This window comes from Streptomyces violaceoruber, from assembly GCF_033406955.1.
GTDB lineage: Bacteria > Actinomycetota > Actinomycetes > Streptomycetales > Streptomycetaceae > Streptomyces > Streptomyces violaceoruber.
The window spans coordinates 2,116,697-2,232,039 of record NZ_CP137734.1 but is presented as its reverse complement, the minus strand read 5'-3'; the positions used below and the strand labels follow the sequence as shown (position 1 = coordinate 2,232,039).

95 protein-coding genes and 1 riboswitch (2 of these 96 running past the window's edge) are annotated in these 115,343 nt (G+C 72.5%); of the genes, 66 read left to right on the top strand and 29 right to left on the bottom strand.

Translation table 11 applies throughout. From position 1 onward, the window contains the following. Together R2E43_RS09620 and R2E43_RS09615 are read left to right on the top strand one after the other, a co-directional pair. Positions 1–607, top strand: the 3' portion of a protein-coding gene (locus tag R2E43_RS09620) for a GNAT family N-acetyltransferase (protein ID WP_136207308.1). The gene continues 89 nt to the left of window position 1, outside the view; only the last 607 of its 696 coding nucleotides appear in the window; its start codon lies off the left edge, out of view; its stop codon occupies positions 605–607. 353 nt (positions 608–960) lie between these two features. Beyond that, a complete protein-coding gene (locus R2E43_RS09615) occupies positions 961–2,955 on the top strand; it encodes an ATP-dependent DNA helicase (RefSeq protein ID WP_332056117.1) in 1,995 nt (664 codons plus the stop codon). An 88-nt stretch (positions 2,956–3,043) separates the two neighbouring features. On the opposite strand, the gene lexA is transcribed toward R2E43_RS09615, so the two are convergent. Continuing rightward, positions 3,044–3,823 carry a transcriptional repressor LexA gene (lexA, locus tag R2E43_RS09610; protein WP_003973219.1) on the bottom strand — a complete coding sequence of 260 codons (780 nt, stop codon included), beginning with the start codon at positions 3,821–3,823 and terminating at the stop codon, positions 3,044–3,046. Positions 3,824–4,405: 582 nt separating this feature from the next. On the opposite strand from lexA, the gene nrdR reads away from it, so the two are divergent. Continuing rightward, complete coding sequence (gene nrdR / locus R2E43_RS09605) at positions 4,406–4,954, top strand: transcriptional regulator NrdR (protein ID WP_003973218.1); 549 nt, start codon at positions 4,406–4,408, stop codon at positions 4,952–4,954. 168 nt (positions 4,955–5,122) lie between these two features. Further along, on the top strand, positions 5,123–8,020 hold the full coding sequence (locus R2E43_RS09600; RefSeq protein WP_332056116.1) for a vitamin B12-dependent ribonucleotide reductase: 2,898 nt from the start codon (positions 5,123–5,125) through the stop codon (positions 8,018–8,020). 78 nt (positions 8,021–8,098) lie between these two features. Here the strand turns inward: R2E43_RS09600 and R2E43_RS09595 are convergent, their stop codons facing one another. Continuing rightward, positions 8,099–8,632, bottom strand: coding sequence for a TerD family protein (locus tag R2E43_RS09595; protein WP_166680913.1), 534 nt, complete (start codon positions 8,630–8,632; stop codon positions 8,099–8,101). A gap of 160 nt (positions 8,633–8,792) precedes the next feature. On the opposite strand from R2E43_RS09595, the gene R2E43_RS09590 reads away from it, so the two are divergent. The 3 genes from R2E43_RS09590 (at position 8,793) to R2E43_RS09580 (ending at position 11,098) form a co-directional block, all read left to right on the top strand. After that, on the top strand, positions 8,793–9,407 hold the full coding sequence (locus tag R2E43_RS09590; RefSeq protein ID WP_003973215.1) for a YdbC family protein: 615 nt from the start codon (positions 8,793–8,795) through the stop codon (positions 9,405–9,407). Positions 9,408–9,520: 113 nt separating this feature from the next. Next, a complete protein-coding gene (locus tag R2E43_RS09585) occupies positions 9,521–10,180 on the top strand; it encodes a histidine phosphatase family protein (protein ID WP_003973214.1) in 660 nt (219 codons plus the stop codon). A gap of 12 nt (positions 10,181–10,192) precedes the next feature. After that, positions 10,193–11,098: an ADP-ribosylglycohydrolase family protein gene (locus R2E43_RS09580; protein ID WP_003973213.1), complete on the top strand. Its 906-nt coding sequence runs from the start codon at positions 10,193–10,195 to the stop codon at positions 11,096–11,098. 287 nt (positions 11,099–11,385) lie between these two features. Here R2E43_RS09580 and R2E43_RS09575 read toward each other — a convergent pair whose 3' ends face one another. Further along, positions 11,386–12,933, bottom strand: a complete 1,548-nt coding sequence (locus R2E43_RS09575; RefSeq protein ID WP_193485559.1) for an MFS transporter — start codon at positions 12,931–12,933, stop codon at positions 11,386–11,388. A gap of 187 nt (positions 12,934–13,120) precedes the next feature. On the opposite strand from R2E43_RS09575, the gene R2E43_RS09570 reads away from it, so the two are divergent. The 3 genes from R2E43_RS09570 (at position 13,121) to R2E43_RS09560 (ending at position 15,231) form a co-directional block, all read left to right on the top strand. Beyond that, positions 13,121–13,741, top strand: a complete 621-nt coding sequence (locus tag R2E43_RS09570) for a TetR/AcrR family transcriptional regulator (RefSeq protein ID WP_003973211.1) — start codon at positions 13,121–13,123, stop codon at positions 13,739–13,741. Positions 13,742–13,822: 81 nt separating this feature from the next. Continuing rightward, on the top strand, positions 13,823–14,524 hold the full coding sequence (locus R2E43_RS09565; protein WP_003973210.1) for a ribonuclease HII: 702 nt from the start codon (positions 13,823–13,825) through the stop codon (positions 14,522–14,524). Between the two features lie 68 nt (positions 14,525–14,592). Further along, a complete protein-coding gene (locus R2E43_RS09560) occupies positions 14,593–15,231 on the top strand; it encodes a hypothetical protein (protein WP_193485557.1) in 639 nt (212 codons plus the stop codon). Between the two features lie 279 nt (positions 15,232–15,510). Here the strand turns inward: R2E43_RS09560 and R2E43_RS09555 are convergent, their stop codons facing one another. After that, positions 15,511–16,125: a hypothetical protein gene (locus tag R2E43_RS09555; protein WP_003973208.1), complete on the bottom strand. Its 615-nt coding sequence runs from the start codon at positions 16,123–16,125 to the stop codon at positions 15,511–15,513. A 287-nt stretch (positions 16,126–16,412) separates the two neighbouring features. Here R2E43_RS09555 and R2E43_RS09550 point away from each other — a divergent pair, with 287 nt between their 5' ends. The 7 genes from R2E43_RS09550 to R2E43_RS09520 all read left to right on the top strand — a co-directional run bounded on the left by R2E43_RS09550 (position 16,413) and on the right by R2E43_RS09520 (position 27,427). Further along, positions 16,413–18,572 (top strand): RecQ family ATP-dependent DNA helicase, encoded by a 2,160-nt coding sequence (locus R2E43_RS09550; protein ID WP_003973207.1) that lies wholly within the window; start codon positions 16,413–16,415, stop codon positions 18,570–18,572. 165 nt (positions 18,573–18,737) lie between these two features. Further along, positions 18,738–20,333: a DUF4192 domain-containing protein gene (locus R2E43_RS09545; RefSeq protein ID WP_332056115.1), complete on the top strand. Its 1,596-nt coding sequence runs from the start codon at positions 18,738–18,740 to the stop codon at positions 20,331–20,333. A 131-nt stretch (positions 20,334–20,464) separates the two neighbouring features. Then, positions 20,465–21,223, top strand: a complete 759-nt coding sequence (locus tag R2E43_RS09540; protein WP_003973205.1) for an NUDIX hydrolase — start codon at positions 20,465–20,467, stop codon at positions 21,221–21,223. 55 nt (positions 21,224–21,278) lie between these two features. Continuing rightward, entirely contained in the window at positions 21,279–23,387 is a 2,109-nt protein-coding gene (locus tag R2E43_RS09535; RefSeq protein WP_332056114.1) for an ABC transporter ATP-binding protein, read from the top strand. A gap of 164 nt (positions 23,388–23,551) precedes the next feature. Then, positions 23,552–24,439: a sporulation transcriptional regulator WhiH gene (gene whiH / locus R2E43_RS09530; protein WP_003973203.1), complete on the top strand. Its 888-nt coding sequence runs from the start codon at positions 23,552–23,554 to the stop codon at positions 24,437–24,439. A gap of 428 nt (positions 24,440–24,867) precedes the next feature. After that, positions 24,868–26,403: an RNA polymerase sigma factor gene (locus R2E43_RS09525; protein ID WP_003973202.1), complete on the top strand. Its 1,536-nt coding sequence runs from the start codon at positions 24,868–24,870 to the stop codon at positions 26,401–26,403. Positions 26,404–26,569: 166 nt separating this feature from the next. After that, a complete protein-coding gene (locus tag R2E43_RS09520; protein ID WP_003973201.1) occupies positions 26,570–27,427 on the top strand; it encodes a S1 family peptidase in 858 nt (285 codons plus the stop codon). A gap of 111 nt (positions 27,428–27,538) precedes the next feature. On the opposite strand, the gene R2E43_RS09515 is transcribed toward R2E43_RS09520, so the two are convergent. Then, positions 27,539–27,769 (bottom strand): DUF7455 domain-containing protein, encoded by a 231-nt coding sequence (locus R2E43_RS09515; protein ID WP_003973200.1) that lies wholly within the window; start codon positions 27,767–27,769, stop codon positions 27,539–27,541. A gap of 440 nt (positions 27,770–28,209) precedes the next feature. Here R2E43_RS09515 and R2E43_RS09510 point away from each other — a divergent pair, with 440 nt between their 5' ends. The 6 genes from R2E43_RS09510 (at position 28,210) to R2E43_RS09485 (ending at position 35,144) form a co-directional block, all read left to right on the top strand. Further along, complete coding sequence (locus R2E43_RS09510; RefSeq protein WP_003973199.1) at positions 28,210–30,333, top strand: DNA gyrase/topoisomerase IV subunit B; 2,124 nt, start codon at positions 28,210–28,212, stop codon at positions 30,331–30,333. Between the two features lie 218 nt (positions 30,334–30,551). Further along, entirely contained in the window at positions 30,552–31,076 is a 525-nt protein-coding gene (locus tag R2E43_RS09505) for a DUF1453 domain-containing protein (RefSeq protein ID WP_332056113.1), read from the top strand. Beyond that, positions 31,073–32,227: a sensor histidine kinase gene (locus R2E43_RS09500; RefSeq protein WP_011030479.1), complete on the top strand. Its 1,155-nt coding sequence runs from the start codon at positions 31,073–31,075 to the stop codon at positions 32,225–32,227. Before R2E43_RS09505 ends, R2E43_RS09500 begins: the two co-directional genes overlap by 4 nt. Then, complete coding sequence (locus R2E43_RS09495; protein WP_003973196.1) at positions 32,224–32,907, top strand: response regulator; 684 nt, start codon at positions 32,224–32,226, stop codon at positions 32,905–32,907. Before R2E43_RS09500 ends, R2E43_RS09495 begins: the two co-directional genes overlap by 4 nt. A 69-nt stretch (positions 32,908–32,976) precedes the next feature. Further along, positions 32,977–33,555, top strand: a complete 579-nt coding sequence (locus R2E43_RS09490; protein WP_011030481.1) for a DUF485 domain-containing protein — start codon at positions 32,977–32,979, stop codon at positions 33,553–33,555. Further along, a complete protein-coding gene (locus R2E43_RS09485; protein WP_332056112.1) occupies positions 33,552–35,144 on the top strand; it encodes a solute symporter family protein in 1,593 nt (530 codons plus the stop codon). The genes R2E43_RS09490 and R2E43_RS09485 overlap by 4 nt, the downstream gene beginning before the upstream one ends. Before the next feature lie 36 nt (positions 35,145–35,180). Here the strand turns inward: R2E43_RS09485 and R2E43_RS09480 are convergent, their stop codons facing one another. The 4 genes from R2E43_RS09480 to R2E43_RS09465 form a co-directional block, all read right to left on the bottom strand. Beyond that, the gene (locus tag R2E43_RS09480; RefSeq protein ID WP_003973193.1) at positions 35,181–35,861 is read right to left on the bottom strand and encodes a response regulator; all 681 of its coding nucleotides are present in this window, start codon (positions 35,859–35,861) and stop codon (positions 35,181–35,183) included. Beyond that, a complete protein-coding gene (locus R2E43_RS09475) occupies positions 35,858–37,528 on the bottom strand; it encodes an ATP-binding protein (protein WP_191850856.1) in 1,671 nt (556 codons plus the stop codon). Before R2E43_RS09475 ends, R2E43_RS09480 begins: the two co-directional genes overlap by 4 nt. A gap of 85 nt (positions 37,529–37,613) precedes the next feature. After that, positions 37,614–38,558, bottom strand: coding sequence for a sucrase ferredoxin (locus R2E43_RS09470; protein WP_332056111.1), 945 nt, complete (start codon positions 38,556–38,558; stop codon positions 37,614–37,616). Positions 38,559–38,612: 54 nt separating this feature from the next. After that, entirely contained in the window at positions 38,613–39,878 is a 1,266-nt protein-coding gene (locus tag R2E43_RS09465) for a citrate synthase (RefSeq protein ID WP_003973190.1), read from the bottom strand. Between the two features lie 124 nt (positions 39,879–40,002). Here R2E43_RS09465 and R2E43_RS09460 point away from each other — a divergent pair, with 124 nt between their 5' ends. Then, positions 40,003–41,175 carry a citrate synthase/methylcitrate synthase gene (locus R2E43_RS09460; protein WP_003973189.1) on the top strand — a complete coding sequence of 391 codons (1,173 nt, stop codon included), beginning with the start codon at positions 40,003–40,005 and terminating at the stop codon, positions 41,173–41,175. Positions 41,176–41,315: 140 nt separating this feature from the next. Here R2E43_RS09460 and R2E43_RS09455 read toward each other — a convergent pair whose 3' ends face one another. Then, complete coding sequence (locus R2E43_RS09455; RefSeq protein ID WP_003973188.1) at positions 41,316–41,552, bottom strand: hypothetical protein; 237 nt, start codon at positions 41,550–41,552, stop codon at positions 41,316–41,318. 149 nt (positions 41,553–41,701) lie between these two features. Next, positions 41,702–42,253 (bottom strand): DUF6082 family protein, encoded by a 552-nt coding sequence (locus R2E43_RS09450; RefSeq protein WP_030865023.1) that lies wholly within the window; start codon positions 42,251–42,253, stop codon positions 41,702–41,704. A 286-nt stretch (positions 42,254–42,539) separates the two neighbouring features. Here R2E43_RS09450 and R2E43_RS09445 point away from each other — a divergent pair, with 286 nt between their 5' ends. Continuing rightward, positions 42,540–43,628: a CobW family GTP-binding protein gene (locus R2E43_RS09445; protein WP_136207298.1), complete on the top strand. Its 1,089-nt coding sequence runs from the start codon at positions 42,540–42,542 to the stop codon at positions 43,626–43,628. On the opposite strand, the gene R2E43_RS09440 is transcribed toward R2E43_RS09445, so the two are convergent. Continuing rightward, complete coding sequence (locus tag R2E43_RS09440) at positions 43,625–46,081, bottom strand: DNA gyrase/topoisomerase IV subunit A (protein ID WP_011030487.1); 2,457 nt, start codon at positions 46,079–46,081, stop codon at positions 43,625–43,627. The two genes, R2E43_RS09445 and R2E43_RS09440, sit on opposite strands and share 4 nt — an antisense overlap. A 335-nt stretch (positions 46,082–46,416) precedes the next feature. Between R2E43_RS09440 and R2E43_RS09435 the strand changes: the two genes are divergently transcribed. From R2E43_RS09435 to R2E43_RS09420, 4 genes are all read left to right on the top strand, one after another. After that, positions 46,417–47,769, top strand: coding sequence for a M16 family metallopeptidase (locus R2E43_RS09435; RefSeq protein WP_003973184.1), 1,353 nt, complete (start codon positions 46,417–46,419; stop codon positions 47,767–47,769). Further along, complete coding sequence (locus tag R2E43_RS09430; protein WP_030865015.1) at positions 47,766–49,154, top strand: M16 family metallopeptidase; 1,389 nt, start codon at positions 47,766–47,768, stop codon at positions 49,152–49,154. Before R2E43_RS09435 ends, R2E43_RS09430 begins: the two co-directional genes overlap by 4 nt. 191 nt (positions 49,155–49,345) lie before the next feature. Further along, positions 49,346–49,510, top strand: a riboswitch (cyclic di-AMP (ydaO/yuaA leader). A gap of 12 nt (positions 49,511–49,522) precedes the next feature. Beyond that, positions 49,523–50,287, top strand: coding sequence for a M23 family metallopeptidase (locus tag R2E43_RS09425; RefSeq protein WP_003973182.1), 765 nt, complete (start codon positions 49,523–49,525; stop codon positions 50,285–50,287). Between the two features lie 120 nt (positions 50,288–50,407). Then, positions 50,408–51,103 carry a GntR family transcriptional regulator gene (locus R2E43_RS09420; protein WP_011030490.1) on the top strand — a complete coding sequence of 232 codons (696 nt, stop codon included), beginning with the start codon at positions 50,408–50,410 and terminating at the stop codon, positions 51,101–51,103. A 148-nt stretch (positions 51,104–51,251) separates the two neighbouring features. Here the strand turns inward: R2E43_RS09420 and R2E43_RS09415 are convergent, their stop codons facing one another. Beyond that, complete coding sequence (locus R2E43_RS09415; protein WP_003973180.1) at positions 51,252–51,533, bottom strand: HPr family phosphocarrier protein; 282 nt, start codon at positions 51,531–51,533, stop codon at positions 51,252–51,254. Positions 51,534–51,736: 203 nt separating this feature from the next. Between R2E43_RS09415 and R2E43_RS09410 the strand changes: the two genes are divergently transcribed. From R2E43_RS09410 to R2E43_RS09395, 4 genes are all read left to right on the top strand, one after another. After that, positions 51,737–54,838: a bifunctional acetate--CoA ligase family protein/GNAT family N-acetyltransferase gene (locus R2E43_RS09410; protein ID WP_332056110.1), complete on the top strand. Its 3,102-nt coding sequence runs from the start codon at positions 51,737–51,739 to the stop codon at positions 54,836–54,838. A gap of 96 nt (positions 54,839–54,934) precedes the next feature. Continuing rightward, positions 54,935–55,531 carry a DUF5998 family protein gene (locus R2E43_RS09405; protein ID WP_003973177.1) on the top strand — a complete coding sequence of 199 codons (597 nt, stop codon included), beginning with the start codon at positions 54,935–54,937 and terminating at the stop codon, positions 55,529–55,531. Continuing rightward, positions 55,531–56,724: an alkaline phosphatase family protein gene (locus tag R2E43_RS09400; RefSeq protein WP_011030493.1), complete on the top strand. Its 1,194-nt coding sequence runs from the start codon at positions 55,531–55,533 to the stop codon at positions 56,722–56,724. Before R2E43_RS09405 ends, R2E43_RS09400 begins: the two co-directional genes overlap by 1 nt. Before the next feature lie 47 nt (positions 56,725–56,771). Then, entirely contained in the window at positions 56,772–57,422 is a 651-nt protein-coding gene (locus R2E43_RS09395) for a thymidine kinase (RefSeq protein ID WP_003973175.1), read from the top strand. Between the two features lie 29 nt (positions 57,423–57,451). On the opposite strand, the gene R2E43_RS09390 is transcribed toward R2E43_RS09395, so the two are convergent. Then, entirely contained in the window at positions 57,452–59,521 is a 2,070-nt protein-coding gene (locus R2E43_RS09390; protein ID WP_030865008.1) for a glycoside hydrolase family 36 protein, read from the bottom strand. 245 nt (positions 59,522–59,766) lie between these two features. On the opposite strand from R2E43_RS09390, the gene R2E43_RS09385 reads away from it, so the two are divergent. From R2E43_RS09385 to R2E43_RS09360, 6 genes are all read left to right on the top strand, one after another. Then, entirely contained in the window at positions 59,767–60,555 is a 789-nt protein-coding gene (locus R2E43_RS09385) for a GntR family transcriptional regulator (RefSeq protein WP_003973173.1), read from the top strand. 212 nt (positions 60,556–60,767) lie between these two features. Continuing rightward, positions 60,768–62,075: a D-tagatose-bisphosphate aldolase, class II, non-catalytic subunit gene (locus R2E43_RS09380; RefSeq protein ID WP_136207295.1), complete on the top strand. Its 1,308-nt coding sequence runs from the start codon at positions 60,768–60,770 to the stop codon at positions 62,073–62,075. Then, positions 62,072–63,229 carry an AgaS family sugar isomerase gene (locus R2E43_RS09375; protein ID WP_011030496.1) on the top strand — a complete coding sequence of 386 codons (1,158 nt, stop codon included), beginning with the start codon at positions 62,072–62,074 and terminating at the stop codon, positions 63,227–63,229. Before R2E43_RS09380 ends, R2E43_RS09375 begins: the two co-directional genes overlap by 4 nt. Before the next feature lie 49 nt (positions 63,230–63,278). Further along, positions 63,279–64,271, top strand: coding sequence for a BadF/BadG/BcrA/BcrD ATPase family protein (locus tag R2E43_RS09370; protein WP_193485530.1), 993 nt, complete (start codon positions 63,279–63,281; stop codon positions 64,269–64,271). After that, on the top strand, positions 64,268–65,206 hold the full coding sequence (locus tag R2E43_RS09365; protein ID WP_332056109.1) for a DMT family transporter: 939 nt from the start codon (positions 64,268–64,270) through the stop codon (positions 65,204–65,206). Before R2E43_RS09370 ends, R2E43_RS09365 begins: the two co-directional genes overlap by 4 nt. Positions 65,207–65,310: 104 nt before the next feature. Then, positions 65,311–66,159 carry a class II fructose-bisphosphate aldolase gene (locus tag R2E43_RS09360; RefSeq protein WP_003973168.1) on the top strand — a complete coding sequence of 283 codons (849 nt, stop codon included), beginning with the start codon at positions 65,311–65,313 and terminating at the stop codon, positions 66,157–66,159. A 54-nt stretch (positions 66,160–66,213) separates the two neighbouring features. Here R2E43_RS09360 and R2E43_RS09355 read toward each other — a convergent pair whose 3' ends face one another. Beyond that, positions 66,214–67,017 carry a VOC family protein gene (locus tag R2E43_RS09355; RefSeq protein WP_003973167.1) on the bottom strand — a complete coding sequence of 268 codons (804 nt, stop codon included), beginning with the start codon at positions 67,015–67,017 and terminating at the stop codon, positions 66,214–66,216. 235 nt (positions 67,018–67,252) lie between these two features. Between R2E43_RS09355 and R2E43_RS09350 the strand changes: the two genes are divergently transcribed. Further along, complete coding sequence (locus tag R2E43_RS09350; RefSeq protein WP_003973166.1) at positions 67,253–68,104, top strand: sulfurtransferase; 852 nt, start codon at positions 67,253–67,255, stop codon at positions 68,102–68,104. A 283-nt stretch (positions 68,105–68,387) separates the two neighbouring features. On the opposite strand, the gene sepH is transcribed toward R2E43_RS09350, so the two are convergent. Continuing rightward, positions 68,388–69,446, bottom strand: a complete 1,059-nt coding sequence (gene sepH, locus R2E43_RS09345; protein WP_003973165.1) for a septation protein SepH — start codon at positions 69,444–69,446, stop codon at positions 68,388–68,390. 472 nt (positions 69,447–69,918) lie between these two features. Between sepH and R2E43_RS09340 the strand changes: the two genes are divergently transcribed. Continuing rightward, the gene (locus R2E43_RS09340; RefSeq protein ID WP_332056108.1) at positions 69,919–70,803 is read left to right on the top strand and encodes an ICP22 family protein; all 885 of its coding nucleotides are present in this window, start codon (positions 69,919–69,921) and stop codon (positions 70,801–70,803) included. Here the strand turns inward: R2E43_RS09340 and R2E43_RS09335 are convergent. Together R2E43_RS09335 and R2E43_RS09330 are read right to left on the bottom strand one after the other, a co-directional pair. Further along, the gene (locus R2E43_RS09335; RefSeq protein ID WP_003973163.1) at positions 70,727–72,064 is read right to left on the bottom strand and encodes a D-arabinono-1,4-lactone oxidase; all 1,338 of its coding nucleotides are present in this window, start codon (positions 72,062–72,064) and stop codon (positions 70,727–70,729) included. The genes R2E43_RS09340 and R2E43_RS09335 overlap by 77 nt on opposite strands. Continuing rightward, on the bottom strand, positions 72,006–73,262 hold the full coding sequence (locus R2E43_RS09330) for an MFS transporter (RefSeq protein ID WP_003973162.1): 1,257 nt from the start codon (positions 73,260–73,262) through the stop codon (positions 72,006–72,008). The genes R2E43_RS09335 and R2E43_RS09330 overlap by 59 nt, the downstream gene beginning before the upstream one ends. A gap of 162 nt (positions 73,263–73,424) precedes the next feature. On the opposite strand from R2E43_RS09330, the gene R2E43_RS09325 reads away from it, so the two are divergent. Together R2E43_RS09325 and R2E43_RS09320 are read left to right on the top strand one after the other, a co-directional pair. Beyond that, the gene (locus tag R2E43_RS09325) at positions 73,425–74,552 is read left to right on the top strand and encodes a ferrochelatase (RefSeq protein ID WP_003973161.1); all 1,128 of its coding nucleotides are present in this window, start codon (positions 73,425–73,427) and stop codon (positions 74,550–74,552) included. 8 nt (positions 74,553–74,560) lie between these two features. Next, positions 74,561–75,379, top strand: a complete 819-nt coding sequence (locus tag R2E43_RS09320) for an inositol monophosphatase family protein (RefSeq protein WP_030864986.1) — start codon at positions 74,561–74,563, stop codon at positions 75,377–75,379. Positions 75,380–75,935: 556 nt separating this feature from the next. Here R2E43_RS09320 and R2E43_RS09315 read toward each other — a convergent pair. Further along, positions 75,936–76,109: a hypothetical protein gene (locus R2E43_RS09315; RefSeq protein ID WP_007387792.1), complete on the bottom strand. Its 174-nt coding sequence runs from the start codon at positions 76,107–76,109 to the stop codon at positions 75,936–75,938. A gap of 427 nt (positions 76,110–76,536) precedes the next feature. Here R2E43_RS09315 and R2E43_RS09310 point away from each other — a divergent pair, with 427 nt between their 5' ends. The 4 genes from R2E43_RS09310 (at position 76,537) to R2E43_RS09295 (ending at position 80,110) form a co-directional block, all read left to right on the top strand. Then, positions 76,537–77,190 (top strand): response regulator transcription factor, encoded by a 654-nt coding sequence (locus R2E43_RS09310; RefSeq protein ID WP_003993508.1) that lies wholly within the window; start codon positions 76,537–76,539, stop codon positions 77,188–77,190. Between the two features lie 6 nt (positions 77,191–77,196). Continuing rightward, positions 77,197–78,441 (top strand): sensor histidine kinase, encoded by a 1,245-nt coding sequence (locus tag R2E43_RS09305; protein ID WP_003973157.1) that lies wholly within the window; start codon positions 77,197–77,199, stop codon positions 78,439–78,441. 405 nt (positions 78,442–78,846) lie between these two features. Then, positions 78,847–79,143 (top strand): DUF4193 domain-containing protein, encoded by a 297-nt coding sequence (locus R2E43_RS09300; RefSeq protein ID WP_003993510.1) that lies wholly within the window; start codon positions 78,847–78,849, stop codon positions 79,141–79,143. Positions 79,144–79,156: 13 nt separating this feature from the next. Further along, positions 79,157–80,110, top strand: a complete 954-nt coding sequence (locus R2E43_RS09295; protein ID WP_332056107.1) for a hypothetical protein — start codon at positions 79,157–79,159, stop codon at positions 80,108–80,110. Positions 80,111–80,123: 13 nt separating this feature from the next. Here R2E43_RS09295 and R2E43_RS09290 read toward each other — a convergent pair whose 3' ends face one another. Further along, positions 80,124–80,588, bottom strand: coding sequence for a DUF3093 domain-containing protein (locus tag R2E43_RS09290; protein ID WP_003973155.1), 465 nt, complete (start codon positions 80,586–80,588; stop codon positions 80,124–80,126). A gap of 57 nt (positions 80,589–80,645) precedes the next feature. On the opposite strand from R2E43_RS09290, the gene R2E43_RS09285 reads away from it, so the two are divergent. From R2E43_RS09285 to R2E43_RS09250, 8 genes are all read left to right on the top strand, one after another. Next, on the top strand, positions 80,646–81,230 hold the full coding sequence (locus R2E43_RS09285) for a PaaI family thioesterase (protein WP_003973154.1): 585 nt from the start codon (positions 80,646–80,648) through the stop codon (positions 81,228–81,230). Further along, complete coding sequence (gene dut / locus R2E43_RS09280; protein WP_003973153.1) at positions 81,227–81,778, top strand: dUTP diphosphatase; 552 nt, start codon at positions 81,227–81,229, stop codon at positions 81,776–81,778. Before R2E43_RS09285 ends, dut begins: the two co-directional genes overlap by 4 nt. A gap of 1 nt (position 81,779) precedes the next feature. Beyond that, entirely contained in the window at positions 81,780–82,532 is a 753-nt protein-coding gene (locus R2E43_RS09275) for a DUF3710 domain-containing protein (RefSeq protein ID WP_003973152.1), read from the top strand. Positions 82,533–82,721: 189 nt separating this feature from the next. Then, complete coding sequence (locus R2E43_RS09270) at positions 82,722–83,414, top strand: ABC transporter ATP-binding protein (RefSeq protein WP_003973151.1); 693 nt, start codon at positions 82,722–82,724, stop codon at positions 83,412–83,414. Between the two features lie 133 nt (positions 83,415–83,547). Continuing rightward, positions 83,548–86,118, top strand: coding sequence for a sensor histidine kinase (locus R2E43_RS09265; RefSeq protein ID WP_003973150.1), 2,571 nt, complete (start codon positions 83,548–83,550; stop codon positions 86,116–86,118). After that, entirely contained in the window at positions 86,115–86,798 is a 684-nt protein-coding gene (locus R2E43_RS09260; RefSeq protein WP_003973149.1) for a response regulator, read from the top strand. Before R2E43_RS09265 ends, R2E43_RS09260 begins: the two co-directional genes overlap by 4 nt. 62 nt (positions 86,799–86,860) lie before the next feature. Then, positions 86,861–87,259, top strand: coding sequence for an OB-fold nucleic acid binding domain-containing protein (locus R2E43_RS09255; RefSeq protein ID WP_016327459.1), 399 nt, complete (start codon positions 86,861–86,863; stop codon positions 87,257–87,259). A gap of 3 nt (positions 87,260–87,262) precedes the next feature. Next, on the top strand, positions 87,263–88,081 hold the full coding sequence (locus tag R2E43_RS09250) for a DUF3159 domain-containing protein (RefSeq protein ID WP_332056106.1): 819 nt from the start codon (positions 87,263–87,265) through the stop codon (positions 88,079–88,081). 121 nt (positions 88,082–88,202) lie between these two features. On the opposite strand, the gene R2E43_RS09245 is transcribed toward R2E43_RS09250, so the two are convergent. Both R2E43_RS09245 and R2E43_RS09240 read right to left on the bottom strand, forming a co-directional pair. Continuing rightward, positions 88,203–88,883: a potassium channel family protein gene (locus R2E43_RS09245; RefSeq protein ID WP_003973146.1), complete on the bottom strand. Its 681-nt coding sequence runs from the start codon at positions 88,881–88,883 to the stop codon at positions 88,203–88,205. Continuing rightward, positions 88,883–89,554, bottom strand: coding sequence for a potassium channel family protein (locus tag R2E43_RS09240; RefSeq protein WP_003973145.1), 672 nt, complete (start codon positions 89,552–89,554; stop codon positions 88,883–88,885). Before R2E43_RS09240 ends, R2E43_RS09245 begins: the two co-directional genes overlap by 1 nt. 498 nt (positions 89,555–90,052) lie before the next feature. Here R2E43_RS09240 and R2E43_RS09235 point away from each other — a divergent pair, with 498 nt between their 5' ends. Genes R2E43_RS09235 through R2E43_RS09220 form a run of 4 tightly spaced genes read left to right on the top strand, consistent with a single transcriptional unit; the run spans position 90,053 to position 95,366 of the window. Beyond that, positions 90,053–90,874 carry an AfsR/SARP family transcriptional regulator gene (locus tag R2E43_RS09235; protein ID WP_234328624.1) on the top strand — a complete coding sequence of 274 codons (822 nt, stop codon included), beginning with the start codon at positions 90,053–90,055 and terminating at the stop codon, positions 90,872–90,874. A gap of 49 nt (positions 90,875–90,923) precedes the next feature. Next, positions 90,924–93,848, top strand: coding sequence for a beta-ketoacyl [acyl carrier protein] synthase domain-containing protein (locus tag R2E43_RS09230; protein WP_332056105.1), 2,925 nt, complete (start codon positions 90,924–90,926; stop codon positions 93,846–93,848). Continuing rightward, positions 93,845–95,020, top strand: a complete 1,176-nt coding sequence (redW, locus tag R2E43_RS09225) for an L-prolyl-[peptidyl-carrier protein] dehydrogenase (RefSeq protein ID WP_332056104.1) — start codon at positions 93,845–93,847, stop codon at positions 95,018–95,020. The genes R2E43_RS09230 and redW overlap by 4 nt, the downstream gene beginning before the upstream one ends. Before the next feature lie 25 nt (positions 95,021–95,045). Beyond that, on the top strand, positions 95,046–95,366 hold the full coding sequence (locus tag R2E43_RS09220) for a RedY protein (RefSeq protein WP_011030510.1): 321 nt from the start codon (positions 95,046–95,048) through the stop codon (positions 95,364–95,366). Positions 95,367–95,437: 71 nt separating this feature from the next. Here the strand turns inward: R2E43_RS09220 and R2E43_RS09215 are convergent, their stop codons facing one another. The 7 genes from R2E43_RS09215 to R2E43_RS09185 all read right to left on the bottom strand — a co-directional run bounded on the left by R2E43_RS09215 (position 95,438) and on the right by R2E43_RS09185 (position 101,450). Beyond that, a complete protein-coding gene (locus R2E43_RS09215; protein WP_003973140.1) occupies positions 95,438–96,091 on the bottom strand; it encodes a response regulator transcription factor in 654 nt (217 codons plus the stop codon). A gap of 263 nt (positions 96,092–96,354) precedes the next feature. Continuing rightward, on the bottom strand, positions 96,355–97,542 hold the full coding sequence (locus tag R2E43_RS09210) for a nitroreductase family protein (RefSeq protein ID WP_332056103.1): 1,188 nt from the start codon (positions 97,540–97,542) through the stop codon (positions 96,355–96,357). 112 nt (positions 97,543–97,654) lie between these two features. Next, on the bottom strand, positions 97,655–98,521 hold the full coding sequence (locus tag R2E43_RS09205; RefSeq protein WP_161270249.1) for a 4'-phosphopantetheinyl transferase family protein: 867 nt from the start codon (positions 98,519–98,521) through the stop codon (positions 97,655–97,657). After that, on the bottom strand, positions 98,508–99,398 hold the full coding sequence (locus R2E43_RS09200; protein WP_332056102.1) for a DUF6206 family protein: 891 nt from the start codon (positions 99,396–99,398) through the stop codon (positions 98,508–98,510). Before R2E43_RS09200 ends, R2E43_RS09205 begins: the two co-directional genes overlap by 14 nt. A 7-nt stretch (positions 99,399–99,405) precedes the next feature. Next, positions 99,406–99,846 carry a DUF6041 domain-containing protein gene (locus R2E43_RS09195; protein WP_003973136.1) on the bottom strand — a complete coding sequence of 147 codons (441 nt, stop codon included), beginning with the start codon at positions 99,844–99,846 and terminating at the stop codon, positions 99,406–99,408. Between the two features lie 138 nt (positions 99,847–99,984). Continuing rightward, complete coding sequence (locus R2E43_RS09190; protein WP_011030513.1) at positions 99,985–101,208, bottom strand: beta-ketoacyl-[acyl-carrier-protein] synthase family protein; 1,224 nt, start codon at positions 101,206–101,208, stop codon at positions 99,985–99,987. Then, positions 101,205–101,450, bottom strand: coding sequence for an acyl carrier protein (locus R2E43_RS09185; RefSeq protein WP_003973134.1), 246 nt, complete (start codon positions 101,448–101,450; stop codon positions 101,205–101,207). Before R2E43_RS09185 ends, R2E43_RS09190 begins: the two co-directional genes overlap by 4 nt. Before the next feature lie 368 nt (positions 101,451–101,818). Between R2E43_RS09185 and R2E43_RS09180 the strand changes: the two genes are divergently transcribed. The 7 genes from R2E43_RS09180 to R2E43_RS09150 all read left to right on the top strand — a co-directional run. Further along, positions 101,819–102,826, top strand: a complete 1,008-nt coding sequence (locus R2E43_RS09180) for a beta-ketoacyl-ACP synthase III (protein ID WP_030864959.1) — start codon at positions 101,819–101,821, stop codon at positions 102,824–102,826. 59 nt (positions 102,827–102,885) lie between these two features. Then, complete coding sequence (locus R2E43_RS09175; RefSeq protein ID WP_003973132.1) at positions 102,886–103,149, top strand: acyl carrier protein; 264 nt, start codon at positions 102,886–102,888, stop codon at positions 103,147–103,149. Further along, positions 103,146–105,068 carry an aminotransferase class I/II-fold pyridoxal phosphate-dependent enzyme gene (locus R2E43_RS09170; RefSeq protein ID WP_011030515.1) on the top strand — a complete coding sequence of 641 codons (1,923 nt, stop codon included), beginning with the start codon at positions 103,146–103,148 and terminating at the stop codon, positions 105,066–105,068. Before R2E43_RS09175 ends, R2E43_RS09170 begins: the two co-directional genes overlap by 4 nt. A gap of 113 nt (positions 105,069–105,181) precedes the next feature. Beyond that, positions 105,182–106,780, top strand: a complete 1,599-nt coding sequence (gene redM, locus R2E43_RS09165) for an L-proline--[L-prolyl-carrier protein] ligase RedM (RefSeq protein ID WP_011030516.1) — start codon at positions 105,182–105,184, stop codon at positions 106,778–106,780. Between the two features lie 27 nt (positions 106,781–106,807). Then, positions 106,808–113,674 (top strand): aminotransferase class I/II-fold pyridoxal phosphate-dependent enzyme, encoded by a 6,867-nt coding sequence (locus R2E43_RS09160; RefSeq protein WP_332056101.1) that lies wholly within the window; start codon positions 106,808–106,810, stop codon positions 113,672–113,674. Between the two features lie 3 nt (positions 113,675–113,677). Further along, positions 113,678–114,721 (top strand): NAD-dependent epimerase/dehydratase family protein, encoded by a 1,044-nt coding sequence (locus R2E43_RS09155; protein ID WP_003973127.1) that lies wholly within the window; start codon positions 113,678–113,680, stop codon positions 114,719–114,721. Then, positions 114,708–115,343 carry the 5' portion of a thioesterase II family protein gene (locus tag R2E43_RS09150; protein ID WP_003973126.1) on the top strand. Its footprint extends 207 nt past the window's final position, so the window shows 636 of its 843 coding nt (coding positions 1–636); it begins with the start codon at positions 114,708–114,710; its stop codon lies beyond the right edge, outside the window. Before R2E43_RS09155 ends, R2E43_RS09150 begins: the two co-directional genes overlap by 14 nt.

Here is a 115,343-nt window from a genome sequence, read left to right as displayed (position 1 = left end):
CGCCGCGGAAGCGGGGACGGCACGCGCGCGTGAGGACCTCCTCGACGGAATCGCCGACTGGGGGCCGAGCGACACCCCCGCCGGGGTCTTCCACCTGGTCCCCGCCGACCTCGAACGGGACGTGCCGCTCATCGCCCGCTGGATGAACGACCCCGCCGTCGCGGCGTACTGGGAGCTGACCGGCCCGCAGAGCGTGACCGCGGACCACCTACGGGCCCAGCTGGCCGGCGACGGGCGCAGCGTCCCGTGCGTCGGGACGCTGGACGGGGTGCCGATGAGCTACTGGGAGATCTACCGCGCCGATCTCGATCCGCTGGCCCGGTACTGCCCGGTCCGGCCCCACGACACCGGCGTTCACCTGCTGATCGGCGACGGCGCCCACCGCGGGCGGGGCCTCGGAACCGAGCTGATCAGGGCCGTCGTCGACCTCGTCCTCGCGGGGCGCCCCGCCTGCACGCGCGTGCTCGCCGAACCCGACGTCCGCAACAGGCAGTCCGTCGCGGCGTTCCTCGGCGCCGGGTTCCGGCCGGCGGGGGAGGTGGACCTGCCCACCAAGCGCGCCGTCCTCATGATCCGGGCACGTGAGGCGCGGGAACAGTCGCCGTGACGCGCGGAGCCCACCCGCCGCCCTCCGCCCGGCGCCGTGCCCTCTGCCGTCCGCCCGGCGCCGTGCCCTCTGCCGTCCGCCCGGCATCGTGCCGTCGGCCGTCCGCCCGGCGTACCGTCGTCCCGCCCACCGCCGCTCCTCGTCCCTGCCTCTGTCCATCCCTGCCTCTCTTCGCCCTCGCCTCTCCCCGTCTTCGCCGGTCGCCCGTCCCCGTGCCGTCGGCCGCCCGCCCCGTTTCGCCGGCCAGCCGCCCAGGAGCCACCCTTGCCCCGCCTGTCCCCCCGGTCACTCACGTCGCTCGCCCCCGCCTTGCGGACCCGTTTGTCAGTCCCGGGCCGTAGGGTGGTCGCGCTATGACGAAGCCCTCACTCCCCGAACTCCTGCACGCCGCCGTCACCGCCGTCGGCGGCACGGAGCGTCCCGGCCAGGTGGCCATGGCCGAAGCCGTCGAGGAAGCCATCGACGGCGGCTCCCATCTGCTCGTCCAGGCCGGCACCGGCACCGGTAAGTCGCTGGGGTACCTGGTGCCCGCGCTGGCGCACGGCGAGCGGGTGGTCGTGGCCACGGCGACCCTGGCCCTGCAGCGCCAGCTGGTCGAGCGGGACCTGCCCCGCACGGTCGACGCGCTCCACCCCCAGCTGCGCCGTCGCCCCGAGTTCGCGATGCTCAAGGGGCGGTCGAACTACCTGTGCCTGCACCGGCTGCACGAGGGCGTGCCGCAGGACGAGGAGGAGGGGCTCTTCGACCAGTTCGAGGCGGCCGCCCCCACCAGTAAACTGGGCCAGGACCTGCTGCGGATGCGCGACTGGGCGGACGAGACCGAGACCGGCGACCGCGACGACCTCACGCCGGGCGTCTCCGACCGCGCCTGGGCGCAGGTGTCGGTGTCCTCCCGGGAGTGCCTGGGCGCCTCGAAGTGCGCCTACGGCGCCGAGTGCTTCGCCGAGACGGCCCGTGAGCGGGCCAAGCTCTCCGAGGTCGTCGTCACCAACCACGCACTGCTCGCGATCGACGCCATTGAGGGTGCGCCCGTCCTCCCGCAGCACGAGGTGCTGATCGTCGACGAGGCGCACGAGCTGGTCTCCCGGGTCACCGGAGTCGCCACCGGCGAGCTGACCCCCGGCCAGGTCAACCGCGCGGTGCGCCGTGCCGCGAAGCTGGTGAACGAGAAGGCCGCCGACCAGCTCCAGACCGCCGCGGAGGGCTTCGAGCGGCTGATGGAGCTGGCGCTGCCGGGCCGCCTCGAGGAGGTCCCGGAGGACCTCGGCTACGCCCTGATGGCCCTGCGGGACGCCTGTCGCACGGTCATCTCGGCGATCGGGACCACCCGCGACAAGTCCGTGCAGGACGAGGACGCGGTCCGCAAGCAGGCGCTGGCCTCCGTGGAGTCCGTGCACGACGTCGCGGAGCGGATCACCAACGGCTCCGAGTGGGACGTCGTCTGGTACGAGCGCCACGATCGGTTCGGCGCCTCGCTGCGGGTCGCCCCGATGTCCGTCTCCGGACTGCTGCGGGAGAAGCTCTTCACCGACCGCTCGGTCGTCCTGACCTCCGCGACGCTGAAGCTGGGCGGCGACTTCAACGGCGTGGGGGCGTCCCTCGGCCTCGCCCCCGAGGGCACCGAGGGCGACGACGTGCCCCAGTGGAAGGGCGTCGACGTCGGCTCGCCCTTCGACTACCGCAAGCAGGGCATCCTCTACGTCGCCAAGCACCTGGCCCGCCCCGCCAGGGACGGCGACCGCGGCGACATGCTCGACGAGCTGACCGAGCTGATCCAGGCGGCGGGCGGCCGCACCCTGGGCCTGTTCTCCTCGATGCGCGCGGCCCAGCTGGCCGCCGAGGAGCTGCGCTCGCGAATCCCGGAGTACCCGATCCTCCTCCAGGGCGAGGAGACCCTCGGTGAGCTGATCAAGAACTTCGCGGCCGACCCCAGGACCTGCCTCTTCGGCACCCTGTCCCTGTGGCAGGGCGTCGACGTGCCTGGGCCCAGCTGCCAGCTGGTCGTCATGGACAAGATCCCGTTCCCGCGTCCCGACGACCCTCTGATGAGCGCCCGGCAGAAGGCGGTGGAGGAGGCAGGGGGCAACGGCTTCATGGCGGTCGCCGCCACCCACGCCGCGTTGCTCATGGCGCAGGGCGCGGGCAGGCTGGTCCGCGCGTCGGGTGACCGCGGGGTGGTCGCCGTACTCGACCAGCGGCTGGCGACGGCCCGGTACGGCAGCTATCTGAAGGCGTCGCTGCCCGACTTCTGGTTCACCACGGATCGCAACCAGGTCCGCAAGTCACTCGCCGCGATCGACGCGAAGGCGCGGCAGACCGAGGCCGCAGGGCAGCCGGAGAGCGGCTGACAGCGCTGGGCCCCGGAACCGGCGCAGAGGTCCCGGGGCCCGGTCTGGTCGGCGGGGCGCTGTCGCGCGTACCCGCCCGCCGTGGCGCTCAGACGCGACGCAGTACGGCCACCACCTTGCCGAGGATGGTCGCGTCGTCACCGGGAATCGGCTCGTACGCCGAGTTGTGCGGGAGGAGCCAGACGTGGCCGTCCTCGCGCTTGAAGCGCTTGACGGTGGCCTCGCCGTCGAGCATCGCGGCCACGATGTCGCCGTTCTCCGCGACCGGCTGGCGGCGGACCGTGACCCAGTCGCCGTCGCAGATCGCGGCCTCGATCATCGAGTCGCCGACGACCTTCAGGACGAACAGCTCGCCGTCGCCGACCAGCTGCCGGGGGAGCGGGAAGACGTCCTCGACGGACTCCTCGGCCAGGATCGGACCACCGGCGGCGATACGGCCGACCAGCGGGACGTACGAGGCGGCCGGCTTTCCGGCGGTGTCCGTGGGCTGCACCGAGGCGGCCTGGTCGGAACCGCGCACCTCGTAGGCGCGCGGGCGGTGCGGGTCCCGGCGCAGGAAGCCCTTGCGCTCCAGTGCCATCAGCTGGTGCGCCACGGACGAGGTGCTGGAGAGGCCGACGGCCTGGCCGATCTCCCGCATCGACGGCGGGTATCCGCGCCGCTGCACGGAGTCGCGGATGACCTCGATCACCCGGCGCTGGCGGTCGGTGAGCCCCGAGCTGTCCGCCCGGATGCCGGGAGGTCGTCCTGGCAGGGAGCGCTTGTGCCCCTCGGGATTCGCGGCGTCGCTCATCGCGTGCACCGGCTCAGGTCGGCCCTGGGGGCGTTCCTGGGCAGTGATGGTGGCACTGTCGGCGGTGGTGGTCACGTCGGCCCCTCTCGATGGTCTCCCTGCTGCACAACGGTAGTAGCTTTCGAAAGGTTGCGCCAAACACACGTTCGAGTGAAAAAACGCGAATCGCTCGCTCGTATTGCATGCCTGGGTGTATGGCTACCGTGGCGCCTGGCGGACAAAAGGGCTCATTGCTGTACTCTTCACCGCCGTGGTGACAACCTCCGGGATGTCGCCCCAGTCTGCCATCCGGCATTCCGTTCGACGGGGCGGGTCCCCATCCGTTGCGGTAGCCCCACGTCCCCTCCCCGCGGCGCCCACGGTATCTCCGCATGCCCCGGGCGACACGGCCCCGACACGGCCACGGCGCGCGCGGGTGACGGCTGGGCGCGAGTGGCGCGGCGGGGGCGGTCGCGCACGCACAGGCGCGACACGCGTGCAGGGTGTGTTTGTATGAGCCAATCCCCACATCTAGTGGTTGGATAGCGTGAGCAGCCCACAAGTTGTGGTCCCCCGGGTCTTCGAGCCCGCCGCGATCGCCTATGCTGGGGGCTGCTTCGAGAGGCCTGAAGGGTCCTTCGAGGCCGTTGAGTCTGCTGTGAGGAGGGTTCGGAGTCCATGCACTGCCCCTTCTGCAGGCACCCCGACAGCCGTGTCGTCGACAGCCGTACGACCGACGACGGCACGTCGATCCGCAGGCGCCGCCAGTGCCCTGACTGCTCCCGTCGGTTCACGACCGTGGAGACGTGCTCGCTCATGGTGGTGAAGCGGTCCGGGGTCACCGAACCGTTCAGCCGCACCAAGGTGATCAACGGTGTGCGCAAGGCCTGTCAGGGCCGGCCCGTCACCGAGGACGCGCTCGCCCAGCTCGGCCAGCGGGTCGAGGAGGCGGTGCGGGCCACCGGAAGCGCCGAGCTGACCACCCACGACGTGGGGCTGGCCATCCTCGGACCGTTGCAGGAGCTCGACCTCGTCGCCTATCTGCGATTCGCCTCCGTCTACCGGGCGTTCGACTCGCTCGAGGACTTCGAGGCCGCGATCGCGGAACTGAGGGAGACGACGGGGCACCCCGGCGAGGAAGACGACACCGGCGCGGGGAGCCAGGAGAACGACCGCGGGCCCACGGGGGCAGGACAGGTCCCCGAGCCCGCAGGCGCCGCCGACTGATCGGCGGGCCGGACCCGGACTTCGGCGCCCGGGCCCGGCCGGACGGCGGCGAGTGAACAAGACCTGTTGCGGGCGGAGCGAGCGATGCCCGCAACACCAGACAGAACACCGTGCCCACGGGAACAATCGGGGCACTTCAGGGCGTTTTCGCCCGTACAGGGAGGCGGCATGACAGAGACGGCGAGCGGTCCGGCACGGAGTTCCCGCGCCAAGGGCACCAAGGCGGGCAAGGGACTCCGCGTCGAGCGCGTCCACACCACTCCCGGCGTCCACCCCTACGACGAGGTGGCCTGGGAGCGTCGTGACGTCGTCATGACCAACTGGCGCGACGGCTCGGTCAACTTCGAGCAGCGTGGCGTCGAGTTCCCCGAGTTCTGGTCGGTGAACGCGGTCAACATCGTCACCAGCAAGTACTTCCGGGGCGCCGTGGGCACCCCGCAGCGCGAGGTGAGCCTGAAGCAGCTCATCGACCGGATCGTGAAGACGTACCGGAAGGCCGGCGAGGACAACAAGTACTTCGCCTCGCCCGCCGACGCCGAGATCTTCGAGCACGAGCTGGCCTACGCCCTCCTGCACCAGATCTTCAGCTTCAACAGCCCGGTGTGGTTCAACGTCGGCACGCCCCAGCCGCAGCAGGTCTCCGCCTGCTTCATCCTGTCCGTCGACGACTCCATGGAGTCGATCCTCGACTGGTACAAGGAAGAGGGCATGATCTTCAAGGGCGGCTCCGGCGCCGGCCTGAACCTCTCCCGGATCCGCTCCTCCAAGGAACTGCTGTCCTCCGGCGGCAACGCCTCGGGACCGGTCTCCTTCATGCGCGGCGCCGACGCCTCCGCCGGCACCATCAAGTCCGGCGGCGCCACCCGCCGCGCGGCCAAGATGGTCATCCTCGACGTCGACCACCCCGACATCGAGGACTTCATCCAGACCAAGGTCAAGGAAGAGGAGAAGATCCGCGCCCTGCGCGACGCGGGCTTCGACATGGACCTGGGCGGCGACGACATCACGTCCGTCCAGTACCAGAACGCCAACAACTCGGTCCGGGTGAACGACACGTTCATGAAGGCCGTGCAGGACGGCGGCAGGTTCGGCCTGACGTCCCGCATGACCGGCGAGGTCATCGAGGAGGTCGACGCCAAGGCGCTCTTCCGCAAGATGGCCGAGGCCGCGTGGGCGTGTGCCGACCCGGGCATCCAGTACGACGACACCATCAACGCCTGGCACACCTGCCCGGAGTCCGGCCGCATCAACGGCTCGAACCCGTGCAGCGAGTACATGCACCTGGACAACACGTCCTGCAACCTCGCCTCGCTGAACCTGATGAAGTTCCTGAAGGACGACGGCAAGGGCAACCAGTCCTTCGACGCCGAGCGCTTCTCGAAGGTCGTCGAGCTGGTCATCACCGCGATGGACATCTCCATCTGCTTCGCGGACTTCCCGACCCAGAAGATCGGCGAGAACACCCGCGCCTTCCGCCAGCTCGGCATCGGCTACGCCAACCTCGGCGCCCTGCTGATGGCGACCGGTCACGCCTACGACTCCGACGGCGGCCGCGCCCTGGCCGGCGCCATCACCTCCCTGATGACCGGCACGTCGTACCGGCGCTCCGCCGAGCTGGCCGCGATCGTCGGCCCGTACGACGGCTACGCCCGCAACGCGAAGCCGCACCTGCGGGTCATGAAGCAGCACTCCGACGAGAACGCCAAGGCCGTCCGCATGGACGACCTCGACACGCCGATCTGGGCCGCTGCCACCGAGGCCTGGCAGGACGTGCTGCGCCTCGGCGAGAAGAACGGCTTCCGCAACTCCCAGGCGTCCGTCATCGCCCCGACCGGCACCATCGGTCTCGCGATGTCCTGCGACACCACCGGCCTCGAGCCCGACCTCGCGCTGGTCAAGTTCAAGAAGCTGGTCGGCGGCGGCTCGATGCAGATCGTCAACGGCACCGTCCCGCAGGCCCTGCGCCGCCTGGGCTACCAGGAGGAGCAGATCGAGGCGATCGTCGCCCACATCGCCGAGAACGGCAACGTGATCGACGCCCCCGGTCTCAAGCCCGAGCACTACGAGGTGTTCGACTGCGCGATGGGCGAGCGCTCCATCTCCGCGATGGGCCACGTCCGCATGATGGCCGCCATCCAGCCGTGGATCTCCGGCGCCCTCTCCAAGACGGTCAACCTGCCGGAGTCGGCGACCGTCGAGGACGTCGAGGAGGTCTACTTCGAGGCCTGGAAGATGGGCGTCAAGGCGCTCGCCATCTACCGCGACAACTGCAAGGTCGGCCAGCCCCTCTCCGCCAAGACCAAGACGGTCAAGGACACGGAGAAGGCGGAGATCACCGAGAAGGCCGAGGCGGCCATCCGCGAGACGGTCGAGAAGGTCGTCGAGTACCGCCCGGTCCGCAAGCGCCTCCCGAAGGGACGTCCCGGCATCACCACGTCCTTCACCGTCGGCGGCGCCGAGGGCTACATGACCGCCAACTCCTACCCGGACGACGGTCTCGGCGAGGTCTTCCTGAAGATGTCCAAGCAGGGCTCGACCCTCGCGGGCATGATGGACGCCTTCTCCATCGCGGTCTCCGTCGGCCTCCAGTACGGCGTGCCGCTGGAGACGTACGTCTCGAAGTTCACCAACATGCGCTTCGAGCCGGCCGGCATGACGGACGACCCGGACGTGCGGATGGCGCAGTCGATCGTCGACTACATCTTCCGCCGCCTGGCGCTGGACTTCCTGCCGTTCGAGACGCGCTCCGCGCTCGGTATCCACTCCGCCGAGGAGCGCCAGCGCCACCTGGAGACCGGGTCGTACGAGCCGTCCGACGACGAGCTGGACGTCGAGGGCCTGGCCCAGTCGGCGCCCCGCGCCCAAGAGCTGGTGGCCGTAGCCACGCCGAAGGCCGAGGCCGCCAAGCCGGCTCCGCAGCAGGCGCACACCAGCGCCGAGCTGGTGGAGATGCAGCTGGGCATCCAGGCCGACGCCCCGCTCTGCTTCTCCTGCGGCACGAAGATGCAGCGCGCCGGCTCCTGCTACATCTGCGAGGGCTGCGGCTCGACCAGCGGTTGCAGCTGACGCGTAGTCGTTCCTAGCCGCCCATGAGTAAGGGGCGCCCGCCAATGGTGGGCGCCCCTTACTCATACACCGGCGACGTCAGGGCCGCCGTGCCGCGCCCATCGTCCGGGTGAACATCGCGGGATCGCCGTCGAAGCCGTGCACGCCGGCGCGGAACTCCCACGCCCCCGCCTCGTCCCGGACGAACTCCGCGACCGTCGCCGCGGTGGCGGCCGGAACGCCGGCGAAGTCGTCGGCGGCCAGGTCCGTGTAGCCCTCGCGGATGCGCAGGCCCGGGCTGACCACGTCGCGGAAGGTCCGCTCCTCGGTGTGCTGCTGGATGGCGACGCCCACCACCACGCGCGCGTACCGGGCGTCCAGCCGCTCCAGCTCCAGGGTCATGACCTCGTCGAAACCGAAGCCCTTGCCATCCCTGCTGTCCCGGTTGAGATAGATCGTGCCGTCGGGCGAGCGGCTGTCGAAGTGCACCACGTAGACCGGGGTCCCGTACGGGTCACCGGCCGGATAGGTCCCGGCGACGAGGTCCAGATCGGTGGGTGGCTCTCCGGCCGGACTCGGGTCCCACCGCAGCGCGACCTCGACCTTGCCCATGCCCTTGCTGAGGCCGTTCACAGACTTCCCCTTCCCAGGTGCCCCCGCCCCGCCCGGGCCACCTGAACTGCCGGGTGGTGGCGGCCGGTTGTCCATCCTGCCACGCACCGGGGCGGGGGTGCGGGCAAGCGGTCCCGCGGAGAGCGGCCGGCGCCGGGTTCCGTGGCCGTACGATGGCGCGGTGCTGGTCAAGTGGATTCGCTGCACCGTGGTGGACCGCCGCGGTTTCGAACGGGGGCAGCGGAAGTGGGCGGGGCTTCCGGGGGAGCCGGGTTTTCGGGGACAGGGGGGTGGCTGGAGCCGGGGGCGGCCGGACGTGGCGCACGTCTTCGCCTTCTGGGAGAGCCGTGCCTTCTACGACTCCTTCATGGCCCGCTCCCACGACAGGCTGGCCTCGGCCCAGGCGGGCACGTTCAAGGACGCCCAGGTCAGGCTCTTCGACTACCGCTTCGACGTGAAGACCGGGTTCGAGCCGCGCTTCACCGACGCCGACCTGCTGCGGGTGGCGCTGTGCCGGGTCCACGAGGAGCGGTCGGAGCACTACGTCCTCATGCAGGAGAAGGTCTGGAACCCGGCGATGGCCGGCTCGCCCGGCATGATCCGCGGCCTGTTCGGCGAGGCCCCGGGGAACGGGTACAACGAGTACCTCGTGCTGTCCATGTGGCTGTCGGCCGCCGAACACGGGAAGTACCGCACCGAGCGGGTGGAGCGGCTCGCCCTGCGCGCCCAGACAGAGGCCGACATCGCGGCGCTCACGGGCGACATCGTGCAACTGGAACCCTCCTGGACCGTTTGAACGTTTGAGATCCGGACCCGCATACCTCTCCCAGGTGTGGAAACTGTGTGACGTACGCCGTACGGGGCCCGTACGGGTGCTTGGTTCCGCCCGTCTCGATCTAGGGTTCTGGCATGGCACGACCACGGCGCATCGTTCTTGTCCGGCACGGCGAGTCGATCGGCAACGTCGATGACACCGTGTACGAGCGCGAACCCGACCACGCGCTCGCCCTCACCGACCGGGGCCGGGCGCAGGCCGAGGAGACCGGCGAGGGGCTGCGCGAGGTGTTCGGCAGCGAGCGGATCAGCGTGTACGTCTCCCCGTACCGCCGCACCCACGAGACGCTCCGCGCCTTCCGCCTCGACCCGGACCTCATACGGATACGCGAGGAGCCGCGGCTGCGGGAGCAGGACTGGGGCAACTGGCAGGACCGCGACGACGTGCGCCTGCAGAAGGCCTACCGCGACGCCTACGGGCACTTCTTCTACCGCTTCGCCCAGGGCGAGTCCGGCGCCGACGTGTACGACCGGGTCGGCGGCTTCCTGGAGAGCCTGTTCCGCAGCTTCGAGGACCCGGACCATCCCCCGAACGTGCTGCTGGTGACGCACGGGCTGGCCATGCGGCTGTTCTGCATGAGGTGGTTCCACTGGACGGTCGCGGAGTTCGAGTCGCTGGCCAACCCCGGGAACGCCGAGATGCGGATGCTCGTTCTCGGTGCGGACGGCAAGTACAGCCTTGACCGGCCCTTCGAACGCTGGCGAGATCCGGAACCGTACGGGATCACCGGATAGAGTGGCGGGGCGATGACCCTTCATTCCTCTTCTGACGGGCGCCTGGACCGCGCCCTTTCCAGCCTGCGCGGACTTTCGGTGGGGGACGCGCTCGGTTCACAGTTCTTCGTTCCCGCGAACTACCCGCTGCTGGGGCGCCGCGAGCTGCCGCCCGGCACCTGGCAGTGGACGGACGACACGGAGATGGCCTGTTCCGTCGTCTCCGTCCTGGCCGCCCACCACCGCATCGACCAGGACGCCCTGGCACACTCCTTCGCCCATCACCACGACTTCGACCGGGGGTACGGACCCGCGGTCAACCGGCTGCTGCGGCTGGTCCGCGAAGGCGGCGACTGGCGCGAGCTGGCCGCGGCGCTGTTCAACGGCCAGGGCTCGTGGGGCAACGGCGCCGCCATGCGTATCGCCCCGCTCGGCGCCTGGTACGCGGACGATCCGGAGCAGGCGACCCACCAGGCGGAGATCTCGGCCTACCCGACACACCAGCACCGTGAGGCCGTGGTCGGTGCCATGGCCGTCGCGGCGGCCGCGGCGCTGGCCGCCGATCCGGCCGGCCCGCCCGCAGCGCACACGCTCCTCGACGGGGTGATCGCGCTCGTACCGAAGAGCGCGGTGGGCGCGGGACTGCGACGCGCCCGGGACATGCTCGACTACGGCGACGCGGCCACGGTGGCGGCGGTCCTGGGCTGCGGTCGGCGTACGACCGCCCATGACACGGTCCCCTTCGCCCTCTGGTCCGCGGCGCGCGCCCTCCGGGACTACGAGACCGCGTTCTGGACCACCGCCCAGGTCGGCGGGGACGTGGACACCACCTGCGCCATCGTGGGCGGGGTGATCGCGGCCGGCAAGGCCGGGGCGCCCCCGGCCGAGTGGGCGGAGCGGGTCGAGGCGCTGCCCGCCTGGATGACGACGTCGGCCTGACCGGATCCCTCGACAGAAACTCTCCGTGCGCGCCGGGAACTCTGTGTGACCGTCCGTGCGTTGTCATGACAACCGCTGCCCGGGGCACCGCCTCCGGGCGGACAGGAAGGTCATGGGGGTGGGACGTGGACGCGCTGTCGGTGTTCGTCGCGCTGCTGTCCGTCGTGCTGTCCGCCGCCCCGCTCGGCCGGCCGGTCGCCCGGTCGGACGCGAGCGGGCGGGACGGGCCCCGGCGGGCGGGCGCGACGCCCACCGGCAGGCCCCGCCCCGCCCGGGGCGCCGGGGTGTCAGCCCATACCCGGTCCGGCGGTGCCGGACAGGGCGTCCAGGTCGCTCTTGCGCACCCGTATCACCAGCCAGGCCGTGGCCAGGGCGAGTACGGCCATGGCCGCCGCCGGGATGAAGGCGGCCGAGATGCCCTGTGCCAGCACGTCGTGCGACCAGGGCGCGGGCAGCTGGTGCGTCTGGGTGAACTCGGCCTTCTGCTCCGGCGAACCGTTGGTGAGGAAGTCGGGTACCTGCTTCGCCGCCTCGTCCTTGCTGGCCGTGCCGAAGACCGTCGTCAGGATGGCGAGGCCGATGGATCCGCCCACCTGTTGCATCGCGTTGAGCAGCCCCGACGCGGCGCCCGCCTCGTGCTGGGCGACGCCGGAGACCGCGGTCAGCGTCAGCGTGACGAAGTTCAGCCCCATGCCGAAGCCGAAGATCAGCATCGGTCCCAGGATTCCGCCGACATACGAGCTGTCGGAGCTGATGAGGGCCTGCCAGCCGAGCCCGAGCGCCGCGAGCGCCGAGCCCGCGATCATGAACGGCTTGGGGCCGAACACGGGCAGGAAGCGCTGCGACAGGCCGGCACCGAGCGCGATCACGACCGTGACCGGCAGGAAGGCCAGTCCGGCCTCGATGGGCGTGTAGCCGAGCACGTTCTGCACGAACAGCACGATGTAGAAGAACATGCCGAACATCGCCGCGGCCAGGCTCAGCATGATCACGTACGTGCCGGAGCGATTGCGGTCGGCGAACATCTTCAGCGGGGTGATCGGTTCCTTGGCCCGCTGCTCGATGAGGACGAAGGCCAGCAGCAGGACCGCGGCGGCCGCGAAGGAGCCGATGGTCAGGTTGTCCCGCCAGCCCTCGTCCGCGGCCCGGATGAAGCCGTAGACGAGAGATGCCATGCCCGCCGTCGAGGTGACCGCCCCGGCGATGTCGAAGCGGCCGGAGTGCCGTTCGGACTCGCTGATGTACAGCGGCGCGAGCACGGCGATCAGTATGCCGATCGGCACGTTGACGAAGAGCACCCAGCGCCAGTCGAGCCACTCGGTGAGCATGCCGCCCGCCAGCAGGCCGATGGCACCGCCACCCGCGGAGACGGCGGCGAAGACTCCGAAGGCCCGGTTGCGCTCCGGCCCCTCGGGGAAGGTGGTGGTTATGAGGGCCAGCGAGGTGGGCGACGCGATCGCGCCTCCCATGCCCTGCAGGACGCGCGCGGCCAGCAGCTGCCAGGGTTCCTGGGCGAAGCCGCCGAGCAGCGACGCGAAGGTGAACAGCAGGATGCCGGTCATGAAGACCCGGCGCCTGCCGAGGATGTCACCGGCTCGGCCGCCGAGCAGGAGCAGGCCGCCGAAGGTGAGCGTGTAGGCGCTGACGACCCAGGTGAGGTCCGTGGTGCTGAACTCGAGCGCGTTCTGGATGTGCGGGAGCGCGATGTTCACAATCGTCGCGTCGAGTACGACCATGAGTTGGCAGGCCGCGATGACGGCGAGTGCGATGCCGGGATGCCCCTCCCGGCGGGCCGCTCCCGGCTTCTTGTCTTTGATCAGAGAAGAGGTTGTCACTATGTGTCCCCCACGAACGATTTAGTGAACGCTCGCGTTCACTGTTGCTTCAACGTTAGTGACCCGGAGACAGTGAACGCAACCGTTCACTTGTCGTGTCGTCGCGCGTCCGGTCCCCGTCGCGGCCGCGCGATGCGTGCCATATCCCCGAATACCCGTTTTCACCGCTTTTCTGGAGACCTCCGACATGGTTGCTTCGCACTGGGCGTCCGCCTCCGCCCAGACGCCCTCCCGCAGGCGCGGCGCGGTCCTGGAGCGCGCGATCCTCGAGGCCGCGCTGGACCAGCTCGGGACCGTCGGCTGGAACGGCCTGACGATGGAGGGGGTGGCCGCGGGCGCGCAGACCGGCAAGGCCGCCGTCTACCGGCGCTGGCCCTCCAAGGAAGATCTCGTCGCGGACGCGCTGCGGTCCGGGCTGCCGGACTTCGACACGGCTCCCGACCGTGGCAGCGTGCGCGAGGACCTGCTGGAGCTGTGCCGCAGGGCGCGCGACGCGATGTTCTCCCGGCCCGGATTCGCTCTGCGCTCCGTGATTCACGAATGCGACACCATGCAGGCCGAGCGCTTCCATGCGGTGATCCTCAAGGGTGTCGTCGAGCCGACCCTCAAGCTGCTCCGTGAGGTCATCGAGCGCGGAATGGAGCGGGGGGAGGTCCGGCGCGACGCGGTCAACGGGTATGTCTGCGACGCCATCCCGGCGATGATGATGTACCGCTCCAAAATTTGTGCAAGTGAATGGACGGATCGCGAGCTCGAGGAAATGATCGACCAGTTGATGATCCCGCTGCTGCGGCCCGACAGCCCTTGACCCCGGGCGGCCAGGGGGCCGTTCCCGCTTTGGGGACCGGGGTGTCGCCCGGCGATCGCGGCGGCGTACGCTAGGGGCGCCATGCCGTACGAACCACCTACGCACACCGTCGAGCGCTCCCTTCGCGCCACGACCGGAGCGAAGATCATTGCCGGTGTCGACGAGGTGGGGCGCGGTGCGTGGGCCGGTCCGGTCACCGTCTGTGCCGCGATCACCGGACTGCGCCGACCCCCGGTCGGTCTGACCGACTCCAAGCTGCTCACCATCAAGCGACGCACCGAACTCGAGGTGGAGTTGCGGACCTGGGTCACGTCCTACGCCCTGGGCCACGCCTCCCCGGAGGAGATCGACGCGATGGGGATGACCGCCGCGCTGCGACTTGCGGCGGTGCGGGCCCTGGAGACCCTGCCCGTCCGCCCCGACGCCGTCATCCTCGACGGCAAGCACGACTATCTCGGGGCCCCTTGGCGGGTTCGCACGGTGATCAAGGGCGATCAGTCCTGCATCGCCGTCGCGGCGGCCTCGGTGCTCGCCAAGGTCCAGCGCGACAAAATGATGGCCGAACTGGGTGTCGACCATGCAGACTTCGGTTTCGCGGACAACGCCGGGTATCCCTCGCCCGTGCACAAGGCCGCACTGGAGGAGCGGGGCCCCACCCCGCACCACCGGTTGTCGTGGGCGTATCTTGATGCGCTGCCCCAGTGGCGGCACCTCAAGAAGGTCCGCAGTTGGGTGGAGGGAAGCGTTCCGGAAATCGAGGGTCAGCTCGGATTCGATTTCTGACGGTCCCGCTCGCAGGTATGTGCCACCCGCCGACGCGAGCCGCACCAACGTTTGATAAATATCAGCTCATGCCTCTCATTCCCGAGGAGCCTCAGATTCACGAGAAGGCCCAGGGTCCCCGCGCCACTCCGGCCAGTGGCCGCACCGCGCCGACCCCCCGCCCCGTACCCGGCCCCCGTCCCGCGGCTCCGCCGCGCCCCGGCCGTCCCGGCCCGGTGCGGCCGGCACCGCCGGCGCAACGCGCGACGCGCGACACGGCCGCCACACCCGGACCTTCGGGTCCGGCCGCCCCGGCCGCCCCGGAAGCCACCTCGGCCGCCCCGCAGATCCAGTTGATCCCGGCCACCCCCGACGGCGCGCTCGACGCCGCCGAAGAGGCCCTGGACCTGCTGCTGGACTCGGGTCGTACCCCCGGTGACGTGCTGGTGATCACCACCGGCGAACTCCACCCGTGGGCGGCCCACGAACTGTCCTTCGGCGATGCCGCCTACTGGGCGCAGCACGACGCGGGCGACGACGTCTTCTACACCGACGCCACCGTCGCCGACCGTGCCGCGTCGCGGGCCGTGGTCGTGGTCGCGCTCAACGGCGGCCCCGAGGCCGCCGCTGTCACCGCCCTGACCGCGGCCCACTCCCGGGCCGGTGCCCTGCTGATCGTCTGCGGTGATCCGCAGCGGATCAACTCGGTGCTGGGCGCGGGCGTCTGAGCCCGTTCCGCCGAGCGCGGCGGACACCGGTGTGACCCAGGCGGTGCGGGCCGGAGCCCCCGGCACGGTGGAGCTCCGGCCTGCCCGGGTGCCCGCAGGGCCTCCGGCGCCGGACGTCCGGCGCGGTCGGCGCCGACGGGACTAGCACCGGTCGGGTCACGAGCGAACAGCGCAACGGCCAGGGCCGCGGTCACGTCGTGGCCCGTGGCCCGTGGCCCGTGGCCCTAGCCCGTGGCCTCCATCGGGGCGGCCTCGCCGAGTCCGCCCCGCCCGCGGTGCTCAGCGGGCCGCGGCGCGGCGCAGCACGTCCGAGGCGACACCGCCGGTGCGTGGCGGCGGAGGAGGCGACTCCGTCGTGGCGAAGGGCTCCGGCGTCGACGCCGCGTTGGGCCGACGCCCGCCGCGGCCCTCGCCCAGGACCTGCCAGCCGTCCCGGGTCAGCGTGATGTACGCGCCGCAGCGCAGCCCGTGCAGTGTGCACGCGTCCCGCAGCCCCCACATCCACGCGCCGTCCTCCTGCGTCCAGCGCCCGTCGCCCTCACGGCAGTAGAGCAGCACGGCGGTGCGCACCGGAGTGCGGCGCCGCAGGTCGTGCGGGATGACACGGCGCAGCTGCGAGAGCAGCGCGTTGCGGAACATCCATCCGTCGGCGGGTGCGCGGCGGCTGGTGAACGAGGCACTGGCGCGCAGCCGTTCGTCCGGGTCGAGTACGGCCACGACCGCCGTCGCCGGCTCGGGACGGTGCCGTGAGTGCAGCCCGGTGACGACCTCGCGGGGATTGCGCAGCAGCGGGATTCCGGCGGCGGCCCACTCCGCCGGTTCGAGCATGCGAGTGGCGGAAACGGCGGACGACGAAAACGAGGCCGCCGAGGACGGAGCGAATCCGAAGGTCACGTTCCTCCCTTCGGCTACGCGCCCACACTGCGGGCAGGGTCAAATGCGGGGAGCGCGCACCGCAGCGAAGCCCTGCCGGGTCACGGCGGGCCGTGCGGGGAGCGGACTTCAATTCTTCCTGTCGAACTTGGATGCGGCAACGAGCAATTGAGACCGAGGACCCATATCGGCTGATGTGCGTTCTATATCCCTACCCGGAGTGTCACCGGGCGACGCATGGGGCACGGCACACGCCACGGCTCGTTCGGGATTCGCCGATTGTCAGTGCCATCGGGTTGCATGGGGGCATGGACCACGTGGAACTCCGGACCGAAGCCGACGCCGTCCTCGCCGAGCTCGTCGGCGACCGTGAGGGCTCGGCACGGCTGCGGGAGGATCAGTGGCAGGCGGTGGCGGCCCTGGTGGAGGAGCACCGGCGGGCCCTGGTGGTGCAGCGCACCGGCTGGGGCAAGTCGGCGGTGTACTTCGTCGCCACCGCCCTGCTGCGCCGCCGTGGCGCCGGACCCACGGTGATCATCTCGCCGCTGCTGGCGCTGATGCGGAACCAGGTCGAGGCGGCCGCGCGGGCGGGGATCCGGGCGCGCACGATCAACTCGGCGAACCCGGAGGACTGGGAAGCGATCTACGGGGAGGTCGAGCGGGGTGAGACGGATGTCCTCCTGGTGAGCCCGGAACGCCTCAACTCCGTCGACTTCCGCGATCAAGTACTGCCGAGGCTCGCGGCCACGACCGGCCTGCTCGTGGTGGACGAGGCGCACTGCATCTCCGACTGGGGGCACGACTTCCGCCCCGACTACCGCAGGCTGCGCACGATGCTGGCCGAGCTGCCGGCCGGGGTGCCGGTGCTGGCCACCACGGCGACCGCCAACGCGCGGGTCACGGCCGACGTGGCCGAGCAGCTGGGCACCGGCGCCGGGGACGCTCTGGTACTGCGGGGGCCGCTCGACCGGGAGAGCCTCCGGCTGGGCGTGCTGGTGCTGCCGGACGCGGCGCACCGGCTGGCGTGGCTGGGGGAGCGGCTGGGCGAGCTGCCCGGTTCCGGGATCATCTACACCCTGACGGTGGCTGCGGCGGAGGAGATCGCGGCGTTCCTGCGGCAGCGCGGATATCGGGTGGCCTCCTACACGGGCAAGACGGAGAACGCCGACCGGTTGCAGGCGGAGGAGGATCTGCTGGCGAACCGGGTGAAGGCGCTCGTGGCGACATCGGCGCTGGGCATGGGCTTCGACAAACCCGACCTGGGCTTCGTCGTTCATGTGGGGTCGCCCTCGTCCCCCATCGCCTACTACCAGCAGGTGGGACGTGCCGGGCGCGGCGTGGACCATGCGGACGTCCTGCTGCTGCCCGGGCGGGAGGACGAGGCGATCTGGGCGTACTTCGCCTCGGTGGGCTTCCCGCCGGAGGAGCAGGTCCGGCGCACGCTGGCGGTGCTGGAGGAGGCGGGGCGGCCCATGTCGCTCCCGGCACTCGAGCCGCTGGTGGACCTCCGCCGATCGCGGCTGGAGACCATGCTCAAGGTCCTGGACGTGGACGGCGCGGTCAAGCGGGTGAAGGGCGGCTGGGCCGCCACGGGACAGGCGTGGGCGTACGACGCCGAGCGGTACGCCTGGGTGGCCCGGCAGCGGCAGGCGGAGCAGCAGGCCATGCGGGAGTACGTGTCCACCACGCGATGCCGGATGGAGTTCCTGCAGCGGCAGCTGGACGACGAGAAGGCGGCCCCGTGCGGTCGCTGCGACACCTGCGCCGGCCCCTGGCTCGACCCCGCCGTCTCCGCCGGGGCCCTCGCGGCGGCGACGGGCGAGCTGGACCGTCCGGGCGTGGAGGTCGAGCCGCGCAAGATGTGGCCGACCGGCCTCGCCGCGGTGGGCATGGACCTCAAGGGCCGCATTCCCGCAGGCCGGCAGGCCCTCACCGGGCGGGCACTGGGAAGGCTGTCGGACATCGGCTGGGGCAACCGTCTGCGGCCCCTCCTGTCGGCGCAGGCCGCGGACGGTCCGGTCCCGGACGACGTGCTGCGGGCCGTCGTGACGGTGCTGGCCGACTGGGCCCGTTCACCGGGTGGCTGGGCCACCGGCTCTCCCGACGCGGTGGCGAGGCCCGTGGGCGTCGTCGCCGTGCCCTCCCGCACCCGGCCCCAGCTGGTCGGCTCACTGGCCGAGGGAGTGGCGCGGGTCGGCAGGCTCCCGCTGCTGGGCAGCCTCGCCCACACCCCCCACGCCGACGAGTACGCCGCCCATCGCAGCAACTCCGCCCAGCGGCTGCGGGCCCTGGCCGAGTCGTTCACCGTGCCCGGCGAACTCGCCGCGGCGCTGGCCGCCACGGACGGTCCGGTCCTGCTCGTCGACGACTTCACCGACTCCGGCTGGACCCTGGCCGTCGGCGCACGCCTCCTGCGGCAGGCCGGTGCCGACGACGTGCTCCCGCTCGTCCTGGCCCTGGCCGGATGACGGGTTCCGGCCCTCGGAGGCTGTCGCCCGGCCGGGCGTCGAGGCCGGGTGGGACGGCTCGTCGGTGCGGCTTCCGAGGGCAGGGATCGCCCGGTGTGACGTGTCCCTGTAGATAGTTGTCCACAGGCCAAAGCGGAGTTTTCCGATCCGCGAGATCGTCCAGTCATGACGAACCACAGCGAAACGACCGGATCCTCCGAGAACGGCGACATCTCGCGAGCCGCGGAGCGGGGGCGGGAGCGGGCGGACGGCCCCATGCCCGAGAGCCCCGCAGACGAACACCAGGTCACCCTGCGCACCCCCGCCGAGCTGGCGGACGCGTTGCCGTACCTGCTCGGGTACCGGCCCGAGGACAGCATCGTCCTGGCGGCTCTGCGCGACCGGGACGGTCGGGGCCGGTTCGGCGGCCGCGCGCGGCTCGGTATCCCCGCGAGCCCGGACGACTGGGCGGCCGCGGCCGGACAACTGGTTCACGGCCTGGTGACCGGGAGCGAGCGCCGAGGGGTGCGGCCCGAGCAGATGGTCGCCTACCTCTGCCAGGAACCTCGCCCGGGCGAGACCGGCCGGAAGGTGATGGAGCGACTGCGGCCGCTGGCCCAGAAGCTCCGTGTCGAGTGCGGTGCGCTCGACATTCCCGTCGTCGAAGCCCTGTGCATCTCGGACGGACGCTTCTGGTCGTACTGCTGCGACGAAGAGGACTGCTGCCCTGCCGACGGCCTCCCCGTGGGACTGCCGGGTACGTCGGTGCTGGCCGCGGCGGCCACCTACGCCGGTATCCAGGTGCGCGGCTCGCTCACCGAGCTGCGGGCCAGGATGCTTCCGAGGGAGCACGCGATGGCGGCCGAGCAGGCGGCCGCCCTGGACGCGGCCGCCACGACGCTGGTCGCCAGGATCCTTGACGCCGGGGGCCGGGCGGAGGTGGCCGAGGAGACGCTGGAGACGGCGGAGCGGATCATGCGACGCCTCGCCGGGGCCCCGCCCGTGTCCGGTGCGCCGGCCGAGGACGAGCGGGACGATCAACTGCTCGGGCACGACGAGGCGGCGGCACTGATCCTGGGGCTCCAGGACCGTACGACGCGTGACCGTGCCGCCGCCTGGATGGAGGGCGCCGAGGCGGCACCCGCGATGCGCCTGTGGCGGGCCCTGGCCCGACGCTGCGTCGGGCCGTACGGCGAACACGCGGCCGCGCCCCTCACCCTCGCGGGCTGGGTCGCCTGGTCCACCGGTGACGAGCTGGAGGCGCGAGAGGCACTTGCCATGGCCCTCGGGGCGGACCCCGACTACCTCTTCGCCCGGCTTCTGCACCAGGCGTGCAACGAGGGTCTCGATCCCGAGTCGATCCGCCGCTGCCTGCGCGAGGGCAGGGAAGGCGGCCAGGGCACGGGAGACACCACCGCGGACGACGACGGACGCGGCGGCGCGGCGGTGGAAGGGGACAGGGAAGCGGAACCGGAACCGGAACCGGCCCGGCCGTTGTCCGCAGCGCCGCCCCGCCGCCGGCGCCGCGAGCGCTCGCTCGCCTCGCCCTCCGGTGTACGGCGCCGGACGAGGTCGGGGGGTCACCGGCCCGGGACCGAGGCCATGCCTCCGCGCACCATGTCTCCCCGTACCACCCCCGGGGCCGGCCACCCCGGCGTCCCGCGCACGGGACGGACCCGCCCCCACGCTCCGGCGACGCCGGGCACCGGCCGGGAGGACACCCGCCCGGAGGGCGCGGGCCCGGGAGAGAGCGGGAGCCACGGGGTCAGGGAGTGCTCCTGAGGCCGATGGCCGAGCCCCGGACGTGCCCGGGGCCGCCGGGCGGGGAGGCGCAGGTCGGGAGGAAGTGGATCAGCGGCGAAGCGGTTGCCGAAGGGAGTGTTTATCGTCAGGCAGACGACTATGATCGCCGCATGCCCTACGACCCGTCAGCTTTTCCGCCCTTCGCCGTCACTGTGGACCTGGTCGTGCTGACCGTGCGTCGCCACTCACTGTGCGCGCTGGCGGTGCGCAGGGGCGAGCCGCCGTTCCAGGGCCGTTGGGCCCTGCCCGGCGGGTTCGTACGGGACGGCGAGGACCTGGCGCAGGCGGCGGCGCGGGAGCTGGCCGAGGAGACCGGGCTGTGCGTCCACGACCCTGCCGCACCGTCCCAGGACAACGGCGCCCACCTGGAGCAGCTCGCGACGTACGGCGACCCCGAGCGCGACCCCCGCATGCGGGTGGTCAGCGTCGCCCACCTCGCGCTCGCCCCCGACCTGCCCGCGCCGCGAGCCGGTGGCGACGCCAGCAACGCCCGCTGGGCGCCGGTCGAGGAACTGCTCGAACAAAGCGGCTACGGCCGTGCCGGCGAAGCGGTGGCGCCGCTCGCCTTCGACCACGCCCAGATCCTGGCGGACGGCGTGGAACGAGCCCGCTCCAAGATCGAGTACTCGTCGCTGGCCACCGCCTTCTGCCCGCCCGAGTTCACCGTGGGGGAGCTCCGCCGTGTCTACGAGGCGGTGTGGAGCGTGGCGCTCGACCCCCGCAACTTCCACCGCAAGGTGACGGGCACCCCGGGCTTCCTCGTCCCCACCGGCGGCACGACCACCCGCCAGGGCGGCCGTCCCGCCCAGCTCTTCCGCGCGGGCGGGGCGACCCTCCTCAACCCGCCGATGCTCCGTCCCGAGGTATGACGCCGGGCCCGCACGATGCCCGAAAAATCGGATATCACACGCTATCTTGCTACGGGTGATCCAGGCCTTCGGACTGACCAGCAACCCCCGCAAGGAGCTTCCGCCCGCCGTCGACGACGTCTCGTTCGAGGCGCGCGCGGGCCGCGTCACCGCGCTGCTCGGAGCATCGGGCGCCGGCAAGACGACGGCACTCAGACTCATGCTCGGCCTTCAGCGGGGCCGTGGCCTCACCTACTTCAGAGGCCGCCCCCTGCACCGCATCGCCCACCCCTCACGCGAGGTCGGCGTGCTGCTGGGGGACGTTCCGGGCCACCCCGCCCGTACGGTGCGCGGCCATCTCCGCATGCTGTGCGCCGCGGCCGGTGTTCCCGTCCGCAGGGCCGACGAGGTCCTGGAGTCGGTCGGTCTCCTGGGCCTGCGCGACGAACGCCTCGGCTCCCTCTCCCGGGGCATGGACCGGCGCCTCGGACTGGCCTGCGCACTGGTCCCCGACCCGCACACCCTGGTCTTCGACGATCCCGCCGGCGCCCTCTCCGCCCACGATGCCCGAGGACTGCACGGAGCGCTGCGCGCGCACGCCGCACAGGGCGGCACGGTGCTGTTCAGCACGGCGGATCCCAAGGAGGCCGCGCGCAGCGCCGACCACGTCGTCACGCTCGAGCGGGGCAGGGTCGTCGCCGACCAGGAGGCGGCGGAGTTCTCCCGCACCCGGCTGCGCCCCCGCGTCGCCGTACGCAGCCCGCACGCCGCCCGGCTCGCGGCCCTGGTGACCAAGGAGGCACGCGCGGCCCGCCGTTCCGTCGAGGTGGTCCGCGAGGGCGGCAACCGGCTCGCGGTGTACGGCAGTACGTGCGCCGACATCGGCGAGGCGGCCTTCCGGCACGGCATCCTCGTGCACCAACTCGCCGACGAAGTCGGTGACATGGGCCCAGGAGCCGGTGAGATCCCCGCAGCCCGGCAGCAGGAACGCCGGCAGGCGGACGGCGAGCGAGCGCCGGGCACAGGCACGTTGAGCGCGGGGAGGCCGGGCCCGGAGACGCCCGGTGTGCTCCTCCCGTCGCCCGCCACGGAAGGCGAAACCCTCGAAGACGGGCGCGGTGCCGAGCACGGAGACGGGGACGGCCCCGCATCGGTGGCCGTCCCGAACAGAACTCCCGGCCCCCGCCAGGCCCCGGCCCCGGTCTCCGGCCACGGCCCCGAAGCCGCTCCCGGTCCCTCCGAACCCGCATCCGGGCCTTCCGCGCCCGCTCCCGGTCCCTCCGCGCCTGCTGGCGGGCCTTCCGCGCTCGACGCCGCTCCGCTCCGCACCCCGCGCCCGTTCCGCGCCCTCGTCCCTGGCAGCGCGCGGACCCGGGAAGCGACCGCCACGCTGCCGCCGCCGATCTCCGTCCGCTCCGCTCCCAGCCCCCTCCGTCCGCTGCGCTACGAACTCCGTCGCGCGGTGGGCGTCCGCACCGGGTTCGTCACCGGTGCGGTCGTGCTCCTCGTGTCCGCCGTCGTCGCCGTGGTCCTGGCCCGAGTCGGACACACCCCGCAGCCGCGACTCCTGGCCGCCTGGCCGCGGGAACTCCCGCTGCCGCCCGCCGCGCTCGGCGCCGGGCTGCTCGGCGCCCTCGCCTTCGGCGACGAGTTCCGCCACCCCGCGCTGGCGGCGGACCGCGGCACCGTGCCCCGGCGCATGGGCCTGCTGACCGCCAAACTCCTCGTCTCCGCGGCCACCGCACTGCTGCTGGCCGCGCTGACGGTGGGCTGCGACGCCGAGGTGCTCCGCCTCTTCTACGGGCCGGAGCTCGCCCAGGCCCCCGCCGACTGGACCGCCCTGAGTGCGGGTTGGCTCGGACTCGTCATCGGGTGCGCCTGGTCCGGGGTGCTCGCCGCGGGCGTCTTCCGGTCCACCACCGCCGGGCTGGCCGCGGTGGTCGCCGTCCCGGTCGTCGTCGTACCGCTCGTACAGAAGGTCTGGGAGGGACCGTCCGTGCGGACGGCCGCCGGACTGCCGATGCGGGTGCGCGAGGTCCTGCTGACCCAGTGGCCGTTCGGAGGTGAGCGGTACGTGGCGGAGGTACTGCGCCTGGTCGCCCAACCGGTCGGCGGCGCAATGACGTTGTCGCTGACCGCGTTGCTCTGCGCCTATCTGCTCACGACCCTGCGCAGCAGGGTTTGACGACCCCTCTCCCACCCTTGCGTTCCGACCGTGTGCGCAACTCCCCGGGGAAAGCCCATTTCTTTCCGATAAGGCGTCAATTGCGACGGGGTGAGCGATCACCCTTTCGTGTGCTTTTCACCAAAGACCTCAAGGGAGTTGAGGTCGGCGCCGACAAAGGATGCGTGAGTACCCTTGCGCACACCATGATGACCGCCGCCCGTTCCGCCGACTCCGGCCTCGCGAACCCGGGCGAACTCGACCGCTACCCGTACGCGGAGACGCCCGCCGTCGACCGCCTCGGGGCGCCCTCCTGGGAAGGGGTGGAGCCCGAGCTGGGGCGCGTGGGCCGGCGCACCGCGGGCAACCGTGGCCGCGGACTGCACGGGCAACTCGTCCAGCAGCTGGGCCAGATGATCGTCTCCGGCGACCTGGGTGCCGACCGCCCGCTGGTGCCCGAGGAGATCGGACAGCGTTTCGAGGTCTCCCGCACCGTGGTGCGCGAGTCCCTCCGCGTGCTGGAGGCCAAGGGGCTGGTCAGCGCTCGCCCCAATGTCGGCACCCGTGTGCGCCCCGTCAGTGACTGGAACCTGCTGGATCCTGACATCATCGAATGGCGTGCCTTCGGTCCGCAGCGCGACGACCAGCGCCGCGAGCTGAGCGAGCTGCGCTGGACGATCGAGCCGCTCGCCGCGCGCCTGGCCGCCGGGCACGGGCGCGAGGACGTCCAGCAGAGGCTGTCCGACATGGTCGGGATCATGGGCCACGCCATGGGGCAGGGCGACGCGCTCACCTTCTCGCGCGCCGATACCGAGTTCCACACCCTGCTCATCCAGATCGCGGGCAACCGGATGCTGGACCACCTCTCCGGCATCGTCTCCGCCGCCCTCCATGTCTCGGGCGGGCCGGTCACGGGCTGTGACCGGCCGAACGACGTGTCGATCGCGCAGCACGGCAGGATCGTCGACGCCCTCGCCACCGGTGACGGCGCGGCGGCCGAGGCGGCCATGCGTCAACTTCTGACCGTCCACCCCGAGGTGGAACGCGTGGTGCCCGCCCCCCGCGAGCACTGACCGCCTTCCGCCGGAACGGCGGGGTCCGGGCACGCCAAACCCCTCCTGTGGCTGTGGCCGGCCACCGCCGTCACCTTCGGACCCCGCGGAGCCGCTCCCGGTTCCACGGGGTCCGAAGGTGTGATGAGCGGGCTGCGCCTTCCTCGCGCGGCCGGAAGGTACGAGTTGATGACCTTGTTTATCCGCATCTGACCAATTTTGATCGCTTACGGGGTGTGACTCGGGCCACGCGGATTGGGCGTAACGCTCTTGGGAACAACACGATGACCTAAGAGGTGACAGCCGCGGAGGGAATACGGACGCCGTTCACGGCGCTGTGCATCTCCCCGGCCCGCCCGCACCGTCGGCCCATTCCCAAGCCGGTGGTCGGCCCCTGTCCGCCGTGGACGGGGCCGGAAGCCGTTTTTCAACGTTCCGAGAGGTTGTTCGTGTCGGCCAGCACATCCCGTACGCTCCCGCCGGAGATCGCCGAGTCCGTCTCTGTCATGGCGCTCATTGAGCGGGGAAAGGCTGAGGGGCAGATCGCCGGCGATGACGTGCGTCGGGCCTTCGAAGCTGACCAGATTCCGGCCACTCAGTGGAAGAACGTACTGCGCAGCCTCAACCAGATCCTCGAGGAAGAGGGTGTGACGCTGATGGTCAGTGCCGCAGAGCCCAAGCGCACCCGAAAGAGCGTCGCAGCGAAGAGTCCCGCCAAGCGCACCGCCACGAAGGCGGTCGCGGCGAAGCCGGTGACCAGCAGGAAGGCGACCGCTCCCGCCGCCCCGGCGGCGCCCGCGACCGAGCCCGCCGCCGTCGAGGAAGAGGCGCCCGCCAAGAAGGCGGCGGCCAAGAAGACGACCGCCAAGAAGGCGACGGCGAAGAAGACCACCGCCAAGAAGGCGGCGGCCAAGAAGACCACCGCCAAGAAGGAAGACGGCGAGCTTCTCGAGGACGAGGCGACCGAGGAGCCGAAGGCCGCGACGGAGGAGCCCGAGGGTACCGAGAACGCGGGCTTCGTGCTGTCCGACGAGGACGAGGACGACGCCCCGGCCCAGCAGGTCGCCGCGGCCGGTGCCACCGCCGACCCGGTCAAGGACTACCTCAAGCAGATCGGCAAGGTCCCCCTGCTCAACGCCGAGCAGGAGGTCGAGCTCGCCAAGCGCATCGAGGCCGGTCTGTTCGCCGAGGACAAGCTGGCGAACTCCGACAAGCTGGCGCCCAAGCTCAAGCGCGAGCTGGAGATCATCGCCGAGGACGGCCGCCGCGCCAAGAACCACCTGCTGGAGGCCAACCTCCGCCTGGTGGTCTCGCTGGCCAAGCGCTACACCGGCCGCGGCATGCTCTTCCTGGACCTCATCCAGGAGGGCAACCTCGGTCTGATCCGCGCGGTGGAGAAGTTCGACTACACCAAGGGCTACAAGTTCTCCACGTACGCCACTTGGTGGATCCGCCAGGCGATCACCCGCGCGATGGCCGACCAGGCGCGCACCATCCGTATCCCGGTGCACATGGTCGAGGTCATCAACAAGCTCGCGCGCGTGCAGCGCCAGATGCTCCAGGACCTGGGCCGTGAGCCCACCCCGGAGGAGCTGGCCAAGGAGCTCGACATGACCCCGGAGAAGGTCATCGAGGTCCAGAAGTACGGCCGCGAGCCCATTTCGCTGCACACGCCGCTGGGCGAGGACGGCGACAGCGAGTTCGGTGACCTCATCGAGGACTCCGAGGCGGTCGTCCCGGCCGACGCGGTCAGCTTCACACTCCTGCAGGAGCAGCTGCACTCCGTTCTCGACACCCTGTCCGAGCGCGAGGCGGGCGTCGTCTCCATGCGCTTCGGACTCACCGACGGTCAGCCGAAGACCCTCGACGAGATCGGCAAGGTGTACGGCGTCACGCGTGAGCGCATCCGCCAGATCGAGTCGAAGACCATGTCGAAGCTGCGTCACCCCTCGCGCTCGCAGGTGCTGCGCGACTACCTCGACTAGGTCGTAGCCGACCGTACGGACCGGCGGTACGACCGGACGGTACGAGCGGCCAAGGCCCGGTCCCGCCAGGTGCGGGACCGGGCCTTCTCGCTGGGCAGCGGGTGCGCGGCACGGCGTACTGGATCACTCTGGGTGTCCCATGACCACCTAGGAGTGAGGAGCCCGCATGCGTCGTCTCTTTGCCCGGACACTGGCCCGGCCGCTGGTGCTGGCGGCCGCGGCGACCGCGATACCTCTGGGGTCCGCCGCCCCCGCGGCCGCCGACAGCATCGTCGTCGGAGGCTTTCCGGTCGAGGTGTCCGACAGTCCGTGGACCGTCGCCCTGTCCAGTCGTGACCGGTTCGGGGGTACGCGGGCGGGCCAGTTCTGCGGCGGAGTGGCCGTCGGCCGGACCACCGTGCTCACGGCGGCCCACTGTCTGGGGGAGGAGGTGCTCGGGTCGCCGCCGGAACAGGTGGACGACCTGAGGGTCATCGCGGGCCGCACCGACCTGCTGTCGGACCGGGGTCAGGAGATCCCCGTCCGCTCCGTGTGGGTGAATCCGGAGCACGACGACGGCACCAACGCCGGCGACTTCGCGGTGCTCACGCTCTCCGAAGCCCTCCCCGCGGGCTCGGTCATAGGGATGGCGGCGGAAGGCGACCCGGCGTACACACCGGACACCGCGGCCCTTGTCTACGGCTGGGGGGACACCTCGGGCGCCGGAGACTACGCGAACGGCCTGCACGCGTCCCGGGTGCGCGTACTCCCCGACGCGTCCTGCGAGCGGGCGTATCCGGGCGATGACGACGGCCACTACCTCCCGGCCACCATGCTCTGTGCCGGGGAGGAGGCCGGGGGCCGTGACGCCTGTCAGGGGGACAGCGGAGGACCGCTGGTCGGTCGGGGCAGACTCATCGGTCTCGTGTCCTGGGGGAGCGGCTGCGGGCGCCCGGGCAGTCCCGGGGTGTACACGCGCGTCTCCTCGATACTGCGGACGCTGGGCTGGGACGGCACCGCCGCGCAGCAGCGCGGGGGCGTCTGACGGCCGCTGAGAGCCTTTCGGGTACGAGCACGGGCGGCCGCCTCCGGGTTCCGGAGGCGGCCGCCCGTTCACCGGCCTGTGCCGATTCGGCTCGTCGTCGGGCGCGTTGAGTCAGCGCTCTTCCTCGGCGGAAGATGCCGGAGCGGTCGTCAGCCGCTCCGTCTCGTCCTGTATCTCAGCGGCGATCTTCTTGAGTTCCGGCTCGAACTTGCGACCGTGGTGGGCGCAGAAGAGCAGTTCTCCGCCGCTCAGCAGGACGACGCGCAGATATGCCTGGGCGCCGCAGCGGTCGCAACGATCGGCGGCCGTAAGCGGGCTTGCGGGAGTCAGAACAGTAGTCACGTCGCCTCTTCTCTAGCTCGACGAGCTGTCGTACCAGGGTCAACATCCAACCAGCCCCAAAACGTTCCCGCTCGTGGCTTTTCCTCGAAAAAACTTTCCGAGGGGCCGGCTGTTGCCGATTGGCGGCGAATGTGCCGTATTGCGTGTCTTTGTGTCGTACGGGTTCGCGCAGTCGGTCAGTGTCGGTCCCGCCGGCTGGGTTGCCGGTTTGTTCATGAGGACGTGCCCGGAGCCTAAATGGTTCATGCGTCGAAGGGAACGTGATGTGTACTTCACCCCATCGAGGGATCGAACAGGCATGCGATCCTGGACTAGGGTGAGCGCGTGACGAGGGTGGCGTTACAACGGCTCTACCAGGCCTCGGTACCCTCTGACCGGTGAACAGAGCCGCGCCCTTACCCAGCGGGGCCCCATCTGAAATTCAGCGAGGAGCGAACCGCGTGACCGCCGAGACATCCGTGCCGTCCACTGCGCTGCTGGCAGGAGCAGACCGGGACGGATCCAACTACACCGCGCGGCACCTGCTCGTCCTCGAGGGGCTCGAGGCCGTACGCAAGCGTCCGGGCATGTACATCGGATCGACCGACAGCCGTGGCCTGATGCACTGCCTGTGGGAGATCATCGACAACTCCGTCGACGAGGCCCTGGGTGGTTACTGCGACCACATCGAAGTGATCCTCCACGACGACGCCTCGGTCGAGGTCCGGGACAACGGCCGGGGCATCCCGGTCGACGTCGAGCCCAAGACCGGCCTGTCCGGCGTCGAGGTCGTCATGACCAAGCTGCACGCCGGCGGCAAGTTCGGCGGTGGCGCCTACGCCGCCTCCGGCGGCCTGCACGGTGTCGGCGCCTCCGTGGTGAACGCCCTGTCCGCCCGCCTGGACATCGAGGTCGACCTCGGGGGGCACACCCACGCCATCAGTTTCCGGCGCGGGGTCCCTGGGACGTTCGCGAAGGCCGGGCCGGACGCGAAGTTCGAGGCCGGGAGCGGGCTGCGCAAGGTGAAGAAGGTCCCCAAGAGCCGCAGGGGCACGCGCGTGCGGTACTGGGCGGACCGCCAGATCTTCCTCAAGGACGCGAAGCTCTCCCTGGACAACCTGCACCAGCGGGCCCGCCAGACCGCGTTCCTGGTGCCCGGACTGACCATCGTCGTCCGCGACGAGTTCGGTCTCGGTGACGGCGGCAGCAAGGGCGAGGAGTCGTTCCGCTTCGACGGGGGCATCAGCGAGTTCTGCGAGTTCCTGGCCGGCGACCGGCCTGTCTGCGACGTCCTGCGCTTCAGTGGGCAGGGCAGTTTCAAGGAGACGGTCCCGGTCCTGGACGAGGACGGTCAGATGACGCCCAGCGAGGTCACCCGCGACCTCGGTGTCGACGTCGCACTGCGCTGGGGCACCGGTTACGACACCACGGTCAGGTCGTTCGTCAACATCATCGCCACGCCCAAGGGCGGCACCCACGTCGCCGGCTTCGAGCAGGCCGTGGCCAAGACGATGAACGAGGTGCTGCGCACCAAGAAGATGCTGCGCGTCGCCGAGGACGACATCGTCAAGGACGACGCCCTGGAAGGGCTGACGGCGGTCGTCACCGTCCGCCTCGCCGAGCCGCAGTTCGAGGGCCAGACCAAGGAGGTCCTCGGCACCTCGGCGGCCCGCCGGATCGTGAACAACGTGATCAGCAGGGAACTGAAGGCGTTCCTCACCTCGACCAAGCGTGACGCGGCCCAGCAGGCCCGGGTGGTCATGGAGAAGGCCGTCGCCGCGGCCCGCACCCGTATCGCGGCGCGCCAGCACAAGGACGCCCAGCGCCGCAAGACGGCCCTGGAATCGTCGTCGCTGCCCGCGAAGCTCGCCGACTGCCGCAGCGACGACGTCGACCGCAGCGAGCTGTTCATCGTCGAGGGCGACTCCGCTCTGGGCACCGCCAAGCTCGCCCGCAACTCCGAGTTCCAGGCGCTGCTGCCGATCCGCGGCAAGATCCTCAACGTCCAGAAGTCCTCCGTGACGGACATGCTGAAGAACGCCGAGTGCGGGGCGATCATCCAGGTCATAGGAGCCGGGTCGGGCCGTACCTTCGACATCGACGCGGCCCGCTACGGCAAGATCATCATGATGACCGACGCCGACGTGGACGGTTCCCACATCCGCACCCTGCTGCTGACCCTCTTCCACCGCTACATGCGGCCCATGGTCGAGGCCGGCCGGGTGTTCGCCGCGGTGCCGCCGCTGCACCGCATCGAGCTGGTCCAGCCGAAGAAGGGCCAGGACAAGTACGTCTACACGTACTCGGACCGCGAGCTGCGCGACAAGCTCATGGAGTTCCAGAGCAAGAACATCCGGTACAAGGACTCCATCCAGCGCTACAAGGGCCTCGGCGAGATGGACGCCGACCAGCTGGCGGAGACCACCATGGACCCGCGCCGCCGGACCCTGCGCCGGATCAACCTGACCGACCTGGACTCCGCCGAGCAGGTCTTCGACCTGCTGATGGGCAACGACGTCGCACCCCGCAAGGAGTTCATCTCCAGCTCGGCGGCGACGCTGGACCGGTCGCGCATCGACGCCTGAGGCAGCCCAGCCGTCGGACCGGGCCCGGGAGCGTGAACCGGGCCCGGTCCGTCGTGTGCGGTCCGTCGTCCTCTCCACCCCCGGGTGGAGTGCCCTGCCGGGCAGAACTCCACCCATGATCCACCCGGGCTCCGATCCCGTGACCTCGCACTTTCCGTAACGTCGAAGGCGTCGGCGGGACTCCGCCGGCATCCCCTTCTTCCGCTGACGGAGGCACGATGTCCGGGCTCTTCGACGCGTTGGTCGTCACGGCGGTGGCCGGCCTGGTGATCACCCGGCAGTTCCGCGCGAGCCGGATCGACACCGGCCGACGCCGGTGGGTGCTGCCCGTGGTGCTGGGCATCGTCGCGCTGCGCGAACCGGGCATGATCGACGCCCACCACCAGACGGCCGCCCTGCTGCTGTGCGCCGCCGAGGTGATCGTCGGTCTGCTCACCGGCGCAGGGTGGGCCTGGACCACCCGGATATGGGCCGAGGCCGACGGCGCGGTGTGGAGCAGGGGCACCAGGGCGAGCGTCGCCGTGTGGGCCGTCGGAATCGCGCTGCGCGCCGGCCTCTACGGGATCGGTGCGGTCCTGGGAGTGCGACAGGACGGCTCCGCCCTGCTGTTCGGCCTGGCGGTGACCCTGCTGGTCCGGTCCGGCGTTCTGGCCTGGCGCGTTCAGGGCCCACGCCCCGCCGGAGCACCCGGCCCCGCGTACCGTGACGCCGTGCCCCGGCCCACCTGGAAGGAGCCCGCGTGACGGAGAACATCTGGACGAGGTGGCCTTCCAGGGAGGCGCTCCTGCCCGAGAGCGTCTCCCGGCCCCGCCGCCTGCTCACCGGGGCGGTGCGCCTGGTGGTGTTCGGGATGCTGCTGTGGGGTGCGTTCACCAGCAGCCGTCTGCACGGGTGGGGATCGGCCGCGGCGGCCGCCGGCCTCGTGGCCGCCGTGTGCGTGGCATGGGCCTTCTTCCGGACCACGCTCGCGCACCGGTTGTGGCCGTCCCTGGCACTCGTCGTCCTCCTGCTCGCGATCGCGGTGGCCGCCCGGTCCGTCGGCTTCGGTGTGCCCGCACTGGTCATCTGGTGCGGCTGCGCCGTCGTGGCCCTGGAACGGTTGCCCATCGCCGCCGCGCTGCCCGTGGCCTCGGTCGCGCTGGCCTTCTACGCCGCGGTCGGCGACGACGCGTGGCTGACCACGGTGGCGACGGCGGTCGGACTGGTGCTCGCCGGATACGTCCTGCGACTCGACGCCGAGGCACGGGGGAGCGCGCAGCGGCTGCTGACCCAGGAGCGGGCCGCCCGGGCGGCCGAGGCGGAGACCGCGGCACTCGCGGAGCGGGCCCGTATCGCGCGGGAGATCCACGACGTGCTGGCGCACAGCCTCTCGGCGCAGATGGTGCACCTGGAGGCGGCCCGACTGCTCATCGAGCGGGACGCGGACCGGCAGCAGATCCTGGACCGGGTGGTGGCGGCGCGGGGGATGGCCCGCGACGGACTCGCCGAGACCCGGCAGGCGCTGTCCGCGCTGCGCGGCGACCTGACGCCGCTGGAGGAGTTCCTGGCCCAGCTCGTCGAGACGGCAGGCGGCACGGCAGAGGTCACCATTACGGGCGAACGCAGACCGCTGCCGGCCGAGGCGTCACAGGCCGTGCGCAGGGTGGCCCAGGAGGCGCTGACGAACGCCCGCAGGCACGCCCCCGGCGCCGGCGTGCGGGTGCGGCTGGACTACGCCGCCCGCGAAGTGGTGCTGGACGTGCGGGATTCGGGGGGCCCGCACGGCGAAGACACCGGCACCGGAGGTGGGTACGGTCTGCTGGGCATGCGGGAGCGTGCCGAGCTGCTGGGCGGTTCGCTGCGGGCAGGGCCGGGCGAGGAGGGGTTCGTGGTGACGTTGAAGGTGCCCGTATGAGTGAGGAGCCCGGAAGGAGGCCCGCGCGGGTGGTGGTCGTGGACGACCAGACCGTGGTGCGTGAGGGGATCGTGATGCTGCTCGGGCTCCTGCCCGGCGTGGACGTGGTGGGCGCCGCCGGTGACGGCGAGGAGGCGGTCCGGGTCGTCGCCGAACTCGCTCCGGACGTCGTGCTCATGGACCTGCGCATGCCCAGGTGCGACGGGGTGGAGGCCACCCGCCGGATCCGGTCCGAGCACCCCGGGACGCAGGTCGTCGTCCTCACGACGTACGCGGACGACGAATCGCTGTTCCCGGCGTTGCACGCGGGGGCGCGTGGCTATCTCACCAAGGACGCGGGCGGGGACGAGATCGTCCGGGCGGTGCACAGCGTCCTGTCCGGAGACGCGGGACTGGCGCCGAGCATCCAGCGACGCCTGCTGGAGTGGCTGTCCGAGTCCGAGCCGCGGCCGACCGGACCGCCCGAGCCCCCGGACGGGCTCACCACCCGGGAGACCGAGGTGCTGGTCCTCATCGCCGAGGGGCTCACCAACCACCAGATCGCGAGCAGACTGCGGGTCTCCACGGCCACGGTGAAGACCCACATCAACAACCTGTTCGCCAAGACGGGTCTCAAGGACCGTGCACAGGCGGTGCGTTACGCCTATGGGAAGGGGCTGGTGCGGCCACCAGGGAGATGAATCACCTGATGGGGTGAAGCGCGTGGGGAAGAAGAGTCGGGGATCTTCCCGTTCTGTCCATCCTTGGGCATGCAGTCAAGCAACGATCCGCCCCGCGGCGCCGGGGGCGGTCCGGAATGCGCGGCCGACCACCGCGCCGTGCCGGGCAGGACCTACGTCGAGACGGGCCAGGGGGCGGGGTACGACGGCCCGCGGTACGACGACCCGTGGTACGACGCACTCGCCTCCGGCTGGGGCGAGTCGGCCGGTCCCGCGGCCCCCGGGCCGACGGTGCCACCGATGCGTCGGAGCGCACCGGCGGAGCCGCCCCGGGCCGCGGCCGACGTGTACCTGGAGGTCCAGCGCAGCGCGGCCTTCCAGGAGGTCCGCAGCCGGTACCGGAGGTTCGTGGTGCCGGCCGTCGCCGGCTTCTTCCTCTGGTACGTCGCCTACGTGGTGGCCGCCACGTCGGCGCCCGCCCTGATGGCCCGGCCGGTGGCCGGTGCGGTGAACGTGGCGATGGTCGCGGGACTCGGGCAGTTCCTCACCACGTTCCTGCTCACCTGGGCCTACGCCCGCCACGCCCGGCTGCGCAGGGACCGGGCCGCGCTCGAACTGCGCTGGGACACCCAGGAGCTGACGCGCGGAGTGCGAGGGGATGCGTCATGACGGGCGATCACCAGACGCTGGCCCTGCTGCTGTTCAGCACGTTCGTCGCCGTCACACTCGGGATCACCACCTGGGTGGGCCGCCGCCGGCAGGGATCCGCCGAGGAGTTCTACGCCGGAGGGCGCCTCTTCTCGCCGATGGAGAATGGTTTTGCCATCTCCGGCGACTACATGTCGGCCGCATCCTTCCTCGGCATCTCGGGGCTCATCGCGCTCAACGGCTACGACGGCATGCTCTACTCGGTGGGATTCCTGGTGGCCTGGCTCGTGGTCCTGTTCCTCGTCGCCGAACTGGTCCGCAACTGCGGACGGTTCACCCTCGCCGACGTCGTGGCCGCCCGGATGAGGGAGCGTCCGGTGCGCATCGCGGCGGGGACCTCCTCGGTCACCGTCTCCGTCCTGTACCTGGTGGCACAGATGGTGGGCGCGGGCAGCCTGGTCGCACTGCTGCTGGGCGGGACGAGCGAGGCGGCGCGGACGTGGACCGTCATCGGCGTCGGCGCCCTCATGGTGATCTACGTGTCGCTGGGCGGGATGCGCGCCACCACCTGGATCCAGATCGTGAAGGCGGTCCTGCTGCTCGGCGGCACCGTGGCGCTGACCGCGCTCGTCCTGGTGCGCTTCCACGGCGACGTCGACCGGCTGCTGCGCACGGCGGCCGAGCGCAGCGGCCACGGTGAGGCGTTCCTCGCGCCCGGCCTGGCCTACGGCGGGGACTGGGTCGCCCGCTTCGACTTCATCAGCCTGGGACTCGCCCTGGTCCTGGGTACGGCCGGGCTGCCGCACATCCTGTCCCGCTTCTACACCGTGCCCACCGCGCGGGCGGCGAGGCGGTCCGTGGTCTGGTCGATCGGTCTCATCGGCGGCTTCTACCTGATGACGATCGTGCTGGGATTCGGTGCCGCCGCCCTGGTCGGGCCGGACGCCGTGCGTGCGTCCAACGCCGCCGGGAACACGGCGGTGCCGCTGCTCGCCCTCGATCTGGGCGGCGGCGCGCATTCCACCGGCGGGACGGTCCTGTTCGCCGTCGTCGCCGCCGTCGCGTTCGCCACCATCCTCGCGGTGGTGGCCGGCATCACCCTGGCGTCCTCGGCGTCCGTGGCCCACGACCTGTACGCGTCCTTGCGGCGCCGCCACTCCAAGCCGCGCAGCGAGGTCGCCGTGGCGCGGGTCGCCGCCGTCGGCATCGGCGCCGTCGCGATCGGGCTCGGGCTGCTCGCCCGCGACCTCAACGTCGCTTTCCTGGTGGGCCTCGCCTTCGCCGTGGCGGCCTCCGCCAACCTGCCGGTGCTGCTCTACTCGCTGTTCTGGCGCGACTTCACCACGCGCGGCGCGGTCTGGGCGGTCTACGGCGGTCTGGTGCCGTCCGTGGTGCTCGTGCTGCTGTCCCCGGTGGTCTCCGGCAGCCCGCAGTCGCTCTTCCCGGGCCTGGACTTCCAGTACTTCCCGTTGCAGAACCCGGGCCTCGTCTCGATCCCGCTCGGCTTCGTCGCCGGCTGGCTGGGCACGGTGACCTCCCCGGAGGTCCCGGACGAGGCCAGGCACGCCGAGACCGAGGTGCGGTCGCTGACCGGGGCGGGGGCCGTGTAGGGACGGCGACGACGACCCCGGTGTGCCGTGGTCGTGTCAGGCTCGGGTCACCCACGCGTAACGGTGCTCGGGGCGGCCCGCCTCGCCGTACTTGAGGGTCAGGACGGCCCGTCCGGTGCGTTCCAGCAGCTTCAAATAGCGCTGGGCGGTCTGGCGGCTCACGCCGGTCCGTTCGGCGATCTCCTGGGCGGAGAGCGGCCCGTCGGCCTTCAGCAGGCACTGGCGTACCAGCTCGGCGGTGGTGGGGGAGTGGCCCTTGGGCAGCCCGGGGTCGGAGGGCGCCGACAGGGCGCCGAAGATCCGGTCGACCTCGGCCTGTTCGGCCTCACCGCCCCCGTCGAGGGTGCGGCGCAGTTCGGCGTACGCCTCCAGTTTGGCGCGCAGACCGGCGAAGGCGAACGGTTTCACCAGGTACTGGAGCGCCCCCTGCCGCATCGCCGCCTGCACGGTCGACACGTCCCGGGCGGCCGTCACCATGATCACGTCGGTCTGGCGTCCCCGTCGCCGCATCTCCTGGACGACCTCCAGACCGGTCCGGTCGGGCAGGTAGTGGTCCAGCAGGATCAGGTCGAGGCGGGGCAGCCGCTCCACCGCGTCCAGTGCCTCCAGCGCACTGTGCGCCTCGGCGGCGACGTGGAAGCCGGGGACCTTCTCGACGTACGCGGCGTTGACGCGCGCGACGCGCGTGTCGTCGTCCACGACCAGGACCTCGATCATCGGGACTCCTCCTCGGCAGCGGTGGTCACGGGGACGGTGAGGGCGGGTTCCGGGGCCGCTTCGGTCAGCGCCTCCGGGAGGACGACGACGAACTCCGCGCCCCCGCCGTACGCCTCCCCGACGGTCGCGCTGCCGCCCTGCCGCTCGGCCAGGCGGCGCACCAGTGGCAGCCCGATGCCGCGCTCGCGGTGGGCGGGCGGCTCCTTGGTGGACCAGCCCGCGGCGAACACCAGCTCACGGTGGTCCGCCGCGATCCCGGGCCCCGTGTCGCGCACCGTGAGCGTGGCGGCGCGCCCCTCGGCCCGCAGTTCGACCTCCACGCGCGCGTGCGCTGTCCCCGCGGCGGCGTCGAGCGCGTTGTCGACCAGGTTGCCGACGATCGTGACGAGCCCCCGCGGATCGACCAGACGGTCCGGCAGCCGGGTCCGGTCCGAGACCCACAGGGCGACTCCCCGTTCGGCCGCGACGGTGGCCTTGCCGACCAGCAGGGCGGCGAGCAGGGGGTCGTGGATCCGCTCGGTGATCTGCTCCGCGGTGACCCGGTGGTCGCCGACCACCTCGCCGACGAACTCCACGGCGTCGTCGTACATCTCCAGTTCGAGCAGGCCCAGCAGGGTGTGCATGCGGTTGGCGTGCTCGTGGTCCTGGGCGCGCAGCGCGTCGATCAGGCCGCGCGTGGAGTCCAGCTCCCGGCCGAGCTGCTCCAGCTCGGTACGGTCACGCAGCGTGGCCACGGCCCCGCCGTCGTCGGTGGGCATCCGGTTGGCGACCAGGACCCGCTGGCCGCGCACGGTCAGCAGGTCGGTGCCGGTCACCCGGCCGGCCAGCACGTCGGCCGTGCGTCCCGCACCGAGCGCCTCGTCGGGGGAGCGGCCGACGGCCTCGCCGCCGATGCCGAGCAGGCGCTGCGCCTCGTCGTTGAGCAGGCGCACCCGGCCGCCCCGGTCGAGGGCGACGACGCCTTCCCGGATGCCGTGCAGCATGGCCTCCCGCTCCGCCAGCAGCCCCGCGATGTCGGAGAAGGCCAGGTCCCGGGTCTGCCGCTGCACCCGGCGCGAGATGATCCAGGAGGCCAGGGCGCCGACGGCCAGCGCGCCGCCGGCGTACGCGAACAGGCCGGGAATGGCGTGGATCAGCCGCGCCCGGACACTGTCGTAGGCGATGCCCACCGAGACCGCCCCGACGATCTCGCCGTCGCCGTCGCGCAGGGGCACCTTCCCGCGGGCGGAGCGGCCCAGGGTGCCGTCGTCGATCTCCATGACCTCGCGTCCGGCCAGGGCCTGCCCCGGGTCGGTCGAGACGACCTCGCCGATGCGCTCCGGGTCCGTGTGCGACCAGCGCACGCCCTGCCGGTCCATCACGACCACGTACTCCGCCCTCGTGGCCTCCCGGACCCGCTCCGCCTCCCGCTGCACCGGGCCGTTCGCCGTCGGCCGGGTGGTACGCAGGTCCCGTACGACCTGCGGCTGCTGCGCGGTGGTCTGCGCGATCGCCAGCGCCCGGCGCATCGCCTGGTCGTCCAGCTGGTCGCCGAGCGGCGCCAGGAACAGCCCGGTCGCGAGCACGGCGACGCCCGCGGCGATCGCCAGCTGCATCAGCAGCACCTGTGAGAACACCCGCCGCGGCAGGCCCAGGCGCAGTCGGCGGACGGGGGGAGTGGAGCTCATGGCCATGACGGTACGTGGGGCCGGTGGCATGCCGTAGCGGGGTGTGGCGCGTATCTCCCGCGAGGGGCGTGCACCGCTCGTGGGGTCAGCTCGCCACTGCCGCCGTCACCGGCAGGGCGCGCACCGCCGTGACCTCCATCCGCGCCGGCGAGCCCAGTACCGACGCCCCGCAGCTCTCCGGTCGCGGCGGCACCGACGCCCCTTGTACGACGGTGACCCGCCAGTACCGGCCGTCGCGGTGCGCCAGGGTCACCTCCCAGCGCGGTGCGGCGCCGTCCGTCCGTACGACGGTGAGTGCCTGGGCCGCGTCCTCGCCGAGGGCCGATCGCAGGGCCAGCTCGGCCGCCTGGCCGGGGCGGTCCCACGCGGAGTTCCCGCGGCAGCCCTCGATGACGATCCGGTCCTCCCGCGCGCCGTGCAGGATCTCCTTGACGGTGTGGGCCTGGACCCGGCCGTAGACGTATCCGTGGGGCAGCACGAGCACGGTCGGCGAGAAGCGGTGCCCGCCCAGGTGGGTGACTTCCCAGACGCCGTGGGCTCCGGAGGCGGCGAGTTCGGCCGCCAGGGGCCTGCCGAGGAGGGCGCAGCACCGGTCGCGTTTGCCGTTGGTGCAGACGAGGGCGAGCGGGTCGCCCGCGTGGGCGCGGCCGTCCAGCACCGAGTCGAAGGCGCGGTGGTCGCCCCGGCCGAGCGCGGCGAAATCCAGGCCGAGCAGCCGACGGGGGTCCTTGAGGGTGGCGCCGTGCAGCCACACGTTTCCCGGCACGGTGTGGGCCGCGTACACCCTGCGTGCGGCGGTCGTGCCCCGGTCCGCGTGGCGCCCGGGACGGCGCACCAGTGCGATGCGTACGCCCGTCCCTTGTGCCGCCGCGTCGAGGGCGCGCCCCAGCGCGGGGTCCAGGTGGCTCGAAGTGAGCGCCTTGGCGCCCCACGGGCCGGGCTGTTCGAGCAGCAACCAGGTCCTCGCGACGGGTGCGGTGCCCGAAACGGGCTCGTCGAGGTCCCGGGAGACGGTTGAGCACGTACTCACAGAGGTGAGCCTAACCTGACTTGGGCCGCGGCGGCTTCCAGCCGCGCCTGCGCGCTACTCCGGCAGTGGCCGCGGGGGCCTCGGCCCCGAGTACAGCCCACTCGGCCGCATCCGCAGCGGCCGCTCCCCGTACTCCTCCAGGGCATGCGCGATCCAGCCCGCCGTACGGGCCACGGCGAAGATCGTCTCGGCCGCGGTGGAGGCCATGCCGGAGGACACGGTGAGCACGGCGAGCGCCAGGTCGACATTGGCGTGCAGCGGGGTGTGGCGGGCGGCGGTGGCCTGGACGTCCCGGGCCGCCGCGATCGCGGGTGCCGCCCGGGGCACGTCCTCCAGGAGCGCGAACAGGGCACGCGCGCGTGGGTCCTCACCGGGGTAGAGCCGGTGGCCGAGCCCCGGGATGCGCCGGCCGGCCCGCAGCTCCTCGGCGACCACCGGGGCCGCGCTGCCCAGCTCGAGAACCTCCAGCAGCATCCGGTGCGCGAGTCCGCCGGCGGCGCCGTGCAGCGGTCCCTCGATCACGCCGAGCCCGGCGGAGACGGCGGCGTAGGCGTGCGCCCGCGCCGACGCGGCGACGCGCACGGCGAGCGTGGAGGCCGCCAGATCGTGGTCGACGAGGAGTCCGAGCGCCGTGTCCAGGGCCTGCAGCGTCGGCTCGTCGGGCTCCTGCCCGCTGAGCCGGGTCCACAGGCGGCGGGCGATCGGGTCCCGGTCGTGTCCGTCGCGCAGTACGGGGGGAAGCGCGGCGACGAGGGTGGGGATGAGGACGCGCGCCGTGCCCAGCACCGCCTCCTCCGACAGGTCGAAGCGGAGCGGGTCCGTGACCGCCGCGGCGATCGCCGCGACACGGAGCCGGTCCGCGGGACCGGCGTGTTCGGGCAGGGCGTCGACGGCCCGGCGGGCGACGGCGACGGAGGACTCGGGGGCCGAGAACGCGGCGCCGGGGCGCAGCTCCCCGGTCCAGAGCCACTCGGCCACCTCCTCGTACGTGTGGCGCGCGGCGAGTTCGACCGCGTCGACGCCCCGGTAGGAGAACCGGTCGTTCTCGATGAGCGTGAGGCGGGTGCGCACGGTCAGCTCCTGACCGGCGGCCGGGGCCGGGTTGATGCCGCCGTCGCGCCGGTTGCGCCGGGCGAGGGCCCGTACCTCGTCGGCGTCGAAGGTGCTGCCCCGGGAGCCGGGCGCGCGCCGGCTGCCGAGCTGGCCGCGGCTGACGTACGCGTACACGGTCTCGGGCTTCACCCCGAGCAGTTCGGCCGCCTCCCTGGTGGTCAGGCGCCGCTCGCTGTCTGCGGGGTGGTCGGGCTCGTGATCGCGCATGAGGTCACCGTATCGATCGGAGGCGGTCCGTGTTGAGTCGTCGCCCTACTATGCATTGATTCAATCAATATTGACAGAGTCGCAGTCAAGTATGGACAGTTAAGTCAAGTTCAAGGAGGTAATCATGTCCGTCAACAGAACCGCAGCCGCGGCAACGCCCGTCGAGGTGCCGCGCGGGCTCGCCGGTGTCGTGGTGGCCGACACCGAGGTCGGCGACGTGCGAGGACTCGAGGGGTTCTACCACTACCGCCAGTACTCGGCCGTCGAACTCGCCCGGAGTCGCGGCTTCGAGGACGTCTGGCATCTCCTGGTCCACGGGGAACTCCCCGACGCGCGCACCGGGGCCGCCTTCGCCGCCGAGACCGCCGCGCTGCGGCGGCTCCCCGACGCGGTGCGCGCCGCCCTGCCCGCCATCGCCGAGGCCGGCGCAGGCTCCGGCCCGCTCGCCGGCATGCGCACCGGTCTGTCCCTGCTGGGTGCGGCCCTGGGCTTCCGACCGGTGTACGACCTGTCGGTCGACCAGCGCCGGCAGGACACCCTGGTGGCGGCCGCGGCCGTACCGACGCTGCTGACCGCGCTGCACCGGTTGGGACGGGGACTCGAGCCGGTGGAGCCGCGCGAGGACCTCTCGTACGCCGCGAACTACCTGTACATGTTGACCGGCCAGGAGCCGGACGAGGCGTGCACACGGGCGATCGAGCAGTACCTGATCTCCACCATCGACCACGGGTTCAACGCGTCGACCTTCACCGCGCGGGTCATCGCGTCGACGGGTGCGGATGTCGCGGCCTGCCTGGCCGGCGCGGTGTCGGCGTTGTCCGGCCCGCTGCACGGCGGCGCGCCCAGCCGGGCGCTGGACACCCTGGACGCGATCGGCACGCCCGATCGCATCGACGCGTGGATCCGCGAGCGGGTGCTCGCCGGTGACCGCATCATGGGCTTCGGTCACGCCGTCTACCGCACCGAGGACCCGCGCTCACGGATGCTGCGTGAGGTGGCGCAGAGCTTCGGCGGACCGCGCGTGGAGTTCGCCGTCGAGGTGGAGCGGCAGGTCGAGGCGATCCTCGCGGAGCTGAAGCCGGGGCGCGAACTGCACACCAACGTCGAGTTCTACGCGGGCGTGGTCATGGAACTGTGCGGTCTGCCCCGCGAGATGTTCACTCCCACGTTCGCGGCGGCACGGGTGGTGGGCTGGAGCGCGAACATTCTGGAGCAGGCGTCCGACTCCAAGATCATCCGTCCGGCGGCGCGGTATGTGGGGCCGGGGGCGCCGGTCGGGGTCCCGGCGGTGGCCTGAGAAACACGAGCGGCCTGGTGCCGTTCGGGCGCCAGGCCTGGTCGGGGAGCGTCGAGCAAGGACGGGGTGCCGGGTTGCTCGCCGGTGGTGGGGGTTCGTGCGCGGCAGGCGGTGGGGTACGGCCGAAGGCGCGGGTGACGTCAGGCGTCGGGGATGTCCGCCTTGGCCCGGATGAGGGTCTCCCGGCTGATGACCACGATGCGTTCGTAGTCGGCCCTGGCGGCGTCGGCGGGCAGCTCACGCTCCAGCGCCTCGGTGGCCTCGGTGCCGATGACGGCGAAGTTGCCGTCACTCAGTTCGAACAGGTCGGGGCAGGTGGATCCCGTGGTACTGCCACGAGCGCTGGGAGGCACACCGATGCGGCGCACGATCTTCAAGGTACCGGTCCTTATGGGCAAGGTTGCTGGCAGATTGATGAGTCCCCACGCTACTGGGTGCTGAGTGGCCCGGGTGACCGACGGGGCCTCAGAAGTCCCCTGTTGCTCCTTGAGGTTGACGGGATGGCCCCGTTCGGAGCAGACCGCCCTCAGTCGTGGGGAGGCGTCCCGACCACCCACCATTCGTCCGTGTCGGTGTCCTCGAAGTCCTTGGCGAGAGCGTCGACCACCAGCCCCAGCCGGGCTTCGTCGGAGTTCTGGTCCAAGGCGGCGCGCATGTTCCTCGTCGCCTCCCAGTACTCGCGGAAGACCGGGCTCTGGAAGAACTCCCGGAGGCGCCCCTGCAGCCCTTCCTGGTCCAGGAGACCCGCACGGTGCACGTGGTAGAGGTTGACGTACCAGGCGTTCGCATAGAAGAACTGGCGCCGTCGCTCGGCCGGGATGCTCTTGTCATAGGTGTCGATGACTTCGGCGAGCGACGGATCGTCGATGGCCCTGGTGAGCAACTCCCAGTGCATGCGCTGCTGATGTGCCAGCGACTGGCGCCGGATGGCCAGCTCCTCCAGTTCCAGCAGCCGTTCGTGCATACGTGCTGCCTCGCGCCGCCGCCGGCGCGCGGCCAGCGATATCCCGGCCGTGGCCAGCAACATCCCGGCCGCGGCGGAGCCGAACCTCCCCGTGGCGTTTTTCCGTGTGACCATGTCAACCCCCGAATCAGGCGACCGCCCGCCGGTCGTCGAGTGCGGGTCGGCTGACGGGGACCGGCGAGCGATGGATGGTGCTGCCGCCTCCAGGGTGCCGAGCGGCGCTGATCGACGGGGAGGCGGAGAGGAGGCGCACGGAGGGAAGCGAGGGTCGCACGGTCCGGCGCCTTGGAAAACGTCTGCCCCGCGCACGCTGCTAACAATCGTTCACTTCGTGCCGACTGCCGCGGCTCGTATCCTGAGCTGGCAATTCCGCACGCACGGGTGAGAAAGAGGTCGCACGGTGGGGCAGCGCTCGACTCCGCAGCAGATCCCGGTCGTCGTGCTCGCCGGATTCCTCGGCTCCGGGAAGACCACCCTGCTCAACCACCTCCTGCACCGCAGCGGAGGCAGCCGGATCGGCGCCGTCGTCAACGACTTCGGATCGATCGAGATCGACGCGATGGCCGTCGCGGGTGCCCTCGGCGACTCCACCGTGTCGCTGGGCAACGGATGCCTGTGCTGTGCCGTCGACGCGAGTGAACTGGACGGGTACCTGGCGCGGCTCGCCCGGCCCGAGGCCGGCATCGACGTCATCGTCATCGAGGCCAGCGGCCTCGCCGAACCGCAGGAACTGGTGCGCATGCTGCTCGCCAGCGAGCAACCGGGGATCGTCTACGGCGGACTCGTCGAGGTCGTCGACGCCGCCGAGTTCGACGACACCCGCGCCAGGCACCCCGAGATCGACCGGCACCTGGCCCTCGCCGACCTGGTCGTGGTCAACAAGACCGACCGGGCCACCGACGCCGAGCGTGTGCTCGGCCTGGTGCACTCGCTCGTGGGCGGCGCCGCCGTCGTCCCGGCGACCTACGGCCGTATCGACCCCGAGTTCCTCTACGACTGCCGGCCCGGCGAGGAGCGCGTGGGGCAGCTGTCCTTCGACGACCTGCACGACCACTCCGAGGGCGGCGCACACGCCGATCACCTGCACGCCGCCTACGACACCCTGTCGTTCGTCTCCGGCCTCCCGCTCGACCCGCGCCGGCTCATGCGCTTCCTCGACAGCCGTCCCAAGGGCTTGTACCGGATCAAGGGGTACGTCGACTTCGGCCCGTACGACACGCGGAACCGGTACGCCGTCCACGCCGTCGGACGCTTCCTGCGCTTCTACCCGGAGCCCTGGACCCCGGCCGGTGCCGCCGGCGGGACCGGCGCCCCGGAGACCGGCCGTACCCAGCTCGTCCTCATCGGCTCCGGCATCGACGCGGCGGCCCTTGGCGAGGAACTCGACGCGTGCCGCCGGGACGCCGACGCCCCACCCGCCGACGAACACGGCATGTGGGGCGTCCTGCGTTACGTGGCCGACGGCGAGGAGCCGCCGGACAGCCCCTAGACCGGGCCCGCCACCACCGACACCGTCTTGGGCAGCGACACGCCCGAGCCGTCGCGGCGCGGGTCGGTGTCCGGGAGCTGGGCCGGCGTGCCGTTCTTCTGTGCGGCGAGGGCCGGGGTGGCGCCCGCCCAGGCGAAGGCCAGGCAGTCCTCGCCCTTCAGGAACCGTTGGCAGCGCACCCCGCCCGTGGCGCGACCCTTGCGCGGGTACTGGTCGAACGGCGTGAGCTTGGCCGTGGTCTGCACGGAGTCGTCCAGCGTGCCGCGCGATCCGGCCACCGTGAAGACCACCGCGTCCGCGGCCGGGTCCACCGCCGTGAAGGAGATGACCTTGGCCCCGTCGGCGAGCTTGACCCCCGCCACGCCGCCCGCCGGACGGCCCTGTGGACGGACCTGCGAGGCCTGGTAGCGCAGGAGCTGCGCGTCGTCCGTGATGAAGACCAGGTCCTCGTCACCGGTACGCAACTCGACCCCGCCGACGATGCGGTCGCCGTCCTTGAGGGTGATGACCTCCAACTCGTCCTTGTTGGACGGGTAGTCGGGCACCACCCGTTTGACGACGCCCTGTTCCGTGCCGAGCGCCAGCCCCGGCGAGGACTCGTCCAGCGTGGTCAGGCAGACGACGTCCTCGTCGTCCTCCAGGGACACGAACTCGGCCAGCGGCGCGCCGCCCGCGAGGTTCGGCGTCGGCATGGCCTCCGGGAGCTGGGGCAGGTCCACCACGTTCACCCGCAGCAGCCGCCCGCCGGACGTCACCACGCCCACCTCGCCGCGCGCCGTGGCCGGCACCGCCGAGACGATGAGATCGTGCTTGACGCGCTTGGCCCCGGCCTCCGTGACGAGAGGCTCGTCGTTCGCGGTGCGGGCCAGCAGGCCCGTCGACGACAGCAGCACCCGGCACGGGTCGTCCGCCACCTGGAGCGGTACGGCGGCGACCGGGGCGCCGCTCGACTCCAGCAGCGTCGTACGCCGGTCGGTGCCGAACTTCTTCGCCACCGCCGCCAGTTCGGCCGAGACCAGCTTGCGCAGCTCCGCGTCCGAGTCGAGGATCCGGGTCAGCTCCTCGATCTCGGCGTTCAGCCGGTCCTTCTCGGACTCCAGCTCGATGCGGTCGTACTTGGTGAGCCGGCGCAGCGGCGTGTCCAGGATGTACTGCGTCTGGACGTCGCTCAGCGAGAACCGCTCCATCAGGCGCTGCTTGGCCTGCGCGGAGTTCTCGCTGGAGCGGATGAGGCGGATGACCTCGTCGATGTCGACCAGGGCGGTGAGCAGGCCCTCCACCAGGTGCAGCCGGTCGCGCCTCTTGCTGCGGCGGAACTCGCTGCGGCGCCTGACGACGGTGAAGCGGTGGTCGAGATAGACCTCCAGCAGCTCCTTGAGGCCCAGGGTGAGGGGCTGGCCGTCGACCAGGGCGACGTTGTTGATGCCGAAGGACTCCTCCATGGCCGTCAGCTTGTAGAGCTGCTCCAGGACCGCCTCGGGCACGAAGCCGTTCTTGATCTCGATGACCAGGCGCAGTCCGTGGGCGCGGTCGGTGAGGTCCTTGACGTCCGCGATGCCCTGGATCTTCTTCGCGCCGACCAGGTCCTTGATCTTCGAGATGACCTTCTCCGGGCCGACCGCGAAGGGCAGCTCGGTGACGACGAGACCCTTGCGGCGCGCCGTCACCGTCTCCACGGACACCGTCGCGCGGATCTTGAAGGTGCCGCGGCCCGTCTCGTACGCGTCCCGGATGCCGGGCAGGCCGACGATGCGGCCGCCGGTGGGCAGGTCGGGGCCCGGCACGTGCTTCATCAGCGCGTCCAGGTCGGCGTTCGGGTACCGGATCAGATGCCGGGCCGCCGCGATCACCTCGCGCAGATTGTGCGGCGGCATGTTCGTGGCCATGCCGACCGCGATGCCCGAGGCGCCGTTGACCAGCAGGTTCGGGAAGGCGGCGGGCAGGGCCACCGGCTCCTGCTCCTGGCCGTCGTAGTTCGGGGCGAAGTCGACGGTGTCCTCGTCGATGGACTCCGTCATCAGGCCGGCGGCCTCGGCCATCCGGCACTCGGTGTACCGCATGGCGGCCGGCGGGTCGTCGTTGCCCAGCGAGCCGAAGTTGCCGTGGCCGTCCACCAGGGGCACGCGCATCGAGAACGACTGGGCCATGCGGACCAGGGCGTCGTAGATCGACGCGTCGCCGTGCGGATGCAGCTTGCCCATGACCTCGCCGACGACGCGGGCGCACTTCACGTAGCCGCGCTCGGGCCGCAGGCCCATCTCGTTCATCTGGTAGACGATGCGCCGGTGCACCGGCTTGAGGCCGTCGCGGGCGTCCGGCAGCGCACGGGAGTAGATGACCGAGTACGCGTACTCGAGGAAGGAGCCCTGCATCTCGTCGACGACGTCGATGTCGAGGATCCTCTCCTCGTACGAGTCGTCGGGCGGCGGGGTCTTCGTACTACGGCGGGCCATCGCTGCCGGCTCCTTGCTGAAGCGTGAACGGTGATCTGACGCCGTCCATTGTGGACTGCGGCACTGACAGCCACCGACCAGGACCCGTCACGGGCTGCCGGCCCGGCGCTGCCCGCAGGGTACGCCCTCGTCCCGGGGTGCCGTCCCCGCAGCCGTCTCCGGCGGCCCGTCAACCGCGTTCTCGCTCTCGGCGTACGAGGGCCGGGAACTCCACCGGCCGCCCGCACGCTTGCATACAGTGGCGGGACCGGCGGAATTCCGCAGTTCCGCCCATGGATTCCACCCGGTGGTTCACCCAGTGACTCCACCAGGATCTCGCGATCGAAGGGACGTACATGCCCATGGGTCACACGGCCACAGCCCAGGCAGGCTCCGGCGGCCTGACAGCGACCGAGCACCGCCTGGCCAACGGCCTGCGCGTGGTGCTCTCCGAGGACCACCTGACCCCGGTCGCGGCGGTGTGCCTCTGGTACGACGTCGGCTCGCGCCACGAGGTCAAGGGGCGCACCGGACTGGCTCACCTTTTCGAGCACCTCATGTTCCAGGGCTCCGCCCAGGTCAAGGGCAACGGCCACTTCGAGCTGGTGCAGGGCGCCGGCGGCTCGCTCAACGGCACCACCAGTTTCGAGCGGACCAACTACTTCGAGACCATGCCCGCCCACCAGCTGGAGCTCGCCCTCTGGCTGGAGGCCGACCGCATGGGCTCCCTGCTCGCCGCCCTGGACGACGAGTCGATGGAGAACCAGCGGGACGTCGTCAAGAACGAACGCCGCCAGCGCTACGACAACGTCCCCTACGGCACCGCCTTCGAGAAGCTGACCGCCCTCGCCTACCCGGAGGGCCACCCCTACCACCACACGCCGATCGGCTCGATGGCCGACCTGGACGCGGCGACCCTGGAGGACGCGCGCGCGTTCTTCCGCACCTACTACGCGCCGAACAACGCGGTGCTCTCGGTCGTCGGCGACATCGACCCCGAGCAGACGCTCGCGTGGATCGAGAAGTACTTCGGCTCCATCGCCTCGCACGACGGCAAGCAGCCGCCGCGGGACGGCGCGCTGCCCGACGTCATGGGCGGGGAACTGCGGGAGGTCGTCGAGGAGGAGGTCCCGGCCCGCGCCCTGATGGCGGCCTACCGCCTGCCGGAGGACGGCACGCGCGCGTGCGACGCGGCCGACCTGGCCCTGACCGTCCTGGGCGGCGGCGAGTCGTCCCGCCTGTACAACCGCCTCGTCCGCCGCGACCGCACCGCCGTCGCCGCCGGGTTCGGCCTGCTTCGGCTCGCCGGGGCACCCTCCCTGGGCTGGCTGGACGTGAAGACGTCCGGCGACGTGGAGGTGCCGGTCATCGAGACGGCCATCGACGAGGAGCTGGCCCGGTTCGCCGACGAGGGCCCCACGGCCGAGGAGATGGAGCGCGCCCAGGCCCAGCTGGAGCGCGAGTGGCTGGACCGCCTGGGCACGGTCGCCGGCCGCGCCGACGAACTGTGCCGGTACGCGGTCCTGTTCGGCGACCCGCAGCTCGCCCTCACCGCCGTGCAGCGCGTGCTCGAGGTGACGGCCGAGGAGGTCCAGGAGGTCGCCAAGGCCCGCCTGCGCCCCGACAACCGCGCGGTGCTCGTCTACGAGCCCACCGCCTCCGCCGACGAGACCGACGCCAGCGACGAGAACGAGGAGGCGGCCAAGTGACCGAGCTCGCCACCATGGAATTCCACGCCCAGCCGCAGGCCGGCGAGCCCAAGCCCTGGGCGTTCCCCGCTCCCGAGCGCGGCAGCCTCGACAACGGCCTCACCGTGCTGCGCTGCCACCGCCCCGGCCAGCAGGTCGTCGCCGTCGAGGTGCTCCTCGACGCCCCCCTGGACGCCGAGCCGGCCGGTCTCGACGGTGTCGCCACCATCATGGCGCGCGCCTTCTCCGAGGGCACCGACAAGCACTCCGCCGAGGACTTCGCCGCGGAGCTGGAGCGCTGCGGCGCCACCCTGGACGCGCACGCCGACCACCCCGGCGTCCGGCTGAGCCTGGAGGTGCCCGCCTCGCGCCTCGGCAAGGCACTCGGCCTGCTCGCCGACGCCCTCAGGGCGCCCGCCTTCGCGGACGGCGAGGTCGAACGACTGGTGCGCAACCGGCTCGACGAGATCCCGCACGAGCTGGCCAACCCCTCCCGGCGTGCCGCCAAGGAACTCTCCAAGGAGCTGTTCCCGGCCGACGCGCGCATGTCGCGCCCGCGCCAGGGCACCGAGGAGACGGTCGAGGCCATCGACTCGGCGGCCGTACGCGCCTTCTACGAGCGGCACGTCCGCCCCGCCACGGCCACCGCGGTGGTCGTCGGCGACCTCACCGGCGTCGACCTGGACGCGCTGCTCGCCGACACCCTGGGCGCGTGGACCGGCTCGGCCGCCGAGCCGCGTCCGGTGCCCCCGGTGACCGCCGACGACCGGGGCCGGGTCGTCATCGTGGACCGTCCCGGCGCCGTCCAGACGCAGCTGCTGATCGGCCGCACCGGCGCCGACCGGCACGACCGCGTGTGGCCCGCGCAGGTGCTCGGCACCTACTGCCTGGGCGGCACCCTCACCTCGCGCCTGGACCGCGTCCTGCGCGAGGAGAAGGGCTACACCTACGGTGTGCGGGCGTTCGGCCAGGTCCTGCGCTCCGCGCCGGACGGCACGGGCGCCGCCATGCTCGCCATCAGCGGATCCGTCGACACCCCCAACACCGGTCCCGCCCTGGAGGACCTGTGGACGGTGCTGCGCAAGCTGGCGGCGGAGGGGCTCACCGACGCCGAGCGCGACGTGGCCGTGCAGAACCTGGTGGGCGTGGCGCCGCTGAAGTACGAGACGGCGGCGGCCGTGGCGAGCACGCTGGCCGACCAGGTCGAGCAGCACCTGCCCGACGACTTCCAGGCCACGCTCTACCGTCAACTGGCCGCCACGGGCACCGTGGAGGCCACCGCGGCGGTCGTGAACGCCTTCCCGGTGGACCGTCTCGTGACGGTCCTCGTCGGCGACGCGGCGCAGATCAAGGAGCCCGTCGAGGCCCTCGGCATCGGCGAAGTCACCGTGGTGGCGGCCGAGTAGCGGCACGCGCGCGCGGCGGCCCCGGTGACCGGTGTGTCACCGGGGCCGCCGTTTGTCCGGATTGGGGGAGTGGTTGCCCGTCTGCCCTGTGGCGTGCGCTACAAAAAGCCTGTTGCGTTTGAGGATTGAACGCAGCCGCGTTTAGCGTCGTCCGGGCTGTTCGTCAGGCAGTGCGCCGCACCCGCGGCACCGGACAGCCATCGCCGAGTCCCCGTACGGCGCGAGCCAGGGGAGCCGGGGACCCATCGCAGTCCCTGGGGTGAATCGGACGCCCGCGCGCACCGCGAGGGGGTCCGTAGGAGACCTTCCACCTCCGAACCCGTCAGCTAACCCGGTAGGCGAGAGGGAAGGAAAGGACAAGCCTCTACATGGCGTTCACGCGCGCCACCGGGAAGCACCGCCGTCCCGGCCGGGTGCACCGCACCACCGTCCGCGCGGCGGGAGTCGCGGCACTCGCCACCACCGGTGTGGTCGGCACCCTCGCGGCTCCGGCGCTCGCCGCCGAGCCCGAGGCGGAACAGACCGGGCTCACCCCGGTCGTCACCATCGGCGACTCCATAGCCGACGAGATCGACGCCCAGGCCCTCGCCCAGAAGCAGGCGGCCGCGGACGCCGCCGCCCGCGAGGCGGCTCGGGAGGCGGCCCGCGAGCGGGCGGCCGAGGCGGCCAAGGAGGCGCGCGAGGCCAAGGAGCGCGCCGCGCGGGAGGCGGAGCGCGAGCGCCTCAACACCTTCGTCGCACCGATCACCGCCTCGTACGTCTCGACCGCCTACCAGGCCGGCAGCTCCCTGTGGTCCTCGGGCAGCCACACCGGCATCGACTTCCACGCCTCCAGCGGCACGTCCGTGCACTCCGTGGGTGTCGGCACCGTCGTCGAGGCCGGCTGGGGCGGCGCGTACGGCAACCAGGTCGTGATCAGGATGCACGACGGCACGTACACCCAGTACGGGCACCTGTCGTCCATCGGCGTCTCGGTCGGCCAGTCGGTCGAGCCCGGCCAGCAGATCGGCGTCTCGGGTGCCACCGGCAACGTCACCGGACCGCACCTGCACTTCGAGGCCCGTACGAGCCCCGAGTACGGCTCGGACATGGACCCCGTCGCCTATCTCCGCTCCCACGGAGTGAACGTCTGACGAAAAAGCCCCGGCTTCCCGGGTCGGGGCTTTTTGTATTCCATGCCGGCTTGATTGGCCTAGAGTCGCTGAAAGCGCGTCCATCGTCGACGTTTCTGGGGATCAAGGCGGAGGTCGGTCATGCGTATTCCGGCACATTCGGTGTGCACGGCGATTCGGGACGACATCGTGACCGGCGTCCACGGGCGCGGGAGCCGGCTCACCGAGGAGCTCCTCGCCCGCCGCTACGGCGTCTCCCGCGTCCCCGTCCGAGAGGCCCTGCGCACGCTGGAGGCGGAGGGCTTCGTGGTCACCCGGCGGCACGCGGGCGCGTGCGTCGCGGAACCGACCCGGCGGGAGGCCGCCGATCTGCTGGAGACCCGCACGCTCCTCGAGCCGCTCGGTGCCTCCCGGGCCGCGCGGCGGCGCACCGACGCCCACCTCAAGGTGCTGCGCGGCCTGGTCAGGCTGGGGCAGGAACGGGCCGGGCGGGGCACCGTGGACGAGCTGCGCTCCCTGGGCGGCTGGTTCCACGAGACCCTCGCCAGGGCGGCGGACAGCCCCTCCCTGACCGCGCTGCTGACCCAGCTCCGCCACAAGATCGCCTGGATGTACGTCGTGGAGGCACCGGTCGGACCGGTGGAGCACTGGGCGGAGCACGCGGCGATCGCCGACGCCGTGGCCCGGGGCGACGCCGAACGCGCGCGGGCGCTCATGACCCGGCACATCGAGCGGTCGGCGCCCGGGTACCGGCTCCGGTTCGCCGCCGGCGGCGCGGCGACGGAGCGTGTGAGGAATACGCAACATTCCGTAAACACCGCGAGCCCGCTCCGGTAACACAGGTTCCGTATACAAAGGCGGGGGAATTCCGGCGGCTATTTCTGCCGCCCCGAATGTGTGGAAGCGGAAGCGGAAGCGGAAGCGGAAAAGGCGAAAGGCCCGTCCGGTGGTCCCGGCGGGCCTTTCGGTGCTGCTGTCCCGTCCGTCAGACGGTCTCGGGAAGCTCCTCGAGCCCCTCGGCGACCAGCTTCGCCAGCCGCTCCAGGGCCGCCTCCGCGCCCTCGGCGTCGGAGGCGAGGACGATCTCCTCGCCCCCCTGGGCGCCGAGGCCGAGGACGGCCAGCATGGAGGCCGCGTTGACGGGGGAGCCGTCGGCCTTGGCGATCGTCACCGGGACGCCTGTGGCCGTGGCGGCTCGGACGAAGATGGAGGCGGGGCGGGCGTGGAGACCCTCGGCCCAGCCGACGTTGACGCGGCGCTCAGCCATGTGATGCTGCCCTTCAGGTGTTCAGAGGCGTTGAAGTTGTCTAGACCAGTCTTGTCTAGACCAGTTTCCCACATCGTGAAGCAAGCCGGGACGACCACGTTGCGCCGCCCCGTACGGGTCCCGGACCGCGGCCTCGGTCCGGACCTCCGTCCCCCACAGACTGCCCCGCGCCGTTGTCGTACGCGAGCCGTACTCTGGGGCCCATGCAGACCTCGTCGGACCGGCACGAGTACCCCGCCCACTGGGAAGCCGACGTGGTGCTGCGCGACGGCGGCACCGCGCGCGTCCGCCCCATCACCGTTGACGACGCCGAGCGCCTGGTCAGCTTCTACGAGCAGGTTTCCGACGAGTCGAAGTACTACCGCTTCTTCGCGCCGTACCCTCGCCTGTCCGCCAAGGACGTCCACCGCTTCACGCACCACGACTTTGTGGACCGGGTGGGACTCGCGGCCACCATCGGCGGCGAGTTCATCGCCACCGTACGCTACGACCGGATCGGGGCCGGCGGAACACCCGCCACCGCACCGGCCGACGAGGCCGAGGTCGCCTTCCTCGTCCAGGACGCCCACCAGGGACGCGGCGTCGCCTCCGCCCTCCTGGAGCACATCGCCGCCGTCGCCCGCGAGCGGGGCATCCGCCGCTTCGCCGCCGAGGTGCTGCCCGCCAACAACAAGATGATCAAAGTCTTCATGGACGCCGGGTACACCCAGAAGCGAAGCTTCGAGGACGGGGTGGTCCGCCTGGAGTTCGATCTCGAACCCACCGACCGCTCGCTGGCCGTGCAGTACGCGCGCGAGCACCGCGCGGAGGCCCGTTCCGTGCAGCGGCTGCTGCAGCCCGGCTCGGTCGCGGTCGTCGGCGCCGGCCGCACCCCGGGCGGCGTCGGCCGCAGCATCCTCGGCAACATCCGGGACGCCGGCTACACGGGGCGCCTGTACGCCGTGAACAGGGCCTTCCCCGAGGACATGAAAGAACTCGACGGGGTTCCGGCGTGCCGTTCCGTGGGCGACATCGACGGGCCCGTCGACCTCGCCGTCGTGACCGTGCCCGCCGAGCACGTCCCGGACGTCGTCACCGCGTGCGGCGAGCACGGGGTGCAGGGCCTGGTGGTGATCTCCGCCGGATACGCCGACAGCGGCCCCGAGGGGCGCGAGCGCCAGCGCGCCCTGGTGCGGCACGCGCGCACGTACGGCATGCGCATCATCGGGCCCAACGCCTTCGGGATCATCAACACCTCCCCCGACGTGCGGCTCAACGCCTCGCTCGCCCCCGAGATGCCGCGCGCGGGACGGATCGGCCTGTTCGCGCAGTCCGGCGCCATCGGCATCGCCCTGCTCTCCCGGCTGCACCGGCGCGGCGGCGGGGTCACCGGCGTCACCGGCGTGTCCACCTTCGTCTCCTCCGGCAACCGCGCCGACGTCTCCGGCAACGACGTCCTCCAGTACTGGTACGACGACCCGCAGACCGACGTCGCGCTGATGTACCTGGAGTCCATCGGCAACCCCCGCAAGTTCACCCGCCTGGCCCGGCGCACGGCGGCCGCCAAGCCCCTGGTCGTGGTGCAGGGCGCCCGGCACGGCGGCGTGGCACCCCAGGGGCACGCCGTACGGGCGACGCGACTGCCCCACGCGACGGTCTCCGCGCTGCTGCGGCAGGCCGGCGTGATCCGCGTCGACACCATCACCGACCTGGTCGACGCGGGGCTGCTCCTCGCCCGCCAGCCGCTGCCCGCCGGACCGAGGGTGGCCATCCTGGGCAACTCGGAGTCCCTGGGACTGCTCACGTACGACGCGTGCCTCTCCGAGGGCCTGCGCCCGCAGCCCCCGCTGGACCTGACGACCGCCGCCTCGGCCGACGACTTCCACGCGGCCCTGGCCAGGGCCCTGGCCGACGACACCTGCGACGCGGTCGTGGTGACCGCCATCCCGACGCTGGGAGAGGGGGCGGCCGGGGACGCCGCGCTCGCGGAGGCCCTGCGCTCGGCGGCGGCCGCGGTCCCCACCAAGCCCGTCCTCGTGGTCCACGTGGAGCTGGGCGGCCTGGCGGAGGCCCTGTCCGCGGCGGCGAGCACGGCTCCCCAGACGGCTCAGGGCACCGCGGGCACCACCGCCCAGGCGGCTGAGGGCACCGCCTCCCGAGCGGCTTCGAGCGCGGCTCTCCCGGCCGATCCGGATGCCGTGCAGCAGGGCACCCCGAGCGGCCCGGCTTCCGGAGCCGCCCCGGCCTCCGGAGCCACCCCGGGCACCGCTCCCCATGCCGTTCCCGGCCCCGCCGATCAGCTCCCGTCCGGCGCCTCCGGTCCGTCCGGCCCCTCCGGCCCCTCCGGCCCGTCCGGCCCCTCCGGCCCCTCCGGTCCGTCCGGCCCGTCCGGTCCCTCCGGGCCGCCCCGCCCGTCCGCCGCCCCGGGCCGGCCGCCGGGCGTCGTCCGGGCCCCCGAGGGAGCTCGCCTCATCCCCGCCTACCCCGCCGCCGAGCGTGCCGTCCGCGCCCTCGGCGAGGCGGTCGCCTACGCCCAGTGGCGGCGGGAGGCCGCCGACCCCGGCAAGGTGCCGGAGTACGAGGACATCGACGAGAAGGGCGCCGCCCAGCAGATAGCGGGGCACCTCGCGCGCGGGCAGGGGCTCACCCTCGGCAGCCAGGAGACCTGCGACCTGCTCGGCCGGTACGGCGTCCACGTCCACCGCGCCCTGCCCGCAGCCACTCCCGACGACGCCGCGGCCGCCGCGCGGACCATCGGCTACCCGGTGGCCCTCAAGGCCACCGCCCCGCACCTGCGCCACCGCGCCGACCTGGGCGGCGTACGCCTCGACCTCGCGGACGAGGAGCAACTGCGGCGGGCCTACGCCGAACTGACCGAGCTGTTCGGGAAGCCCGCGGAGCTGCGCCCGGTGGTGCAGGACATGGCCCCGCGCGGCGTCGACACCGTCGTACGGGCGGTCATCGACCCGGCGGCCGGCGCGGTGCTCTCCTTCGGCCTCGCCGGCGCCGCCACCCAGCTGCTCGGCGACATGGCGCACCGGCTGATCCCGGTCACCGACCGGGACGCCACCTCGCTCATCCGCTCGGTCCGCACGGCCCCCCTCCTCTTCGGCTGGCGCGGCTCGGCCCCGGTCGACGCCGCCGCCCTGGAGGAGCTGCTGCTGCGGGTCTCCCGGCTGGTCGACGACCACCCGGAGGTCGTCGCGGTCACCCTGGAGCCCGTCGTGGTCGCCCCGCACGGCCTGAGCGTCCTCGGCGCCTCCGTCCGCCTCGCGCCCCCTCCCGCCAGGGACGACCTGGGCCCGCGGACCCTGCCGGCCTACTGACCCGCCACGCCCCGTACCCGGCCCGGTGCCCGTGCCGGGTACGGCCCTGGACGGGTACCGCGGGAGCGTGCCTCGCAGTCAGCGGGTCCCCGTAGGATGGACGGCATGGCCAAGACCAGTACGACGACCCAGGGGCTGCGAGCGGCGATCGAGCGCAGCGGCTACTACCCGGCCCTCGTGGCCGAGGCGGTGGAGGCCGCCGTGGGCGGCGAGCCCGTGCGGTCGTACCTGGTCCACCAGGAGACCACGTTCGACCAGAACGAGGTGCGCCGGCACGTGACCGTGCTGGTGCTCACCGGCAACCGCTTCATCGTCAGCCACACCGACGAGCAGGCCGCCGACGACACCTCTCCGACGCCGTACGCCACGACGTCCACGGAGTCCGTCAAGCTCGGCCGGATCTCGTCCATCGTCGTCAGCCGCGTCGTCGCCAACCCGGAGCAGTACAAGCCGGGCACACTGCCCCGCGAGATCGTGCTGACCATCGGCTGGGGCGCCGTCTCCCGCCTCGACCTGGAGCCCGCCGCCTGCGGCGACCCCAACTGCGAGGCCGACCACGGCTACACGGGCAGCTCGACGGCCGACGACCTCAGCCTGCGCGTCAGCGAGGCCGGGGACGGCCCCGAGACGGTGCGCCAGGCGCTCACCTTCGCCCAGGCCCTCTCCGAGGCGACCGCGGACTCCGCCCGCTGATGGTGCAGCACACCGCCTGGGACACCCACCCGGAACCGCTCCCCGTCGACTCCGCCCCCGTACCCGAGTACGGCCGGGGCTCCCTCGCCGACCTGCTGCCCACCCTGGCCGCCGGCCTCGGTGTCCCCGGCATGACCGCGGGGATCACCGAACTGACCCCGGCCGACCGCAACTGCGTCTTCCTGATCGACGGCCTCGGCTGGGAGCAACTGCGCGCGCACCCCGAGGACGCCCCCTTCCTGAGTTCCCTCCTGGGCAGCTCGCGCGGCGGCACGGGGCGCCCGATCACCGCCGGCTACCCGGCGACCACGGCGACCTCCCTCGCCTCCGTCGGCACCGGCCTCCCGCCGGGCGCCCACGGCCTGCCCGGATACACGGTGCGCAATCCCGACACCGGCGCCCTGATGAACCAGCTCCGCTGGCAGCCATGGACCGCGCCCGGCCCCTGGCAGCCCTACCCCACCGTCTTCGGCCTCGCCCACGCGGCGGGGGTGCACGCCGCCCAGGTCTCCTCGCCCACCTTCGCCAACACCCCGCTGACCAAGGTCGCGCTCAGCGGCGGCGAGTTCCACGGACGCCTGTCCGGCGAGGACCGGATGGACTGCGCCGCCGAACAGCTGGCCCGCGCCGACCGCGCCCTCGTCTACACGTACTACGCCGAGGTCGACGGCGCCGGACACCGCTTCGGCGTCGACTCCGACACCTGGCGCGGGCAGCTCGGCCACGTCGACCGGCTCGTCCAGCGCCTCGCCGAGCAGCTGCCGCCGCGCAGCGCCCTGTACGTCACCGCCGACCACGGCATGGTCGACGTGCCCTTCGACGAGGAGCACCGGATCGATTTCGACGAGGACTGGGAGCTGAAGGCGGGCGTCGCCCTCCTCGGCGGCGAGGGCCGCGCCCGGCACGTCTACGCCGTCCCCGGTGCCCGCAACGACGTGCTGTTCTGCTGGCGCGAGGTGCTCGGCGAGCAGTTCTGGGTGGCGTCCCGGGACGAGGCGATCGCCGCCGGCTGGTTCGGCCCCGGTATCGACGACCGGGTGTACGACCGCATCGGCGACGTGGTCGCCGCGGCCCGCGACGACGTCCTGGTCATCGCCTCCGAGCGCGAGCCCAAGGAGTCGGCGATGGTCGGCAACCACGGTTCGATGACCCCTGCCGAGCAGCTCGTCCCGCTGCTCGAAGTACGCTCCTGACCCTCTCCGCTCCACCGATCCCGCTGCCGAAAGGTGCCCAACCCCTCATGCCCGAGCTGGTGTTCTTCTCCGGAACGATGGACTGCGGGAAGTCGACACTGGCTCTCCAGATCGAGCACAACCGCTCGGCGCGCGGACTGGCCGGCATGATCTTCACCCGCGACGACCGTGCGGGCGAGGGCAAGCTCTCCTCCCGCCTCGGCCTCGTCACCGACGCGGTCGAGGTCGGGGACGGCCAGGACCTGTACGCCCACGTCGTCGACCACCTCTCGCAGGGCGGCCGGGTGGACTACGTGATCGCGGACGAGGCGCAGTTCCTCGCGCCGGACCAGATCGACCAGCTCGCGCGCGTGGTCGACGACCTCGACGTCGACGTGTACGCCTTCGGCATCACCACCGACTTCCGCTCCAAGCTCTTCCCGGGCTCCCAGCGGCTGGTGGAACTCGCCGACCGGGTCGAGGTGCTCCAGGTCGAGGCCCTGTGCTGGTGCGGAGCCCGCGCCACGCACAACGCCCGCACCGTGGGCGGCGTCATGGTCGTCGAGGGCGCCCAGGTGGTCGTCGGGGACGTCGCCCAGTCCCCCGACGAGATCGGCTACGAGGTGCTGTGCCGCCGCCACCACCGCAGGCGGATGACGAGCGCCACGGCGCGGGCGGCGGCGCTCTCGCCGGACGTGCTGCCGGTCACCGCCACGTGAGTGCCGGGACCGGCGCGCGCCGGCCCTGATCAGCCGATGTGCTCGGCCACGATGAGCTGGAACCGTTCGAAGGCCAGCTCCACGGTGTTGTGCCGGGCGTCGACGGTTCCGAGAGAGGTGCCGTTGAACGGGTCGGTCAGGCGGTACCTGCCGCGGCCCAGGCCACGCAGCTCGACCGTCCCGTCCCACCGCCCGGCGTAGAACGCGTAGTGCAGGGTCGCGCCCTTCGCCACCACATGCGCCTCGGGCTTGTCGAAACCGATGTCGTACAGCTCGCCCCGGTACTCGCCCGTGGACAGCATGTTCTCCTCGTACAGGTTCACCCACCGGCGCCAGAGGGTTTCCCTCTCCGGCGTGAGCACGATCCCCTCGTCCGGGCCCGCGGGGTAGGTGAACTTCGTCGACAGGACGGCTCCCACACCGTAGCTGGAGGCGAAGTCGTCGCCGCCGTCGCTCAGTTCGACGTGGTCGCCGGAGTAGCTGCTGCCCCGGCCCATCAGCGCCTTCATCGTCTTGCCCTTCGTACGGACCTGGTACGAGGAGAGCGGGTCCGAGCTCGGGTACTGGTCGACGTAGGGGAGGTTGTGGAAGGCGAAGGCGGTGCCGCAGGGGCAGAGTTCGACGACGGCGTCGCGGTTCGCCTCGTGCGCGGCCTCGTACACCGCCTTCCAGAACCGCGCGAGACCCTCGGTCGACTCCTCGGGGCGGGCGTGCCCGTGTGCCGGGTTGTAGCAGGGCGTGACGGCGTTGAGGTGCTGGCCGTCGATCTTGAGCCCTTCGTATCCCCAGTCGCCGATGAACCGCTTCACCTGCCCGACGAAGTAGTCCACCGTCGGCCGGTACGCGGGGCACAGGGTCCAGGCGTCCCACCAGCTCACGCGCTGCTTGTTGCCCTCACGATCCAGCAGGAGCATGTCGGAGTGGTCCCGGTACAGGCTGCTCTCCGGGTCCGCCGCCAGCGGAGCCCACCACAGGCGCGGCCGCAGGCCGGCGTCCCGGATCTGCCGGGTGAAGGCCCGCATGTCCGGCGCGCCCCGCGGGAACTTCCGCGGGTCCAGCTCCCAGTCGCCCTCGTTGGTCTGCCAGCCGTCGTCGAGCACCGCCCACTTGAGGCCGACCTCACGCACCTTGGGGAGCGTGGCGACGACCTGCTCGACGGTGAAGTCCCGCTCGTAGCCCCAGGCACACCACATGGGTTCCAGAGCCGGTTCGGGCGTCCTGGGCGCACGCCGGCCGATGTCGCTCATGTAGTCGCGGTAGCGCTGGAGCGGTGCGAAGTGGTCGCCCGGCAGGGCGGTCAGGAACGTGGTGTCGGTGGTCAGGCGCCGCCCCGGCCTCAGGGTCACGGGGGTGTCGCCCTCGACGGCGAGGCTCGCTCCGCCGGCCGTCCTGCGTACCGGCAGGCGCAGCATCCTGGGCACGGGTTCGACGTGCCCGACGGAGAGACCGGCCCCCGGCCGCCACACGGTCGCCACGGGGGTGCCGCCGCCGTAGTCGGAGGCGTCCATCCCCAGCGAGTTCTCCTGGACGAATCCGTCCGTCATCGGCCGCACCCAGTCGCGACGGTCCTCGTACGTGGTTCCCGAGAAGGTGTGGAAGCCGCCGGGAACCTCCAGGAGTTCGTGGGCCCCGCTGCGCCATCCGGTGACCGCCAGCGGGGCACCGGTCCCGTTGGTGTAGGTCACCTTCATCACGATCATCCCGGTCAGGCGCTGGAAGGAGGTCAGCTCCACCGTCTTGCGGACTCCGGTCGCGGACTCGCCCCAGACGGTCACGCGCACGCCTGCGCCGTGCCGGGAATGCCGGGTCCTGCGGGTTTCGTGCCCGCCGTACGTGAACGCGTCGATCGCCCCGCCGTCCACCAGCAGGGCCTCGCCGGCGTCGAAGCGGGTGACGTCGACGCCCCGCAACGCCACCCGGCTGCGCAGCCGGTCGTCGAACTCCAGGGTGATGGAGGTGTCGCCGACCCCGACGAGGTCGGGGCCGCGGTGCGGGGCCGCGGCCGCGGGTGTGGCGCCCAGGGCCACCGAGGGGAAGGCGGCCAGGCCGGCACCTCCCAGCGCCACCTTCAGCACGCTGCGCCGGTTCACATCCGTCATGTCGGCCTCTCTCTCGGAGCAGGCTCTGGTCTGTAACCGGCTCCTCGAACGGAGTCGGGACACACCCGTGAGGGCGAGGGCGGCGCCATCGAGGTCCGGGTGGCCTGCATCGAGAACGTAAGTGGTATTTGATTGGCCTGTCAATGGTCCAAAGATCCGCCCCGGCACAGGAGTTCACCCCGTGCCGGTGAGGGGACGAGGGATCCGGGTACCTGCACGGCCGACCGAACCGGTATGTTTCTGGTATGACCGAAGCGAGTACGCCGATGCCCAGGGGCCTCTTCGCCGACGACGCCCTCCCGCTGTACGAGCGCACGGCCGCGCGGCTCCTCGACGACCTGCGTGCCGCCGCCGCCCGCCCCGGTGACCGGCTGCCCTCCGAGCGGGCCATGGTCACTCGGTACGCCGTCTCGCGCGTGACGCTGCGGGCCGCCCTCGCCCAGCTGGAGGCGCGAGGCGTCGTACGGCCGTCGTCGTCGCGCGGGTGGTTCGTCGCCGAACCCGGCCTGTTCCCCGAAACGGTGACGGCGCCGGCCTCGACCGTCCCCCAGGTCCAGGGATTCGCCGACTACGCCGAGGCCAACGGTCTGAGGACGGCCAGCAAGGTGCTCTCCGCCACCGTCCGCCCGGCCACCGTGGCGGAGGCCGAGCAGCTCCGGATCGCCCCGGGCGCCGACCTCTTCGACCTCCACCGGCTGCGCTTCCTGGACGGCCTGCTGGTCGTGCTGGAGCACAACCGGCTGCCGCTGTCGGCCTGCCCGGCCCTGGCCGACGCCGACTTCAGCACCGCCTCGCTGTACGCCACCCTGCGCGCCGCCGACCCGCCGCAGCTTCCCCGGGTCGCCGACTACTCGGTCGAAGCCCGCCACCCGACGGCACGGGAGATGGAGCTGCTCGAGATCGGGGCGACCATGCCGATGCTGGTCGCGACCCAGCTGACCTCCAACCAGGAGGGCCGCCCGATCGAACTGACCGTCCAGGTCTACCGGGGGGACCGCTACCGGTTCCGGGCCTCCATCACCAACCAGACCTGAACCGGCCGGACCAGACCGGTCCCGAACCCGCCCGAGCCGGGCGTCGGAGCACCCGACGCCCGGCTCGACGCCGTTTCGCCGGGCGTCGAGGCATACCAGAAGCAGACCAATAAAGCCTATTGACGGCCAAAAATAAGACCAGTAACGTTCCGCATGAGCTTCGGGCCATCGCGGCAAACGGGCTCAAATTGCACTTCAGTGAGGGGTTGGCGATGCAGAGCCCGTTGGACGAGGTCGTCCGGCGTCAGAAGGCCGGACGACCACAGGGCATCACCTCCGTGTGCTCGGCCCATCCGCTGGTCATCGAGGCGGCCGTGCTGCAGGCACGCGAGACCGGTGGTCCGGTACTGGTGGAGGCGACCTCGAACCAGGTCGACCAGTACGGCGGCTACACGGGCCTGCGGCCCGCGGACTTCCGTGACCTCGTGTACGGCATCGCGACGGAACACGGTCTGCCGCTGGACCGCGTCGTTCTCGGCGGCGACCATCTCGGACCGAACCGGTGGCAGTCCCTGACGCCCGACGAGGCGATGGGGCAGGCCGACGCACTGGTCGCGGCCTACGCGGAGGCGGGCTTCACCAAGATCCACCTGGACTGCAGCTTCGCCTGCGCCGGTGACCCCGCACCACTGACCGACGACGTGGTCGCCGAACGCGCCGCGCGTCTGATCCGGGTGGCCGAGGACACGGTGGGCCCGGAGCGGGCGGAGCGGATCCGGTATGTGATCGGTACCGAGGTGCCGACGCCCGGCGGCGCGCACGAGACGCTCGGCGCTCTGGTGCCCACCACGCCCGAGGCGGCGCGCACGACCCTGGAGCAGCACCGGAAGGCGTTCGCCCGGCACGGCGTCGAAGGGGCCTGGCCCCGCGTCATGGCCCTGGTGGTGCAGCCGGCCGTGGAGTTCGACCACCTGCGGGTCGTCGACTACCGGCGGGAGGCGACCGAGGAACTGCGCAAGGTCCTCGACGACGAGCCCACCATGGTCTACGAGGCCCACTCGACCGACTACCAGACCGCCGAGGCGCTCACCGCGCTGGTCGAGGACCACTGGGCGGTCCTCAAGGTGGGCCCCGGTCTGACCTTCGCCCTGCGCGAGGCCCTGTTCGCCCTCGCCGCGATCGAGGACGAGCTGGTGCCGGCCGGCGAGCGGTCACGGCTGCCCGAGGTCGTCGAGCGGCGGATGCTCGCCGAGCCCGCCCAGTGGGAGGGCTACTACCCCGGCGGCGACGCCGAGCAGCGCCTCGCACGCCGCTACAGCTACAGCGACCGGATGCGCTACTACTGGACCGACCCCGAGATCGAAGCGGCCCAGGCCCGTCTGCTGGCCAACCTCTCGGCCGCGGCCGTCCCGTTGCCCCTGCTCAGCGCGCACCTTCCGCTCCAGTACGCCCGGGTCCGCCGCGGCGAGCTCGCCCCGCGCCCGCGCGAACTGGCCGTGGACCACGTCCGCGACGTCCTGCGCGACTACGACCGCGCCGCCGACCAGAACCGGAACCAGAACCAGAGGGAGTTCGTGTGACCACGCCCCCCGGCACGCTGCCCGTCGACGACAGCGCCGTCCACACCGTCCGTGAGATCGCCCAGCAGCCCGCCCTGTGGCGGGAGGTCGACCGGATCGTCGGAGCCTCCAGGGAAGCGCTGGACGCGTTCCTGGATCCGCTCGTGGCACGCGGCGACCTGCGCGTGGTGCTCACCGGCGCCGGGACCTCCGCGTTCGCCGGCCAGGTGCTCCAGCCCTCCCTGGCACGGCACCTGGGGCGGCGCGTCGACGCGGTTCCCACCACGGACCTCGTCGCCGACCCCCGCGGGTGCCTCGCCGAGGACCTGCCCACGCTGCTGGTCTCCTTCGCACGGTCGGGTGACAGCCCGGAGTCCGTCGCCGCCACCGCCCTGGCCGACCAGGTCCTCTCCGAGGTGCACCACCTCGTGATCACCTGCAACGAGCAGGGCCGCCTGGCGCGCGAGCACACGCGGCGGCCGCGGTCGCACGTGCTGCTGATGCCGGCCGCGTCCAACGACCGCGGCTTCGCCATGACGTCGAGCTTCACCTGCATGACGCTCGCGGCCCTGCTCGCCCTGGGCAAGGACGCCCGCGACGGGGTCGCCGAACGCCTGGCACGGGCAGCGGAGTCGATCATCGAGGACGGCGCCGCCGACCGCACGGCCGGCGCCCTGGTGGACCGCGCACCCGAGCGCATCGTCTTCCTCGGCAGCGGCCCGCTGAAGGGCCTCGCCGAGGAGTCGGCGCTGAAGGTGCTGGAGCTCACCGGCGGGACGCTCATGGCCGTCGCGGAGTCGTCGCTGGGCTTCCGGCACGGTCCCAAGGCGGTGCTCAACGAACGCTCGGTCGCGGTGGTGTACGTGTCGAACGACCCGTACACCCGCCGGTACGACCACGACATCGTCGCGGAGCTGCGCGGAAACCTTCCCGTCGGCAGCGTCGTCGCGGTGTCCGCGGAGAGCGGCGCGGGAACGGAGGGCGCCGACGCCTGGCCGCTCCCGGGCCTCGGCGACGTCGAGGACGCCGCCCTGGCACTGCCCGCCGTGGTGTACGCCCAGCTCATCGCCCTGCGCGCCTCCCAGGCCCGGGGTCTGCGGCCCGACAACCCGTTCCCCTCGGGTGAGGTCAACCGCGTGGTGCAGGGCGTGACCCTGCACTCCTTGAACGACTGATCGAAGTCAGCGACGGCGCGGATCGAGGGCGCCGGACGGAGGTACGACGATGTTCCTGGGTGTCGACGGCGGCGGTACGAAAACCGCGTTCTGTCTGGTCGACCGGTCCGGACAAGTGGTGGCGCGTGCCCAGGCGGCAAGTTCGTACTACTTCTCCCACGGCATCGAGCTGGTCGAGCGTGTGCTGAGGGAAGGGGTCGACACCGTCTGCGCGGCGGCCGGACTGTCCCCGGCCGACATCGAGTACGCCTTCTTCGGCCTGCCCGGCTACGGGGAGGCGGCCCGCGACCTGCCCGTCCTCGACGCGACACCGCGGGCGGTGCTCGGGCACGACCGCTACGCGTGCGACAACGACATGGTCTGCGGCTGGGCGGGTTCGCTGGGCGCGGCCGACGGCATCAACGTCATCAGCGGCACCGGTTCGATGACCTACGGCGAGCGGCAGGGCCGGGGTGTGCGCATCGGCGGCTGGAGCGAGTCGTTCGGCGACGAGGGATCGGCGTACTGGATCGCGATCCGCGGCCTCAACGCCTTCTCCCGGATGAGCGACGGACGGCTCCCCGAGGGCCCCCTGGCCGGGGTGTTCCGAAGCAGACTCGGTCTGGAGTCGGACCTCGACGTGATCGACGTCGTGCACAACCGGTGGCAGGGCGACCGGGGCCGGATCGCCGCACTGAGCCGCTCGGTGGCCGAGGCGGCAGCGTCGGGCGACGAGACCGCCGCGGCGATCCTCGCGGAGGCCGGCCGCGAACTCGCCCTGCTGGTCGAAGCCACCCGAGAACGGCTCGGGTTCGGCCCGGACGAGACCGTGCCCGTCTCCTACTCCGGCGGTACCTTCGGCGCCGCCCCGGTCCTGGAGGCGTTCACCACCGGACTGAAGATCCGTTTCGCGGGCTACGAGCTGCGACACCCCCTGTACGAGCCCGTCGTGGGCGCCGCCCTGTACGCGGCGAAACTCGCTGGAACCCCGCTCGACCGGCCGGCGCTCGACGCGCTGCGCAAGGCCTCAGGGTCCCCCGCCTCAGGAGAGGACGAACAATGAAGAACGGCACAAGAGGCTGGATCCTGTACGCGTCGCTGCTGGTCCTGTTCTGGGGTGTGTGGGGCGCCTTCTCCAGCGAGCCCAACAGCAGGTACGGCTACCCCAACGAGATGATCTACATCATCTGGGCCTTCACGATGCTCATCCCCGCGTACTTCGCGATGCGCGGCAATACCTTCGACCGCAGGCCCGTCGCCGCGAGGTACGGCCTGATCGCGGGCCTCACCGGCGCCGGCGGACAACTGCTGCTGTTCCAGGCGCTCGCCGACGGCCCCGCGTACCTGATCTTCCCCCTGGTGTCCCTCTCCCCGGTGATCACCGTCCTCATGGCGACGGTGCTGCTGCGGGAGCGGATCACCCGGCTGGCCGTCGTGGGCGTGGTCGCGGCGCTGGTGGCGATCGTGCTGCTCGGCATCCCCAGTGGCGGGGGCGACTCGGGCGCGCACGGCCCGTGGCTGCCGATGGCCATCCTGATCTGCGTCGCCTGGGGTGTGCAGGCGTTCTGCATGCGCAAGGCCGCGCTCGTCGGGGTCAACGACGCGACCACCTTCGGGTGGATGACCATCAGCGGACTGCTGCTGGTTCCGGTGGCGTTCGCGATCATGGGCGGTTTCCCGTCCGGGGCTCCCTGGCAGGCGCCGGCCCTCACCGCGGTGACCCAGGTCCTCAACGCGGTCGGCGCGCTGTTCCTGGTCATGGCGTTCAGCCGGGGCAAGGCCACCGTGGTCGCCCCCATCACCAACGCACTCGCCCCCGTCCTGACCATCGTGCTGTCCCTGGCGGTCTACCAGACGCTGCCCAGCGTGTGGGGCGCCCTCGGCATCGTGCTCGCCCTCGCGGGTTCGACGCTGATGGTCTACAGCGACGAGAAGAGCGGCGAGAGTTCCGTGGCGCCGGGTGCGGCGGACGACGACGTCAGTTCCGTCGCACGCTAGTCCCGAACGCCCACCCACCCGTACCGGCCGGTGCGGACGGCAACCGCCGTACCGGCCGGACCGACCGACCGTCGAAGCAACACGAAAGCGAGGGGGACACCCCCATGCCCCTGGTTCCCACGCGCGAACTCGTCTCGGAGGCCGCCGTCGCCGGCCGGGCCGTCGCGGCGTTCAACGTGATCACGCTGGAGCACGCCGAGGCGATCGCCTCCGGTGCGCAGGCCGCGGGCGCCCCCGTGATCCTGCAGATCAGCGAGAACGCCGTGCGGTTCCACGGCGGCCGGGTGGAGCCGATCGCCCGGGCCGCGGCAGAGGTCGGCAAGGCCTGTGACGTCGACGTCGCACTGCACCTGGACCACGTGACGGACCCGCGGCTGCTGCACGGGGCGGCCGACGCGGGGTTCTCCTCCGCGATGTTCGACGCCGGGGCGCAGCCCTACGCCGAGAACCTCGCCGCCACCCGCGCCGCGGCGCAGTGGGCCCACGGCGCGGGTCTGTGGCTGGAGGCCGAACTCGGGTACGTGGGGGGCAAACCCGACGCCCCCGCGAGCGCCCACGCGGCCGGGGTGCGCACCGACCCGCAGGAAGCGGCGCGCTACGTGGCGGACACCGGCGTGGACGCGCTGGCCGTCGCCGTCGGCAGCAGCCACGCGATGACCGAACGCTCCGCGTCCCTGGACCACGCGCTGATCGAACGGCTCCGGGAGGCCGTGCCGGTGCCGCTGGTACTGCACGGTTCGTCGGGAGTCGGGGACGACGAACTGCGGCGGGCCGTCCGGGCGGGCATCCTGAAGGTCAACGTCGGCACCGCCCTCAACATCGCCTTCACCGGCGCGGTCCGCGAGACGCTGGCGGCGCGCCCCGATCTGACGGACCCCCGCCCCTACGTCGCCCGCGGCCGGGAGGCGATGGCGGAGACGGTACGTGCCCTGCTCGCCGTGGTGAGCGGCTGAGCGGGGCCGAGGCCTGCGGGGTCCCGCAGGCGTACGGCCGGCCCCGTCACCGCGTCACCGCTGCGCGTGCAGCAGCGTGAACCGCGCCCCCTCCGGATCCGCCACCGTCGCCACCCGGCCGTGGGGCGTGTCGTGGGCCGGGGCCAGCACGTGCCCGCCCAGGTCGACGAGGCGCGCCGCGGACTCGTCCGTGTCGGCCACCTCGAAGTACGTCGTCCAGTGCGGCCCCCGGTCGCGCGGCAGGGCGTCGCCCACGCCGTGGATGCCGGCGACCGGACGGCCCTCGATGCGCAGGGTCACGTAGTCGCGGTCGGCGGAGGGATCCGGGAGCAGTTCGAAACCGAAGACCGTCTCGTAGAACTTGGCGACGCCCGCCGCCTCGTACGTCAGCAGTTCGTTCCAGGCCGGTGTGCCGGGCCGGCCCGTGACGGCCGTGCCCAGGTGTGCGGCCGCCTGCCACACTCCGAAGACGGCGCCGGCCGGGTCGGAGCCCAGGGCCATGCGGCCGGCCTCGCCCGCGTCCAGGGGGCCGACGCCGACCGTGCCACCGCACAGGCGCACCGTTTCCGCCGTCCGGTTGACGTCGTCGGAGGCGAAGTACGGCGTCCAGGCGGTGGGCAGTTGCCGGTCCGGGGGCAGCTGCCCGATGCCGGCCACCTCCCGCCCGTCGAGCAGGGCCCGGGCGTAGGGGCCCAGTTGCTGAGGGCCGGGCCGGAACTCCCAGCCGAACAGGGCACCGTAGAAGTCGTGGGTGGCGGCCGGTCCGTGCACCATCAGACTCACCCAGCAGGGCGTGCCGGGCGCGCGTCGGGCGTTCGTCTCGCCGATCCGGCCGTCCGATCCCCGTGCGTCGGTCATCGTCACCCTCTTCTCGGCCCTCCGCGGGCCGTGCGTCCGCTTCCGCTCCGACGGGCCTCGGCACCGGCACCGGGATCCGGTGCGTGCTTCGGGCGTGCTCGCGCTCGTGGGGCAGCCCGCCTGCCCGGGCAGTACAGCATGTGGCCGAACACGTACGCCTCGTGACCGGTACTGTCCGGCGGGCAGAGTAGCCCGACAACGACGCCTCGGCCACTCGGTACGTCAGGATGGGGCCATGAACGCCATCATCTCCGCATCCGAACTCGCCGACGAACTGGCGGGCCCCAATCCGCCCGTCCTGCTCGACGTCCGCTGGCAGCTGAGCACGGCGAAGGCGGCCGGTGCCCCGCCGTTCGACGGCCGGGCCGAGTACGCGGCCGGGCACCTGCCCGGTGCCGTCTACGTCGACCTGGACCGCGAACTCGCCTCCGCGCCCGGCGTGAACGGCCGGCACCCGCTGCCCGAGGTGGGGGAGTTCGGCGCGGCGATGCGCCGGGCGGGCGTGTCGCACGGGCGGCCGGTCGTGGTCTACGACGGCGGGCAGGGATGGGCGGCGGCCCGCGCCTGGTGGCTGCTGCGCTGGACGGGTCACCCGAACGTGCGGGTCCTCGACGGCGGGTTGCCGTCCTGGGAGGCGCCGCTGTCGGCGGACGTCCCGGCGCCCGCGGAGGGCGACTTCACGCCGGTGCCGGGCGCGACGGGCCTGCTGGACGCGGACGGGGCGGCCGCGCTGGCCCGGTCCGGGGTGCTGTTCGACGCCCGCGCGGGGGAGCGTTACCGGGGCGAGGTCGAGCCGATCGATCCGGTCGGCGGCCACATCCCGGGCGCCGTGTCCGCGCCGACGACCGCCAACGTGGCCCCGGACGGGCACTTCCTGCCCGCAGAGGAACTCCGGGCACGCTTCAAGACCCTCGGCGCCACGGAGGACGGCGCGGTCGGCGTGTACTGCGGCTCGGGCGTGTCGGCTGCCCACGAAGTGCTCGCCCTGGCGGTGGCGGGGATTCCGGCGGCGCTGTACGTGGGCTCCTGGTCCGAGTGGTCCTCGGACCCGGCCCGGCCGGTCGCGGTGGGCCCCGACCCGCAGTAGAGAGGTGCGCCGCGCGTAGGTGGCGGACTCGCGCGCAAGGAGGCCCGGGTCACCGCAAGTGGGACCCCGGACCGGGGTGCGGCGGGGCCACGTCCGCCGGGAGCGGGGGGCTGTCCGGAGGCAGGACCTCGCACCGAGGGTGGCGCAGCGCCCGCACGAGGGCGGCACCCGCCGGCCCGTCCGCGGCACGTCCGTACGCGCAGTCGGCCGGTGGCACGCAAGCGGGGCCGCACCCACCCGGGTGCGGCCCCGACCTCGGTCACGTCATCCGGCGAAGACCGGACTACTCCTGCTTCTTGCGCCGTGTGCCGAACACGATCTCGTCCCAGCTCGGCACCGCCGCGCGGCGACCCGGCCGGACGCCGTCGGCCTCGGCCTGGCGGTCGGTGGAGCCGGTGAGGCGGTCGCGGTGACTCGCCACCGAGCGCGGCATGAGCACGTCGGCATAGGCGGAACCGGCCGACGCGGCGGGCGCGGGCGGCTCCTCCACCTCGGGTTCCTCGACGGGCTCCTCCACCGGATCCGGAGCGCGCTCGGGCACCACCAGGTCGCCGCGGAAGCTCGGTACGGCCTCCAGCAGGCTGGTGAGCGAGTCGCGTTCGCGCTCGGCCGATGCGGTGGCCGCGGTGTCGTCGGCCGGCTCGGACGGCGGCGGGGGCAGGCTCGGACGCTCCCGCTGCTCCCGGTCGAGGGTGCGGTCCAGCGGCCGGTCGCGCGGCAGTCGGGCGATGCGCGGCACGAACGGGAAGCTGGGCTCGGGCGCGGCGAGGTCGTCGGACTCCCCGATCAGCGCACGTGCCTCCGCGTCGACGGCCTGGACGAGCCGCCGGGGCGGGTCGTACGTCCAGCTCGCCGAGTGCGGTTCGCCCGCGACCAGGTAGACCAGCAGGACCTCCCAGGTGCCGTCGTCGCGGCGCCAGGAGTCCCACTGGACGGTGTCCTTGTCGGCGCCGCGCAGCAGCAGCCGCTCCTGGACGGCCTCGCCGAGGGGCGGTCCGGAGTTCTCGCCGGGGCGGCGGACGGGGGTCTTGCGGGCCCGCTCCGCCATGAAGGCGCGCTCGGCCAGCACGGGGCCCTCGAAGCGCCGTACGCGATCGACGGGGATGCCGGCCATCTGGGCGACCTCTTCCGCGGTCGCGCCGGCACGTATACGCGCCTGGATGTCGCGGGGGCGGAGATGGCTCTCCACCTCGATCTCGATCTGGCCGAGGCGGGGACGGTCGCCGCGTACGGCGGCACGGAGCCGCTCGTCGATCGGAAGCGTGTACTCCGTGCTGTCCGCAGCCTTCAGCACCAGCCGTGTGCCGTCATTCGAGACGGCCACGACACGCAGTTCGGGCATGGGGACCTCCCGGGTGGTGCCTGCCGACGTCACGTGCGTCGCTGCTTCCGCTCTGTCGAGTGTGGCCTGCCCGGGTGCAGCCTGCCACAACCTTGCCGAGTTGCCCGGCGTGTCGGGCGCGGGCCCTGGATCGCCGTTATGGCACGGTTACCTGTTCGCAACGCTAAGTGACCAACCTCGTCACCCTGTGCAACTAGCCCCCTCCCGGCGGTCCTTCAAGGTGCCGGACCCCCTGTCGGGAGACCAGCTCCAGGGCTCGCAACAGTACTCCATTCGGACCACGTGCGTGGATTGGCGCGCCGCCCAACTTCTGGCAAGAGGTGGCGCCCGGCCGTCCCGGGCGCGATTTCCGCGATCTTGGACGTGGCGTACTTCACGCAATCACCAGAAACGGAACTAATGGTTTCGGCCGCACGTCCCTTTCTCATGCAGTTGATCGATCCCGTACGGGAAAGGCAGGCAAGGTCCGACGATGCGTGAAAGGTCCGATGACGCGGGCGTGGCGGACGTGGGTTCGAAGGGGGAGTCCAGGCGCATCGACCTGAGCGTCCCCCAGGTCGCGGGCAGCGCCCTGGCGGCGGTGGTGGCCGCCAAACTCGCCTCCTCCTTCGGTGTGTACGGCACGATCGCCGGAGCCGGCCTGATCAGTGTCGTCGCCACCTGCGGGGGCTCGGTGCTCCAGCACTTCTTCAAGCGCACCGGGGAGCAGATCCGGGTGAAGCGCACCGTCGCCGCCGTGCGGATCGACGGGCGAACCGCGTCGGTACCGGCCGCGAGGCCGGACCCGAACCGGGCCTCGGCCTCGGGGGAGTTCACCGAGGGCACCGTCTACCGCACGCGGACCAGGGGCTGGCGCCGCCCGCTGGTCGCGGCGGCCCTCGTCTTCGGCGTCACCATGGCCGGGATCACGGTGTACGAGGTCGCCTCCGGCCAGAACCTGAGCGGCGGACACAGCACCACCGTCGGCAGCGCCTTCACCGGCCACGGCAAGTCCGCCGCCGATTCGGGGGAGTCCGGGGAGTCCGGCGACTCCGGTGGCACGGAAGACCCCCAGGACGGCCGGGACTCCGGCGACTCGGGCGACGCGAAGGACTCCGGTTCCGGGAGCGAAGCCCCGGCCCCCACCCCCTCCGGGAGCCCGGACGCCACCGACGGGAGCCCGTCGTCCGGCGCCGGTTCGACGGAGGGCGGCAGTACGGAGTCCAGCCCGACGCCCACCCCGGACGCCGGCGGCGACGAAGAGGCCGGCGGCACCGGAGCCCCCGACCCGGACGCCTCGGCTACGGCCCCAGAACCCGGCGCAAGTAGTCGTTCTGGAACAGGCGGTCAGGGTCAAGACGGTCCCGCAGCGCCGTGAACTCGGCGAAGCGCGGATACACCCGGGAGAAGTACCCGGCGTCCCGGGTGTGCACCTTGCCCCAGTGCGGCCGGCCCTCGTGCGCCGTGAAGATCCGCTCGGCGGCGGTGAAGTACGCCTGGTAGGGCGTGCCCCGGAACATGTGCACGGCGATGTACGCGCTGTCGCGGGCCGACGCGGTGGACAGCGTGATGTCGTCGGCCGGGGCCGTGCGCACCTCGACCGGGAAGCTGATCCGCAGCCGTGAGCGGTCGACCATCGTCCTCAGTTCGCGCAGCACCTCGACGACGGCCTCGCGCGGAACGGCGTACTCCATCTCCACGAACCGCACCCGGCGCGGGGATGTGAAGACCTTGTAGGGAGTGTCCGTGTACGTCCGCGCGGAGAGCGCCCGGCTGGAGATCCGGGCGATCGACGGGATGGTGGCGGGCGCCGCGCGGCCGACCCAGTTGACCGCCTGGAAGAGGCCGTTGGAGAGGAACTCGTCGTCCAGCCAGCCCTGGAACCGGCCCACCGGCCGCTCCGGACCGGCGCTGCGGTTGTTGCGCTTGGTGTTGGTGCTGTTGGTGTGCGGGAACCAGTAGAACTCGAAGTGCTCGTTCTCGGACCACAGCGCGTCGAAGTCGGCCAGGACCCGGTCGAACGGCATCGGTTCCTCGCGGGCCGTGAGCAGGAAGACCGGCTCCACGGCGAAGGTGATCGCCGTGACGACGCCCAGTGCTCCGAGGCCGATCCGGGCGGCGGCGAACACCTCGGGGTTCTCGTCCGCGGAGCAGGTCAGCACCGAGCCGTCCGCCGTGACCAGTTCCAGGCCGCGGATCTGGGCGGCGATCGAGGCCGAGTCGCGGCCGGTGCCGTGGGTGCCGGTGCTGGTGGCCCCGGAGACGGTCTGCTCCATGATGTCGCCCATGTTGGTCAGCGACAGGCCCTCACGCGCGAGCGCCATGTTGAGCCTCTTGAGCGGGGTGCCGGCCTCCACCGTGACCGTCATGGCGTCGCGATCAATGCTGCGGATGCCCGTCAACAGTTGAGGCCGGATCAACACACCGTCCGTCGCGGCTATCGACGTGAACGAGTGCCCGGTGCCGACCGCCTTGACCCGCTGCCCGTCCTCGGCCGCCCGGCGGACGGCGTCGGCCAGTTCGTCGACGGAGGCGGGAGTGACCTCCCGCGCGGGGCGCGCCGAGACGTTTCCGCCCCAGTTACGCCATGTGCCGTTCCGGCCGCTCGTCCTGCCGCTCGCCGTGCGTGTGCTGCTCAACGGTCCCTCCCCGACGCGGTTCCGGCCGCTTGAGCCGGCGGTACCCGAGGAAACCGACCGCGACCGCGACGGCCCCGGCCACCGCCGGAACCCCGTACCCGGCACGCGCCCCGGAGGCGTCGATCACCCAGCCTCCCGCGGAGGAGCCGAGCGCGACCCCCACCGCGAGTCCGGTGCTCACCCAGGTCATGCCCTCGGTGAGCTGCGTGCGCGGTACGTGCTCTTCGATGAGGGACATGGTCGTGATCATCGTGGGAGCGATGGACAGACCCGCAACGAACAGCGCCGCGGCCAGAAACGGCAGGTTTCCGACCAGTAGGAGGGGGATCATACTCACGGCCATCGCACACACGCCCAGGAGCCAGCGGCGTTCCGGCGGACCGGCGAAGCGCAGCAGCCCGAAAATCATGGCGGCCGTGCACGACCCCGCCGCGTAGAGGGCGAGGACGAGGCTGGCGGCGGCCTTGTGCCCCTGCTCCTCGGCGAACGCCACGGTGACGACGTCGATGGCCCCGAAGATCGTCCCCGTGGCCGCGAAGGTGCCCACCAGGACCTGGAGTCCCCGGGAGCGCAGCGCCGTGCCGCCGCCCTTGTGCTCGCGCGGGTGCGGTTCCGGCTCGGTGGCGCGCTGCGAGGTCAGCCAGAAGACGCCCGTCGCCAGGAAGCAGGCGGCGAGCAGCGGGCCGGCCTCCGGGAACCAGGCCGTGGACAGGCCGATGGAGATGATCGGGCCGAAGATGAAGCAGACCTCGTCCACCACGGACTCGAAGGAGTACGCCGTGTGCAGCTGCGGCGTGCCCCGGTACAGGGCCGCCCAGCGGGCCCGGACCATCGCGCCGAGACTCGGCACGCAGCCGATGCCGACGCAGGCCGCGAACAGCACCCAGTCCGGCCACCCGTAGTGCGCGGCGGGCAGCAGCACCGCCGCCGCGGTCAGCGACACCAGCGTCGCCGGGCGCAGTACCCGGCGCTGTCCGTACCGGTCCACCAGGCGGGAGACCTGCGGACCGGCCACGGCGGCGGCGAGCGCGATGGTGGCCGACAGCGCCCCGGCCAGTCCGTACCGCCCGGTGAGCTGCGAGATCATCGTCACCACGCCGATGCCCATCATCGACAGCGGCATCCGGCCGAGGAAACCCGCGGTGGAGAAGCCCTTGGTGCCGGGGGCGGCGAACAGGGCGCGGTAGGGACTGGCCAACGAGGTCTCCGGAGCGGCTCGGTCACGGCTGGGTAAGGTGCGAACGCGGTCGATACAGCTTACTCGTCGGTGCGGCCGGAAACACCCCCTCGGACCTGGTGAAACGCACGGTCGGTACCCCACCGTTTTCCCGCTGTCAGTGCCGGGTGGCAGGATCGGGGCATGCCAGACGTGCTCGATGCCAGCCCCTACGACGCCCTGCTCCTGCTCTCGTTCGGCGGCCCGGAGGGGCCGGACGACGTGGTCCCGTTCCTGGAGAACGTGACCCGGGGGCGCGGCATCCCCAAGGAACGCCTCAAGGAAGTCGGACAGCACTACTTCCTCTTCGGCGGCGTCAGCCCGATCAACGACCAGAACCGCGCCCTGCTGGACGCCCTGCGCAAGGACTTCGCCGAGCACGGCCTGGACCTGCCGGTCTACTGGGGCAACCGCAACTGGGCGCCGTATCTGACGGACACCCTGCGCGAGATGGTCGGCGACGGCCGGCGCCGCATCCTGGTCCTCGCCACCAGCGCCTACGCCTCCTACTCGGGCTGCCGCCAGTACCGCGAGAACCTCGCGGACGCGCTCGCCGCCCTGGAGTCCGAAGGGCTGGAGCTGCCGAAGATCGACAAGCTCCGGCACTACTTCAACCACCCCGGCTTCGTCGAGCCCATGGTCGACGGAGTCGTCCGCTCCCTCGCCGAGCTGCCCGCGGAGGTCAGGGACGGCGCGCACATCGCGTTCTGCACCCACTCGATCCCCACCTCCGCCGCCGACGGCTCCGGGCCGGTCGAGGAGCACGGCGACGGCGGGGCGTACGTGCGCCAGCACCTGGACGTGGCGCGGCTGATCGCCGACGCCGTCCGCGAGCGCACCGGCGTCGACCACCCCTGGCAGCTCGTCTACCAGTCGCGCTCGGGCGCCCCGCACATCCCGTGGCTGGAGCCCGACATCTGCGACCACCTGGAGGAGCGGCAGGCGGCCGGTGTCCCCGCGGTGGTCATGGCCCCCATCGGGTTCGTCTCCGACCACATGGAGGTTCTGTACGACCTCGACACGGAGGCCACCGCCAAGGCCGAGGAGCTGGGGCTGCCGGTGCGCCGCTCGGCCACCGTGGGCGCCGACCCGCGGTTCGCCGCGGCCGTCCGCGACCTGGTCCTGGAGCGGGCGGGCGACGAGCGCGGGCAGGAGGTCACGCCCTGCGCCCTCGGCACGCTCGGCGCGAGCCACAACCTGTGCCCGGTCGGCTGCTGCCCGGCCCGTGCCCCCCGGCCCGCCGCCGCGGGTGCCGACAGTCCCTACGCGTGAGGAGCCCCGTGACCGACGTGACGCCCGACCCGCTCCGTGCCGACCTGCTGAAGATCGCCCAGGAGGCCGCCCACCGCGCGGGCGAGCTGCTGCGGGACGGCCGCCCGGCCGACCTCGCGGTCGCCGCCACCAAGTCCAGCCCGATCGACGTGGTCACCGAGATGGACATCGCGGCGGAGAAGCTGATCACCGGGTTGATCGCCGAGCGCCGTCCCGACGACGGCTTCCTCGGCGAGGAGGGCGCCGCCACGGAGGGCACCAGCGGCGTCCGCTGGGTCATCGACCCGCTCGACGGCACGGTGAACTACCTCTACGGACTGCCCACCTGGGCCGTTTCCATCGCCGCCGAGCAGGACGGCGAGCGGGTGGCCGGCGTGGTCGTGGCCCCGATGCGGGGCGAGTCCTACCACGCGGTGCTGGGCGGCGGCGCCTGGGCGACGGGCGCCTGGGAGGGCGAACACAGGCTCGCCTGCCGGACCGCCGCCCCACTGGACCAGGCACTGGTCTCCACCGGCTTCAACTACGTCGCCGACGTCCGCGCGGAGCAGGCGGAGATCGCGCGGCGGCTGATTCCGCTGGTGCGGGACATCCGGCGCGGCGGCTCGGCGGCGATCGACCTGTGCGACGTGGCCGCGGGACGCCTCGACGGCTACTACGAGCGCGGGCTGCACCCCTGGGACCTCGCGGCGGGCGACCTGATCGCCCGGGAGGCGGGCGCGGTGACCGGTGGCCGCCCCGGTGAGCGCCCCACCGGCGCCCTGACCATCGCCGCCACCCCGGCCGTCTTCGAACCCCTCCAGCGACTCCTGACGGACTTCGGAGCGTAGGCCTCCGGCGGCCGGACGCAGGATGGGCGCCGGTCGGCGCGGGGGAGTGCCGTCGCGCCCGCCCCCGGGCGAGTTCGGCGGGGCCGTCCGTTCGGGCCGGGTTCGTGCGAGTGGCCCGTCGGCCGCCACGCCGAGCGCGTGCGTCCGGACGGTGCGTCCGTCCCAGCGGGCCGGTGCCGGGTTCCTCGGCCGATCGGTTCAGCGGCCCGCCCGCACGACGCCGCAGGCGCCGGCGAGTCGGCCGGTGACGCCCGTGCGGGCGGGTTTCGCGCGCGGAGGCGGCGACCGCCCCTCTGGCCCGTGGCCGGATCGGCGAGGGCATCCGTGCTGCCCGACCCGGCCACGCGCCCTGCCCCGGCAGCCCACCCGCGCTGCGCGGCAGTTCTGCCCGGGACCGCTCCGCGCGCACCGCACCCGCCGTCGCCGACGAGGGCGGGCAACTCACCTCAGGACGGCAAGGCGCACGACGAGGGCGGGCAACTCATCGCAGGACGGCAAGGCGCACGACGAGGCCCCGGCGCTGGATCTCGCCGGGGCCTCGTCCTGCGCGGGCCGATCAGGCGTTGGTCGCGCTGACCTCCACACCGTGCTCGGCAGCGAGACGGCGCAGATCGTCGAGCTCGCCCAGCTCCACCTCGACAAGGAACTCGTCGCCCTCGTCGCGGGCCCGGGACAGGTCGGACTCGGTCGTCTTTATGCGCTGCAGAAGTCCTGCGGTGAAAGCGTCCATGCTGCGCCCCCTCGTCCTGGGTCGTGGGTCGTTGGCACGGGGGTGTGCCGATCGGAAGGGGCGATCACGCCTCCGGTGGAGTGCCCAGCGCTGCCCTGCCGGGCGGCGACCGTGCCGGACACCCACGCCCGCTCTGCGGAAGCGGACCGCGGCGTACCGCGCGGTAACGCGGTACAGGCAGAGCGTGATCGCGGGGTGTAAAGCCGTCCTCCCCCAGCTCCCCTTCGCGGAAACCTCAACCACACGAGAAAATCTCGCATTCCCGCTCACGAGGCCTTTCCGCGCCCTGCTTCGGCACCGGCTCCTCACCCGGCTTACAGCCGACTTATGGCCGAAAAGGGCAGGATGGAGGCAACACACCCACCAGGCCCCTGCCCTCGTGCGTCCGAGAAGCGCTACGCGGGTGGACACAGGAAGGACAAGCGACGTGCGCGTACTCGTCGTCGAGGACGAGCAGCTGCTCGCCGATGCGGTGGCCACCGGACTGCGCCGGGAGGCCATGGCCGTCGACGTCGTGTACGACGGCGCGGCCGCCCTGGAGCGCATCGGCGTCAACGACTACGACGTGGTCGTCCTCGACCGCGACCTCCCCCTCGTGCACGGCGACGACGTCTGCCGCAAGATCGTCGAACTGGGCATGCCCACGCGCGTGCTCATGCTCACGGCCTCCGGCGACGTCAGCGACCGGGTCGAGGGCCTGGAGATCGGCGCCGACGACTACCTGCCCAAGCCCTTCGCGTTCAGCGAGCTGATCGCCCGCGTGCGGGCCCTGGGCCGGCGCACCAGCGTGCCGCTGCCGCCGGTTCTGGAGCGGGCCGGGATCAAGCTCGACCCCAACCGCCGGGAGGTCTTCCGGGACGGCAAGGAGGTGCAGCTCGCACCCAAGGAGTTCGCCGTCCTGGAGGTCCTCATGCGCAGCGAGGGCGCCGTGGTCTCCGCGGAGCAGCTCCTGGAGAAGGCCTGGGACGAGAACACCGACCCCTTCACCAACGTCGTGCGCGTGACCGTCATGACCCTGCGCCGCAAGCTGGGCGAGCCGCCCGTCATCGTCACCGTCCCCGGCTCCGGCTACCGGATCTGACCGGCCGTGGCGACGACACCCGCGCCCCCCGGGGCGCCCCCCAAGCCCACGTGGGACCCGCGCTCGGCCACGCCCCTGCCGTGGCTGCGCCCCACCATCCGGATAAGGCTCACGCTGCTGTACGGCGGCATGTTCCTGATCGCCGGCATCCTGCTGCTGTCGATCATCTACCTGCTCGCCGCCCAGGCGGTGCGCACCGGCAACGAACCGCTGTACAAGATCGTCGACTTCACCGACCTCAAGGTCTCCAGCAGCACCTGTCCCGTGGTCGACAACGGCGGCCTGTCGCTGTCCGACTTCAACGCCGCCATCAGCGACTGCATGGACCACCAGCGCAAGGTCGCCCTGGACAATCTGCTCAGCCGCTCCCTGCTGGCGCTCCTCGGCCTCGCCGTGATCGCCTTCGCCTTCGGCTACGCCATGGCCGGGCGCGTCCTGTCCCCGCTGGGGCGGATCACCCGCACCGCGCGCGCGGTGGCCGGCTCCGACCTCTCCCGCCGCATCGAGCTGGACGGCCCGGACGACGAGCTGAAGGAGCTGGCCGACACCTTCGACGACATGCTGGAGCGGCTGCAGCGGGCCTTCACCGCCCAGCAGCGCTTCGTCGGCAACGCCTCCCACGAGCTGCGCACGCCGCTGGCGATCAACCGCACGCTCCTGGAGGTGCACCTGTCCGACCCGGGTGCCCCGGTGGAGCTCCAGCAGCTGGGCAAGACGCTGCTCGCCACCAACGAACGCAGCGAGCTGCTGGTCGAGGGCCTGCTCCTGCTGGCCCGCAGCGACAACCAGATCGTCGAGCGCAAACCGGTGGATCTCGCCGAGGTGGCCGGCCAGGCCATCGACCAGGTGCACGCCGAGGCCGAGAGCAAGGGCGTGGAGGTCCGCGGCACCCGCGAGGCCGCGGTGGTCCAGGGCAACGGCGTCCTGCTGGAGCGGATCGCCCTGAACCTCGTCCAGAACGCCGTGCGCTACAACGTGGCCGGACAGGGCTGGGTGGAGGTCGCCACCGCCGTCGAGAACGGCCAGGCGGTCCTGGTGGTCACCAACACCGGCCCCGTCGTACCGGCGTACGAGGTGGACAACCTCTTCGAGCCGTTCCGGCGGCTGCGCACCGAGCGGACGGGCAGCGACAAGGGCGTGGGCCTCGGACTGTCCATCGCGCGGTCCGTGGCCCGGGCGCACGGCGGCCACATCTCCGCCCAGCCGCGCGAGGGCGGAGGGCTCGTGATGCGCGTGACGCTCCCCGTCTGAGATCATGACCCCGACATCTCACCGAGACCCGAGGATGTTCGCTTTGAGCGGAATTTCCAGGCCACCGGCCCTGGAGTCGCCTGTGTGATCGATCACAGCGGAGGCTTTCCCGCCCTCCACTCTCCGTGATCATGCACCCTGTCGGAAAGCCGGGAAAATCCCGGTTTTCAGGGCCCCTGATCACGGGAAGTACACGGTGAGACGCCTTTGAAGTGCGGCATTCGGACCGTGTACGGTCCCCATCGCCATCCAAGCCGATCACTCGTGAGGAGTCCGGTTGGGTGTCGATTGAGTAACAGACCTTGATGTGAGGCAAAATCTCCGCCTCAGGTCGGGCACAAGTCCGGCCTCTCACGCGTTACGTGCGCTGAAGACACCGCAGACACCCAGAGGGGGAGAGCGACCATGGCAACCGATTACGACACTCCACGCAAGACCGACGACGACGTCGACTCGGACAGCCTCGAAGAGCTGAAGGCCCGGCGGAACGACAAGTCCGCCTCGGCCGTCGACGTCGACGAGTTCGAGGCCGCGGAAGGCCTCGAGCTTCCCGGCGCCGACCTCTCGAACGAGGAACTGGCCGTCCGTGTACTGCCGAAGCAGCAGGACGAGTTCACCTGCATGAGCTGCTTCCTGGTGCACCACCGCAGCCAGCTGGCCCGGGAGAAGAACGGCCAGCCGATCTGCCGCGACTGCGACTGAGGCGGGGTCGGCCGTGACCGGCTCGACCCCTCCCTGGAAGCGCCGTTTCTCGCGACGAGGAGCGGACCAAGGGCCGTCCGACGGTCCGTACAGCGCGCGTGACGACGAGCGGGGCCCGACCGATACGGGGAAGGCCCCGCTCGAACCAGTGGCCGACCGGAGTGACCTCCCGGCGACCACCCGGCCGCCGGCACCCGCTGCCCGGCGCCGGGCAGCGGCGTTCCGGGAGAAGGCGGGACAGGGGGTCCGCAACGGCGGCGCCCGCGCCAGGGCAGCCCTGGGGCACCTCGCCGACCGGATCATCGACCTGGCCCCGCGCGTGCCCGTACGGGACCTGGCGGCGCTGCGCAGGCAGTTCCCGGGCCTCGGTCCCGAGGAGATCGCCGACCGGCTCGTGGCCGGCGCGGCGAAGGGCACGGCGACCGTGGGAGCGGGCATCGGAGCGGCGGCGATGCTGCCCGTACCACCCGCGATGCCCACGGAACTGGCCGCCGAGATCACCGGCGTCGCGGCGATCGAGCTCAAGCTGATCGCCGAACTCCACGAGGTCTACGGCGTACGCCCGCCCGGCGGCCTCGCCCAGCGCAGCACCGCGTACCTGAACTCGTGGTCCGACGAACGCGGCGTCGACGTGTCCAAGCCGTCGACCCTCGGCTCGGCGATGAACAGCCACATGAAGCGCCAGCTGCGCCAGCAGATCATGAAGCGGATGGTGCGCGACCTGCCGAACCTGATGCCCTTCATGGTGGGCGCGGCCGTGGGCGCCGTCATGAACCGGCGCGACACCCGGAAACTGGCCGCGAGAATCCGGACCGACCTGCGCAAGAACCAGGTCGCCTGGAGCGCCCTGGGCGACGTCCCGGCCCTGGAACGCCCGCAGGACGCCCTCGACATGGGCGAGATCACCAAGGGGATCGGGCCCGGCCGGCCCGGCCGCGGGGAAAACTTCGGCAAAGACGAGCGCTGACCCGCGGGCGGCCCTACGCGGCCGCGGCCTTCGCCGCCTCCAGCGCCTCGATCAGCCGCTCCGGCTCGCGCGTCGACAGATACAGGTACGGAGTCGGGTCCTGCGGGTCCGTGACCAGCACCCGCACGGCCCTCGGGATGTAGGCGCGCAGCAGCAGGAACGCCCGGGTGTCGGCCTTGTACGTGCGCCAGGCGCGGGCCTCCTCCGGATCGAGGATCTCCGCCTCGCCCAGCGCCGAGAGCGGCACCTTGGCCTCGCCCGCGATCAGCGAGTCCCCCACGACCCGGATGCGGACCGCGCCGTACGAACTGGCCGCCACCGCCGCCACCGCGGTGCCGCCCGCCAGGCCGCCCAGCATCGGCAGCGTGCCGAAGGGCAGCAGGATCAGCGCGAACGCCAGCCCCACCAGGAAGGAGACCAGCCACCAGGAGCGGGGCGCGGTGAGGCGTTCTTCGTACGGGGCCGAGGAGAGCTGCATGAAGCAAGCTTGGCACGGTATCGGTGTTCGGCCGACGCGCGGGTAAGGTCTGCGCCTGTGAGTGGTACTTCCCCAGGTCTTCAGCCCCCCGCCGACGCCGTGAAACCCGTACGGCACCCCGACGCGCCCGCCCCCGGCGAGCTGCTCGGCGCCCACTACGGCCAGTGCTTCGGCTGCGGCGGCGACCAGCCGCACGGACTGCACCTCCAGGCGCGCGCGGGCGAAGGCGTGTCGATCACCGCCGAGTTCACCGTCCGCCCGGCCCACCAGGGCGCTCCCGGTCTGGCGCACGGCGGCGTGCTGGCCACCGCCCTGGACGAGACGCTGGGCTCGCTGAACTGGCTGCTGCGCACGATCGCGGTGACCGGACGGCTCGAGACCGACTTCCGGCGGCCGGTGCCCGTGGACACCACGCTGTACCTGGAGGCCGAGGTCACCGCGGTGGCCGGCCGGAAGATCTACTCCACGGCCACCGGCCGGATCGGCGGGCCCGACGGTCCCGTCGCCGTCCGCGCCGACGCCCTCTTCATCGAGGTCAAGGTCGATCACTTCGTCCAGAACGGCCGCGAGGAGGAGATCCGCGCCGCCATGGACGACCCCGACCAGCTCCGTCGCGCCCGCGCCTTCGAGGTGAACCCGTGAGCCGCGCCGGCCTGGAGGTGCTCATCCGCCGCGTCGACCCCGACGTACCGCTCCCGGCGTACGCGCAGCCCGGGGACGCGGGCGCCGACCTGCGCACCACCGTCGAGCGGGAGCTGGCGCCCGGTGAACGCGCCGTCCTGCCCACCGGCGTGTCTGTCGCCCTCCCCGAGGGGTACGCGGCCTTCGTGCACCCACGTTCCGGACTGGCCGCACGCTGCGGCGTCGCCCTGGTGAATGCCCCGGGGACGATTGATGCCGGGTACCGTGGGGAGATCAAGGTGATCGTGGTGAATCTCGACCCGCGCGAGAGCGTGCGGTTCGAGCGCTTCGACCGGATTGCCCAACTGGTCGTCCAGCAGGTCGAGAGGGTCCGCTTCCGTCAGGTCGCGGAACTTCCCGGCTCGGCGCGGGCCGAGGGGGGCTTCGGGTCCACCGGCGGCCACGCCGGGCTGGACCCTGCAAGCGGCACAAGCGGTCAGGTCGCCGAAGGCGGCCCGACGGGTGGGAATCGATACGCTTCGGTCGTATCCGACCGGGAAGGACAGTGACGTGTTCGGACGTCGCAAGAAGAACGACGCCGCCGAGGACGCGGCCGGCGAGACCGAGCAGGTCGTCGACAGCGTCGACACCGAGGCGGACGAAGAGCGCGAACGCGTGCGGCTCGAGCCCGAGCCGCGCCCCGACGGGCCCTGGGACAGCACCGAGGTCCGCGACCCGGGCGAGGGCCGCGTCGACCTGGGCGGCCTGTTCATCCCCGGCGTCGACGGCATGGAACTGCGGGTGGAGGTCGCGGGCGACGCGATCGTCGCCGCGACCGTCGTGCTGCGCGACAGCGCCATCCAGCTCCAGGGCTTCGCCGCGCCCAAGCGCGAGGGCATCTGGGGCGAGGTGCGCGAGGAGATCGGCTCCGGCATCACCCAGCAGGGCGGCATCATCGACGAGGTCGAGGGTCCGCTGGGCTGGGAGCTGCGGGCCCAGGTCCCGGTGCAGCTGCCCGACGGCACGGGCGGTTTCCAGGTCGTGCGGTTCGTCGGTGTGGACGGGCCCCGCTGGTTCCTGCGCGGTGTGATCTCGGGCCAGGGCGCGGTGCAGCCGCAGGCCGCCGGTCTGCTGGAGCAGATCTTCCGGGACACGGTCGTCGTCCGCGGCGAGGGCCCGATGGCCCCCCGCGACCCGATCGTCCTGAAGCTGCCGAACGACGCGCAGATGGTCCCCGAGGGCGTGCAGCAGGAGGAGGGCTCCCGCTTCGCCGGCGGCATGGGCCAGCTCCAGCGCGGACCGGAGATCACCGAGGTGCGGTAGGCGAGGACCCGGTACGGCCGCCGGCCGTACGCGCGCGCCACGAGGGCCGCGTCCCCAGGAGGACGCGGCCCTTCGCGCTGCCGGCCGGCAGGGCCGTGCGGCGCCGATCGGGCCCCGGCCGTTGATCCGTCCGCCGCAGCCGGTGATACTGGCGCCCGGTTCAGCGAGTACGACGGGGGAGGGCACGACATGACCCAGGTGGTCACGGAGACCATGGTGCGCGTCGAGGACGTGCGCAAGTCGTACGGCCGGGACAGCGCCGCCGTACACGCCCTGCGCGGCGTCTCCTTCGACGTGCCGCGCGGTGAGCTGATCGCGCTCAAGGGGCGGTCGGGCTCCGGGAAGACCACCCTGCTCAACATCGTCGGCGGTCTCGACACCCCGGACGCCGGGCGGGTCGAGGTCGACGGCCGGGACCTCGCGGAGCTGGATGAGGACGGACTGCTCGCGCTGCGCCGGGACCGGGTCGGCTTCGTCTTCCAGTCCTTCGGGCTCATCCCGATCCTCACCGCCGCCGAGAACGTCGGCGTGCCGATGCGGCTGCGCCGGGCCGCGGCGCGCGAACGCGAGGAACGCGTCGAGCTGCTGCTCTCCCTGGTCGGCCTCGCCGACCACGCCGCCCAGCGCCCCGGCGAGATGTCCGGCGGGCAGCAGCAGCGGGTCGCCATCGCCCGCGCCCTCGCCAACAACCCGGCCCTCCTGATCGCCGACGAACCCACCGGCCAGCTGGACGCCGAGACCGGGCACTCGGTGATGGAGCTGCTGCGGGCCGTCGTACGCAGCGAGCAGGTCACCGCCCTGGTCGCCACCCACGACGCCACCCTGCTCGACCTCGCCGACCGGGTGCTGGAGCTGCGGGACGGGGAGATCGTCGAGGAGTGACGCCGCCGGGAGCGGGCGGCCGTCAGGGTTCCGTCAAGGACGACCGGCATCCGCACCCCCGCCCCTTTTGCCGCCATTGTGGGTCGTAGGGTCGACGCTGCGCAGTCAGCGGTGACCGGAAGACAATGAGGCCATGGGACGCGGCAAGCTTCGGATCTACCTCGGTGCGGCACCGGGCGTCGGCAAGACGTACGCGATGCTCTCCGAGGCCCACCGGCGCGTCGAACGGGGCACCGACTGCGTCGTGGCCCTCGTCGAGCACCACGGCAGGGCACGCACCGAGGTGATGCTGCGCGGCCTGGAACAGGTGCCGCGCCGGGAGGCCGAGTACCGGGGCGCGGCCTTCACCGAGCTGGACCTGGACGCGGTACTGGCCCGCGCCCCCCGGGTGGCGCTGGTGGACGAGCTGGCCCACACCAACGTCCCCGGCGTGCGCAACGCCAAGCGCTGGCAGGACGTCGAGGAACTCCTCGCCGCCGGCATCGACGTCGTCTCGACCGTCAACATCCAGCACCTGGAGTCACTCGGCGACGTCGTGGAGTCCATCACCGGCGTACGGCAGCGCGAGACCGTGCCGGACGAGGTGGTGCGGCGCGCGGACCAGATCGAACTGGTCGACATGTCGCCGCAGGCGCTGCGCCGCCGCATGGCCCACGGCAACATCTACCAGTCGGACAAGGTCGACGCGGCCCTGTCCAACTACTTCCGCCCCGGCAACCTCACCGCCCTGCGCGAGCTGGCCCTGCTCTGGGTCGCGGACCGGGCCGACGAGTACCTCCAGCAGTACCGCAGCGAGCACCGGGTCTCGAAGATCTGGGGCTCGCGCGAACGCATCGTGGTCGGCCTGACCGGCGGCCCCGAGGGCCGGACGCTGATACGCCGGGCCGCGCGCCTGGCCGAGAAGGGCGCCGGCGGCGAGGTGCTGGCGGTCTACATAGCCCGCAGCGACGGGCTGACCTCGGCCTCTCCGAAGGAGCTGGCGGTCCAGCGCACCCTCGTGGAGGACCTCGGCGGCACCTTCCACCACGTGCTCGGCGAGGACATACCGGCCGCGCTGCTCGACTTCGCCCGCGGCGTCAACGCCACCCAGATCGTCCTCGGCTCCTCGCGCCGCAAGGCCTGGCAGTACGTCTTCGGACCCGGCGTCGGCGCCACCGTCGCCCGGGAGTCCGGCTCCGACCTGGACGTCCACATCGTGACCCACGAGGAGGTCGCCAAGGGGCGCGGGCTGCCGGTGGCCAGGGGCGCGCGGCTCGGCCGGTCCCGGATCGTCTGGGGCTGGTTCGCGGGCCTGGGCGGCCCGGTGCTGCTGACGCTGCTGCTCAGCACGGTCCACCTCGGGCTCGCCAACGACGTCCTGCTCTACCTGGCGCTCACCGTCGCCGCCGCCCTGCTCGGCGGGCTGTACCCGGCGCTCGCCTCGGCCGCGGTCGGGTCGCTGCTGCTGAACTGGTACTTCACGCCGCCCGTCAACCGGATCACCATCGCCGACCCCAGGAACATGCTTGCGCTCGCCATATTCGTGGGCGTGGCGCTCTCCGTCGCCTCGGTCGTCGACGTCGCGGCCCGCCGTACCCACCAGGCGGCCCGGCTGCGTGCCGAGTCGGAGATCCTGTCCTTCCTCGCCGGTGACGTGCTGCGCGGCGAGACCAGCCTGGAGACGCTCCTGGAGCGGGTGCGCGAGACCTTCGGCATGGAGTCGGCCGCCCTCCTGGAGCGGGAGGGCGACGTGGCGCCCTGGACCTGTGCGGGCCGCGCCGGTTCCGGACCGCCGGTCGACCGCCCGGAGGACGCGGACGTGGACATGCCCGTCGGCGACCACATGGCCCTCGCGCTGACCGGCCGGGTCCTGCCCGCCGAGGACCGCCGGGTGCTGGCCGCCTTCGCCGCCCAGGCCGCCGTCGTCCTGGACCGCCGCCGCCTGCGCGAGGAGGCCGACCGGGCCCGCACGCTGGCCGAGGGCAACCGCATCCGCACGGCGCTGCTGGCCGCCGTCAGCCACGACCTGCGCACCCCGCTGGCCGGGATCAAGGCGGCGGTGACCAGCCTCAGGTCCGACGACGTGGCCTGGTCCGAGGAGGACCGGGCGGAGCTGCTCGAGGGCATCGAGGAGGGCGCCGACCGCCTCGACCACCTGGTGGGCAACCTGCTCGACATGTCCCGCCTCCAGACCGGCACCGTCACCCCGCTGATCCGCGAGATCGACGTGGACGAGGTGGCGCCGATGGCGCTCGGCGGGGTCCCCGAGGGAAGCGCGGAGCTGGACATCCCCGAGACGCTGCCCATGGTCGCCGTGGACGCCGGGCTCCTGGAGCGGGCGCTGGCCAACCTGGTGGAGAACGCCGTCAAGTACAGTCCGGACGACCGGACCGTCCTGGTCGCCGCCAGCGCCCTCGCCGACCGCGTCGAGGTGCGCGTCGTCGACCGGGGGCCGGGAGTGCCGGACGAGGCCAAGGACCGCATCTTCGAGCCCTTCCAGCGCTACGGCGACGCCCCGCGCGGGGCCGGGGTGGGACTGGGCCTGGCCGTGGCCCGCGGTTTCGCCGAGGCGATGGGCGGCACCCTGAACGCCGAGGACACCCCCGGCGGCGGCCTCACCATGGTCCTCACCCTCCGCGCGGTGGGCTCGTCCGCGCCGACCTCCCGTCCCGCGACAGCAGAAGGCTCCCGTCCCGCGACAGCAGAAAGGCAGGCCGCCCTGTGACCCGGGTGCTCGTGATCGACGACGAACCGCAGATCGTGCGGGCCCTCGTGATCAACCTCAAGGCACGGCACTACGAGGTCGACGCCGCCCACGACGGCGCCACCGCCCTCCAGCTCGCCGCCGCCCGGCACCCCGACGTGGTGGTCCTGGACCTGGGCCTGCCCGACATGGACGGCGTCGAGGTGATCAGGGGGCTGCGCGGCTGGACCCGGGTGCCGATCCTGGTGCTGTCCGCCCGGCACTCCTCCGACGAGAAGGTCGAGGCGCTCGACGCGGGCGCCGACGACTACGTCACCAAGCCCTTCGGCATGGACGAGCTGCTGGCCCGGCTGCGGGCCGCCGTCCGCCGGGCCGAGCCCGTACCCGGCGGCGAGGACGAGGTCGTCGTGGACACCCCGGAGTTCACCGTCGACCTGGCCGCGAAGAAGGTCAACCGGGGCGGCCGGGACGTACGCCTGACGCCCACCGAGTGGCATCTGCTGGAAGTGCTGGTGCGCAACACGGGGCGCCTGGTCAGCCAGAAGCAGCTGCTGCAGGAGGTGTGGGGGCCGTCGTACGGGACGGAGACGAACTACCTGCGGGTCTACATGGCCCAGCTGCGCCGCAAGCTGGAGGCGGACCCCGCGCACCCGCGGCACTTCATCACCGAGCCGGGCATGGGCTACCGCTTCGAGAAGTGAGCCTCGCCATCCCGCCCCGAGCGGGGTGCATGGCTGTCGGCGTGCCCCGGTACGCTTCAGATATGAGTGCTGCTCCGCGTTCCGACAAGCCGGTGGGCCGGTTCCGGCGCATGTTCGACCGGCTCTCCACGTCGCAGGAGGACCTGGAGTCGGAGGAACTGCGCGAGGACGCCGACACCGCCGGCTGCACGCGTATCGGAGACTGCCAGGACCGGCAGGTCGTGTCGGTTACTGGTACCTTGCGCACGGTCACCCTGCGACCGCGTGCGGGCGTTCCGGCCCTGGAGGCCGAGCTGTTCGACGGTTCCGCCGCCCTGGACGTGGTGTGGCTGGGCAGACGCTCCATCGTGGGCATAGAGCCGGGGCGCAAGCTCATCGCATCGGGCCGGATCTCCATGAGCCACGGCCGCCGGGTGCTCTTCAACCCGAAATACGAACTGAGACCCCTCGGACGGGAGTAGCCGGTGACGTCGCTCGACAAGCCGACCGAAGAGACGACAGAGGCCGACGACGCCCGGGCGGTGACGGAGGCCGCGCTGTTCGAGGCGTTCGGCGGCGTGCGGGGCATGATCGAGACGGTGCTGCCGGGCCTGCTCTTCGTCACCATCTTCACCCTCAACAACGACCTGCACATGTCGGCGTTCGCGGCCCTGGCCGTGTCGGTGGTGCTGGTCGTCGTCCGGCTCGTGATGAAGGACACCGTCAAGCACGCGTTCAGCGGGGTCTTCGGTGTCGCCTTCGGCGTGGTCTTCGCGATGATGACCGACAACGCCAAGAACTTCTATCTGCCGGGCATGCTCTACACCCTGGGCCTGGCGCTGGCGTACATCGTCACCTCGCTGGCCGGCGTGCCGCTGATCGGCCTGATCCTCGGCCCGGTCTTCAAGGAGAACCTCTCCTGGCGCACCCGCAACCCCGGCCGCAAGAAGGCGTACACCAAGGCCAGCTACGCGTGGGGCCTGATCCTGCTCGCCAAGAGCGCGATCCTCTTCCCGCTGTACTGGTGGGCGGACACCGAGCAGCTCGGCTGGGTCCTGGTCACCCTGAAGATTCCGCCCTTCCTGCTCGCCGTCTGGCTGACCTGGGTCTTCCTGGCCAAGGCGCCGGCTCCCATCGACGTGTTCGCGGAGATGGAGGCGGCGGAAGAAGCCGAGAAGGCGGAGAAGGCCGAGCGGGAGCGGCGCGAACGCGACCAGTCGGAGGCCGGCGGCGCCCTGCCGGGGCCGTCCGAGGCCGACGGGGAGGCCGCGGACCTGCGCGGCGGCAGGCACCGCAAGGCCTGACGGACGGGACGGGACAGTACGGCGGTGGGGCGCCCGGAGAATTCCGGGCGCCCCACCGCCGTACTGCCGTCCTGTGCCCCGACGGCACGGTCGGACGGGACCGCTTCGTCGGAGCGTCCCGTCAGAGCGTGCCGTCGGGCTGTCGGCGTGCCGACAGCAGGTCCTCCAGCTGCTCCTCACGGGCCTGAGCGGCGACGAAGAGCAGCTCGTCGCCCGCCTCCAGGGAGTCCTCCCGGGACGGCGTCAGCACGCGGGTGCCGCGGATGATCGTCACCAGTGAGGTGTCCTCCGGCCACTGGACGTCGCCGACCTGGGTACCGGCCAGGGCCGACTCCTCCGGCAGCGTCAGCTCGACCAGGTTCGCGTCGCCGTGGCTGAAGCGCAGCAGCCGGACCAGGTCGCCGACGCTCACCGCCTCCTCCACCAGGGCCGACATCAGCCGCGGGGTGGAAACGGCCACGTCCACGCCCCAGGACTCGTTGAAGAGCCACTCGTTCTTCGGGTTGTTCACCCGGGCGACGACGCGCGGAACGCCGTACTCCGTCTTGGCCAGCAGCGAGACGACGAGGTTGACCTTGTCGTCGCCCGTCGCGGCGATGACCACGTTGCAGCGCTGGAGCGCCGCCTCGTCCAGGGACGTGATCTCGCAGGCGTCGGCGAGCAGCCACTCCGCCATCGGGACGCGTTCGACCGAGATGGCGGTCGGCGCCTTGTCGATGAGCAGGACCTCGTGGCCGTTCTCCAGCAGCTCGCCCGCGATCGAACGGCCGACCGCGCCGGCTCCGGCAATGGCGACCCTCATCAGTGACCGCCCTCCTCTTCGGGACCCTTGGCGAACGCCGCCTCGACCTTGTGGACCTCGTCGGTGCGCATCATGACGTGCACGAGGTCACCCTCCTGAAGGACGGTCTGCGAGGACGGCAGGATCGCCTCCCCGAGCCGGGTGACGAAGGCCACCCGCACGCCCGTCTCCTCCTGGAGCCGGCTGATCTTGTGGCCCACCCAGGACGAGGACGTGTGCACCTCGGCCAGCTGGACGCCTCCGGTGGGGTCGCGCCACAGCGGCTCGGCACCCGAGGGGAGCAGCCGGCGCAGCATCTGGTCGGCCGTCCAGCGGACGGTGGCCACGGTGGGGATGCCCAGGCGCTGGTAGACCTCGGCGCGGCGCGGGTCGTAGATGCGGGCGGCGACGTTCTCCACACCGAACATCTCGCGGGCCACGCGGGCGGCGATGATGTTGGAGTTGTCGCCGCTGGAGACGGCGGCGAAGGCGCCGGCCTCCTCGATGCCCGCCTCGCGCAGGGTGTCCTGGTCGAAGCCGATGCCGGTGACGCGGCGGCCGCCGAAGGAGGAACCGAGGCGACGGAAGGAGGTGGGGTCCCGGTCGATCACGGCGACCGTGTGCCCCTGCTGCTCCAGGGCCTGGGCGAGCGCGGAGCCCACGCGCCCGCAGCCCATGATGACAATGTGCACGGCTTACACCACTCTTCTTCTCTGCCCTCTGACCGCGGTGAACATCCCGTTCATCTTCCTCTTTCGGCTCGACGGGCAAACATCTGCGGCCCCCACCGAGGGCCGCAGCCACCATCATGCCGGTCCACCGCCGTCGCACCCCGGTGGGGTGCTTCGTTTGCGTCGTTCAGTTCCGTTGAACCGGAGTGCGGTACGGCCTCAACACATTGACGGTGGTGTCGGGAATCACCCGTCCTGTGTTGAGGCCCGAATCCGATCGTTCGGTGGATGACGGGTGGGGGAGTGCTTGCCACGATGGACCCGGTTCGAAAACTGGTCCGGAGCCAGCCAAAGATCGGGCGGCACCCCGTCGCGGCCGGTCAGGACGGCCGCGACCGGCACCCCATCCGCTCATGGGAGTGCGGAGAACGCGCGAGGACGGCCCGGACCGGCAGGACGGTCGGCCGCGCGGCCGACCCCTCGGACCACGGACCCAGCCTGTACAACTTCGGGGGATGCGTGGAAATCAACATATTGGGACCCGTATCGATCGACACGTCGCACAGCGGCGGCGGCATCCGGGCCGGCAAGGTCCGTACGCTGGTGGCGACGCTCGCCATCGACGCGGGCCGTGCCGTGTCGCTCGCGGACCTGGTGGACGAACTGTGGGGCGCGACCCCGCCCGACAACGTCCTCAACGCCCTCCAGGCGCACGCCGCGCGGGCCCGGAAAGTGCTCAACGAGCGTGCCTGCCCCGAGCGGGCGGGCGGCATCCTGCGTTCCGTGCTCGGCGGCTACCTGCTGGAGATCGACCCGCAGTGCGTGGACGGCAACCGCTTCCTGAGACTCGTCTCGCAGGGCGCCGCCCTGCTCCCCGCCGACCCCACGCGCGCCGTCGAACTGCTGGAGACCGGTCTGCGGCTGTGGCGCGGGCCCGCCCTCATCGACGCGGGTGAGGGCAGGCGCTGCCGGGGCGCCGCGGCCCTGTTCGAGGAACGCAGGCTCACGGCCCTGGAGGATCTCATCAGCGCGATGTTCCTGCGCGGCGGCGAGGCCCAGGCGATCGCCATGCTCCAGCAGCTCGTGGCGCAGTACCCACTGCGCGAGCGGTTCTGCGAGCTGCTGATGGTCGGCCTCTACCGGGTGGGACGTCAGGGAGACGCCCTGGAGTCGTACCGCCTGGCCAGGAAGCGGCTCGACGACGAACTGGGGGTCCAGCCGGGCGCGCTGCTGCGCCGACGGCACGCCGAGATCCTCGCGCAGGACCCGGTCCTCAAGGTGCCCTCCGCGCTGTGGCGCGAGCCGTACGCGCCCGCCGACACCAGCCTGCTCAGCGCCTGACGACCCGGGGCCGGCCGCGGGCGGTGCCCACGTGAACAGGAACGAGAAGTTGTCAGACAACGACACGGACACACCCACAGCCACGGACACACCCACCGTCACGGAAACGGACACGGCGTCGGCTGCGCCGGACCCCGCCGAACCCATCGCCATCGTCGGGATGTCCGCCCTCTATCCGGGAGCCCACGGCGTCGAGGACCTGTGGCGGCTGCTGCTCGCCGACGGTCCGGCGCCCGCCTCCGGCACCGGACCCGCGCCCGGCGGCCTCGGTGACATCGAGGTCGACGTGGCACGGTTCGGGATCCCGCCGGCCCAGGCCGCCTCCATGGCCCGCCTGCAACTGCTCATGGTGGAGGCGGCCCGCCAGTGCCTCGACGACGCCACCGGCTCCGGCGCCGACCGGGGGCGCACGGACGTCGTCGTGGGCACCTGCCTCGGCCTGGACCGGCAGTACGCCAACGCCCTGCGCGTCGACGGCGCCCGCTACGCCCGGGACCTGACGGAGGTCCTCGCGGACGGCGCCTGGCGCGACACCGGCATCGACGCGCGGGCCGCCGGGCAAGAACTCAACGACGCGCTGTCGCGCCGGCTGGGCGCCTCACCGCACGACCGGGTGGGCGAGATGGCCAGTACGATCCCGGCCCGCATCGCGTCGGCCTTCAAGCTGCGCGGGCGCACCCTCGCCGTCGAGTCGGCGGACGCCACCTCGTACCTGGCTCTCGCGCACGCCGTGGACAGCCTGCGCGCGGGGCTCGCCGAGGCCGTCCTGGTCGTGGTGGGGCAGCGCGACGAGGGCCGTTTCGCGCGGCGGGCGCTGGCGGCCAAGGGGTTCGCCGCCCGACCCTCCGAGGCGGGCGCCGGGGACGCTCCCGTCCTCACGGAGGGGCTCGGGGCGCTGCTGCTCAAGCGCCGGTCGACCGCGGAGCGGGACGGCGACCGGGTGTACGCGTCGGTCCTGGACTGCGCCCTGCGGCACGAGGCGCGGCCGGGGATCTTCCGCTACTCGCTGTCGGCCGCGCACCGCCGGGCCGCCGCCGAGGCCGCGCACCGTACGGCGGACGTCGCGCCGGGGTCCGTACGGCTCGTCGAGTGCGCCGGATACGGCACGGCCGCCGTGGGGCGCGCCGAACAGGAGGCGATCGCCGGGATCCACGCCGGTGCGCCCCGGGACTCGGTGGCCGTGGGCACCGTGCGCGACCGGCTCGGCCACACCTTCGCCAACGCCGGGCTCGCCGGTGTCACCAAGGCGGCGCTGGCCCTGCACCACCGCACCGTCCCCCCGGTGCTGCCCGGCACGGATCCCGCCCCGACGACCGGTCCGTTCCGCGTCCCGCGCGCGGCCGAGCCCTGGGAGCCGTCCACCGACGGCACGCCCCGGCGCGCCGCGGTCCTGGGCGCCTCACTGACCGGCACCGTATGCCACGTGCTCCTGGAGGAAGCCGCACCGGCCGGCTCCGTGCCCCAGGGGGCGGGCGCCGACGCACACCTCGGCGGTGCGCGCGCCGCCGGTGCGGCCCGGCGGCGGTTCCCGGGCGGGCAGGCGTCCGCCGCGGGCCGGGAGACCGGGGCGTGGGAGGCGGAGCCCATCGCGATCGTCGGGTTCGGTGGTCGTTTCGCCGACTCGCCCGACGCGGACGGGTTCTGGCGGACCATGCTCTCCGGGCGGGACCGGATCGGGCCGTTGCCGGCCGAGTTGTTCGACCGGGACCTCTACCACGCCCCCGGCGCACTCGCCCTCGGGCGCAGTTACACCGACCTGGGCGCGCCCGTCCCGGTGCCGACGCAGCCGCCCCCCGGGCTGCGCATCCCCCCGCACCGGTACGCGGCGACGGACGCGGCCCAGCGCCTCGGACTCGACGTGGCCGCCGAGATGTTCGCCCGCTACGGGCGTGACCCGCACGCACTCGACGGCGTCGGAACCGTCGTCGTCGGCAGCAACCTGGGCCTGTCCAGGGAACGTCGGCTGCACACCGGCCTGTGCCTCGACGACCTGGAGGCGGACGTCCGCTCCCTCGCCGCGCTCGCCGCACTGGGGCCGGACGACGTCGAAGCGGTGACCAAGCTGGTGCGGGACCGGTTCGGCGAGGCCGGGCCCGACGACCTGCCGACCACCTGGGACGGCTGCGTCGCCAGCGGCATCGCGGCGCTCATCGGCAACGAACACGGCCTGGACGCCGTACCGGTGGCGGTGGAGGCGGCCTGCGCCTCCTCGCTGGCCGCCGTCGACGTGGCCGTGGGACGGCTGCGCTCCGGCGGCGCCGACTACGCGGTGGCCGGTGGCGTGGAACTGCCCTGCAACGCGCGGGACATGGTGCTCTGCTCCTCGCTGGGCCTGCTGTCGCACAGCAGGATCACCCCCTTCGACGCCGGGGCCGACGGCTTCACTCCGGGCGACGGCTGCGCGCTCTTCCTGCTCAAGCGCCTGACGGACGCCCGCCGCGACGGCGACCGGGTGTTCGGCGTGCTCCGCGCGGTCGGCGCGTCCAACGACGCGAAGTCGCTGATCGCCCCCGACGCCGACGGCCAGGCGCGGGCCGTACGGCAGGCCTTCGCCCAGGTCGACTTCGGCCCGGACGAGGTGGACTACCTGGAGGCCCACGGCACCGGCACCCGCCTGGGCGACCGCGTGGAGGTCGCCGCCGCCGCACAGGTCTACGGCACGGGACGGCGTACGGCACCGCTGGACATCGGATCCGCCAAGTCCTTCCTCGGCCACACCTTCGCGGCGGCCGGGGCGGCCGGACTGCTGCGCACACTCCAGGCGTTGCGGCAGGCCACCCTGCCGCCCAGCGTCAACCTGCACGAACTCAGCCCCGACCTCGCCCTGGACGCCGTCCCCGCGCGGGTGGCCACCGAAGCCGGGCCCTGGCCCGCCCGGGCGGGCCGGCCGCGGCGCGCCGCGGTGAGCGCGTTCGGGACCGGCGGCATCAATTACCACCTGTTGATCGAGGAAGGCACGGACGCAACGCGATGAACTTCGACTTCGACGCCGGGTTCGACACCGAGACCAGGGAACTGCGCGACATGGTCGTGCGGTTCGCCCGGCGCGAGCTGGACTCCTCCGGCCGTTTCGACGATGCCGAGGACTTCCGGCGGCGCTGGCTGCTGGCCGGCAAGCAGGGCCTGACCGGCACCACCGTGCCCGGTGAGTACGGCGGCAGCGGACTGGACGCGGTGTCCGCGGCCGCCACGATGGAGGCGCTCGGCTACGGCTGCGCGGACACCGGCTTCGCCTTCTCGGTCGCCGCGCATCTGTTCGCCGCCGTCATGCCGATCGTCGAGTTCGGCACCGGGGAGCAGCGTGCCGCGTGGTTGCCGGCCCTGTGCTCCGGCGAGCGGATCGCCGCGCACGCCATCACCGAGCCGGAGGCCGGTTCGGACGCGCTGCACCTGCGCACCCGCGCCCGCCCCCTCGACGACGGCCATGTGCTCAGCGGCTCCAAGTGCTTCATCACCAACGCCCCCGTGGCCGACGTGTTCGTGGTGCAGGCCGCCACCGATCCGCGGGGCGGCTTCTTCGGACTGACCACCTTCCTGGTCGAGGCCTCCACACCGGGACTCACGGTGGGCCGTCCGTACGACAAGGTGGGCCTGCGCGGCTCCCCCACCGCCGACGTCCACTTCGACGACTGCTACGTCCCGGCCGGCGCGGTGCTGGGCGCCGAGGGCTCCGGGGCGAGCATCTTCTCCTCCTCGATGAAGTGGGAGCGCACCTGCCTCTTCGCGGCCTACCTCGGAGCGATGCGCCGGGTGCTGGAGTCCACGGTGGACCACGTCCGGGACCGCGAGCAGTTCGGCTCGCCCATCGGCGGCTTCCAGGCGGTCAGCCACCGCATCGTCGACATGCTGGGCCGCTACGAGGGGGCCCGGCTGCTCCTGTACCGCGCCGCCCGTTCCCTGTCCGACGGCACGGCGGACGAGGTCGGCCCGGCTCTCGCGAAGATCGCGGTCAGTGAGGCGGCCGTACAACTCGGACTGGACGCCGTCCAGTTGAGAGGTGGGCTGGGGATCATGGACGGGGAGGCGGAGACCCTGCTGCGGGACGCGCTGCCCGCCCGGATCTTCTCCGGCACCAACGAGATCCAGAAGAACAACGTCGCGCGAGCGCTGGGCCTCGGGCGCCGGCGTCCCGCGGCCCGCCGCTGAACGCACAGTCAGGGAGACCCGAGAGATGGACGTCATCATCCACCGCATTCGTCTGCACGACGGAGTGGACCCGGCCCGCTTCGAGGCCTGGGTCCGGGACGTCGACTACGCGACCTGTCCCCGGCTGCCGAGTGTGCGCGCCTTCGCCGTGCACCGGGTGAGCACGGAACAGGATGCCCCATTCCACTACTTCGAGAGCATCTCGGTGACCGGGCCGGACGAATTCTCCCGGGACATGAAAACGGAGGCCTTTCGGGACCTGGTCACCGTGTTCGACACGATGGCGACGGTCGTCGAGGAGATGAGCGGCGAACTCCTGGAACCCGGCTACCAGGCACGGCCCTGACAAAGGGCCGTGGTGCGGGATGCCCGGCCGGGCCGCACGGAACGCGAAGCGGCACGGCCGGACCGGGGCATTCAGCGGGCGGGAGTGCCGTAACCCGGGCAGATGCCCAGGAGGCCCGACTCGTAGGCGATGGCCACGGCCTGCGCACGGGTCGCCGCGCCCAGTTTGCGCAGGATCCGGTGTACGTGGGACCTGACGGTGGTGGGCGAGACGGAGAGGGTCGCGGCCATCTCGGTGTTGGTCTTGCCCTGGGTCAGTAAGAGGAGGACTTCCGTTTCCCGAGGGGTCAGTTCGGGGCGGAGGTTCTTCGGGGCCTTGCTGCGCCAATAGCGCGTCAGGGCTTCCTGTGCCTCTTCCGGAGCGATTATGGCATTGACTTCGGTGATGGTTCTGATGACGTGCACCAGTTCTTCGACCGACGTTTCGGCCGACAATACGGCGCGTACTCCGACGCGGAGCGCCTCGAATGCGCGGTGGGTATTCTCGGGCTTGGTCAGCAAAAGCGTCTTGCCGAGTCGTGCGAGTTCCGTGAGCTTGTCGATGCTGTCCATGGTGAAGAGGGGGGCGACGCCGACCAGAATGTCGGGCCCGGTCTCCGCCGCCGTGGCCAGCGAGCCGCGCTGGGTGGTCTCCACCTGCACTTTCATGTCGTGCCGCTCCAGCAATGCGCGAATTCCCTCGCCCAGGATGACGCGGTCGCAGCACACCAGGACACGGGTCGTCATACGTTGACTTTCGTCCAGGAAGGATGGGGACCGTACGTGGCGTGCGGGCCGGCACCGACGGTGGCAAGTCGATGCCGGACACCTTTCTTTGCGATTCCCCCGATATGCCTCATGCGGCCAAACTTAGCACGCGTGTGCACACTTGGAGAGGGGCTTGCGAGGCCCTGGTGAGAGACTGATACGAAGTGGTTTCCACCTCAAGAAGATCTTGTCGTGAAACGTGTGAATGCCGCTCCCGTACCCGTCCCTCGTACCCGCTCCGCTCAGAAGGACACGTGCACGGCGGCGTCCGCGCGCCGGTGGGAGCGCGGCGCGGGCGAGCCGGCCACACCGACCCGGCTCACGAAGAAGGTGCGGCCGGGCAGGGAGAGTTCCCGCTCCAGCCGGCCGCGCAGGTCGTCGTGCTGGAGGACGATGCTGATGGGGTGCAGGGACAGGCCGTGGCGGGTCGCCCGCCACCAGTAGTCGGCCAGTCGCGCCCCGCCCTCGAGCTGCTCCGCCCGTGTGGGCGCCTGCCCGGCGAAGCCCATGGTCACCACGGCCGGAGTGTGGCGCACGACGTCGGCGAGACCGGCGGCCAGCACCCGGTGGTAGCCGACCTTGCCCAGCAGGTGCATCGTCGTCGGGGCCAGCGCGAGGCGCATCGCCGCCCGGCGCGGCCGGGACATGGGCCCGAAGAGCTGCTCCAGCGTGAACCCGTCGCCCCGCGCGGTCGCGTCCGCGGTGTCCCGGCGGACGAAGGAGTGGGTCTCCCGCCAGGCGGCCCGGTGCCCGAAGTCGCGTCCCGCGTGCCGGGCGACGAACGCCGCGAACGCCCGCAGGTCGCGCCGCTCGGTCAGGTGCCGGAGGTGGACCGGGTGTGCCGTGGCTCCGGGTGTGGCGGGCTCCTCCAGGTCGCGCAGCAGCCCGGGGGCCACCGGCTCCCGCCCGTAGGGGCCGCGGTGGGTGCGGCGGGCGAGGGCGCTCTCGTGCAGGTCGGCCGGCCGTTCTCCGGAGAGCGGCCCGGGGCGCAGCGCCACCACGCACAGCGGCGTCCACGCCGTCGGCCATCCGGCACCGAACGGGCGGCCGCCGCCGGGCAGCCCCGCCGCGCCGGGGTCCGCGTCGCCGTCCAGGACGCGCACCGCCGCCGTCGTCCAGCCCTGGGCCGCCAGCGTGCGGAGCAGGATCCGCCAGTAGACGCCGCAGCTGACCTCCATCTCCACCGCGTGCGCGGCCAGCGCCGTCAGCTCCCGCTCGCGGTCGAGGGCGAGGACCAGGTACTCGTCCGCGTCCGCGCCGGTCAGGTCCGCCGCCGACCGGCGGGCCGTGGTGCTCGTGGCACGGCCCAGGCCCCACGGCTGGCAGTTGTGGGAGGAGGGACTCAGCGCCGCCGTCCCGGCCGCCGTCTCCAGCGCCTGGGCGAACGTGGACACGGCCGCGGCCATGTGGTCTGTCCTGCGGGTCGTCATGACGGTCTCCTCTTCCTCCTCTTCGCATGCTGTGCACGCGGTATCCCACTGGGGACGGTGCGCACGCCCGGAACGCCCGGAAGATCTGCAACACCCGGATGGCGGGCGCGGCTCAGCCGCCCGGCGGCCTTTCCACCAGCGCCAGGTGATGGCCGGCGACCACGCCGGCCCAGCCGGCCGGCCGCCGCGTCTCGGCGACGGGGGCGTGGCGCAGCAGCCCGCCCCCGGGCCGCCAGGTGAAGCGGCCGTCCGGCAGCCAGCCGGTCAGCGCGACCTCACCGGCGTCGATCCGCAGTCCGAAGCCGTAGTACTTGAGCACGGCCTCCTTGCAGGTCCAGCGCAGCGTGGCGGGCATGGCCGCCAGGCGCCGGGCGTCGGCGGACGGCGCCCGCGGGTCGCACTCCTCGTCGAGCAGCCTGGCGAGGGTCGGCGGCATGGGACGGTCGTGTTCCAGGTCGACGCCGACCGCGTGCGGTCCGCACACGGCGACGGCGAAGTCCCCCGAGTGCGTCAGACCCACCTCGACCGGCGCGTCCACGACCGGCCGGCCGCCCTGTAGCCCCCCGCTCACGGCGCGCACTTCGACGGTGCGGGGCTCCCGGGCCAGGCCCCAGTGCCGTCTGCCGTGGGCGCTGACGGCGTGTTTGAGGGCGAGCCGTCCGGCCAGCCACTCGAGGCGCCGGCGGGGGGCGCGCAGGGTCGCGGCCTGCTCCGTCTCGGCGGCCGTCAGATACCGGGCCCGCAGGGCGGCAAGGCCGTGCGGGCCGCGCTCGCGCAGCCGGGCGATGGACACCACCGCGAGGGTGAGCCGCCGTGGGTCCGGCCTCAGGTGCGTGATCCACAGCGGACGCGACGCGTCGAGAACCACCTGGTCCGTCAGGGACACCGCCTCCCGCACCGACCCCCGTTCCGCCCCGTGCACCGGTCCCGGCCGGGGCCCGGGAGCGGGCCGTACGGCGGTGGTGTCAACGCGCGACATGGCGGGGCAGCAGGAACGGATACGGGCGGCGCAGGATCTTGTTGTGCACGAAACGGTCCGCCTTGCGCAGCCGCTGGATGAGTTCCCACATCCGTGCGTCGTCCCGGTAGTAGGCCCCGACCTCCTCCGCGTCCAGCGGCCGGTCCAGGCGGGCGTTGGCCTGCTCCAGGAAGCGGGGGACCAGGTGGTCCAGCCGCTCCTTGTGCAGGTTGCCGAGGAAGTCGAGGACCACACCGCGCGGCGTGTAGAACTTGTCGAAGATCGACTTCGTCATCGCCATCCGCACCACGTCCCGCACCAGCCACGGCAGCGAGGTGAAGAACAGCGGCACGTCGAGGAGTTCGCGCTCGCGCTCGTCGCGGATGAGCGGCGTCGTCACGTCCAGGTAGACCAACTCGCCGTCCACGTCGATCCAGTTGGAGGCCTGCCCGTCGAGCCCCAGTCGCGGCGTGACGGTCGCCTCGACGCGGTCCAGGAACCGGGCGAAGAACCCCTCGCACCACGCCTCGCCCGCCGTCTGCAGCAGCCGTGAGCACAGCCGGCCCTCCGGCAGCGCCTCCTGGACGCAGTAGGCGACGGCCCGGCCGCCCGGCAGCCGCCGGTGCCACATCCGGGTCTCGGCGACGGCCACGCCGCCCTTGTCCAGCCGCGTGACGTAGTCGTCGACCAGCGCGGAGTGCCGGTCCAGCCGTTCCCGGGAGGGGAAGACCGGCAGCCGCTTGCACGCGAACGTGCCCGCGTCGGTCTCCAGCCGCAGGACCAGCGTCACCTCGCCGTAGCCGAGGATGGTCAGGGCCCGGTCGTCGGTGGTGCGCAGCGCCCGTACGACCTCGTCCTCCAGGGCGTCGAGCGCGTCGGCGGGTATCGAGAAGGTCATGTCCGGGTCACCGGCCTTCCGGGGTCGGGCCCGAGGGCGCGGCGGTCCGCGCGCCCGGTGACGCGTGGTACCGGTACAGGAGGTAGATCGCGGCGGCGAAGAAGGCCGCGTCCATCACCAGGATCTCGGGGACACTGCTCACGAGGATCACCACGAACAGCACCAGCATCAGCAACTGGCCGTAGAGGGCGGCGATCACCAGCCCCCGGCGGTTCCAGAGCAGGGCGAGGCCCGCCGCGACCATGGCCACGGCGACGAACCACATCACGCCGGTGGGGTGGCGGTCCAGCCAGTCGACGGGACCGGAGATCACGGTCCCGTCGTTGGCTTCCGAGGCGTCGTCGAGGCGCCCTTCCACCGACTCCAGCTGCGGGAAGAACTTGCCTATCCCCGCGAGGATGTACAGCGCGCCGACGACGCGCTGGAGGATCAGGTTTCGTCCGGTCACGAGCCAGCTTCTTCCGGAGGTCGACGGGAGGTGCCGCGAGCGGGGACGCCCGGGGCCGGGGGTGGGGCGGGGGCTTGAGGAGAGCCCGGGGGTGGGTGCCAGGGGCCGCCGACGGGGGCCGTCAGCGGGCCCGGGCCGTCACGGGGAGGCGAAGACCAGGACCGCGTTCTGCCCGCCGAAGCCGAAGGAGTTGCTCATCGCCAGCTCCACCTTCTGCTCCCGCGGAGCGTCGGCGACCACGTCCAGGTCGACGGCCGGGTCCCGCCGTCGCAGGTTCGCGGTCGGGGGAACGGTGGAGCGCTCGATGCTGAGCACGGTCAGCGCCGCCTCGATCGCACCGGCGGCGCCCAGCGTGTGCCCGAGGACGCCCTTGGCCGAGGTCACGGTCGCCCGGTCGCCCAGCAGCCGGCCCAGCACCGCGGCCTCCACCGCGTCGTTGAGCGGGGTCGAGGTGCCGTGCGCGTTCACGTGGTCGATGTCGCGGCCGGTGACGCCCGCCTGGGCGAGGGCCGCCTCCATCGCCCGCAGGGCGCCGGCGCCCTCCGGGTCGGGCGCGGTGACGTGGTGGGCGTCCGCCGACGCGCCGTGGCCCAGCAGCCGCGCGCGCACCGTCGCGCCGCGCGCCTCGGCGTCCGCCGCGCGCTCCAGGACGAGCATGCCGCTGCCCTCACCGATCACGAAGCCGTCCCGGTCGGCGTCGAAGGGCCTGGACGCCGCCGCCGGATCGTCGACCCGGCGCGACAGCGCGCCCATCTGCGCGAAACCGGTGACCATGAGGGGGCTGACGCCCGCCTCGGTGCCACCGGCCACGACGATGTCGCACGTCCCGTCCCGCAGCAGCCGGGCCGCGGTGCCCAGCGCGGTGCCGCCCGAGGCGCAGGCGGTCGCCGTCACCAGGTTCGGGCCCAGCGCACGCAGGTCCATCGCGAGGTGCCCGGCCGCCATGTTGGGCACCAGCATCGGCACCAGGAGCGCGGACACCGCTTCGGGGCCGCGCTCCAGCAGGCGCCGGTGCTGGGTCTCCCACGTCGTCACCCCGCCGAGCCCGCAGCCGACGACCACGCCCACCCGGGCGCCGTCCCAGGTCAGCGGGTCGAGTCCGGCGTCGGCCACGGCCTCCCGGGCGGCCACGATCGCCAGCTGGACGAAGCGGTCGTGGATCAGGACGCTGCGCCGGTCCACGTGACGCGCCGGTTGCAGGCCCGGCACCGCACAGGCGATGTCCACGGGCAGTCCGGCGAGCCGCTCGTCCCTGGCGCCCGCCGACCGGCCGCGCAACACCCCCTCCCAGGTGGCGTCGACGCCCATGCCGGCCGCGGTCACCAGACCCAGCCCGGTCACGGCGAGGGAGGGGTCGGTCATGACGCGGTGGCCGCGATCTCGTTGTCGACCAGGGCCACCGCGTGGGCGATGGTGTCCGTGGGGACCGCGGCGTCGTCGCTGATCTTCACGCCGAACTCGGACTGGATGACGAGCAGCAGTTCCACGAGGAACAGCGAGTCCATCTCCAGCTCTTCGAAGGTCACGTCCGGACGGATCGCAGCGCGGTCCACCGCGAAACCGTCGACCAGCAGATCAACGAGCTTGTCGTAGGTGGTGCTCATCAGTGTGGTCCGCCTTTCCTGGGTGGATCGTTCGCCCAACGCCGCCCCGGCCCGAGGGTGTCGGTGTCGGTCAGGGACGCGGCGGCGTTGCGACGCTCCGGCAAGTCTGGGGCGCTGCGCTGACGGCCCGCTGACGGTTGGCTGACCCCCGGGGCGGGACGCCCGCCGGGCGGGGCCGCGGTCAGTGAGCCGTCAGCGCCCGGTCAGGGGCCCCGGCCAGACTCGGTGCGGCCGGGGGGTTCGGATTCACTCCCCACACCTGCCGGCCGGCAAACCGTCCATCACGCGAGGAGCACACACGTGGTTTCCCGTCTCCGCCGCCGCACCAGGCCCACCGCACACCGCGGCCGCTCCGCGGGCGGTGCCCGGTGACCCGGGCGTCCGTGCTGACCGGCCTCGGTTCCTGTCTGCCGTCCCGGTGCGTCACCAACGCGGAGCTGGAGCGGACGATGGACACCTCGGACGAGTGGATCCGGGCCCGTACGGGGATCGCCCAGCGCTACGTGGCCGAAGAGGGCACCCTCACCTCCGACCTGGCGGTGGGCGCGGCCGAGCGGGCACTGAAGTCCGCCCGCCTGACACCGGACGAGATCGACGCGGTCATCGTGGCCACCACCACCCCGGACCGGCCCTGCCCGGCGACCGCGCCGACGGTGGCGGCCCGGCTGGGCACCGGCCCGGTCCCGGCGTTCGACGTGTCCGCGGTGTGCTCCGGCTTCCTCTACGGACTCGCCACGGGGTCCGGTCTGATCGCGTCCGGAGCGGCGGAACGGGTCCTGGTCATCGGCGCGGAGACCTTCTCCCGCATCCTCAACCCGCAGGACCGCTCCACCTCGGTGATCTTCGGTGACGGCGCCGGCGCCGTCGTGCTGCGCGCCGGCGAGCCGGGGGAGACCGGTGCCCTCGGCCCGCTGCGGCTGGGCAGCGACGGCACCGGCGTGGACCTGATCACCGTGCCGGCCGGCGGACCGCCGCGGCCGGGCACGGCGGCACCGGACGATCTCGCCGACCGCTACTTCACCATGGAGGGCAAGCGGGTCTTCTGGCTTGCCGTCCAGCGCATGGGCGAGTGCGCGGAGAGCGTGCTCGACCAGGCGGGCTGGCGGGTGGCGGACGTGGACTGGCTGGTCAGCCACCAGGCCAACCACCGCATCACCGCCCGGCTCGCCGACGAGATCGGCATCCCCCGCGAGCGCAGCGTCAGCAACATCGCCGAGGTGGGCAACACCGCCGCCGCCTCCATCCCCCTCGCGCTCGACCACGCGCACGCCCGGGGCACCCTCCGGCCCGGCGACCGGGTGCTCCTCACCGCCTTCGGCGGCGGCCTCACCTGGGGTGCCGCCGCCCTGACCTGGCCCGCCGTCGATCCGGTCTGAGGGCGGCCGGCCGGGCCCGGCCGAAGCGCGCGCAGACGACCGATGAACCAAGGACGACCATGACTCCTCGGAAACTGATCACCGACTACATCGCCGACGCCTGGATGGGCGGCGACGCCGAAGGCCTGGAGCCGGACACCCCCATCGCGGAGCTGAACATCATCGACTCCGCCGCCATCTTCGACCTCGTCCACTACCTGCAGGGAGAGTTCCGCGTCACGGTGCCGCTGCCGGAGGTCACCCTGCAGAACTTCAGGTCCGTCAACGCGATCTGCGCCCTGGTCGACCGGCTCCGGCAGAACGAGGGGGGAACCGCGGCATGACCGACTCCGTCGACGCACTCCCCGACACCGCGCGGATCCGCGAACGCGTCGTGCACGTCATCGCCGCCCGCACCCTGTACGACGAGAGCCACCTGCGGCCGGAGAGCCACTTCGAGGCCGACCTCGGCATCGACTCCGTCATCATGGAGTCCGTCCTGGTCTCCGTCCGTGAGCACTTCGGCCTGTCCGCCGCGCTGCCCGCCGGCCCCACGACCATCGGCGAACTCGTCGACGCCGTGGGCGCCGCGCTCGCCGGCACCGGCGACGACCGGCCCGCACCGGCCGCCGGCCCCCTGCCGGCGGTCCCGGCGGAAGGGACCGGCGACCCCGTCACCGAGGCCGTGGTCGCGGCCGCCATGCGGCAGACCCAGTACCAGCGGCACCAGCTCGGCCTCGACGCCGACCTGGAGGGCGAACTGGGCGTCGACTCGGTCGTCCTGACCTCCGTCGTCGCCGAGGCCACCGAGCGGCTCGGGCTCACCGGCGCCGCCCCGGACGCGGCCGGCGCCACGACCCTGCGCGCCCTGGCCGACGCCCTGCGCGGCCTCGTCGCGGCGGCCCCGGGGACGGCGGTCCCGGAGGCGGCACCGGCGACGGGCGCGGCGGCCCCGGCCCCCGGCCGGAGCGGGAATGCGCCCGCGCCCGGCGCGGACGGCTGGGACCACCGCTCCATGAAGGACTTCACCGAACAGCGCGACCCCGACCTGTTCGCCAAGACCCGCAGCTTCGCCGGCTATCTGCGCTCCCGCGAGAAGGACCGCCTGTACTGGTACGGCATGCCGCTGCACTCCCGGTGCGGGAGCCGCGCCGTCATCTTCGACGAACTGGAGGGCCGCAAGCGCGAGTTCCTCATGTTCGCCTCGAACAACTACCTCGGCCTCGCCAACCACCCCAGCGTGATCGAGGCCGTCGTCGACGCCACCCGCACCTACGGTGCCACCCACACCGGCTCCCGCTTCATCGGCGGCACCAACATGCTGCACAAGGAACTGGAGCGCCGCCTGGCGGCCTTCAAGCAGCGGCCCGCCTGCATCGTCTATCCCGGCGGCTACTCCGCGAACCTCGGTGCCATCTCGGCACTGGTCAAGAGCTACGACACCCTCGTCGTCGACCGCCTCAACCACATGAGCATCGTCGACGGGGCACGGCTCTCCGGCGCCGTGCGCAAGATCTACCGGCACAACGACATGGCCGACCTGGAGCGGATCCTCAGCCGCAGCGCGGCGGAGGGCACCGGCGGCAGGCTCATCGTCGCGGACGGCGTCTTCAGCATGCACGGCGACGTGTGCGACCTGCCCGAGATCGTCCGGCTGGCCAAGGAGTACGACGCCCGCGTGATGATCGACGACGCCCACGCCACCGGTGTCCTCGGCGTACGCGGCTCCGGCACCGCCGAGCACTTCGGGCTCAAGGGCGAGGTCGACCTGGAGCTGGGCACCATGAGCAAGACCCTGGCCGGCATGGGCGGGTTCGTGGTCGGCGAGGAGGAAGTCGTCGAGTACCTGCGCTACTACTCCAACTCCTACGTCTTCGCCGCGAACATCCCCGCCGGCGTCGCCGCCGGACTGATCGCCTCCATCGACGTCATCGAGTCCGAGCCGGAACGCCTCAAGCGGCTGTGGACCAACATCGGCACGCTGCGGGACCGGCTCCTGGACGCCGGGTTCGACCTGGAGCACTCCGAGAGCGCCATCCTGCCCATCGTCATCGGCGACGAACGCCGGGCGATGGAGCTGGGCCGGGCGGTGCGCGCCCGCGGCCTGTTCTGCCAGACCGTGGTCTACCCCGGCGTGCCCCTCGGCGACGCCCGGCTGCGGGTCAGCGTCACCTGCGAACACACGCCGCAGGACCTGGAGCTGGCCGCGGAGATCTTCGTCGACGCCGCCCGCGAGACCGGCGTACTGCCGGGCACGCCCTGACGCCCTCTCCGCCCCGCACCGTTTCCGCCCGCACACCCCGGCCGGGCAGGCCCCCTCCCTGCCCGGCCGGACCCGAGCAACCCACGCACGTCAAGGAGAAGGGCCTGTACACCATGAGCGCCGCCACTCCCTCCGTGATACGCCTGCCACGGGACACGTCCGCGCAGCACGCGGCCCGGCCCGCCTTCGTCGGCTCCGACCCCCTGACGTACGGGGAGTTCACCGCCCGGGTCGAGGCCGTGGCCGCCCGCCTGCTCAGCCTCGGGACACGCACCGGCGACCGGATCGCGGTCTGGATGGACAAGCAGCCGCGCTACGCCGAGGCGATCGTCGCCGCCCTGGAGGCCGGGTGCGCCTACGTCCCCCTGGACGGCGGCCAGCCGGTGAGCAGGGTGCGGACCATCCTGGCGGACGCCGAACCCGTGGTCCTGTTCACCGACGCGCACCACGCCGCCCTGCTCGGGGACGACGACCTGCCGGCCTCGGTCACCACGGTCGTGGCCGTCGGCGACGCACTGCCCGACACCGTGGGCGGCATCCCGGTCGCCCCCTGGGAGAGCTGGGAGCAGGGCCGCGCCGGGCGGGTCACCCTGCTGCCCTCCCTCACCCCCGGCGACCTCGCCGCCCTCCTCTACACCTCGGGGTCCACCGGCACGCCCAAGGGGGTGCAGATCTCGCACGGCGCACTGGCCAACTTCGTGGCCTGGGCCCGCGACGAGCTGGACGTCGGCCCCGACGACGTGTTCGCGGGCCACGCCTCCTTCAACTTCGACCTGAGCACCTTCGACCTCTTCACCGCGCTGTCCTGCGGGGCCGCGGTGTGGATCGTCCCCGACGCCGCGACCAAGGACGTGACCGCGCTGGCCGAGGGCATCCGCCGGCACCGGATCACCGTCTGGTACTCCGTCCCCTCGGTCCTGCACCTGCTGACCACCTCCGCGGCGCTCACCCCCGAGCACGCCGCGAGCCTGCGCTACGTCCTGTTCGCCGGCGAGGTCTTCCCCGTCCCGCAACTGCGCGCGCTGCGTGAACTGCTCCCGCCCGGCACCCCGCTCTACAACCTCTACGGCCCCACCGAGACCAACGTCTGCACCTACCACCGGGTGCGCCCCGAGGACCTGCACCGGGCCACCCCCGTGCCGATCGGACTGCCCATCACCGGCGCCGGGACCACCGTCGTGGACGACGCCGGACGCACCGTCCGGGAGCCCGGCGCGATCGGCGAACTCCACGTCTCCGGCGTGTGCGTGACCCCCGGCTACTGGCGGCGTGCCGAGGAGCCGGTCTCCACCGCCCACTGCCGGGGCGTGCACCCCACCGGCGACCTGGTCAGTTACGAGGAGGACGGCCGGCTGGTCTACCGGGGGCGCAAGGACCGCATGGTGAAGCTCTCCGGCTACCGGGTCGAGCTGGGCGAGATCGAGGCCGCCGCGCTGCGCCACCCCGGCATCGCCGAAGCCGCCGTCCTGGTCGACGGCTCGGGACCCAAGGCACGGCTGCGGCTCTACTACACCCTGTGCGAGGGCGCCGAGCGGATCGGCCTGGTGGAGCTCAAGCAGCACTGCGCACGGCACCTGCCGACCTACATGGTGCCGCACGGCGCCGTCCGCCTGGACCGGATGCCGCTCAACCCCAACGGCAAGACCGACTACCGCCGCCTCGGTCTCGACGCCCCGCCCCGCCCGGCGGCGCCGCTCGGAACGGCCCGGTAGATGGCCCGGAACCGCAGGGAGAAGAACGTGAGCCACGGGCCGACGGACCCGCTGCACGAGCACTGGCAGGGACCCGAACCGGAGACGGTCACGGCCCTGCTGCGGCACCGGGCGGAACACACCCCCGACGCCCTCGCCCACCGCTTCCTCACCGACACCGACGGTACGTCCGTCGCCTGGACCTACCGCGAACTCGACCTGCACGCCCGCGAGGTGGCCACCCACCTGCGGCACGCCGGGGTGGGGCAGGGCCCGGTGCTGCTGCTGCACCCGCCGGGCCTCGACTACCTCGCCGCGTTCTTCGGCTGCCTGTACGCCGGCGCCGTGGCCGTCCCCGCCTACCCGCCGGACAACGCCCGGTTCGGCCAGACCGTGCCCCGGCTCGCGGCCATCGCCCGGGACTGCGCCGCCACCCACGCCCTCACCACCCGCCGGGTCCGCGAGACCGTCGCCGCCGACGGCACCGGCCGGGTCGGCACCGAACTCGACGGCGTGCGCTGGCTGGTGACCGAGGACCTCTACACCGGCGAGTCCACCACCGCCTGGGAGGACCCCGGAGCCACGGCGCGGTCGCTGGCCTTCCTCCAGTACACCTCGGGTTCCACCGCCGCGCCCAAGGGCGTGATGGTCGAACACGGCAACCTGGTGCGCAACCTGCGCTCCATCCACCTCAGGCTCGGGCACGACGCGGACTCCGGCATGGTCTCCTGGCTGCCGCCGTACCACGACATGGGTCTCATCGGCGGCATCCTCACCCCGGTGTACGGCGGCTTCCCCGCGCACCTCATGGCGCCGATGACCTTCGTGCAGCGCCCGCTGCTGTGGCTGGAGACCCTCTCCCGCACCGGCGCCTCCACCAGCGTGGCACCCAACTTCGGCTTCGAGCAGTGCCTGCGCCGGATCACCCCCGCACAGCGGGCCGGCCTGGACCTGAGCCGCTGGCGCCTGGCGCTGAACGGTGCCGAGCCGATCCGCCCCGACACCCTCGACCGGTTCGCCGAGTACTTCGCCCCGGCCGGCTTCGACCGCACCGCGCTGCTGCCCTGCTACGGCCTCGCCGAGGCGACCCTCATGGTCACCGGCGTGCGGCCGGCCGACCCGCCGGTGGTGGAGTCCTTCGACGCGGCGGCCCTGGAGGCGGGCACCGCGCGTCCCGCGGACCCCGGCGGCGTGCGCACCACCCGCGTCGTCGGCTGCGGAGCACCCGTCGCCGACGTCGAGGTCGCGGTGGTCGACGCCGCCACCGGCCGCCGGGTCCCCGACGGCACCGTCGCCGAGATCCGGGTCAGTGGTCCCGGCGTCGCCCGCGGCTACTGGGGACGCCCCGAGGCCGCCGCCGAGGTCTTCGGCACCCGGATCGACGGCGAACCGGGCAACGCCTGGCTGCGCACCGGCGACGTCGGGTTCCGCCACGACGGCCAGCTCTACGTGGTCGGCAGGACCAAGGACGTGATCATCGTCCAGGGCCGCAACATCCACCCCCAGGACGTGGAGCAGACGGCCGAACGGGTCGGCGCCGGACTGCGCGCCGGGTACGGCGCCGCGTTCGCCGTCCCCACCGCCGACGGCGAACAGCTCGCCCTCGCCTACGAGATCGGCGGCCCCGGCGCCGGGGACCCGCACGCCCTGCTCGCCCGGCTGCGCACCGCCATCGCCGACGAGCACCAGGTGACACCGCACACCGTCGTGCTGCTCAAACGCTCCTCGGTGCCGCGCACCACCAGCGGCAAGATCCAGCGCGGCGCCTGCCGGCAGCGCCTGCTCGACCTGGAACTGCCCGTGGTGGCCGCGAGCGTCGTCCAGGACGGTGCCCTGCCGGACACCCCCGCCCCGCACGCCCCCGCCTCCCCGGACCGTACGGCCGCCCTCGTCGCCGACGCCCTCGACCGCGCCGCGACGGACGCGCCCGACGGCACCTCGCGCTACCCGCGGCTGCTGACCGCCGTACGGACGCTGTCCCAGCGCCTCGGCGTCGCCCTCGACGTCGGTGAACTCCTGTCCGGCCCCGAGCCGGACGGCGCGCCGTCCCTCACCGGGCTGTGCCGCGCCGCGCTCGCCGACGCGGCGCCCGCGCTCACGGCCGCGCCGGAGCGGACCCGGACCCAGGCCGTGGACTGGCTGCGGCGGGCCGTCGCCGCCCGGCTGGGCCTGCGCCCCTCGGTGATCGACACGACGGTGCCCTTCACCTCACTGGGCCTGGACTCCAAGCAGGCCGTGGCCCTCACCGCCCCGTTCGGCGACTGGCTCGGCACCCCCGTGACCCCGGCGACCCTCTACGACCACCCGACGGTCGAGTCCCTGGCGGCCCACGTCACCGGACCAGAGGCGGACGGCACCCCGCACCCGCACCCGCGGCGTCCCGCCCCCGAGCCCGCCCGCGGGCGCGCCGACGAGCCCGTCGCCGTGATCGGCATCGGCTGCCGGTTCCCCGGCGCACCCGACCCCGACAGCTACTGGCGGCTGCTGCGCGACGGCCGCGACGCCGTGGGCGAGGCACCCGCCGACCGCCACGGCGACACCGGCGGCCGGCCGGGCGGCTTCCTGGAGCACGTGTACGACTTCGACGCCCGCTTCTTCGGCGTCTCCGCCCGCGAGACCGAACGCATGGACCCCCAGCAGCGGCTGCTCCTGGAGGTCGCCTGGCAGACCTTCGAGGACGCGGGCATCGCGCCCTCCTCCCTGGCCGGCACGGACACCGGTGTCTTCGTCGGCATCAGCGGGCACGACTACGCCGATCTCCAGATGCCGCACCCCGACGTCGTCGACATGTACTCCGCCACCGGCAACGCCCAGTCCGTGGCGGCCGGCCGGCTCTCGTACTTCTTCGACCTGACCGGGCCCAGCCTCGCCCTCGACACCGCCTGCTCCTCCTCGCTCGCCGCCGTCCACACGGCGATGCGCAGCCTGCGGGACGGCGAGTGCGGCGTCGCCCTCGCGGGCGGCGTCAACCTGATGCTGACGCCCGGGCTGTCGGAGGCCCTCGCCCGGGGCGGCATGCTCGGCCCCGGCGGACGCTGCCGCACCTTCGACGACGGCGCCGACGGCTACGTCCGCGGCGAGGGCGCGGGCCTGGTGTGCCTCAAGCCGCTGTCCGCCGCGCTGGCCGACGGGGACCGCGTGCACGCCGTGCTCACCGGCTCCGCGCTCGGTCACGGCGGCCGGGCCAACGGCCTGACCGCCCCCCGCAGCACCGCCCAGCGTGCCGTGATGACCGGGGCGCTGGAGCGGGCCGGTGTGCAGCCCGGACAGATCGACTACGTCGAGGCACACGGCACCGGCACCGCTCTCGGCGACCCCATCGAGTGGGAGGCCCTGACCGGCGTCTACGGCCGCGGCCGCCCCGCCGACGCGCCCTGCCCGGTCGGCTCGGTGAAGACCGCCATCGGCCACCTGGAGGCGGCCGCCGGCATTGCCGGGCTGATCAAGGCCGTGCTCGTGGTGCGGGAGCGGGAGGTACCGCCGCTGCTGCACCTGACCACCCCCAACCGGCACCTGGACTGGACGGGTTCGGGACTGACCGTGCCCACCACCCGCCGGGCCCTGCCCGCCGGGGGCACCCTGCGCGCGGGCGTCAGCTCGTTCGGCTTCGGCGGCACCAACGCCCATGTGATCGTCGAGTCCGCGCCCGCACCCCCGGCGCCCGCCGGCGAGTCCGGCGCCCCCGACGGCACGGTGCACGCCCTGTCCCTGTCCGCGCACACCGAGTCCGCCCTGGCCACCCTGGCCGGCCGCTACCGCACCCACCTCGCGGCCCACCCCGGCGTGCCGCTCGCCGCCCTGTGCCACTCCGCCCGCACCGGCCGTTCCCGGCTGCCGCACCGGGCGGTCCTCACCGCAGCGACCCGGGACGAACTGGACACCGCACTGGAGGCGCTGATCCGCCGGGAGCCCGCCGTGGACGTGGCCCGCGGCGGACCCGCGGACGGCACCGCGCCCACCGTCGCCTTCCTCTTCGGCGGCCAGGGCACCCAGTACCCGGGCATGGGCCGCGACCTCTACGACGCCCACCCCGTCCTCGCCCGCACCCTGCGGCGCGCCGACGCGGTGCTGCGCGGCCTGGGCGAGATCCCGCTGCTCGACCTGCTCTTCGACCCGGACCGCGCCGAGGACCTGGCCCGCACCCGGTACTGCCAGCCCGCCCTGGTCGCCCTCGAAGTCGCCCTCGCCGACCTGTGGACGAGCTGCGGGGTACGCCCGGCGGCCGTGCTCGGGCACAGCGTCGGCGCCCTCGCCGCCGCCTGCGTCGCCGGTGTCCTCTCCCTGGAGGACGCCCTCACGCTGGCGGTCGTCCGCGGGCGTGCCATGGACGAACAGCCCGGCGAGGGCGCGATGATCGCCTGCGTCGGCGATCCGGAGACGGTGCGCGAGATCGCCGCCGGCCACGACCGGGTGGCCCTCGCCGCCGTCAACGCACCCCGCAACCTGGTGTTCTCCGGCGCGGCCGACCGGATCGCGGCGCTCCGCGGCGACCTGGAACGCAAGGGGGTCACCGTCCGGCCGCTCGCCGTCTCGCACGCCTTCCACTCACCGCTGATGGCGGGCGCCGCCGAGCCGCTGCTGGAGGCCGCGCGCGCCGTCGAGTTCCACCCCCCGGCCATCCCGTGGATCTCCGACGCCACCGGCGAACCCGTGACCCGGGTCGACGCCGAGTACTGGGTCCGCCACCTGCTCGGCACCGTGCGCTTCGCCGACGGCTTCGCCCGCCTGCGCGACCGAGGCGCCGAAGGCGGGCCGGGCTGCGACGCGTTCGTCGAGATCGGCCCGCACCCCACCCTGCTGAACCTCGGCCGGTCCGCCGTCGCCGACGGCCCCGAGCCCGACGGACGCCCCACGCTGTGGCTGCCCTCGCTGCGCCGCGGCGCCCCCGGCCGCCGCACCCTGCTGCGGTCGCTGGGCGGCTACCAGTGCGCGGGCGGAGACGTCGACTGGTCCGCCCTGGACGACGAACACCCGCCCGCCCGGGTCCCGTTGCCGCACACGCCCTTCGAACGCCGGACCTACCGGTTCCAGGCCCCCACTCCCGATCAGGAAGGCGATCCCATGCCGTCCCAGCCCACGGTGCCGGGCACCGCCCCGACGGGCCCCGCGGGCGAGGTCTCCCGCACCGTGCTCGACACCGTCGCCCGCGTCTGCGGATTCCCCGTGGCCGACCTGCCGGTGCACGCCAGGCTCGGCCTCGAGCTGGGATTCGACTCCCTGATGCGGACCGACCTCCAGCGCCGTCTCACCGACCGCTTCCCCCAACGGATGCACACGCTTCAGGACCTGCCGGAGGACCCCACGGTGCAGGACATCATCGGCCGGCTCGCCGCCGGCGACGACCGCGACGGCGACCCCGCCGGCGGCGCCCACACCGCCCGCCCCGCCCTCGCCGGCACCGGCCCGGCCGCGCCGCCGGCCCACCCCGCGGCCGTACCGGCGGCGCCGCCCGTCCCGGCCCCGCAGTACGCCCCGTACGGAGCCTTCCCGGCCCCGCCCCACGGCTACGCCGTCGCCGCCCCGGTCCCGCAGCCCGGAGTGCCGTACCCGTACCCGTACGGCTACCCGCCGCACGGTGCTCCCGGGTACGCCTACTACGTCCCCCAGCCCTACCCCCCGCAGGCCTTCCCGCCCCCGGCACCCCCCTCCCCGCTGCAGGCGGCCCCCGCCCCCGTACCCGCCGCAGCCCCCGCCCCCGTTCCCGACCCGGTTCCGGCGCCCGCCGCCCCCGTACGTCAGGAGCGCGCCTTCGAGGACTGGGCGGAGTACGCGGAACTCCAGGGCAGACTCCGCCAGACCCGGACCAGCGGGTCCAATCCCTACGGCCGTACGCACGAGGGCTTCAACTCCGCGCTCGCCACGGTCGACGGCACCAAGGTCGTCAACTTCGCGGCCTTCAACTACCTGGCGCTCTCCCACCACCCCCGCGTGCGCCAGGCGGCCAAGGACGCCGTGGACCGCTACGGCACCTCCGCCTCCGCCACCCCGCTGCTGTTCGGCGAGACCCCGCTGCACCACGAACTCGAAGCCGAGATAGCACGGTTCATCGGTACCGAGGCGGCCATCGTGTTCGCCGGCGGCCACGCCACCAACGTCGCCACCGTCGGCCACCTGTTCGGCCCGGAGGACCTGGTGGTGCACGACGCCTGGATCCACGACAGCACCGTGCGCGGCTGCATCCTCTCGGGCGCCCGGCGACGGTCCTTCCCGCACAACGACTGGGCCGCCCTCGACCGCATCCTGACCGGAGCACGGGCCTCGCACCGCAGGGCGCTCGTCGTCATCGAGGGCGCCTACAGCCAGGACGGCGACATCCCCGACCTGCCGCGCTTCATCGAGGTCAAGAAGCGCCACGGCGCCATGCTGATGATCGACGAGGCGCACTCCATCGGCGTCCTGGGCCGCACCGGCCGCGGCGTGGGCGAGCACTACGGCACCGACCCGGCCGACGTCGACCTGTGGATGGGCACCCTCAGCAAGGCGCTGGGCAGCCTCGGCGGGTACATCGCCGCCCGCCGCCCGATCATCGAGTACCTCAAGTTCACCGCGCCGCTGCACATCTTCTCCACCGGCATCTCCCCGGCGAACGCCGCCGCCGCCCTGGAGGCGCTGCGGGTCGTCCAGGACGAGCCCGAGCGGGTCGCCCGGGTGCAGGAGCTGGCCGAGTTCTTCCGCGCAGGCGCCCGCGCCCGCGGCCTCGACGTCGGCGTCTCCCGCCTCTCCGCGGTGATCCCGGTGATCACCGGTGACTGGGAGAAGACGATGGCGCTCTCCAACTCGCTGCTGGAGCGCGGCGTCAACGTCATGCCGATCGGCTACCCCGCCGTCCCGCGCGACCAGTGCCGGCTCCGCTTCTTCATCAACGCGGACCACAGCGAAGCAGACCTCGAACACTCCCTCGACCTCCTGGTGTGATCCATGTCCTCACTCAGCCAAGACAGCCCGTCCGCCGCCGCCCCCGACATCCTGGTCACCGGCGCCAGCGGCTTCATCGGCGGTCACCTGGTGCACCGCCTGGCCGAGCGCGGGCACCGCGTCCGCGTCCTGGCGCGCTCCACGAGCGACCGCGCGGCCTTCGCCGGGGCCGCCGCCCAGGTCACCGTCGGCGACCTCGGTGACACCGACAGCCTGCGCCGGGCCACCACCGGAATCCGCCACGTCTACAACTGCGCCGGACTCTCGGCCGACTGGGGTCCCTGGGACCGGTTCCGCGCGGTCAACGTGGACGGCGCCAGGAACCTCGTCGAGGCGGCCCACGAGGCCGGGACGGTCGAGCGCCTGGTCCACCTCAGCACCACCGACGTCTACGGCTACCCCGAGCGGCCCTGCGACGAGAGAACCGCCCCGCGCGACATCGGCCTGCCCTACAACCGCAGCAAGATGCTCGGCGAGGCCGCCGTGTGGGCCGCCGCCGAACGCACCGGCCAGCCGGTCACGGTGGTCCGCCCCGTCTCCGTCTACGGCCCCGGCAGCAAGGACTTCGTGATCGAGATCGCGAACCTGCTGCTGGGCAAGCAGATGGTGTACATCCGCGGCGGCCGGGTGCCCGCCGGGCTGCTCTACGTCTCCAACGCCGTGGACGGCATCATCGCCGCCGCGACCGGCGAGCACACCGCGGGCCGGGCCTACAACCTGCGCGACCCGCACGACACCACCTGGCGCGAGTACGTCGAGGCACTCGCCGAGGGTCTGGGCGTCAAGGCCCCCTGGCTGAGCCTGCCCACGCCCGTCGCCACCGCCGTCGCCACCGTCTCCGAGAAGCTGTGGGGCGCCCTGCGCATCGACTCCCGGCCCGTGCTGACCCGGCACGCCGTCCACCTCTTCGACCGCGACCAGTCCTACCCGATCGGGCGCGCCCAGGAGGAGCTGGGCTTCAAGGGCGAGGTCGACTTCCAGGAGGGCATGCGGCGCACCGTCGCCTGGCTCGACTCGCCCGAGGGACGCGCCCATGTCGCCCGCTGACCTGCTCTCCCAGCGTTCCGCCTGGTTCCCCCGCCCCGTCGCGGCACCGGCCGCCGAGCCGCCCGACCCGGCGGCCGCCCCGCTGCGCCTGGTCTGCTTCCCCTACGCCGGGGGGACGGTCTCCGCGTTCCGCGGCTGGCAGGAGCGGCTGGGCGACGAGGTCGCCGTCGTACCCGTACAGCTGCCCGGCCGCGGACTGCGCCTGCGCGAGCGGCCGTACGACACCATGGAACCCCTCGCCGAAGCGGTCGCGGACGCGCTGGAGGAGCACCGGCTCACCCACGACTACGCCCTGTTCGGGCACAGCATGGGCGCCCTGCTCGCCTACGAGGTGGCCTGCGTGCTGCGCCGGCGCGGGGCACCGCGGCCCCGGCACCTGTTCGTCTCCGGCAGCCGGGCCCCGCACCTGTACGGCGACCGCGCCGACCACACCCTGTCCGACACCGCCCTGCGCGAGGTCATCCGGGACCTGGGCGGCCTCGACGACGCGGACACCCTGGGCGCCGCCTACTTCGACCGCAGACTCCCGGTGCTCCGCGCCGACCTGCGCGCCTGCGAGCGCTACGACTGGCACCCCCGGCCACCGCTGGACTGCCCGACGACCGCGTTCTCCGCCGCCGCC

Excerpts from the sequence above, each read along its gene's own strand:
- R2E43_RS09615 (WP_332056117.1), top strand. The coding sequence starts at position 961 with ATGACGAAGCCCTCACTCCCCGAACTCCTGCACGCCGCCGTCACCGCC.
- nrdR (WP_003973218.1), top strand. The coding sequence starts at position 4,406 with ATGCACTGCCCCTTCTGCAGGCACCCCGACAGCCGTGTCGTCGACAGC.
- R2E43_RS09600 (WP_332056116.1), top strand. The coding sequence starts at position 5,123 with ATGACAGAGACGGCGAGCGGTCCGGCACGGAGTTCCCGCGCCAAGGGC.
- R2E43_RS09585 (WP_003973214.1), top strand. The coding sequence starts at position 9,521 with ATGGCACGACCACGGCGCATCGTTCTTGTCCGGCACGGCGAGTCGATC.
- R2E43_RS09580 (WP_003973213.1), top strand. The coding sequence starts at position 10,193 with ATGACCCTTCATTCCTCTTCTGACGGGCGCCTGGACCGCGCCCTTTCC.
- R2E43_RS09570 (WP_003973211.1), top strand. The coding sequence starts at position 13,121 with ATGGTTGCTTCGCACTGGGCGTCCGCCTCCGCCCAGACGCCCTCCCGC.
- R2E43_RS09565 (WP_003973210.1), top strand. The coding sequence starts at position 13,823 with ATGCCGTACGAACCACCTACGCACACCGTCGAGCGCTCCCTTCGCGCC.
- R2E43_RS09560 (WP_193485557.1), top strand. The coding sequence starts at position 14,593 with ATGCCTCTCATTCCCGAGGAGCCTCAGATTCACGAGAAGGCCCAGGGT.
- R2E43_RS09550 (WP_003973207.1), top strand. The coding sequence starts at position 16,413 with ATGGACCACGTGGAACTCCGGACCGAAGCCGACGCCGTCCTCGCCGAG.
- R2E43_RS09545 (WP_332056115.1), top strand. The coding sequence starts at position 18,738 with ATGACGAACCACAGCGAAACGACCGGATCCTCCGAGAACGGCGACATC.
- R2E43_RS09540 (WP_003973205.1), top strand. The coding sequence starts at position 20,465 with ATGCCCTACGACCCGTCAGCTTTTCCGCCCTTCGCCGTCACTGTGGAC.
- R2E43_RS09520 (WP_003973201.1), top strand. The coding sequence starts at position 26,570 with ATGCGTCGTCTCTTTGCCCGGACACTGGCCCGGCCGCTGGTGCTGGCG.
- R2E43_RS09505 (WP_332056113.1), top strand. The coding sequence starts at position 30,552 with ATGTCCGGGCTCTTCGACGCGTTGGTCGTCACGGCGGTGGCCGGCCTG.
- R2E43_RS09495 (WP_003973196.1), top strand. The coding sequence starts at position 32,224 with ATGAGTGAGGAGCCCGGAAGGAGGCCCGCGCGGGTGGTGGTCGTGGAC.
- R2E43_RS09490 (WP_011030481.1), top strand. The coding sequence starts at position 32,977 with ATGCAGTCAAGCAACGATCCGCCCCGCGGCGCCGGGGGCGGTCCGGAA.
- R2E43_RS09485 (WP_332056112.1), top strand. The coding sequence starts at position 33,552 with ATGACGGGCGATCACCAGACGCTGGCCCTGCTGCTGTTCAGCACGTTC.
- R2E43_RS09480 (WP_003973193.1), bottom strand. The coding sequence starts at position 35,861 with ATGATCGAGGTCCTGGTCGTGGACGACGACACGCGCGTCGCGCGCGTC.
- R2E43_RS09475 (WP_191850856.1), bottom strand. The coding sequence starts at position 37,528 with ATGAGCTCCACTCCCCCCGTCCGCCGACTGCGCCTGGGCCTGCCGCGG.
- R2E43_RS09465 (WP_003973190.1), bottom strand. The coding sequence starts at position 39,878 with ATGCGCGATCACGAGCCCGACCACCCCGCAGACAGCGAGCGGCGCCTG.
- R2E43_RS09460 (WP_003973189.1), top strand. The coding sequence starts at position 40,003 with ATGTCCGTCAACAGAACCGCAGCCGCGGCAACGCCCGTCGAGGTGCCG.
- R2E43_RS09450 (WP_030865023.1), bottom strand. The coding sequence starts at position 42,253 with ATGGTCACACGGAAAAACGCCACGGGGAGGTTCGGCTCCGCCGCGGCC.
- R2E43_RS09440 (WP_011030487.1), bottom strand. The coding sequence starts at position 46,081 with ATGGCCCGCCGTAGTACGAAGACCCCGCCGCCCGACGACTCGTACGAG.
- R2E43_RS09435 (WP_003973184.1), top strand. The coding sequence starts at position 46,417 with ATGCCCATGGGTCACACGGCCACAGCCCAGGCAGGCTCCGGCGGCCTG.
- R2E43_RS09425 (WP_003973182.1), top strand. The coding sequence starts at position 49,523 with ATGGCGTTCACGCGCGCCACCGGGAAGCACCGCCGTCCCGGCCGGGTG.
- R2E43_RS09420 (WP_011030490.1), top strand. The coding sequence starts at position 50,408 with ATGCGTATTCCGGCACATTCGGTGTGCACGGCGATTCGGGACGACATC.
- R2E43_RS09415 (WP_003973180.1), bottom strand. The coding sequence starts at position 51,533 with ATGGCTGAGCGCCGCGTCAACGTCGGCTGGGCCGAGGGTCTCCACGCC.
- R2E43_RS09410 (WP_332056110.1), top strand. The coding sequence starts at position 51,737 with ATGCAGACCTCGTCGGACCGGCACGAGTACCCCGCCCACTGGGAAGCC.
- R2E43_RS09405 (WP_003973177.1), top strand. The coding sequence starts at position 54,935 with ATGGACGGCATGGCCAAGACCAGTACGACGACCCAGGGGCTGCGAGCG.
- R2E43_RS09400 (WP_011030493.1), top strand. The coding sequence starts at position 55,531 with ATGGTGCAGCACACCGCCTGGGACACCCACCCGGAACCGCTCCCCGTC.
- R2E43_RS09395 (WP_003973175.1), top strand. The coding sequence starts at position 56,772 with ATGCCCGAGCTGGTGTTCTTCTCCGGAACGATGGACTGCGGGAAGTCG.
- R2E43_RS09390 (WP_030865008.1), bottom strand. The coding sequence starts at position 59,521 with ATGACGGATGTGAACCGGCGCAGCGTGCTGAAGGTGGCGCTGGGAGGT.
- R2E43_RS09385 (WP_003973173.1), top strand. The coding sequence starts at position 59,767 with ATGACCGAAGCGAGTACGCCGATGCCCAGGGGCCTCTTCGCCGACGAC.
- R2E43_RS09380 (WP_136207295.1), top strand. The coding sequence starts at position 60,768 with ATGCAGAGCCCGTTGGACGAGGTCGTCCGGCGTCAGAAGGCCGGACGA.
- R2E43_RS09370 (WP_193485530.1), top strand. The coding sequence starts at position 63,279 with ATGTTCCTGGGTGTCGACGGCGGCGGTACGAAAACCGCGTTCTGTCTG.
- R2E43_RS09365 (WP_332056109.1), top strand. The coding sequence starts at position 64,268 with ATGAAGAACGGCACAAGAGGCTGGATCCTGTACGCGTCGCTGCTGGTC.
- R2E43_RS09360 (WP_003973168.1), top strand. The coding sequence starts at position 65,311 with ATGCCCCTGGTTCCCACGCGCGAACTCGTCTCGGAGGCCGCCGTCGCC.
- R2E43_RS09355 (WP_003973167.1), bottom strand. The coding sequence starts at position 67,017 with ATGACCGACGCACGGGGATCGGACGGCCGGATCGGCGAGACGAACGCC.
- R2E43_RS09350 (WP_003973166.1), top strand. The coding sequence starts at position 67,253 with ATGAACGCCATCATCTCCGCATCCGAACTCGCCGACGAACTGGCGGGC.
- sepH (WP_003973165.1), bottom strand. The coding sequence starts at position 69,446 with ATGCCCGAACTGCGTGTCGTGGCCGTCTCGAATGACGGCACACGGCTG.
- R2E43_RS09340 (WP_332056108.1), top strand. The coding sequence starts at position 69,919 with ATGCGTGAAAGGTCCGATGACGCGGGCGTGGCGGACGTGGGTTCGAAG.
- R2E43_RS09325 (WP_003973161.1), top strand. The coding sequence starts at position 73,425 with ATGCCAGACGTGCTCGATGCCAGCCCCTACGACGCCCTGCTCCTGCTC.
- R2E43_RS09315 (WP_007387792.1), bottom strand. The coding sequence starts at position 76,109 with ATGGACGCTTTCACCGCAGGACTTCTGCAGCGCATAAAGACGACCGAG.
- R2E43_RS09300 (WP_003993510.1), top strand. The coding sequence starts at position 78,847 with ATGGCAACCGATTACGACACTCCACGCAAGACCGACGACGACGTCGAC.
- R2E43_RS09290 (WP_003973155.1), bottom strand. The coding sequence starts at position 80,588 with ATGCAGCTCTCCTCGGCCCCGTACGAAGAACGCCTCACCGCGCCCCGC.
- R2E43_RS09270 (WP_003973151.1), top strand. The coding sequence starts at position 82,722 with ATGACCCAGGTGGTCACGGAGACCATGGTGCGCGTCGAGGACGTGCGC.
- R2E43_RS09265 (WP_003973150.1), top strand. The coding sequence starts at position 83,548 with ATGGGACGCGGCAAGCTTCGGATCTACCTCGGTGCGGCACCGGGCGTC.
- R2E43_RS09255 (WP_016327459.1), top strand. The coding sequence starts at position 86,861 with ATGAGTGCTGCTCCGCGTTCCGACAAGCCGGTGGGCCGGTTCCGGCGC.
- R2E43_RS09245 (WP_003973146.1), bottom strand. The coding sequence starts at position 88,883 with ATGAGGGTCGCCATTGCCGGAGCCGGCGCGGTCGGCCGTTCGATCGCG.
- redW (WP_332056104.1), top strand. The coding sequence starts at position 93,845 with ATGAACTTCGACTTCGACGCCGGGTTCGACACCGAGACCAGGGAACTG.
- R2E43_RS09220 (WP_011030510.1), top strand. The coding sequence starts at position 95,046 with ATGGACGTCATCATCCACCGCATTCGTCTGCACGACGGAGTGGACCCG.
- R2E43_RS09215 (WP_003973140.1), bottom strand. The coding sequence starts at position 96,091 with ATGACGACCCGTGTCCTGGTGTGCTGCGACCGCGTCATCCTGGGCGAG.
- R2E43_RS09210 (WP_332056103.1), bottom strand. The coding sequence starts at position 97,542 with ATGACGACCCGCAGGACAGACCACATGGCCGCGGCCGTGTCCACGTTC.
- R2E43_RS09205 (WP_161270249.1), bottom strand. The coding sequence starts at position 98,521 with ATGTCGCGCGTTGACACCACCGCCGTACGGCCCGCTCCCGGGCCCCGG.
- R2E43_RS09200 (WP_332056102.1), bottom strand. The coding sequence starts at position 99,398 with ATGACCTTCTCGATACCCGCCGACGCGCTCGACGCCCTGGAGGACGAG.
- R2E43_RS09190 (WP_011030513.1), bottom strand. The coding sequence starts at position 101,208 with ATGACCGACCCCTCCCTCGCCGTGACCGGGCTGGGTCTGGTGACCGCG.
- R2E43_RS09185 (WP_003973134.1), bottom strand. The coding sequence starts at position 101,450 with ATGAGCACCACCTACGACAAGCTCGTTGATCTGCTGGTCGACGGTTTC.
- R2E43_RS09175 (WP_003973132.1), top strand. The coding sequence starts at position 102,886 with ATGACTCCTCGGAAACTGATCACCGACTACATCGCCGACGCCTGGATG.
- R2E43_RS09170 (WP_011030515.1), top strand. The coding sequence starts at position 103,146 with ATGACCGACTCCGTCGACGCACTCCCCGACACCGCGCGGATCCGCGAA.
- redM (WP_011030516.1), top strand. The coding sequence starts at position 105,182 with ATGAGCGCCGCCACTCCCTCCGTGATACGCCTGCCACGGGACACGTCC.
- R2E43_RS09155 (WP_003973127.1), top strand. The coding sequence starts at position 113,678 with ATGTCCTCACTCAGCCAAGACAGCCCGTCCGCCGCCGCCCCCGACATC.